Source organism: Methylobacterium soli, from assembly GCF_008806385.1.
GTDB classification, from domain to species: domain Bacteria; phylum Pseudomonadota; class Alphaproteobacteria; order Rhizobiales; family Beijerinckiaceae; genus Methylobacterium; species Methylobacterium soli.
Genome location: NZ_VZZK01000020.1, coordinates 1 through 107,676, shown reverse-complemented (window position 1 = coordinate 107,676; position 107,676 = coordinate 1). Strand labels below are relative to the sequence as shown.

Genomic DNA, 107,676 nt, shown 5'->3' with positions numbered 1-107,676 from the left:
GCCGCCGAAGGAGCCGACCGGGGTGCGCGCCGCACCGACGATCACGATCTCTTCGCTGCCTGCCATCTGACGTTCTCCTCTCGCGGCCGGCGCTGCTTGGGCTCACGCGCGCTCTATGCCGTTCAGGGGATGAAAGCCTTGAGCTTGGTGAAGTCAAGCACGGTCTCAAAGCGTGCGTGACGTACCGGTAGGATTGAATACACGATACAATCTGCATCCGGCATTATTCTGCGTGGACGAGGGGCAGATTGCTGTTTTCGTCGGCGGGGGAAAGTCTTAAGGTCCTTCGCAGGCGCGAGGGGCGGTTCCGGGTTGCACCCGGAGCAAACCGGAAGGTCCGCGCCGCTACCTTCGGGTTGGGAGAGGCCGCACAGATGGCGGAAAACGGCAAAGCACATCAGACCGTCATCAAGAAATACGCCAACCGGCGCCTCTATCACACCGGCACCTCGACCTATGTGACCTTGGAAGACCTCGCGACCATGGTGCAGAACGGCGAGGATTTCGTCGTCTACGATGCCCGCTCGGGCGACGACATCACCCGCTCGGTCCTGACGCAGATCATCTTCGAGCAGGAGAACAAGGCCGGCGACGACAACCTGCTGCCGGTGGCCTTCCTGCGCCAGCTGATCCGCTTCTACGGCGACAGCATGCGCACGATGGTGCCGAGTTTCCTCGAATTCTCGATGGCGAATTTCGCCCGCGACCAGGACGGGCTTCGCGAGAAACTTTCCCAGAGCTTCGGCCCCACGGCCTTCCAGCACGCGCTGGAGGAGCAGGTGCGGGCGAATATGAGCTTCTTCGGCGATGCCATGAAGATGTTCACGAATTTCGGGCCGCCGGGCCAGATCCCGAGCGCCCCCAGCATCCCGGCCCCGCCACCCGCCGCCGGCACCGACCTCGACGACCTCAAGCGCCAGATGGCCGAGATGCAGCAGCGCTTGGAGGCGCTCGCCAAGAAATAGGCCGAGGGCATTGTTCCCGCTCGGGCGTGGTCGAGTCCGCGAGAGCGGGCCGGTGAGGGGCGACTTCTCCGGACAGGTCGCATCCCTCACCCCGGCCCGCTTCGCGGGCAAACTCTCCCGCACGGGAGAGGGGGCATGTCGCGCTACTTGCGCCCGTTCCGACATCACCTGCGCATCCCGGGCTCGACTCCGGCGTCCCTGAGCGACGGGGGAGCGCCTCACCTCTCCCGTCCGGGAGAGGTCGAGTCGGCGCGAGCCGACCGGGTGAGGGGTGCGACCTTTCCGGACAGCGCGCACCCCTCACCCCAACCCTCTCCCGAACGGGAGAGGGGGCCCGTCGCGCTGCCCGCGGCATTCTCTCTCCGGGCCGCGAAGTGGAGCCCTGGGACGATGCGCATCACCTCTCCCGTCCGGGAGAGGTCGAGTCGGCGCGAGCCGACCGGATGAGGGGTGCGACCTCTCCGGACAAGTCGCCCCTCGCACCCCCGTCCGCGCATAAGATCGCGCCGCGTCACGGGGCCGGCCCAGCGAAAGGTTGACGAACGGTTAACGGCGGCCCCACCTTTGCAGCATCCGCGGGACGGAACGCGGAGGGCGAGGGCGATGGCGCGGGCTGGGACAGATCTTCCGGGAATGGATCAGGCTGACGCCGCGGCGTCGCGATCCGGCACGGCACCGGAGGCCTCGCGGGCGCTCACGGTTCTGGCTTGGGATGAGGCGGGGCGGTGCGGGGCCGCGACGGCGATCCGGCGCCCGCTGGCGGGCTTCGTCGCCCAGCTGATCGTCAGCTCGGATCCGGGCTTGCGTCCCTCGCGGGGGGAGCGGACGCGCACGGCCACGGCGCTCTACGCGCAGGCAGCACGGCGGCGCGCCTGAGCGGTCGTGGCGCGCCGCGCGGGCGCGCCGGGGAGCCCGCGCGGGGCTCGCGCAGCGGAAGCCTCAGGCCTCGGCCGACTTCACCTTGAGGACCTGACGGCCGCGATACATGCCGGTCTTCAGGTCGATGTGGTGGGGACGGCGCAGCTCGCCCGAATCCTTGTCCTCGACATAGGTCGGGGCCTTGAGGGCGTCGGCGGACCGGCGCATGCCGCGCCGCGAGGGGGAGGTCTTTCGCTTCGGAACGGCCATGACGAGGGTCCTGCTACAACTGGCAAAGGTGCGCTCGCGCGGCCCCCATCTCGGAGGATCGCCTCACGCACCGTGTTCAAACGGAGATTCGAGGGCGCGCTTATAGCGGCACGCACCCGTTCTGGCTAGAGCCTTCGCGCGGGGGCAGGGTGCCCCCGCGGCAGCCCGGGCCGGCGGGTCGGCCGGCGAGCGGGCGTTTCGGACACGCGCGAGGTCCGGCCGTAATCCGGCGCGCATCCGCGGGCGGCCCGATGTCGCACCGTTAAGCCTGGGTTCAAGTCGCGCGCCCTAGATCTTAGGGGGCCGAGGCCGCCATGGGCGGGAACGGCTCCGGGAGAACCGCCATGACGTCGTCCCTCATCCGTACGCTCGCCCTCCTGACCTGCTTCGCGGCGGCGCCCGCCCTCGCCCAGGCCCCGAGCCCCGCGACCCCCACGAAGCCCAGCGTCGGAGCCCCCGCCGCCCCGGCGACGCCGGCCAAGCCCACCGCCCCCGTCGCGGGCCCGCCGAACGCCGCCAAGGGCGCCCTGATCGACCTCAACAGCGCCACCGCGGAAGAGCTCGACGCGCTCCCGGGCATCGGCGCCGCCCGCTCCGGCGCGATCATCAAGGGCCGCCCCTATCGGGGCAAGGACGAGCTCGTCTCCAAGAAGATCATCCCGCAGAACGTCTATGACGGGATCAAGGACAAGGTCATCGCCAAGCAGAAGTAAGGTTTTGAGCCCGCGTCCCGCCCCGCGACCTCCGCCCGAGGCGCGGGGTGGGGCGACCGGGCGCGCGGCCGGCCCGCGGCCAAGGGCGATCCGCCGCCCCGGGGGTCGCGCGCTTGCTGCGGACCGGTCCGAATGGTAGGCGCGAAAAATCCGCTTGCGCCTCAGAGACCTGACCGAATCGACCCGATGCCCGCTCAGCCCACCATCCGCCTCCACCGCGGCGACCTGCCCGCCGATTACGAGGCCGGCCCCGCCATCGCCATCGACACCGAGACGCTGGGGCTGAACCCCCACCGGGACCGGCTCTGCGTGGTGCAGATCTCGCGCGGCGATGGCAGCGCCGACGTGGTGCAGATCCGGCCGGACGACCCGGCGCCCGAGATCCTGAAGCGGGTGCTGGCCGATGCGGGCGTGCTGAAGATCTTCCACTTCGCCCGGTTCGACCTCGCGGTGCTGCTGCAGAATCTCGGGGTGATGCCGGCGCCGGTCTACTGCACCAAGGTCGCCTCGAAGCTGGCCCGCACCTATACCGACCGCCACGGCCTCAAGGACGTGGTGCGCGAGCTCGTCGGCATCGACCTCTCGAAGCAGCAGCAATCCTCGGATTGGGGCGCCCCCACCTTAAGCCAGGCCCAGGTCGATTACGCGGCTTCCGACGTGCTGCACCTGCACGCGGCGCGGACGCGCCTCGACGCGATGCTGGCGCGCGAGGGCCGCACCGCCCTGGCGCAAAGCTGCTTCGATTTCCTGCCCACCCGCGCCCGCCTCGACCTCGCCGGCTGGGCCGAGACCGACATCTTCGCGCATACCTGACGCCGTCGCGCCGGCGGAGGGCCGGCCGGTCCCGTGTGGCGCCGCACATCGTTCGCGGGGAAACGCGCTCTCGGCAATCGTCAACGTCGCGTTGCAGTTGAACATTCCGAAACGCTCAGGCCATAACTTCGCCACCGGGCGAGCGCATCCGGCAGCCGCCGGCGGTCGGGGACCGCGAACCGGCGGCGCGGCGAGGATCGCGCCGGTGCCTCTCAGGAATGTCATGCAGGTGGTCGACGCCGTCGAGACGAGGGGGCCCGCAGGCGGCGCGAATCCGCGCCGGACGCGGGCGCATGCCCGGGCGCGCTCCCACAGCGCGCAGGTGAAGACCCTGCGCCGGCTGATCCCGGTGGCGGCGGGGGCCGCCGTGCTGCTCCTCGGCGCCGCGACCCTGTTCAACCCCTTCGGCACCCTGGCGCCGAGCGTCGCCATCGGCCCCGTCAGCCTGTCGGGCACCAAGGTCCGGATGGAGAATCCGCGTCTCTCGGGCTTCCGCAAGAACGAACGGGGCTACGAGGTGACGGCCGACGCCGCCCTCCAGGACGTGCGCAAGCCGAGCCTGATCGAGCTCGAGGCCATGCGCGGCCACCTCGCCACCGACGACAAGGGCGGCATCGCCCGGATCGAGGCGGCGACGGGCCTGTTCGACACCAGCCGCGAATCACTCAGCCTCGAACGCGACATCCGCCTCTGGACCGACAAGGGCGAGGAAGCGCGCCTCAAGTCGGCCGCGATCGACTTCAAGGCCGGCACCGTGAAATCCCGCGAGGCCGTGACCGTGACGGTGCCGAGCGGCTCGGTCGAGGCCGACAGCCTCGACGTCGTCGACAGCGGCAAGGTCATCTCCTTCATCGGCAATGTCCGCACCGTGTTCCATGCTGCCGAGAAGCCCGGCAAGGCTGGAGCGGACGGCAAGACCGAGGGTGCCGGGGGCGCCGACCCGTCCGCCCGCATCGTGACCTCGGCGGCCGAACCCGCGGATGGGCACCCATGATGCGATCCCGCCCGAGCCGCCGCGCGGCGTCCGGCCTCGCCCTCGCGTGGATCGCCCTCGCCCTGTCCGGGCCGGGCCCGGCCCTGGCCCAGAAGACCAGCGGCGCGCCGCCCGCGCCGGCGGCCAAGAAGGACGCCGCGCCCCTCGGGGCGTTCGGCGGCGGCGGCAAGGAGCCGATCAAGATCGACGCGGACCGCCTCGACGTGTTCGACCGCGAGAACAAGGCGGTCTTTGCCGGCAACGTCGTGGCCGTCCAGGGCGACAGCACCATCCGGTGCTCGACCATGACGGTGCATTACAAGCGGGGCAAGGACGCCAAGAAGGGCGACGCGCCCGCTTCCGACGAAGCCGCCGAGAAATCCGCCATGGGTGAGAACGGCATCCAGAAGGTCGAGTGCGCCGGCCCCGTCACGGTGGTGCAGAAGGACCAGGTCGCCACCGGCGACAACGCCGTCTTCGACCAGGCCGCCAAGCGCATCGTGCTCACCGGCAACGTCGTGCTGAGCCAGTGCCAGAACGTCACCCGCGGCTCGCGCCTCGTCTACGACATGGCGACCGGGCGGGCGAACATGGATCCGGTCGCGGGGGGGCGCGTCTCGGCCCTGTTCGTGCCGGGCGAGAAGGCGGATGCCAAGGGCGGCGCCAAGGGCTGCGCGACGCCCGGCATCGCCAAGGCGGCAAAGCCCGCCGAGGACAAGCCCGCCGCCGAGATCCCCGCCGGGAAGCCGCGGGCCCAGGCCAATTGAGCACCGGCGCCCTGCCTCTCCGCGCGGCCCCGGCGCCGCGCCAATCCGACCGCATGCCGGCGGCCGGCGCCGCACGGGGCCCCTCGCGCGGTCCCTCGTTCTTCGGCCGGCTCCTCGGCCGGTCCGGGCGCGCGCGCGAGACCGCGGCGCCCGAGGGCTTCGCGGCCGAGGGCGGACCCGGGATTCTCTCGGTACGCGGCCTGCGCAAGAGCTACGGCGCCCGCACGGTGGTGCACGAGGCCGGGCTCACCGTGCATAACGGCGAGGCGGTGGGGCTTCTCGGGCCGAACGGCGCGGGCAAGACCACGATCTTCTACATGATCACCGGCCTCGTCGCGGCCGACCAGGGGCACATCACCCTCGACGGCCTGCCGATCACGCACCTGCCCATGTACCAGCGTGCCCGGCTCGGCATCGGCTACCTGCCGCAGGAGGCCTCGATCTTCCGCGGCCTCAGCGTCGAGGACAACATCCGGGCCGTGCTGGAGGTGGTCGAGCCCGACCGCCGGGAGCGCGAGCGCAAGCTCGACGCGCTCCTCGAGGAATTCAACATCACCCGCCTGCGCAAGGCGCCCTCCATCGCGCTCTCGGGCGGCGAGCGGCGGCGCTGCGAGATCGCGCGGGCGCTCGCCTCGTCGCCGAGCTTCATGCTCCTCGACGAGCCCTTCGCGGGCATCGACCCGATCGCGGTCGGGGACATCCAGGATCTCGTCAAGCACCTCAAGGGCCGCGGCATCGGGGTGCTGATCACCGACCACAATGTCCGCGAGACGCTGGGGCTGATCGACCGCGCCTACATCGCCCATTCGGGCCGCATCCTCACCGAGGGCACGCCCGCGCAGATCGTGGCGAACCCGGACGCGCGCCGGCTCTATCTCGGCGAGGATTTCCGCCTCTAGGGCGGCCGGCGCCCGGCGCCCTCGCGCGGTTTCGCCTCAAACGCCCGCGCCGCGTAGGGCCGGGCCTTCAGCAAACCTTAGCGCCGAACCGGCAGGATCGCGGGATCCGGCCCTGTGCTGTTCGCGCCACGCGCGGGCGGCATGCGGGGCGCGGCACGATCGCGCTTTGACGCGCGTCCGCAATGCGTCTAGAGCTAGATTGAAGAGAGGAAGCAAGAAATGTGCCGCCGCCGGGTTCCGGCCGGTACGGCCATCAACTCTCGGAGAATCGGGGCACTGCCATGAGTTTGCTGCAACGGCTCGAGATGCGCCAGGGCCAGGCCCTGGTGATGACGCCTCAGCTCCTGCAGGCGATCAAGCTCCTCCAGCTCTCCCAGCTCGATCTCGCGGCCTACGTGGATGCGGAGCTCGAGCGCAACCCGCTGCTCGAGCGCGTCGAGGGCGAGGGCGAGGTCCGCGACGCGGCCGAGGCCGCCCCGGAGGCCGGGGAGGGCGACTTTACCGGCGAGAGCGAGGGCGGCGAGGCCGAGGCCTGGCTCCCCACCGAGATGAGCCAGGGTCAGATCGAGGGAGATTTCGACACCCGCCTCGACAACGTCTTCCCGGACGACACACCGGGCCCCACCCGCGAGGCGGTCTCCGGCGACATGCTCTCGCTGACGCCCGCGCCCTACGGCAATACCGGCGGCAGCTTCGATGCCGACGCGCCCGATTTCGACGCGACGCTGACCGCCGAGATCTCGCTGCGCGAGCATCTCGCGGCGCAGCTCGACCTTGCCACCCGCAACCCCCGGGACCGCCTCATCGGGGGCTTCCTGATCGATGCGGTGGACGAGGCCGGCTACATGCGCGAGCCGATCGACGACCTGGCCGAGCGCCTCGGCACCAGCCTCGACGACGTCGCCCGGGTGCTCAAGCTCGTCCAGACCTTCGACCCGCCGGGCGTGGCCGCCCGCGACCTCGCCGAGTGCCTGAGCCTGCAGCTGCGCGAGCTCGACCGCTTCGACCCCGCCATGCAGGCGCTGGTCTCCCGCCTCGATCTCGTGGCCAAGCGCGATTTCGCGAGCCTGCGCCGCCTCTGCGGCGTCGACGACGAGGACCTCGTCGAGATGCTCTCCGAGCTGCGCCGCCTCGACCCGAAGCCCGGCCGCGCCTTCGGGGCGAGCGCCGTCGAGGTGCTGATTCCCGACGTGTTCGTGCGCATGGGCCCCGACGGCGCCTGGCTCGTCGAGCTGAATGCCGAGGCCCTGCCCCGCGTCCTCGTCAACCAGAGCTATTACGCCCGCGTCGCCCGGGGTGCCGCGGCGGATGGGGACAAGGCCTTCCTGTCCGAGTGCCTGCAGACCGCCAACTGGCTCACCCGCAGCCTGGAGCAGCGGGCGCGCACCATCCTGAAGGTCGCCACCGAGATCGTGCGCCAGCAGGACGGGTTCTTCGTGCACGGGGTCGCGCATCTGCGCCCCCTCAACCTGAAGACCGTGGCGGAAGCCATCGGGATGCACGAATCCACCGTCTCGCGGGTGACCTCGAACAAGTCGATCGGCACCAGCCGCGGCACGCTCGAGATGAAGTACTTCTTCACGGCCGCGATCCCGGGCGCGGCGGGGGCCGCCTCGCATTCCTCGGAGGCCGTGCGCCACCGCATCAAGCAGCTCGTCGACGGCGAGCGGCCGAGCGACGTCCTGTCGGACGACGCCCTGGTGCAGCGCCTGCGCGACGAGGGCATCGACATCGCCCGTCGCACGGTGGCGAAGTATCGCGAATCCCTGCGCATCCCCTCCTCGATCGAGCGGCGCCGGGACCATTACGCCCATGCGGGCCGCTGAAGGGGGCGTGGGGCCGCGAGCGCGGCCGAAGCGCGCGTCGTCGTCGGCCATGCCCTCACGGCCCCCGCAGCGCTCCCGGGCCGTCCGCCCGGGGGCGCGCGTCGCCCCGCGAGCCGCGTTGACTTCTGCGGGCGCCGCTCCTTACTCTGACGGGTGCGATCAAGACAAAGCGGAGGAATCATGGGGGCATTGCGCGTCACAGGCCATGGCCTGGACCTCGGCGAATCCCTGCGGGGACGGGTCGAAGAGCGGATGGCCGCCACCCTCTCGAAATACCTCGACAGCCACATGAACGGGACGTGTTCGGGGCACGTGACCCTGCGCCGGGACGGCACCGCCTACCGCACGGACTGCATCCTGCACCTCGTCTCCGGCCTGACCATCGAGGCGTCCTCGGCGGCCCACGATGCCCGGTCGAGCTTCGAGCAGACCGCGGACCGGCTCGAGAAGCGCCTGCGCCGCTACAAGCACAAGCTCAAGGATCACGGCGCCGCCGAGCATAACGGCGCCACCGTCGAGGCCGCCTACGCGGTGTTCGCGGCCCCGGTGCACGACGACCCCGAAGAGGACCTCGCCGAGCCCGTCGAGGAGGAGGCGTCCCACCCGCCCGTGGTGGCCGAGAGCACCCGGACCCTGAAGCGGCACTCGGTCAGCGAGGCGGTGACCGCCCTCGACCTGACGGGGGCGCCGGTCATCGTGTTCGTTCACGCTGGCACCGGCCGCATCAACGTCGTATACCGGCGCAGCGACGGGGCGATCGGCTGGGTCGACCCACCCGACGCTGCGTCCTGAACGCGACGCATCGAGGGGGCCTGGGCCCGGTCCCGGAACTCCCTCAGACCTCGGCCATTGACCATTGGGGTCATGCGGGCCCAAGGCCTGCGGCGCCATTCTCACTGCGCGGGGTTCCGAGCCGGACCCTGCCGACGGGGCAGCGGTCCTCCATGTCAGTGCTGGAATTCCTCGATCCGAATTCCGTGGTGCCCTCGTTGCGCGCCCGCGCCAAGAAGCAGGTCCTTCAGGAGCTGAGCGCCCAGGCGGTGCGCCAGCTTCCGGCCCTCGACGAGCGCGAGGTCTTCGAGACCCTGCTCCAGCGCGAGCGCCTCGGCTCCACTGGAATCGGCGACGGCGTCGCCATCCCGCACGGCAAGCTGCCGGGCCTCGACCGGCTGTTCGGCCTGGTCGCCCGGCTGGAGCGCCCGGTCGATTTCGAGGCCCTGGACGGCCAGCCCGTCGACATCGCCTTCCTGCTCCTCGCCCCCGAGGGCGCCGGGGCCGACCACCTCAAGGCGCTCGCCCAGGTGGCGCGCATCCTGCGCGAGCCCGGCATCCTGGAGCGCATCCGCGCCGCCCGCGACGCCAGCGCCCTCTACGCGCTCCTGACCCGCACCTCGGCCTCCCAGGCCGCATGAGCCGGCGCCGCGCGAGACCGGCCGCGCCGGCGGCCTTAGGCATCGGGCTGTGCCTGGCCCTGCTGCCGGGTTCCGCCGCCCGGGCCCAGCCCGGCGGCGACGTCGCCTGCGCCCGCGACCTCCTGGTGGCCCAGTCGATGCAGCGCCAGGCGATCGACCAGCTCGAACAGGCCGACGGCGACGACGCCCGCAATTGCCGGGTCTGGCGCCGCCACGTCGACACCATGCGGCGCGTCGCGAGCGTCTATGGCCGCTGCCTCTCCGGCACCGAGCGCATCGAGCGGCTGTCGCAGGTGCAGGGCTCCGAGAAGGAGTTCGCCGGGATGCTGAAGACCCGCTGCCGCGGGCTCTGAGGGCGGGCCGGCGGGGCGCCCCCGAGCCTCAATCCATCCGGCGCATCAGCGGCTCGGCCACCATCTTCACGGGCTTGCCGCGGCCGATCAGGATCGCGGCGCGGGAGCGCTCCGGGTCGGTCTCGAAGCGGGTCCGGAGCCAGGCCGCCAGGAACTTCACGTACTCGGCGGCGAGCAGCCGCGCCGCGCCCGGATGCTGCCACCAGCGGCCGGCATCGAAGCCCTCGGCGATGACTGGATGCGGCACGATCCGGTCGCCGCCCATCAGGGCGTGGTCGAGCTCGATCAGGGTGCGGGGCATGTGATAGTTCGAGGTCACCACCGCGACGGTGCTGAAGCGGTGGTCCCGCATCCAGCGCCGGGTCTCGATGGCGTTCCCGATGGTGTTGCGCGCCCGGTAATCGAGGTCGACGCAGCAATCGATCCAGTGGCGCTGGTTCGGATTCAGCCGGGCGATCTCGTCGCGGGAGGTGCGCTCGTTGACTCCGGTGATCAGGAGACGTCGTCCGTAGCCGCCGGCCAGGAGGTCGATGGCGTCGCCGATGCGCTGCGCGCCGCCCGTGAGGGCCACGATCCCGTCAGCGCGGGCGGCTGGCGATCGCTCGGTCCGGTCGAGACAGGCCACGAAGGCGAGGAAGCCCGCCCCGAGGGCGATGCCGCCGAGGCCCGCGAAGCCGAGGCAGGCGGTCGCGGCCGTGCCGAGGCGGCGGGGCGGGACCGAGGTCCCGACGGTCGCCTGCTCCACCCGCTCCTGGGTCACCCGCTCCTGGACTACCCGCTCCTGGGTCACCCGCTCCTGCGCCGCTGTGGATGCGGCCTGCGCGGGCTCGGCCGGGGTCCGGCTCTGCCGGGGCGCGCGCGTCCGGGCGTCTTGCCAGGCCCAGCCGAAGGCCTCGGCCGGGCTCAGATCGGGTACGCGTGGCATCCGCGACGTCATTCTCCGAGAGGATAGCACCGATTGCGGCACCCAAGAGGCGGTCCCGACAGGGTCCGCCCCAGAGGCAAGCATTCCGTCCCGGAAAAGTTCACAAAGGGTTAACGAAGCGTACCGATCGCCGCCAAAGGCCCGGTCCGACAGGCGAATTCCGGAAACGCGCACGCCCCGGCACGGCCTCGCGGCTGCCAGGGCAACCGTGGGACGCAGGGGCTCGCGACCCGCAATCGAACTCAGGCCAGGAAGCGCCGCACGGTCAGGCGCGAGACGATGCCGGTGACCACGGAGGCGATGACGCCGATGAGGAGCACGCTGGCATAGCCGCGCCAGCCGATGTGAAAGGCGCCGAACAGCGCCTCGATCTCCTCGCCGGCGGGGCCGGAGCGCCAGGCGCGGGCGACGAGCCCCGCGAGCCCGAAAGCCGCGAGGGCGAGGCCCGCCCCGATCACGCCGCCGCGCAGGCCGAGGCCGAAGAAGCGGCGCTGGAAGGCGCGGGCGATGAAGTCGTCGTCGGCGCCGACGAAGTGCAGCACCTCCACCACCTCCTTGTTCCCCGCCATCGCGCCTCGCGTCGCGAAGGCCACCGCGAGACCGGTGGCGACCAGCACGAGGGCCACGATGCCGATCCCGACCCCCACGAAGGTATTGGCCATGGTGGAGAGGCGCTGCAGCCAGAGGGCGTGGTCGTCGAGGCTCGCGACGCCCGGCATGGCGGCGGCGAGCGTGCCCCGCAGGTGCTTGAGGTCGGGCACGGGGCTGTCGGCGAGCTTCAGGGTGATGAGGCGCGGCACCGGCAAATCCGAGAGGTCGAGGCCCGCGCCGAGCCAGGGTTCGAGCAGGCGCTCGGCCTCGGCCTTGGAGAAGACCCGCGTCGCCGCGATGCCGGGCTCGGCCTTGGCGATGGCCTCGGCCCGGGCGATGTCGGCGTCGAGGTCGCGGCCCGGGCCCGGGCGGACCTGGATCGTCGCCTCCTGGGTGACGGCGCCCTGCCACTGGCTGGCGCTCGAGGCCACGATCTCGGCCGCCCCGGCGCAGAGGGCCGCCAGGAAGGTCAGGATGGCGATGACGGCCGCGAGCGACCGGCTCGCGGCCGAATCCGTCGGCACCAGCGGCGCGTTGCGCCGCAGGGTCGGGGGCAGGGCCGGCTCCGGGGCGGCGGAGGCGGCGCGCGGGGCCTGGGTGGTCGCTGTCTCGGCCATCATCCCTCGATCTGCAGGCGGCCCTGCCCCAGGACCATGCGGCGCGCGTCGACGAGGTCCATGAGCCCGTAATCGTGGGTCGCGATGATCACGGAGGTGCCGAGCTTGTTCAGCTCCACGAAGAGCCGCAGGAGGCGCCGCCCGAGGCCCGGATCGACGTTGCCGGTGGGCTCGTCGGCGAGGAGCAATTCGGGCCGGGCGATGAGCGCGCGGGCGATGGCGGCACGCTGCTTCTCCCCGCCCGAGAGGAGGGGGGGCAGCACGTGCATGCGCTCGCCGAGGCCGACCCAGCGCAGCAGCTCCACGACCTCGGCCCGGTAGCTCGTCTCGGCCCGGCCCTGCACCCGCAGGGGCAGCGCCACGTTCTCGTAGGTGGTGAGGTGGTCGAGCAGGCGGAAATCCTGGAACACCACGCCCATGCGGCGGCGCAGGCCCGTCAGCGCCTCGCTGGAGATGCCGCTCACCTCCTCGCCGAAGACCGAGACGAGGCCCCGGGTCGGCCGGACCGAGAGCAGGATCAGGCGCAGGAGCGTGGTCTTGCCGGCGCCCGAGGGCCCGGTCAGGAACTGGAACGAGCGCGGCTGGATCCGGAAGCTGACGTCGGAGAGCACCTCCGGCCCGAGGCCGTAGCGCATCCCGACATTCTCGAACTGCACCACCGGCTCCTCAGCGCCGGAGAGAAGGCTGCCTGTCTTCGCCCGTTCGCCCAAGGTGCCCTCGAGTCCCGTGATGCCGGGCCACAGCCCCGCCGCCGCTCCGGGATGAGCCCCCGGCACCGCGTTTTCAAGCCCGGCGCGGCAGCGCGGCGCCGCGCTGCCGCGTGGTGCGGCGCGGCTTCACCGGGGGTTAACCCTAACCCGCGACAACCGTTTGAGTGTTTTTTCAGTGAGCGGCAACCGCCGATCGCGGAAGGGGAGCGTTTCGCCGTGCTGATCGTCTGCCCCGCCTGCGCCAGCCAATACCGGATCGAGGCGGACCGCGTCGGGATGGACGGGCGCTCCGTGCGCTGCGCCGCCTGCCGCGAGACCTGGTTCATCACCCCCGCCGACGTCCTCGCGGGCCGGGCCGAGGAACTCGACATCGAGCGCTTCGGGGCGGACGCCCTCGCGGAGGCCGGTCCGCGCGGTGCGGATGCTTCCGATGCCGTCGTCGACAACGTGCCGCCGCGCCCGCGCGCCGGGGCCCGGAGCAAGGCCCGGACGGGTTCGGCCAAGGCCCGCCGGGGTCTGGCCGGGATCTCGCCTGCGGCCGCCGCCGCGCTCGTGCTGATGGCGGCCCTGCCCCTCGCGCTCCTGGCCCGCAGCACCGTGGTGCGGGCGATGCCCCAGACCGCGGGGCTCTATGCCCGCATCGGCCTGCCGGTGAACCTGCGGGGGCTGGAATTGCGGGACGTCGTCGCCTTCAGCAGCCCCGCCGAGGCCGGCCGGCCGGCCCAGCTCGTGATCGAGGGGGACGTGGTCGGCCTCGCCAAGGGCGGCGCCGCCCTGTCGCCGATCGAGGTCGAGGTGCGCGACGCCCTCGACCACGCCCTGCGCACCCTCACGGTGCCGGCCCCGCGCCCCGCCCTGGCCGAGGGCGAGAGTGCCCGCTTCCGGGCGAGCTTCGCCGATCCGCCGGCCCAGGGCCGCGCGATCGAGCTGCGCTTCGCCCCGGCCGTCCCCGCACCCGAAGCGCCCGCCGCGGCCGAGCGGGCTCCGGGCGCGCCGCACTGACCCGCATCGCCGCAATTTTCGCGCGCGGGGGCGTGGGCAGAGCCCCGCAACATGCTCTAAGAGTGAGCCATGACCAGCGCCTCCCGACGCGTCCGCGTCCTGTTCGACGAAACCGCCATCGCCCGGCGCAACGAGGAGCTCGCCGAGGCGATCGTCGCCACGAAACCTGAGAACCTCCTCGTCGTGGCGGTGCTCAAGGGCAGCTTCATGTTCGCGGCCGACCTGTTGCGGGCCCTGCACCGCTCGGGCCTCGCGCCGCAGGTGGAGTTCGTGCACCTGTCGAGCTACCGCACCGGCACCGTCTCGTCGGGCCAGGTCGAGATCCTGCGCGACGTCGAGAGCGAGGTCCGCGGGCGCGACGTGCTGCTCGTCGACGACATCCTCGAATCGGGCCGCACCATCGTGTTCGCCAAGGACCTGCTGATGGCGCGCGGCGCCAGGCGGGTGATGACGGCGGTGCTCCTGGAGAAGCCCGGCAAGCGCGCCGTGACGATCGACGCCGACTTCGTCGGCTTCACCTGCCCGGACGTGTTCGTGGTGGGCTACGGCATGGACGTCGCCCACGCCTACCGGCAGCTCCCCTTCGTGGGCCTCGTCGATTACGACAGCAGCGAGCCGGACCTGTTCGGCGGCACCTGACCGACTCAAGCCCTTGGTTGTCAGGCGGTTAAATCAGTCGCGGCATTTGCGCGCAGCGCTCCGCCACCGGAACCGTTCTGCGTGCCGGAACCTTGACAGGGCAAGCTTCGACTTACTCTGATTCCATGTCGCTTGCCGGCGCAACCAAGGGGACAACGGGACGACATGGCGCGCATCCTGCTCGTCGATGATGAGGAGACGGTTCGGGGCTTCCTCAAGCGCGGCCTCGAGATCGACGGCCATGCCGTGATCACGGCCATCGACGGCAGCGACGGGCTCGACCGCCTGAACGAGGCCGACGGCGCCTTCGACCTGATGCTCACCGACATCCGCATGCCGCTGATGGACGGCATCGCGCTGGCGCTCGCGGCCAAGCGCGACTTCCCCAATCTCACGATCCTGCTGATGACGGGCTTTGCCGACCAGCGCGAGCGCGCCCGCGGCCTCGACGCCATCGTGACGGACGTGCTGACGAAGCCGTTCTCGCTGGCCGACCTGCGCACCACCGTGAACCGGGCGCTCGCCGCCTGAGGCCGCCCCGGCCCGGGCGGGGCATTAACGCGATCTTCGCGCCCACGCGCTAAGCCGGGTTCGCTGGGACCCGGAGGGCGGGCGATTGAGCGACGGCACGCGCGGCACGGACGGCATCTGGGCCCTGATCGGGGCGCTCGCCGCGGTCACGGCGGTTTGGATGACTCTGGTCGGGCTGTCCTTCGATTGGGCGAGCGCCCTGCTGCCGGGTCTCGCCTGCCTCGCCCTCGTGGGCGGCGCCGCCTTCTACCGGACCGTACGCCCGGACGCGCGCCTCGCCGCCGCGATGAGCGCCACGGCGCAGCTCACCGCCTTCACGGCGGTCGCGTTGCCGCTCTCCTACGCGGCCGCGCGCACGGGCGGTCCGCTCTGGGACGCGACCTTCCTGGGCTGGGACCGGGCACTCCACCTCGACTGGCCGGCCTGCCTCGCCTTCATGGATGCCCGGCCGCGCCTCAGCCTCGCCGGCTCCGTCGCTTATGCCAGCCTGATGCCGCAGATGATCATCGCGATCGTCGGGCTCTGTTTCCAGCACCACCTCGCGGCCTGCCGGAACCTGATCCTGGCGATCATCCTGGCGGCCCTGACCTCGATCCTGATCTCGGCCCTGATGCCCGCCATGACGGTATTCATGCATCTCGGCCTGGAACAGGCGGCCGCGCCGCACGTGCCCTTCATCGACGAGTCCCACATCCTCGCCCTGCGCGCCGGGACGCTGCGGCTCGTCTCCCTCACCGAGGGCCAGGGCATCATCGCCTTCCCGAGCTTTCACGCGGCCCTCGGAATCCTCCTGGCGCGCGCCTTCTGGCCCCTACAGGGGCTGCGCTGGCCGGGGTTGATCCTCAATCTCGGGATGATCGCCGCGACGCCGACCCACGGTGGCCATTACTTCGTGGATGTGTTCGCGGGGATCGGTGTCGGCCTCCTTGCCGTCACGGCCGTCACGGCCGTCACGGCCGCCCGACACCTCGGCGCTTGGCGGCTCCGGTCGGCAGAGAGGCTCCGCCGCGCCGGTTCGGCAATCCTCGGTCCGGATCCCGCGTTGGCGCCGCGCGGCGCCCCCTGAGGCCGCCCGCCCTCAGCCCGCCCGCAACTCGTCCTGCAGGAAGGCCCGCACCGCGGCCCGGTCGATGTCCGGGGCGATGAAGCTCCGGCCGATGCCGCGGGCGAGGATGAAGGTGAGGGCGCCGTCGCGCACCTTCTTGTCCTGCGCCATGGCGTCGAGGAGCGCGTCGGCGTCGCCGCATCCGCCCGGCACCTGCTGCAGCGTCGTCGGCAGGCCCGCGAGGGCGAGGTGGTTGGCGACGCGGCCCGCATCCTGGCCGGGGCAGAGGCCGAGGCGGGCCGAGAAGCGGAAGGCCAGCGCCAGCCCGACCGCCACCCCCTCGCCGTGGACGAGGCGGGCGGAATCGTAGCCCGTCAGGCGCTCCAGGGCGTGGCCGAAGGTGTGGCCGAGATTGAGCAGGGCCCGCTCGCCGTCCTCGCGCTCGTCGCGCACCACGACGCCGGCCTTGGCCCGGCAGCAGATCGCCACCGCCTCGTCGCGCTCAGGGCCGCCCCGGAAGATGCCGCGCCAGTTCGCCTCGCACCAGTCGAAGAAGCCCGCATCGCCGATGAGGCCGTATTTCGCAACCTCGGCGTAGCCCGCCCGCATCTCGCGCTCCGCGAGGGTGTCGAGGGCGGCGGTGTCGGCCAGCACGAGCCGGGGCTGGTGGAAGGCGCCGATCAGGTTCTTGCCGAGCGGTGCGTTGATGCCGGTCTTGCCGCCGACCGAGGAATCGACCTGGGCGAGCAGGCTCGTCGGCGCCTGCACGAAGCGCACGCCCCGCCGCAGCGTCGCGGCCGCGAAGCCCGCGAGGTCGCCGACCACGCCGCCGCCGAGCGCCACCACGAGGTCGCCCCGCTCGACCTTGTGGGCGAGGAGACCGTCGCAGACCGCCGCGTAGGTGGCGTAGGATTTCGAGGCCTCGCCCGGCGCCACCGCGACGATCCCGGAGCGCAGGCCGGCCGCCTCCAGGCTCGCCCGCAGGGTCTCGCCGTAGAGCCCCGCCACGGTCTCGTCGGTGACGATCACGGCGGCCCGGGCCTTGAGGGCGGCGACGCGCCGGCCCGCCTCCGCCAGCAGGCCGCGGCCGATCAGGATGTCGTAGGCGCGGCTCCCGTCGAGGGGCACGTGCACGGTCAGGGTCTCGGTCACGGGTCCGGGCCTCGTTTATTGAGCGGCGATGCCCTGCTGCGCGGGGCCGTTGAGATGGCTGTCCAGCGCCTCCATCACGTCCTGCACCACGCGGTCGTGCGAGACGTCGCGGGAGAGCACCATCACGTCGGCGCCCCCGTAGACGGGGTGGCGCGCCTCCATGAGCTGGCGCATCGTCTCCTCGGGATTCTCGGTCTGGAGGAGCGGGCGGTTGCCGCGCTTGCGCACGCGCCGCATCAGCACGTCGAGGTCGGCCTTGAGCCAGACCGAGAGGCCGCCCTCGCTGATGCGGGCGCGGGTGGAGTCGCGCATGAAGGCGCCGCCCCCGGTGGCGAGCACCATCGGCCCCTCCCGGATCAGGCGGGAGATCACCCGCTCCTCGCCCTCGCGGAAGCTCGGCTCCCCGTAGATCGCGAAGATGTCGGGGATCGTCAGCCCGGCCGCCGCCTCGATCTCGTTGTCGGCATCCTTGAAGATCATGCCGAGCCGGCTCGCGAGGCGGCGCCCGACGGTGCTCTTGCCCGCCCCCATCAGGCCGACGAGCACGATCGACCGTGGCCCGAGGGCCCGGCGCAGGCGCGCTTCGATCGTTTCGCCTGTTGGCTCAGGCTCGGTCATGACGGCAGTCTACGCATGAACAACGGTTCGGACGACAGATTCGAGGCCCCGCGGAGGCGCCCACCCCGGCCGGTCATGCTGGTCGGGCCGGGGCAGGGCATCGGGGTGCTATTTGCAGGCTCTTAGCGCGTTTTGGCGCTCCTGCGAAACAGCGGAAACCGGATCCGGCACGCGCCTGGGCCGGGTGTCTTGCCAAGTGCCTTGCCAAGTGCCTTGCCAAGTGCCTTGCCAAGTGCCTTGCCCAGTGCCTTGCCGGGTGTCTTGCCCAGTGCCTTGCCGGGTGTCTTGCCCAGTGCCTTGCCGGCGCCTCGGCTCGCTGCGGCGCAGGAGCCCGGCGCCTGTGTCTTCCCGGATCTTGCCATCGGGGGCCCCGCATGGTGGAACCGCCTGATCCCCGCAGCGCAACACGTTGCCCAATCCCGTGGCCGCCCGATCCGGGCCCGCCCGCCACACTCGCCCGATCGAGGTTCGCCCGACGTGCCGACCCTGTTCCGCTTCCTCGCCACGCTCGCGATCCTGGCCGGCCTCGTCTTCGCCGGCATGTTCGCCCTGGCGACCTTCGTCGAGCCGACCCCGCGCGAGATGAGCGTGGCCATCCCGGCCGCGAAGCTCCAGCCGGGCAATCGGTGACGCGCGCGGGGCGGGCCGCGCCGCGGACGAGCGCCCCCGCTCCCGAGATCGCCGCCTATCTCGACATGCTGGCGGCCGAGCGGGGGGCCGCGCGCAACACCCTCGACGCCTACCGGCGCGACCTCGAGGATTATCTCGGCCATCTCGCGGATGCGGGCCTCGACCCGGCCGAGGTCGAGGCCGGCCCGGTGCGGGCCTACATCGCCGGGCTGGAGACGCGGGGGCTCAAGAGTTCCTCGGCGGCGCGGCGCCTCTCCTGCATCCGGGGCTTCCACAAGTTCCTCTACGCCGAGGGCATGGCCGAGACCGATCCGAGCGCGCCGCTCACCGGGCCGCGCCGGGGTCGGAGCCTGCCCAAGATCCTGTCGGTGCAGGAGGTCGACCGGCTGCTCGCGGTCGCGCGCGAGCAGGTGACGGCGGCCGTCGGGGCGGGCACGGAGCCGGCGGGATCGGAGCGCGAGGCGTGCCTCCGGGGTGCCCGCGCCCGCCGGATGCTCTGCCTGATCGAGCTTCTCTACGCCACGGGCCTGCGCGTCTCGGAGCTGATCGCGCTGCCGCGCGCCGCCGGCTCGACCCGGGAGCGCTTCCTCGTGGTGCGCGGCAAGGGCGGGCGCGAGCGCCTCGTGCCGCTCACCGAGATGGCGCGGGCGGCGATGCGCGAGCACCTCGCGGCCACCCCCTCCGACGGCCCCTGGTTGTTCCCCGCCGACAGCGAGAGCGGCCATCTCACCCGGCAGGCCTTCGCCCGCGACCTCAAGCTCGCGGCGGCGGCGGCCGGCATCCGGCCGGACCGGGTCAGCCCCCACGTGCTGCGCCACGCCTTCGCGAGCCACCTCCTGCAGAACGGGGCCGATCTGCGCATCGTGCAGGAACTGCTGGGCCACGCCGACATTTCGACAACGCAGATCTACACGCACGTCCTCGACGATCGCCTGAAGAGCATGGTCCGCGACCTGCACCCGCTGATGGACGAGGAGGGCTGAGGCGGGCGCCGCGCAGGCGTGAGCCCGGACCGCAATCCGCCAAGCACCGGGTCGGTACGAGATGGTTTCCCGATGAAAATATCCGCGTTGTCGGCACTCATCCTGGCCCTGTCGGCGAGCCCGGCGCCTGCCGCCGGCCCGGACCAGCCCGCGCTTCAGACGATCGACTACGCCAATACCCACTTCTCGGCCCTCGACCAGATCGAGGCCGGGAACGTCTCGCGGCTGAAGGTGGCCTGGACCTTCTCGACCGGGGTGCTGCGCGGGCACGAGGGCGCGCCCCTGGTGGTCGGGTCGGTGATGTACGTGCACACGCCCTTCCCGAACACCGTCTACGCCCTCGACCTCGACCGGGACGGGCGCATCCTCTGGCGCTACGAGCCGCGCCAGGACGCCAACGTCATCCCGGTGATGTGCTGCGACACGGTCTATCGCGGGCTCGCCTATGCGGGCGGCAAGCTCTTCCTGCACCAGGCCGACACCACCCTGGTGGCCCTCGACGCGGCGACCGGCACGCCGCTCTGGTCGGTGAAGAACGGCGACCCGGCCCGCGGCGAGACCAACACCGCCACCGTGCTGCCCGTGAAGGACAAGCTCATCGTGGGCATCGCGGGGGGCGAGTACGGGGCGCGCTGCCACGTCACCGCCTACGACCAGGCCACCGGCCGGCGCCTGTGGCGCGCCTACGCGACGGGGCCGGATGCCGACATGCTGGTCGACCCGGAGCGAACGACCGCCCTCGGCAAGCCGATCGGGCGCGATTCCTCGCTGACGAGCTGGGACGGCGACCAGTGGCGCATCGGCGGCGGCTGCAGCTGGGGCTGGTTCTCCTACGATCCGGTGCTCGACCTCGTCTATTACGGCACCGGAAATCCCTCGACCTGGAACCCGGCCCAGCGCCCCGGCGACAACCGCTGGGCGATGTCGATCGTCGCCCGGAACCCGGATACCGGGCTGGCGCGCTGGCTCTACCAGATGACGCCCCACGACCAGTGGGATTACGACGGCGTCAACGAGATGATCCTGACCGACCAGGATCTCGGCGGGCGCCCGCGCAAGCTCCTCACGCATTTCGACCGCAACGGCTTCGGCTACACCCTCGACCGCGCCACCGGCGACTTGCTGGTGGCCGAGAAGTTCGATCCGAGCGTGAACTGGGCCGCCCGTATCGAGCAGGACCCGGCCGCTCCGGACTATGGCCGCCCCGTGATCGACCCGCGCTTCGCGCCGGAGCGGTCGGGCGAGGACGAGACCACCACGGGCATCTGCCCCGGCGCGCTCGGCGCCAAGAACCAGCAGCCGGCGGCCTACTCGCCGCGGACCCGGCTGTTCTACGTGCCGACGAACCACATGTGCATGGATTACGAGCCCTTCCACGTCACCTTCACGCCGGGCCAGCCCTATGTGGGCGCGACCCTGACCCTGCACCCGCCGGAGGGCGAGGCGCATACGGGCGCCTTCCTGGCCTGGGACGGGACCACGGGGCGGATCGCTTGGTCGAAGCCCGAGCCCTTTTCGGTCTGGTCCGGCGCCCTCGCGACCGCCGGCGGGATCGTCTTCTACGGGACGCTGGAGGGCTACCTGAAGGCGGTCGATGCCCGCGACGGCCGCGAGCTCTACCGCTTCAAGACGCCTTCCGGCATCGTCGGCAACGTCACCACCTACAGCCATCGCGGCCGGCAATACGTGGCGGTGCTGTCCGGCATCGGCGGCTGGGCCGGGATCGGCCTCGCGGCCGGCCTCACCGACCCGGCCGACGGCTCCGGTGCGGTGGGCGGCTACGCGGCCCTGTCGCACTACACCGCCGCCGGCGGGCAGCTCACGGTGTTCGCGCTGCCGGACTAGGACGCGCCCGCCGCGGGGCCTCGGGTCCCGGCGCCTTGAGGCCGGGCGTGCCCCGGGCTAAGCCGCGACCTCACGCAGCCAAGCTGTTCCGCGAGCCGAGCCGTGCCGCAAACGATGTCGTCATGGAAGCAGGCGGTCGCGCGCGCCTTCGAGGGCGCCGAGACCTATGACCGGGCGGCCGGGATCCAGCGGCCGGTCGCGGAGGCGCTGGCGGTGCGGATCGCCGGGCTGGCGCTGCCGGCGCGGCCCCGCATCCTCGAGATCGGCTGCGGCACGGGCTTCCTGACCGCCGCCCTGCGGGCGCGGATCGCGGCGGGCCCGATGCTCGTCACCGACATCGCGCCCGGCATGCTCGCCCGCTGCCGCGCCCGGATGGGGGCGGCGGAGCGCCTGCGCTTCCTCGCGATGGACGGCGAGCGGCCCTGCCTGTCGGGCGAACCGGGCTTCGACCTGATCGCCTCGAGCCTCGCGGCGCAATGGTTCGAGGATCTGCCCGGCGCGCTCGCGGGCCTGAGCCGGCTGCTGGCGCCGGGCGGATGGCTCGCGGTGGCGACGCTCGCGGACGGGACCTTCGCCGAATGGGCGCGGGCGCACCGGGCAGAGGGCGTCGCGCCCGCCACCCCGCGCTACCCGCCGGCGGCGCGTCTGGCCGATCTCCGGCTCCCGGGCTGCACGGTCTCGGTCTCGGTGGCGCCGGTGGCGGAGGCCCATCCCGACGGGCACGCCTTCCTGGCCTCCCTGCGGGCGATCGGCGCCGGCACGTCAGCGGGCCGCGCGCCGCTCCCGGCCGGAACCCTGCGCCGGGTTCTCCGGCATTTCGAGGCCGGCGGCGCCCGCGTCACCTACGCGGTCGCCACCTGCCTCGTCCAGCGCTCGGCCGATCAGGCCGCCGAGATGTCGACCCGGATGTTGCCCCGGGTGGCGTGCGAGTAGGGGCAGACCACGTCGGCGCGCTTGACGAGGTCCTGCGCGGTCGCGGAATCGAGGCCCGGCAGCGTCGCCTTGAGGGTGACGGTGAGGCCGAAGCCGGTGCCGTCCGGGCGCTTGCCGATGCCGACCGTCGACTCGACCTTGGCGTCGTCCGAGATCGTCAGCTTGTCCTGCGCGGCCACGAACTTGATCGCGCCGAGGAAGCAGGCGGCGTAGCCGGCCGCGAAGAGCTGCTCGGGGTTGGTGCCGTGGCCGCCGGCGCCGCCGAGCTCCTTCGGGGTCGACAGGGTGAGGCCGAGCTTGCCGTCATCGGTCGCGGCCGAGCCTTCGCGGCCGCCGGTGGCATGGGCGTGGGCGGTGTAGAGAGCCTGCATAATCATCTCCCGGATCTGGGTATTGCCTGTTGGAGGCGCGCAATCGGTGGTTGCGTATTCGGCGCGCGATTGACATGTGTCGGTGTGCGCGGGCCGATTTCGCGTCATCCTGGCGATGTGGTGAGAATAGGCACGATATCGATTGTGCGCAATCGATATCGTGTTGTCGCACCGAATTCGATTGGACGCAATCGATCTGGCGCGAGTCTGTCCTGCCGTGATTGTGCGAGGCCGGGAGTGTGGCTAGGATATTGCTCCAATTCAGGAACTGCGGCGCGCAGACGTGCGTGCCCGAGCGGGGTGGTGTGAATGTCGACCCGTCGTGAGCCGAACGGGCAGAGGCCGATGAGGTCGGAGCCGCCGCGCTCGGGAGCGATCCCGGCGCGTCCTGTCGACCCCCTCGATCCGCAGCGGCTCGACAACCAGCTCTGCTTTGCCGTCTACGCGGCGGCCCACGCCTTCGGCCGCGCCTACCGCACGCTGCTCGCCGAGCACGACCTCACCTATCCGCAATATCTCGTCCTCCTCGTCCTGTGGGAGGAGGAGGGGCTGAGCGTGAAGGAGATCGGCACGCGCCTGTTCCTGGATTCGGGCACGCTGACGCCGCTGCTGAAGCGGCTCGAAGGCTCGGGCCATGTCCGCCGCGCCCGCGACCGGGCCGACGAGCGGCAGGTGAGCATCTTCCTGACCCCGAAGGGCCGTGACCTGCAGGGGCGGATGGCCTGCATCCCCGACCAGGCCGGCGGCATGACCGGCCTCGACCTCGGCAACCGCCGCGAGCTCCTCGACCACCTGGTCAATCTGCGCTCCGGGCTGCACGACGGTGCCGCGAACGGGCGCGAACGCGCGGCCGATCAGGCCTGAGCCGCCCGCGATCCTCCGCCCGCCCGTGAGTGGGCGGAGTTCTCACCGAAGCCCCGAAATGCGAACGGGCCGCCTCCCGCTCGGGAAGACGGCCCGTCTGTCCGTGCCGGGCGATCCTGCGATGGCCCGGTGCGAAGCCGTTACGACTGCGTCTTGAGATAGGCGATCAGGTCGTCGAGCTTCTTGTCGTCCTTCAGGCCCGGATAGACCATCTTGTTGCCCGGAACCTTCGCCTTCGGATCCTTGATCCACTCCTTCAGGGTCGCCTCGTCCCAGGTCAGGCCCGAGTTCTTCAGCGCTGCGGAGTAGTTGTAGCCCTCGTGCGTGCCGGCCTTGCGGCCGACGACGCCCTTCAGGTCCGGGCCGACGCCGTTCTTGCCGAAGGCGTGGCAGGCCTTGCAGGGCGCGAAGGCCTTCTCGCCGGCGGCCGCGTCCTGCGCCTGGGCCGCGACGGGCAGCAGCAGCGCGATTGCGGCGCCGAGGATGAGATGACGCATAAACTTTCCTCCATTGGGCGATGTGAACCGCCGTGGCTTATAGCCGAGCTCGACGTTTAGAACAGATCGAGTCTAGGAACGCTAGCTCCGCATTGAGGGGTCCCGCGACGAAAGGAAGCCGGAAGGCCACGATTCTGTTCCGGATGCGCGGGACGCGGCTTTCGGCTAGAACAGGCGGGACCGGACGAACCCGGCTTCGCGTCGCATCCTGCGCGTGTGAAGCTGAGCGGACGGTGAAGGCGGCGCCGTCGCGCCCACGAACCTGTTCGGGGTCGACGACCGGGGCTACGGCCCCAAAGCCGCCGCCGGATTGCCGCCGCTTCTTCGCTGTGCCGCTTCTTGGGAGAACGCCATGTCGATCGCCTTCCCGGTTCCCGATCCCGAGATCGTCGCCCGGCGCGAGCAGATCATCGCGGGCCTGCGTCCCCTCGTTGCCGCCGAGGCGCTGATCACCAGCGAGGACGAGCGCCGCGCCTTCGAGACCGACGGGCTCACCGCCTACCGGCGCATGCCCCTCGCGGTGGTGCTGCCCTCCACCACCGAGGAGGTCTCGGCCGTGATGGCCTATTGCCACCGGAACGGCGTCCGGGTGGTGCCGCGGGGCGCCGGCACCTCGCTCGCCGGGGGCGCCATCGCGCAGGAGGATGCCATCATCCTCGGGGTCGGCAAGATGACCCGCGTCCTCGACCTCGATTTCGCCAACCGGACCGCGCGGGTGCAGTCCGGCATCACCAACCTCGCCATCTCGGGGGCGGTCAGCCACGAGGGCTTCTTCTACGCCCCCGACCCGTCGAGCCAGCTCGCCTGCACCATCGCGGGCAACATCGCGATGAACTCGGGCGGGGCGCATTGCCTGAAATACGGCGTGACGACCAACAACCTGATGGGCGTCACGCTGGTGATGAACGACGGCACCGTGGTGGAGATCGGAGGCGGCCATCTCGACAGCGGCGGCTACGACCTGCTCGGCCTCGTCTGCGGCTCGGAGGGGCAGCTCGGCATCGTCACGGAGGCGACCGTGCGCATCCTGCGCGCGGCCGAAGGGGCGCGGCCGGCGCTGGTGGGCTTCTCCTCGGTGGAGGATGCGGGCGCCTGCACCGCCGCCATCATCGCGGCCGGCATCATCCCGGTGGCGATCGAGTACATGGACCGCGAGGCGATCCTGATCACCGAGGATTTCGCCCGGGCCGGCTATCCGCGCGACGCCGAGGCGATGCTGATCATCGAGGTCGAGGGCTCGGATGCCGAGATCGACGACATGCTCGGCCGCATCTCGGCGATCGCGGAGGGGTTCCGGCCGACGAGCCTCAAGGTCTCCCGCTCGGAGGCCGAGAGCGCCGCGATCTGGAAGGGCCGCAAGTCGGCCTTCGGGGCGACGGGCCGGATCTCGGACTATATCTGCATGGACGGCACCATCCCGACCGGCCAGCTCGCCCACGTGCTGGAGCGCATCGGGGCGATCTGCGCCGGCCACGGCCTGCGCGTCGCCAACGTCTTCCACGCGGGCGACGGCAACCTGCATCCCCTGATCCTGTTCGACATCAACACGCCGGGCGAGATGGAGAAGGCGGAGGCTGCGGGCGACGAGATCCTGAAGCTCTGCGTCGAGGTCGGCGGCTGCCTCACGGGCGAGCACGGCGTCGGCATCGAGAAGCGCGAGCTGATGCGCTTCCAGTACAATCAGGCCGATCTCGAGCAGCAGATGCGGGTGCGGAACGTGTTCGACCCCGCTTGGCTGATGAACCCCGCCAAGGTGTTCCCCCTCGAGGGCCGGGTCGCCGCCTGAGCCCAATGCCAGCGCCGGCCCCCGCGCCCGGCAACGCGAGTCCCCGCATGACCGACGCCGTCCTCGGCCCGCCCGCCCGCGAGCCCGGGGCGGCGGCCCTGCGCCCGTCCCCCGTGACGCTGAGCGAAGCCCTGCCGGTCTGGGCCCGCATCGCGGCGCTCTCGTTCGGGGGCCCGGCGGGCCAGATCGCCGTGATGCACCGCATCCTGGTCGAGGAGCGGCGCTGGGTCTCCGAGAGCCGCTTCCTGCACGCGCTCAACTTCTGCACCCTCCTGCCGGGGCCGGAGGCGCAGCAGCTCGCGACCTATATCGGCTGGCTGATGCACGGCACCCGCGGCGGGCTCGTGGCCGGGGGCCTGTTCGTGGCCCCGGGCCTCCTCGCCATCATGGCCTTGAGCTGGATCTACGTCCTCCTCGGTCAGGTCGCGGCGGTCTCGGGCCTGTTCTTCGGCCTGAAGGCGGCGGTTCTGGCAATCGTCGCGCAGGCCGTGCTGCGCATCGGCCGCAAGGCGCTGAAGAGCCGGGTCATGGTCGTCCTGGCAGCGGCCTCCTTCGTGGCGATCTTCGTCCTCGACGTGCCCTTCCCGCTGATCGTGCTCGGCGCCGGAGCGATCGGCTATCTCGGCGGCCGGGCCGGGCTGCCGCAATTCGAGGCCGGCGGCCACGGCGCCGCCGCGGAGGATGGCGGGCCCTATCTCCTCGGCGACGACGCGCTGCCGCAGGAGCAGGCCGCGCACGGGCACGTCCTGCGGGTGCTCGGGCTCTGGGGCAGCGTCTGGCTCGCTCCCGTCGCCCTCGTGCTCGCCCTGCTGGGGCCCGGCGACGTGTTCGCCCAGATCGCGCTGTTCTTCTCCCAGATGGCGATGGTGACCTTCGGGGGCGCCTACGCGGTGCTGGCCTACGTGGCCCAGCAGGCGGTCGACCATTACGGCTGGCTGAAGCCCGGCGAGATGCTGGACGGGCTCGGGCTCGCCGAGACGACGCCGGGTCCGCTGATCATGGTGACGCAGTTCGTTGGCTTCCTGGCGGCCTACCGCTCGCCGGGATCGCTGCCGCCCCTCCTCGCCGCGACCCTCGGGGGCTTGCTCACCACCTGGGTGACGTTCGCGCCCTGCTTCCTCTGGATCTTCCTCGGCGCCCCCTACATCGAGCGGTTGCGGGGCAACCGGGCACTGGCGGCGGCCCTCGCGGCCGTCACGGCGGCGGTGGTGGGCGTCATCCTCAACCTCGCGGTCTGGTTTGCCCTGCACACGATCTTCGCCGAGCTCCGGCCCGCGGCGGCCGGGCCGATCCGGATCGACGTGCCGGTCTGGTCGAGCCTCGACCCCTTCGCCCTCGGGCTCGCCTGCGCGGCCCTCGCGGCGGTGTTCCGGTTCCGGGCCGGCATGATCGCGACGCTGGCGGCCAGCGCGGCGGCGGGGCTGCTCCTGCGCCTCGCCGGGCTGATCTGAGCCCCGGGCGCGCCCCCGGGATCGTCCCGCCTACTTCACCTGGACGCTGTCGACGACCTCGCGGAACTTCGCCAGCGTGCCCTCGCGCTGGTCCTCCCGCACCACGCCGACGGCCCGCAGGTAGCCGTCCGGGGCGAAGCGGATGGTCTGGGAGACCACCACCGGCTGGTTCGAGGGCAGGTCGGTGGCGCGCGCCACGATCTCGTGCCAGTCGACGCCGTTCTGGCGGTAGCTCTGCGAGCGCTCGATCACGAAGTCCTTCATGGTCTGGTTGGCGTAGAGCGCCGCGCGGGCGAAGCCGTCGCGCTGCTCGGCGGTGGGCGGCGGCTGCACCGCCTGGGCCAGGACCAGGATCGGCTGTTCCAGGTTCGACATCTGGTCCTTCGGCCCCTGCGTCAGCAGCACCGAGTTGCCGGCCAGCACCCGCACCGCCCGGAAGCCCGCCGGGTCGCCGATGCGGAACGGCAGCGCGTCGACCTGCTGCTCCAGGCTGAGGGCCGGCCGGATGGTGACACCCGTCACCATGCCCCGCATGGTCTCCTCGGTCTCGGCCCCGGGCAGCGCCTGGGCGATGACGAGGCCCGTCACGCTCGCGTCGCCGACCAGGAGGAGCCATTTGCGGATCGCCGGCCCGCCGGTGCTCTCGGCCGGCTGCTCGCCCGTGTAGAGCAGGGCGTCCGCGTCCCCGACCTTGATCGGCTCGCGCTTCTCCACGACGAAGCCCTGGCTCTTCAGGTTCTCGTCCGTGAAGTTCTTCTCGAGATCCGCGTAGGCCGAGGGCGGCAATTCGACCACCGAGAGGGTGGCGCCGCCCTCCTTGCGCTCGAAGCCCGCGAAGCGCCGCGAGGGCGCCATGTCGGAGGGAGGCTCGAAGCCGAAGCGCGAGCCCGACGGGTAGACCGGCTCGCCCGCAAGCCCGGCGCCCGACAGGGCCGCGAGGAAGCCGAGCGCCGCCAGCGGGCGCGCGGCGGGAAACAGGGCGTGACGCAACCGCATCGGACAGGTTCTCCGCGTGAGCCCCGGTTCGGCCTGGGCTTGTTCGGCCGCCCCGCGGGGGCCGCCTCCGATGCGATGGGTCGGCGCCTGCCGGCCCGGTGTCAAGGTGGGGCGGCGCCGCGCGGTGGGTTCACCCGCCGCAGCGTCAGGTTGCAACGTCCGCCGGAGGGCAGGAAGCCGGGCAGCAGGGCGTCCGCCGGGCCGAGGAGATCGGCCTCGGGGGCCAGAATCCGGTCGATTCCGTGGAAGATCAGGCGCGCGGGGCCGCCGATCACGACCGCGTCACCCGGTTGGAGCCGCACCGAGCGGGTCGGGTCGCCCCGCCGCAGGCCGCCGTAGCGGAACAGGGCCGGGCTCCCGAGGGAGAGCGACAGGACGGGGGCGGCCCGGTCGATCTCGTCGCGGTCCTGATGCAGCCCCATCCGGGCGCCCGGGGCGTAGAGGTTGACGAGGCAGGCCTCCGGCGGGGCCGGATAGCCGGACAGGGCCGCCCAGGCCGCGAGCGCCGTCGGGGGGATCTCCGGCCAGGGCGCGCCGGTCTCGGGATGGTGCGGCTGGTAGCGGTAGCCGGCCTCGTCCGAGACCCAGCCGAGGGCGCCGCAATTCGTCATGCGCACCGAGAAGGGCCGGCCCGTGCGGGGCATCCGGGGCGTCACGGGCGGCGCCAGCGCGAGCGCCGCCGCCACCTCGCGGGCGAGATTCGCCCGGGCCCCGGCATCGAGGTAGCCCGGATGATGGATCAGGCCGGGCGCGAGCGCGACGGCCCGCGCGGTGGCGGCCATCCCGCCGGCCTCATTCCTGATCGATGTCGCGCTCCAGCACCGTCTTCATCAGCACGGTGGTGTCGGCCTTGAGGCGGTAGACCAGCGGGATGCCGGTGGCGATCTCGAGCCCCGCGATGGTGGCGGGCGTCATCCGGTCGAGCACCATCACGAGGGCCCGCAGCGAGTTGCCATGCGCGGCGACCAGCACCCGGTCTCCCGCCATCACGCGGGGCAGGATGGTCTCGATATAGTAGGGCAGCACGCGGGCCGCGGTGTCCTTCAGGCTCTCGCCGCCGGGCGGGGGCACGTCGTAGGAGCGGCGCCACGTATGCACCTGCTCGGCGCCCCAGCGGTCGCGCGCGTCGTCCTTGTTGAGGCCCGAGAGGTCGCCGTAATCGCGCTCGTTGAGAGCCTGCGAGCGGACCACCTCGATATCGGCGAGGTCCATCTCGCCGAGGATCAGCGAGCAGGTGCGCTGCGCCCGCTTCAGGTTCGACGTGAAGGCGACGTCGAAGCCGTAGCCCTGGTCCTTGAGCCAGCGGCCGGCTTGGCGCGCCTCCTCGATGCCGAGATCCGTCAGGTCCGGGTCGCGCCAGCCGGTGAACAGCTTCTTCAGGTTCCACTCGCTCTGGCCGTGGCGAGCGAGGACGAGCAGGCGGTCCATCGGGACGATTCCTTGTGAGATCCGAAGGGCTTCGCGCCAGAAGCCGGAGGGCATTGCGCCGGCTCTAGCAGAGCCGCGACCGGCGCCCAAGCTTGGAGGCGGTTACAGGCCGAGCACGTCTGTCATGTCGTAGAAGCCGGGCGCCTGCGGGAAGGCCCATTGCGCCGCCCGCACGGCGCCGCGGGCGAAGATGCCGCGATCCTCGGCGTGGTGGCTCAGGGTGATGCGCTCCCCCGCCCCCGCGAAGGTGACGCTGTGGTCGCCCACCACCGTGCCCCCCCGCAGGGTGGCGAAGCCGATATCGCCGGGGCGGCGCGCGCCCGTATGCCCGTCGCGGGTGGAGACGCGCACCTCGGGCAGGCTCACGCCGCGGCCCTCGGCCGCCGCCTCCCCGAGCAGCAGCGCGGTGCCGGAGGGCGCATCGACCTTCATGCGGTGGTGCATCTCGACGATCTCGATGTCGAAACTCGGATCGAGCGCCGCCGCGACCTTGCGCACGAGGTCCGCCAGCACGTTGACGCCGAGCGACATGTTGCCGGAGCGTACGATGCGGGCATGGTGGGCGGCGGCCGCGAGCTTCCCCAGATCGGCCTCGGACAGGCCCGTGGTGCCGACCACGTGCACGATCCGGGCCTGCGCGGCGAGCTCGGCGAAGAACGTGGTGGCGGCGGGCGTGGTGAAGTCGAGGACGCCCTCGGCCGCGGCGAAGACCGGAAGCGGGTCGTCCGTGACCGGCACCCCGAGGGGCTGGAGCCCGGCGAGCGTCCCGGCATCCTGCCCGAGCGCGGGCGAGCCTTCCCGCTCGATCGCCCCCGACAGGGTGCAGCCCTCGGATTCCGCCACCGCGCGGATCAGCATCCGCCCCATGCGCCCGTCGGCGCCCACCACGACGAGCCGCATTGCCCCTGGCCTTCTCATCCGGTTGCGTCGGGGTGGGGTACAGGCTCGGGGCGGGGCTGCCAAGCCTCGACGGGTCTTCCGCGAGCCTCCGGCGGGACTTGTGACGCCTCCGGCGGAGCGGCCCTACTTCGCCCCGACCTGGCGCACCGACCACGTGCCCCAATAGACCGGGCGGCCGAACACCGTGGAGGCGCCGGTGCCCTCCTGGCCCGGGGCGAGGCGGTCGAGCCAGGTCAGGAAACCCGCCTTGGCCGGGAAGCTCGCCGGGGTGTCGAGGTTGCCGTAGCGGTCGGTCATCCAGAAATGCTGGCTGCGCCCGAAGCGCCCGCTGCCGTCCCCGCCGGAGCGCAGGCCGAGATAGGCCGGCGAGCGCATGGCGGTGACGGGCGCGGCAAACCAGGTCAGGCTCGCGAGCGAGCCGACGGAGAGGTCGGGAGTGTATTGCACGCAGAGATCCGCGACCGGGCCGCCCGGCGCGTTGGCGGGGCGGTTGCAGGCATAGGACACGGCCCAGCGGTCCATGCCCTTGGCCTTGGCGATCCGCACGAGGCTCTGGGCGGGCAGCGGCTCGGCCACGAGGCGCGGGGCCGACCAGACCCGGTCGCCGGCAAGGTCGCGGCTGGTGCGCAGGTACAGGCCCATGCGCCGCTTCAGCGCCGGCTCGTTGCAATCAGCCGGCAGCACATCGGTGTAGAAGTAGTGGTAGAGCTGATCGACCACGCTGATCGAGCCGACGAGGCCGTGAGTGTCGAAGCCCTGGCCGGGGCAGTTGCCGATGATGGGCTTGCCCGCCTCGTCGATCACCGCGCTCGGGCTCGGGTTGCCGGCCTCGCGGCTGCGGCGCCGCCCCCGGGGCTTGTCCTCGTCCTCGGGCAGGAACGGCGTCCAGACGAGCGCGCCATCCGCTTCCCGGCTCCCGGTTTCCTGAAGCGCCGCTTGCTTGGACGCCGCTTCCTTGCTCCGGATGTCGAACCGCTCGAAATCGAAGGTGCGCGCCTGGATCAGGACGTGGCGGTTGCCGCCCTCGGTCTGTGCGGTGGCGAGCAGGAACACGTAGTAATACTCGTCCCCCGCCCAGTCGCGGCCGGTGATCACCATCGGGTTGCGGGCCGCGATCCCCTCGGCCGCCGGCTCCGCGGCCGGCATGGCCGCGGCGGCCTCGGGGCGCCCGCGCGTGCCGCGGCGGCGCTCGCGCCGGGCCTCGGCGCGGGTCTCGGCGCGGGTCTCGGATCTGGCGACCGCCCGGGCCATCTCCCAGAGGCGGTGACGGGTCGGCGGCATCGTGGTGGCGAGCTGCTCGGGCAGGCGGCCCGAGCGCACGGAGCCGCCATCGAGGGGATTCGTCGCGCGCCGCGCCGCGCAGGCCTCGCCGCCGCGCCGGGCCTCGGCCGGCGTCTCGCCCTGGTAGACCGCCTGGAGCGGGCCCGGCGCGCCCGTGATGCCGGTGAGGCGCAGAAGCTGGACATTGCCGGCAAATTCACAGGGGCGGGGCGTGAACAACACGCCCTCGGCCTCGCCGCCGCCGCGGCAGATCTCCAGCGCCCCGCCGCCGGTGAGGAAGCAGGTCGGCGCCGCATCGCCTTGCGCCCGCGCTGGCAGCGCCCAGGCCGCGGCAGCCAGCACGGCGCCGAGGCGCAGGCCGGCGCGGGCGAGGCGGGGAGGGGACAGGAGCGCGGGGAGGGAAAGGGCGGTCGACACGACAGCCGAGTTAGCGCGCCGCCGGCCCGGGAAAAGGACCGCGCGCCGACGATGCCGCCCGAGCCGGGTCAGAGGAACCGGGACCGGCGGGCCGGAGAAGATGCGCGGGTCCCGCCGAACCGCGCGGGCCCTCAGGTGTTGTCGGTGCGCCGGGCCCGTTCGGCCCACCCGCATCAGGAGTCGCCCATGGACATCGCCGTCGACAAGGTCACCGAGATCATCCTGCGGCTGCGGGCGATCGACGTGAAGGAAGGCGAGACCGATCCGGATTCGGGCTCGAACCCGATCGACGACGGGTCCACCGACGTCCTCGTCTCGGGCACCGACGACGCCACCGAGGACGAGGTGCGCAGCATGATCGCCGGCCTCAACGACGACGAGCGGGCGAGCCTCCTCGCCCTCCTCTATATCGGGCGCGGCGACATGGAGCCGGAGGAGTGGGGCGAGGCGGTCCGCTTCGCCCGCGAGCGCGAGGCCGCCGGCGAGGGCGCCGCGCGCGAGCTGCTGGGCTCCCCGGATGCCGGCGACCTCCTCGACGAAGGCCTCGACGCCCTCGGCATCACCCCGGACCTGCCGCAGGCCTGAGGGGACGTTCCGTCGCGGGGCGACCGCCGAGAGCGTTCGTGATGGGATGCTCCCGTTCCACGCCGTCAGTCCGGGGCGCCGCGGGCGCGCCGGCAGCCCCGGCAATCAAGCGGCCCCGTCCTCCAGCATCGCGCCGGCGTTCATCACCCCGTCCGGGTCGATGCCGCGCTTCAGCGTCGCCATGAGGGCGCGCCGCGCCGGGTCGGTGTAGCGCGCCAGGAGATCGCGCTTGAAGCGGCCGATGCCGTATTCGGCGCTGAAGCTGCCGCCGAGCCCGATCGCCAGGGCGTAGAGGTCGTGGGCGATGCCGGCCTCGACCGCGCGGCTGAAGGCGAGGCGGTCCTCACCCTTGGGCACCACCAGGTTGTAGTGGATGTTGCCGTCGCCGACATGGCCGTAGAACGACAGCCGCACATCCGGCATCCGCTCCGCCAGCAGCCGGCCGGCCTGCCCCAGGAAATCCGTGAGCCGCGAGACCGGCACCGCGATGTCGTGCTTGAACGAGCCGCCCGCGTGCTTCTCGCCCTCGGGAATCGTCTCGCGGATCGTCCACATCTCCCGCCGCTGCGCCTCGGATTGGGCCAGGATCGCGTCCTCGACCCACCCCTGCTCCATCAGGCGTTCCAGGGTGCCCATCAGCACGTCGTCGAGGGGGATGCGGGCGGAGGAGGCCTGGAGTTCGAGGAGCACCGCGCCGCCCGGCCCGGTCCGGAGGCCGATCGGGGTGCCCCGCATCTCCGCGACGAGGCCGAGCGAGGAGGCCGAGATCAGCTCGAAGGTGGTGGCGAGGTCCGCGCTCTCCCGGCGCACCAGGGCGCTGATCTCGGGGAGCGGCGCACCCTCGGCGAGCTGCAGCCACGCGGTCGCCCGGAAGGATTGCGCCGGCCACAGCTTCAGCACCACGCCCGTGATGATGCCGAGCGTCCCCTCGGCGCCGATGAAGAGCTGCTTCGGGTCGATGCCGATGTTGTTCTTGCGCAAGGAGCGCATGTCGGTGAACAGGCTGGCATCCGGCAGCACCACCTCGAGGCCGAGGACGAGGTCGCGGGTCATGCCGTAGCGCAGCACCTGCAGGCCGCCCGCATTGGTGCCGAGATTGCCGCCGAGGCGGCAGCTGCCCTCGGAGCCGAGGCTGAGGGGCAGGAGCAGGTCATGCGCGGCCGCCGCCGCCTGCGCGTCGGCCAGAACCGCGCCCGCGTCGCAGGCGAGGGTGAAGTTGAGGGGGTCGATTGCGCGGATGCGGGCCATGCGCTCGAGGCTGACGACGAGCTGGCGCCGGCCGGGCTCGGGGGTGGCGCCGCCGACATAGCCGGTATTGCCGCCCTGGGGCACGAGGCCGAAGCCGTGCCGGCGCGCGAGGCGCACGAGGCCCTGCACCTCCTCCACCGCGCGCGGGCGCAAGACGGCCGGGGTCTCGCCTTGCATCAGCGCGCGATGATCGAGGGTGTAGCGCGCCAGCATGTCGGGCGCGGTGAGCACGCCTCCCTCGCCCAGCAGCGCGCGGAACGGTTCGAGGATGTCGTCGGGCATCGGCACTGTCCCTGGCAGGCACTCCGGGCCCGTCTTATCAGGCGCCGGAGGTTGGGCCGAGCCCGCGGGAGAGCCTATTGCGCCGGCTTGGCGGCCGGGGGCGCCTCGCCCGCGGGTGTCCCGGCATTCGGGGCGGCCGGCTCGGTGCCCGCCGGCAACAGCACGTTCTTGGCGACGTTGCCCTCGGGGCCGTACTCGCCCGCCACCGCGAGGCAGGCCTTCTCGCGGTTCAGCGCCATCTGGTTCGACATCAGGGCGAACATCGTCTGCACCCGGTTGCCGAAGGGACCGCGCGGGCCGACATCCTCCGAGCGGGTATTCTGCTTGGCGAGAAGCGCCTCGAATTGCTCGGTGCCGATGCGGTAGCCGCAGACATTCGAGGCGGCGAAGATGTAGGCGGCGAATTCGAGCGCGCGCGGCGCCGGCGCGTTGCGGATCTGGCTCTGCGCGGGCAGCGCGGCGGCGAGCCCCGCGGCCAGGCCGAGGGCGGGGGAGATGAAGCGGCGCATCCTGGGCGGATTCCTCGTTCTCGCGTGCGGCCTCTGCGGGACCGCTTCCGACGGGCATTCGGGATAGATCAGCCCGCCCCCCCCGCCAAGGGTCGGGGCCGCCGGCATCCCTCGGCGAATTGCCTCAGCGGGGCCCGCCCGCGGGGACGCCCGACCGCGTCATGTTGCGTCGTGGGGGCGCGACGCAACAATTCGGGGCCTAGTCCCGGGATCCTGTGACGCGCGACGCAAAACTGCGGACATGCAGCACCCTTAGAGGGAGCCCCGGGAACGGCTCAACGAAGCTGGGAGGGTTATCATGTCGATCTTCGTTCCACTGAGCTGCGTCAGCGCAGCCCTCGCGGCCGGCCTCGTGCTGACCATGGCGGGAACCGGGAATGCCCCGGCGCTCGCGGCTCCGGCCGTCACGGCTCCGGTCGCCACGGCCCCGGTCGCTGCTCCTGTCGCGGGCGCGGCCTGCCGGCAGGCCGCGTGGCCCTTCATTCCGGCCGCCTGCGCGGCCGCGGCCGGGGCGCGCCCCGTCCGGCTCATCGCCCTCGGCGAGGCGGCCCCCGCTTCGCCGGCGCGCGGGCCCGGCCTGCGCTGAGGCTCCCCGAAATCGAGGCGGTCGGCGCAATTCGACACAATCCCTGAGGCCGCCCGCAACGGGAGCGGCCGCAGGCTGCCAGCGCCCCGCCCAGGATCCGGACGTTCGCCATGTCCCACTTCTCGCAAGATCTCCTGAACGCCGATCCGGATGCCCTCGCGCGCCTGCGCCAGGTCCTGCACGGGAGCCTCGTGCCCGCCCCGGCGAGCCCGAGCCTCGCGGAGCGCTTCGGCGCCGGGCCGGGCGGGGTCTCGCCCGCAGGCGAGACCGGACAGCGCGGCCGATCCGGCGCGAAGTCTTCGCGAACGGGGCCGCGCCCCTCCAAAGCTTCGGGCCAGGGCCGCGCCGCCGCCGCCAAGGTCACGCACAAGACCCTCGTCAGCCCCTGAGCCTGCCAAGACACGACATCGCCCGCCGCCATCCCGGGTCACGGCGTCCGCGCGGGGCGGCCGGCCCGCAAAACAAGGTTTCGGCCCGCGCTTGCTCAGGCTCGTGAACGATTTACACTGGCGGCACGGCTCGGCGGATCCTCCCGGGCCTCTCCCGAAACGCCCGGCGCGGCCCTCGCTCCCGGATCGGAACGACGGGGCGGTTCGGCGTTGCGCGAGGAGCCTGGATGCGGGTCGGTCGGAAGATCCTCCTCGTCGGCGGCGTCCCGATCCTGATCGCGGCCGCGATCGCGCTGGCGGGCTGGCTGCTGCTGGCGCAGGAGGAGCGCGCCCGCGGCGGCGCCGTGGTGGCCGGCCAGGTCGACCGCGTGCTGGCCCTGGCCCGGATGGTGCGGGACGATTACGTCGAGGCGCGCGCCGCCGACCGGGCGGCGCATGCCGAGCGCTTCCTGGCGCTCACCGGGGAGGCCGGGACCGGGCTCGACGCCCTCAAGGCCTATGTCCGCACCGCCGAGCAGACCGCCCGCATCGCCTCCGCCAAGGGCGCCCTCGACCGCTACGTCGCGCGGATGCGCGCCTTCATCCGCGTCACCCGGGAGAATGACGGGCTGATCGCCGAGATGGCGACCCGCGCCGGGCGCCTGATCGACCTTGCCGACCGGGCGCGGCTGCGTCAGCAGGCCTCGAACGCCGATCTCGTCCGCTCGCTCAGCGAGAAGGTACAGCGCCTCAGCGCGACCCGCGACGTCCTGGCCGGGATCAACGACATGCGGGCCACCGCCGCCGAGATCGCCCTCGACCGCGCCCGGAGCGACCGCGCCCCGCCCGCCGAGATCGCGCGCCTGCGCGAGGCGGCCCGGGGCCTTGCCGCCGCGCTCCGGGCGCAGGGGCGCGGGCGCGAGGCGGGGGAGCTCGAGGGGCTCGCCGCCGCGGAGGCGGGCGGGGCCGCGCCCGGCCTCGCCGAATGGGGCGAGCGCCTCCTCAAGATCGATTCCTCGGGCCAGCGCACCCTGCACGAGGAGGTGGCCCAGCTCCTCACCTACGCGATCGAGGCGAACGAGACCGAGCAGGCGACGCAGAACATCGCGGTCACGACGCTCCGGCTCGGGCAGCGCACCGCCGACGCCCTGGTGCGGCGCGACGCGCCCGCCGCCGAGGCCATGCTGGCGGAGGGCGAGCGGCTCTCCGCCAAGGCCGCGGCCCTGCCGATCTCGCCGCTGATCCAGGCCGAGATGATCGATGCCGTCGACGGCTGGCGCAAGCGCCTGACGACCACCATCGATGGCCTGCGGCGCCAGACCGAGATGCTCGCCGACATGGACGGCCTCGCCGCCGCCATGAGCGCCAGCGCCCAGAACCTCAACGACGTCTTCATCGGCGATGCCGAGCGCTTCGGCGCCTCGATCCGGCAGATCCTGCTCGCGGGGGCGGCGGCCGGGCTCCTGATCGGCACTCTGGTGGCGCTCGCGGTGGCGCGCGCCATCACGACGCCCCTGCGCCAGCTCCAGGGCGACATGATCGCGCTCGCCGCCAATCCGGCGGGCGGGCTGGTGAGCGGCCTGCGCCGGGGGGACGAGCTCGGCGACATCGCCCGCGCCACGAACTTCTTCGTCACCGAGATCGCCCGGCGCGAGCAGGCCCTGCGCCGCGCCAAGGACCAGGCCGACGCGGCCCTGGTCGAGCTGCGGCAGGCCCAGGCCGACCTGATCCGCGCCGAGAAGCTCGCCTCCCTCGGTCAGCTCGTGGCCGGCGTCGCCCACGAGATCAACACGCCGCTCGGGCTCGCGCTCACCACCGCCACGGTGGTGCGCGACGAGACCCGGGGCTTCCAGGCGACGCTCGCTTCCGGCCAGCTCTCGCGCGCGCGGCTGACCCGCTACGTCGAGCGGGTGCAGGAGGGGGCGGCCCTCCTCTGCACCAATCTCGCCCGGGCCGCCGACCTCGTCCACGGCTTCAAGCAGGTGGCGGTCGACCGGGTCAGCGACGAGCAGCGGCGCTTTCCCCTCGACACCTGGCTCGACGAGCTCCTGGCGAGCCTGAAGCCGCTCCTGCGCCAGGGCGGGCACGCCGTCATCCGCACCTGCCCGCCGCTCACCGTCGACACCAATCCGGGGGCGCTGGCGCAGGTGGTCACGAATTGCATCACCAACGCGGTGGTGCACGGCTTCGCGCCCGGCCGGCCCGGGACGATCCGCGTGAGTGTGGCGGAGGCCGGCGCCGGCCTGATCCGCCTCGAGATCGCCGATGACGGGCGCGGCATCCCGCCCGAGAACCTGGAGCGGATCTTCGACCCGTTCTTCACCACCGCCCGCTCGCGCGGCAGCACGGGGCTCGGCATGCACATCGTCCACAACCTCGTCACCGCCAAGCTCGGCGGCCGCATCGCGCTGACGAGCCGGCCCGGGGAGGGCACCTGCGTGCGCGTCGAGTTCCCGGCCGCAATCGGGGCGGCGGAGCGCCCGGCGCTCGCCAAGGTCGTCGGATGATGGGGTATCGGGGGCAGGCTGCGCGCGCGAGGCGTCTCCGGCGGTTCCCGGCGCTGCTCGGCCTCTCGGCCGTCCTGGCCGGCCTGCCCGGGCCCGCGCCGGCCAAGACCCTGGTGTTCTGCTCGGAGGGCAACCCGGAATCCCTCGACCCCGCCATCGTCACCACGACGACCGCCATGAACGTCACCTGGCAGATGTTCAACACGCTGGTGGAGTTCGCCCCCGGCTCGACCGTGATCCGGCCTGCCCTCGCGCAATCCTGGAGCGTGTCGGAGGACGGGCGCAGCTACGCCTTCACCCTGCGCGAGGGGGTGCGCTTCCACGAGAATGCCCGCTTCCGCCCGAGCCGCGCGCTGAACGCCGACGACGTGCTGTTCACCTTCCTGCGCCAGTGGAAGCCCGACCACCCCTTCCACGGGCAGGGCGCGCCAGACGGCCAGGGCAGCCAGAACGGCAAGGCCGGCGGCTTCGCGTATTTCCACGATCTCGGCCTTGCCGACCTGATCGAGGCCATCGACGCCCCCGATCCCCGCACCGTCCGCTTCCGCCTCAAGGAGCCCGACGCGACCTTCCTGCCGAACCTCGCCCAGGCCTTCGCGTCGATCCACTCGGCCGAGTACGCCGCGACCCTGGCGGCGTCCGGCGCCAAGGAGGCCCTGGGGCGCGAGCCGATCGGCACCGGCCCGTTCACCTTCGCGGGCTACCGGCCCGACGTCACCGTGCGCTACCGCGCCTTCGAGGCCTATTGGCGCCGCCCCGACGCGGCCGAGCCCGGGCTTGCGCCGATCGACGGGCTGGTCTTCTCGATCACCCCGAACCCGGCCGTGCGGCTCGCCAAGCTCAAGGCCGGCGAGTGCCACGTCATGGCCTTTCCGGCCACGACCGACCTCGACCGGATCGAGGCCGACCCGGATCTGACTCTCGCGGGCAAGGCCGAGCTCAACGTCTCGTACCTCGCCCTCAACACGGCCAAGCCTCCCTTCGACGACGTGCGGGTGCGCCGCGCCGTCAACCTCGCCATCGACCGGCGCGCCATCGTGGAGGGGGCCTACGGGGCCGCCGGGCTCGTGGCGCGGGGCCCCCTGCCGCCCGGCCTCTGGGCGACGGATGCGGGCCTGCCCGAGATCGCCTTCGACCGGGCCGAGGCCCAGCGGCTGCTCGCCGAGGCCGGCCATCGCGAGGGTTTCGAGACCGATCTCTGGTATCCGCCCGTGAGCCGGCCCTACAACCCGGACGGCCGGCGCGTCGCCGACATGATCCAGGCGGACCTCGCCCGCATCGGCATCCGGGCGCGCCTCGTCACCGAGCCGTGGAGCGCCTACAGGGCCGCCCTCTACGCGGGCGTGCCGCAGACGATGCTGTATGGCTGGACCGGCGACAACGGCGACCCGGACAATTTCCTCAACGTGCTCCTCGGCTGCAAGGCGGCGGCCCCCGGCGGGGCAAATCTCGCCCGCTGGTGCGATCCCGAATACGATGCCCTGATCCAGGCGGCGAGGCGCACCGCCGCGATGCCGATCCGCAAGGCGCTCTACGCGCAGGGCCAGGCGATCGTCCTGCGCGAGGCCCCGTGGGCGCCGCTCGCCCACACCGTCGTCCACATGGCCCTCCGGCGCGGCGTCACCGGCTTCCGCATGGACCCCCTCGGGCGCCACCTCTTCGAAGGGGTGGCGCTGCGGGATTGAGCCGGCGCTCAGGCCTCGCCGGGCCGCCAGAACGGGAATACGGGCGGCTCGGCCCGCAGCCGCGCGGGCCCGTCGCGGACGATCTCGACGATCGCCCGGGCGATCTCGCGCGAGTCGCCGATCAGGTCGACCCCGCCGTCATACGCGATCGCGTTCTCGGGCATGCCCTGCCACACCCACCCGCTCGGGGCCATCACCATGGTGATCCCGCCCGCGCGGCGGATCGCGGCCAGGCCCCGCGAGCCGTCGTCGAGGGCGCCGGAGAGCACCACCCCGATGATGCGCTCGCCCCCGTGTTGGGCCACGGAGTGGAACAGCAGGTCGATGGTGCGGTTGCGATACTGGCCGGTCGGATCGTTGACGAGGGCCCCGAAGGTCCGGGCCCCCAGGATGAGATGATCGTCGGGGTCGCCGATATAGGCGGTGCCGGCCTCGAAATGCTCGCCCTGCAGCGCGACGACGACCGGGATCCGCGCGGTCCGGGCGAGGACCGCCTGCAGGTGGCTGATGCGGTCCGGCGGCCGGTGCAGCACGACGAGGACCACCGCCGCGAAGAGCGGCGGAAGGTCCGTGAGCAGCGCCGTCAGGTCGTCGAGGCCTCGGCCGCCCGAGGAACCGATCGCGACGGTCCAGGGATCCATGGCCCGCATCCCGTCATCGTAGCACGCCGACAGCGCCGCTTGACAGCGCCACGTCGCGAGGCTGCGGGCCATCGAGACGGCGCCATACGGGTCCCGCCGCGCGGGCGCGGCGTGCTAGAGCTGTTCCCGATCGCGTTGCGCCGGGACCGTCGGCCGCGCCCGTGCCGAAGCGGGCGCGGATCCCCTCTCCCGTGCGGCAGAGGGACAGGGTGAGGGTCGAGACCTTTCAGAACGAGGTGCGCCCGATCGGCGCCCGGTCGGCGATACGACCGCATGCTCCATCCTGAAGGCGCTCATCCCTCACCCCAACCCTCTCCCGCACGGGAGAGGGGGCCGGTCGCGCTGCCCGCGCCGTCATCCCGAGACCGCGAAACGGAGCCCTGGACTGACGCTGTGCTTCACCTCTCCCGTCCGGGAGTGGTCGAATCCGCGATAGCGGAACGGGTGAGGGGTGCGACTTCTCCGGACAGCGCGCACCCCTCACCCCAACCCTCTCCCGCACGGGAGAGGGGGGCCGTCGCGCTGCCCGCGCCGTCATCCCGAGACCGCGAAACGGAGCCCTGGAATGACGCTGTGCTTCACCTCTCCCGTCCGGGAGAGGTCGAGTCGGCGCGAGCCGACCGGGTGAGGGGTGCGACTTCTCCGGACAGCGCTCATCCCTCGCCCCAACCCTCTCCCGCACGGGAGAGGGGGTCCGTCGCGCCGAACCGGACCGGGGCTGCCTATTTTCCAGCCCGTTGCAACGCGATCGGGCGCGGCTCTAGATCATGGGGATCGGCGGGCGCCGGCCCGCCACCGGAGCCGCCCCATGTCCGCTGCCCAATCGCCCGACGCGTCCCCGCCCCTCCTGCGGGAGGATTGCGACGGCGTCGCCACGCTGACGCTGAACCGGGCGCCGGCCCGCAACGCCCTCTCGATGGCCCTGATGGCGGCCCTGCAGCAGGCCCTCGACGGGATCGCCGCCGACCCGCGCATCAGGGTCGTGATCCTGAAGGGCGCCGGTCCGGCCTTCTGCGCCGGGCACGACCTCAAGGAAATGCGGGCAGATCCCGGGCCGGCGGCGGTCGAGGCCGTGTTCCGGGCCTGCTCGCGGCTGATGCTGACGATCACGCGCCTGCCCCAGCCGGTGATCGCGCAGGTGCACGGCATCGCCACGGCGGCGGGCTGCCAACTCGTGGCGACCTGCGACCTCGTCGTCTGCGCCGCGGACGCGCGCTTCGCCACGCCCGGCGTCCATATCGGGCTGTTCTGCTCGACCCCGATGGTGGCCCTGTCGCGGGCGGTCGGCCGCAAGGCGGCCCTCGAGATGCTTCTCCTCGGCGACCCGATCGACGGGCCCGAGGCGCACCGCATCGGCCTCGTCAACCGCGTGGTCCCGGGGGCGGAACTGGAGGGGGCGGTCCGCACCATGGCCGAGCGGATCGCCGCCAAGTCCGGCCGCGTCCTGGCGATCGGCAAGGAGGCCTTCGCGGCCCAGTGCGCGCTCGATCTCGAGGAGGCCTATGCCTACACGGCCGGGGTGATGACCCGGAACATGATGCTCGACGACGCGGCCGAGGGCATCGACGCCTTCCTGCAAAAGCGCGCGCCGCGCTGGAGCGCCTGAGGGAGCGCTCGGTGCCGCCCAGGGCAGGACCCTCGCGAGCGGTAAGCCTGGGGGCTGAACACCGGGCTAGGGGGTGGTGGGACCCCGCCGGGACGGATCGTCAACGGAATTCACAGTATTCCCCGCGCCTTCGTCCCGCTCCGCTCACCGATCCTTAACCACGCGGGCGCGATCCTCGCTCTCCGACCGCGCGAGGTTCCGATGGTATCGCCGAAGCTGCAGACGGACCGGAGGACGGAGACGCCCCCCGTCCCGCCCCTGAGCGCCAGTGTGCGTCGCCATCTCGGCCGCAGCCTGCAGATCTTCTACGCCGAGGCCCTGTCGGCCCCGGTCGGAACCCGCCTCGAAGCGCTCATCGCCCGGCTCGATCCGCGCAAATCCTGACGGCAGGTCCTCGCGGCAAATCCTGATCGCAAGTCCCGATCGCAAGGCCTGATCGCAAATCCGACGGCGCGTCCCTGTGCTGAGATCGCGAAACGCCCGGACTGGCCCCCGCCAGCCGGGCGTTTCGCGTTGCGGACCGACGATCAATCGAGGGCGACGGCGACGAGGGAGAACAGGCCGGCAAGCATGAGATTGCCGGCGAGGACGAGGATGATCACGGTCATGTCTGGGTGTCTGGCCTGAAGAATCCTGGGGCGCGCAGCGCGCCGGCGCCTTCTAGCGGCAAGCCGGGCGTCGCGCCCGTGATTCCGGGTCACGCCGAGGCCTGATCGCGCGACAAGGTCGACGGCGATGCAGCCGTGCCACGCCTGGTGCGGTCCTGGCGCCACACAGGGGCGGTCGCGCGCGCGCCACGCGCCGGCCGCCGGAACCGCCGCGATTCGATTCAGGTTTGATTCAGGATGATGACGGCCCCGGCGACCGGAGGGGAGCGGCCATGATGGCGTCGGTCGGCGAAGCGGTTCTGGCCGCCTCCAGCCGTCTCGGCCGGGGCGCCCCGCTCTCCGCGGCGGCCGCCGACGCGCCCCTGGCCACCGACGGCTCCGCGCGCCCCCAGCCTTCCCTCGGGACGCCGGCCCGCGGCCCCGAGACCCAACTGCAGGACCGGTTGACCGAGGCCGTCGCCACGGCTCTGCGGGAGGCCGGATATCCGAAGGCCTGATTCTCGGGCCGGCCTGGCTGGCGCCCCGGGCGGTACGAGCTCCGCCCGCGTCCGGCGCAGGGGGGACATGCTGGCCGCTTCAAAAGCACGTTCTTTCTAAAGAACTCCTGAGAAACTATCAATTCCTTCTCCGGGTTGAGGGGCAGAAGGGGAGAACCTTTCCGATCGGCCCTGCTAAAAGGGGTTCTGCGAGAGAATCGTGATCGAGTTCGGCCGAGCGGCGGGGGCTTGGTCGGAACCTTCGCTTGACAACGTTCTTTAAAACGAACGACAACCGGGGCCGTGGAAGATCGGCACGCCTGCTCTCCCGCATCCGGACGAACGTGACAGGGCTATCAGACGTGAGCGAGCACAGCATGACGGGGATTGGCCAGATCGGGCGGACGAGCCTCCGGAGCGCAAAATTCCTCCGGAGCGCAGGCCTCCTTGCCTTCGCGGCTGCCGTCGTGGCCGGCCCGTTCAGCGCTCCGGCGCGGGCCGAGAGCGCGCTTCTCAACGTCTCGTACGATCCGACGCGCGAGCTCTACCGCGACATCAACGCGGCCTTCGCCGAGGACTGGAAGGCCAAGACCGGCGAGGTCGTGACGGTGCGCGCCTCGCATGGCGGCTCGGGCGCGCAGGCCCGGACGGTGATCGACGGCGTCGACGCCGACGTGGTGACGCTCGGCATCCCCTCCGACATCGACGCGATCGCGCGGCTGACCAAGAAGATCCCGGCCGATTGGCGCGAGAAGCAGCCCAATCAGGGCCTGCCCTACACCTCGACGGTGGTGTTCCTCGTCCGCAAGGGCAACCCGAAGGGCGTCAAGGATTGGGACGACCTCGTGAAGCCGGACGTGAAGGTCATCACCCCGAACCCGAAGACCTCGGCGGGCGGGCGCTGGAACTTCCTCGCCGCCTGGGGCTACGCCTACAACAAGGACAAGGACACCGAGAAGGCCAACGCCTTCGTGGGCCAGATCTACAAGCAGGTCCCGGTCCTCGACACCGGCGCGCGCGGCTCCACCATCACCTTCGCGCAGCGCGGACTCGGGGATGTGCTGCCGACCTGGGAGAACGAGGCCTATCTGGTCTTCGAGGAGTTCGGGCGCGACAAGTTCGACGTGGTGGTGCCGCCGACCTCAATCTACGCCGAGCCCCCGGTCGCGCTCGTGGACGCCAATGTCGACCGCAAGGGCACCCGCAAGCAGGCCGAGGCCTATCTCGCCTTCCTGTACACGGACAAGGCGCAGGCGATCTTCGCCAAGCACCATTACCGGCCCCTCAAGCGCGCGGCGGCGGCGCCCGCGGATCTTGCTCTGCTTCCGGACGTTAAGCTGTTCAAGATCGAGGATCTTCAAGGCAGCTGGGACGAGATCCAGAAGAAGAACTTCGACAACGGCGGCCTGTTCGATCAGCTCAGCCGTGCGGGGCGCTAGGAGCAGGCCATGGTCGATGCGCCGCGCCCGAAACGGCACTTCCGCCGGCCGAGCGTGATCCCGGGCTTCGGGCTCACCTTCGGCTACACGCTGACATGCCTGAGCCTGATCGTGCTCCTGCCCCTCGCCGCCTTGGTGGTGAAGTCCTCGGAGATCGGCCTCTCGGGCATCGTCGCCGTCGCCACCGACCCGCGGGTGGCGAGCGCCCTGCGGGTCAGCTTCGGCGTCTCGCTGCTCGCCGCGCTGACCGCCTCGGTCTTCGGCTTCATCGTGGCCTGGGTCCTGAGCCGCTACCGGTTCCCGGGCCGCAAGATCGTCGACGCGGTGGTCGACCTGCCCTTCGCGCTGCCGACGGCGGTTGCCGGCATCGCGCTGGCCTCCCTCTACGCGCCGACGGGCCTCGTCGGCGCGCAGCTCGCCAAGCTCGGCATCCAGGCGGCCTACACGCCCCTCGGCATCTTCATCGCCATGGTGTTCATCGGCCTGCCCTTCGCGGTGCGCACGGTGCAGCCGCTCATCACCGAGATCGACAAGGAGGTGGAGGAGGCCTCCGCCACCCTCGGGGCGACGCGCCGCATGACGCTGGTGCGGGTGGTGCTGCCGCCGCTGATCCCGGCGGTGCTCACCGGCTTCGCCCTCGCCTTCGCGCGGGGCGTCGGCGAGTACGGCTCGATCATCTTCATCGCCGGAAACCTACCTTACGTCTCCGAGATCGCGCCGCTGCTCATCGTCATCAAGCTCTCGGAATTCGACTACGCGGGCGCGGCCGCCATCGCCACGATCATGCTGGCGATCTCCTTCCTGACGCTGCTCGCCATCAACCTGATCCAGGCCTGGAGCCGGCGGAGATTCGGATATGTCTGAGGGTCTCGGCGCCTCCCTGCCCATCGACGCGCCGCGGGCCGAGGACCGGGTCCGGAGCGTCGTCACCGAGGGCCGCGCCGTGCGCTGGGTCCTGACGAGCCTCGCGATCGTCTTCCTGGCGCTGTTCCTGGTCCTGCCGCTGTTCACGGTCTTCGCCCAGGCGCTCGCCCGCGGTTGGGGCGCCTATCTGGCGGCCTTCCGAGAGCCCGACGCCCTCTCGGCGATCCGCCTGACGCTGACGGTCGCGGCCATCGCGGTGCCGTTCAACCTCGTCTTCGGGGTCGCGGCGGCCTGGGCCATCGCCAAGTTCGAGTTTGCGGGAAAAAGCCTGCTGATCACCCTGATCGATCTGCCCTTCTCGGTCTCGCCGGTGGTGTCGGGGATGATCTACGTGCTGATCTTCGGCTCGCAGGGCCTGTTCGGGGCCTTCTTCATCGAGCACGGCATCCAGATCATCTTCGCGGTGCCGGGCATCGTTCTGGCCACGATCTTCGTCACCTTCCCGTTCGTCGCCCGCGAGCTGATCCCCCTGATGCAGGAGCAGGGCACCACGGACGAGGAGGCGGCCCTGACGCTCGGCGCATCGGGTTTCCACGCCTTCCTGACGGTGACGCTGCCCAACATCCGCTGGGGCCTCCTCTACAGCGTCCTCCTCTGTAACGCCCGCGCGATGGGCGAATTCGGCGCCGTCTCGGTGGTGTCGGGCCACATCCGGGGCCTCACCAACACGCTCCCGCTCCACGTGGAGATCCTCTACAATGAATACAACTTCGTTGCCGCTTTCGCCGTCGCCTCCCTCCTCGCCGGCCTTGCGCTCGTCACCCTCCTCGTCAAATCGATCCTCGAATGGCGCTACGCCGGCGATCTCGCGGCGGGAGCCCGGCACTAGCGCGCCCGGCTCCACGGCGATCCGGGTCGAGGGCCTGTCGAAGACCTTCGACACGGCCGCGGTCCTGCACGATTTCCACCTGGAGGTGCGGGCGGGCGAGCTGCTCGGCCTGCTCGGCCCCTCGGGCTCGGGCAAGACCACGCTCCTGCGCATCATCGCCGGGCTCGACTTCCCCGATCGCGGCCGCATCCTGTTCGGGGGCGACGACGCCACCGGCCTGCCGGTGCAGCAGCGGGCGGTGGGCTTCGTGTTCCAGCACTACGCCCTGTTCAAGCACATGAGCGTGGCCGACAACATCGCCTACGGCCTCAACGCCCGGAAGCGCGCCGACCGCCCGGCCAAGGCCGAGATCCGCCGCCGCGTCGGCGACCTCCTCGACCTGATCAAGCTCTCGGGCTTCGCCGACCGCTACCCGTCGCAGCTCTCCGGCGGCCAGCGCCAGCGCATCGCGCTCGCGCGGGCTCTCGCGGTCGAGCCGCGCGTGCTGCTCCTCGACGAGCCTTTCGGGGCGCTCGACGCCCAGGTCCGCAAGGACCTGCGCCGATGGCTGCGCGAGATCCACGACCGCACCGGCCAGACCACGATCTTCGTCACCCACGACCAGGACGAGGCGCTCGAACTCTCCGACCGGGTCGCCGTGCTCGATCGGGGCCGGCTGGAGCAGGTCGGAACCCCGGACGAGGTGCAGGACAACCCGGCCTCCGCCACGGTGCTGCGCTTCCTCGGCGACGCCATCGAGCTCGAGGCGATCGCGGAGGGCGGGCGCGTGCTGGTCGACGGCAAGCCGACCCCGGTCGCGGCGCCGAGGGGCGCGGTCGGCCCGGTCAAGCTCTTCGTGCGCCCCTGGCAGCTCCAGTTCGCCGACCCGGCGGAATCCCATCTCGGCGGCACGGTCCGCGCCTCGCATCGCAGCCAGGGCCGCCAGCGCATCGAGGTGGCGCCCGCGGATGGGCGCCACCTCGTGGTCGAGGATTTCGACGGCGAGCGCTACGCCGCGGGCCAGCCCGTGGGCCTGCGGATCAATGGCGGGTACGTGTTCGCGTAGGCTGTCGAGACGCGCGTTCCCCCGGAGCGAGGGCCGGGACGCGCGTGCCGCGGCCAGGATCCCGTCGCGCCATCCCTCCGGGACGGCCGGAGGCCCCGCAAGATCCGCAGAGAGTCGCCAATCGGCGAAAGCTGCCTCATACCTTCTCGGATTCGACGACCCGCACCCGTGAGCGCGCCCCTGACCGCCCCCCGCCCCGACATCCTCGCCGCCATCGGCGGCACGCCCCTGATCCGCTTGCGCCGGGCCTCGGAAGAGACCGGCTGCACGATCCTCGGCAAGGCCGAGTTCCTGAATCCGGGCCTCTCGGTGAAGGACAGGGCCGCGCTCTCGATCGTGCAGGACGCGGAGGCGCGCGGGCTGATCCGGCCCGGCGGCACCATCGTGGAGGGCACGGCCGGCAATACCGGGATCGGCCTGGCCCTGGTCGCGAGCGTACGGGGTTACCGCACCCTCATCGTCATCCCGGAGACCCAGTCGGCCGAGAAGAAGCAGACCCTGCGGCTCGCGGGCGCGCGCCTCGTCGAGGTGCCGGCGGTGCCCTTCGCCAACCCGAACAACTACGTCCACGTCGCGCGCCGCCTCGCCGGGCGGCTGGCCGAGACGGAGCCCGCCGGCGCCTTCTTCGCCGACCAGTTCGACAACATCGCCAACCGCCGCGCCCATCTGGAGGGGACCGGCCCCGAACTCCACGCGGCCACGGGCGGGCGCCTCGACGGCTTCGTCTGCGCGGCCGGCACCGGGGGCACGCTGGCGGGTGTCGCCGAGGCCCTGCGCGCCCGCAACCCCGCGGTGGCGATCGCGCTCTCGGACCCGGACGGCTCGGCCCTCCACGCCTATTACACCACCGGAACCCTCGCGGCGGAGGGATCGTCGATCACGGAAGGCATCGGCCAGGGCCGGGTGACCGGAAACCTCGCGGGCTTCCGCCCCGACCATTCCTTCCGCATCCCCGACCGGGAGGCCCTCGACATCGTCTTCGCGCTGATGCGGGAGGAGGGGCTGTCCCTCGGCGGCTCCTCCGGCATCAACGTGGCGGGGGCGATCCGCCTCGCGCGCGTGCTCGGGCCCGGCCACACCATCGCGACCATCTTGTGCGACGGCGCGGCGCGCTACGCCTCGAAGCTGTTCAACCCGGATTTCCTGCGCGCGCGCGACCTGCCGACGCCGGATTGGCTGGAGGCCCAGGCGGGTCCCTTGCCGGACTGGCAGGCCTGACACCGGCACCGGCGAGGCCCGCACGTCTGAAAGGTGTGGCTGATCCACATCATTCTGGCTGAACTGCATCGCGGCGTTGAACGGAATCGGCCCAGGCGACGTTGGAACCGTCAAGCTCGCGTCAGATGGACCTATCTGCGGGCCGACCGGAGATCACGTCCATGACCCTGACCACCATTCTGCTGATCGTCCTGATCCTGATCGTCCTCGGCGGCGGCAACTTCCTCGGCGGCGGCGCCTACCGAGGCCCGAGCTTCGGCCTCGGCGGCCTGCTCGTGATCATCCTGATCGTCCTGCTGGTGACCGGGCGCCTCTGAACCGGAGGATCGCCGCAAGGATTCATCGCCCGCCCGGGACCTATCGCCCGCACCAAATCGCCGTGACGGCACCCGTGAGCGGTGCCGTCACGGCCCCGAGACTCGCGAGGCTCCCGGTCGGGGGCTGAGCGGAGGCGACGCCGTGCTCGCCCAGGAACGCCGCGACCGTGCCGGCCGCGATCAGCGGCTGGCTCGTCGGCGGCATCACCCCGGCGACCAGGCGGGGTGATGCGGGAAACCGTGCCACAAGGCCGACGAGCGCCCCGGCGCGGTCGAGCACCGGCGCCCCGGCCGCGCCGGGCTGGAGCGGGGCGAACACGCCGCCCGCCGACGCGCCCGATCCCGGCGCCACCGAGATCCCGCTCGCATCGGCCACCACCACCACGAGGGCGTCGCCCTCCGCCACCGGTTTTTCCCGGGGGGCGAGCGGTGCGACCACGCGCACCGCACCGGCTTCCAGGAGCGCGAGGCCGCGGGCCGGATCGGACGCCAGCACCCGGGCCGGCAGAGCGCCGACGTGCGGTGCCGCGCAGCCTTCAAGCGCCTGCGCGACCGTGAGCACCCGGCCCGGCGCCACCGCGATCCCGGTCGCCAGAGGGACTTGAGGCGCCGGGACCTGGGTCGCGGCGGCCTGGGTCGCGGGGGCCTGTGCCGGGCTTGCCGCCGCCGCGGGAGCCCGCGCAACCGCGGGGGTCTGGCTCGCGGCCGGGACCGCCTTGGCGCTCGCCTGCGGGGCCGGAGCGGATGCGCTCAGTGGGGCGGCCGCGCTCGGGAACGGCACGAAGCTGTTGGCGATCGCGATGACGAGGCGGTCGATCTCGCCCGCGAGCGCCTTGTCGTAGCCGAGCGCGAAGCCGCGGATTCCCTCGGGGCCGGCGGCGTAGCGGATGTAGGACTTGCCCGCCGCGGTCTCGGCCGTCACCACGATGAAATCGGCGCGCTTCAACTTGTAGGTCACCCGGCGGTCGTTGAGGGGCGCGGTCGCCCGCTCGAACAGGGCGTCGAGATCGGTCTCGCCGGGGGCGAAGGCGCGGCTCTCCAGGGTGACGCGCCCGTCCGCGCTCTGCCAGCGGGTGCCGCCCGCCAGGGAATTGCGCGTCGTGAACCAGCGCTCGGGCAGGCCCAGGACCGCGCCGCTCGCCGGGTCGGGCTTCACCGTGAAGCGCGCCGCCTTGCGGGCCGCCTCGCCCGCCGCCAGGATCGCGGCCCGCAGGCGCGGCTCCAGCGGGTCCGTCGCGGTCGGGGCCGTGCGCGCCCGGAAGGCGTTCAGCGCCTCGAAGCTGCGCCGCCCGAAGGCGCCGGACACCACGCTGTTGTAGTCGCCGGTCCAGATCAGCGCGTCCTGCAAGCCCTTGCGCTCGGTCTCGGGCAGCGCCTCGAACGCGGTCCTGGCGGCCTCGTAGGCGGGGTCGGGCTGGGCGGGCGCTGCGGCGGGGGCCGGCTTCGGCCGAGGTGCCGGCGCCTGCGCGCCGGCGCCGGTCGCGCTGAGGAGCGCCGCCGCGAGGCCGGTCACGAAGCCGAAGCGTGGGCGGCGCGCCATCCGATCTGATCTCCGACCTTTGGGGACCGGGAAACTGGCAGAGCCGGGGACGGATGGCCAGCGCCCGCCGCGACGGCCTCCCGGAGCATTGCGGCCCCTGCGGCAGGTGCTAGGCTCGCGGCCGTGGGGGAGCGGCCGGAATTGCTGCCCGTGCGTCGCCAATCGGGGGGAACGGTCATGCGGGGTCGGGTCATGGTCGGGTCTTCACGGTTCGGGCGCCGGATCGGCCTCATCGCGGGCGCGCTCGCCTGGAGCGGGGCCCTGGCGCTCCCGGTTCTCGCGCAGGCCCCGCTCACTCCCTCCGCCCGCACCGCCCCGAAGGCCGCCCCGCAGAAGGCCGCCGCCCCGCAGAAGAGCTTCCTGCGCGAGAGCCTCGCGAGCGCGGGCGTCCGGCTGGAGACGGCGCTGAGGACTGAGGCCGGCACGGCCGCGCAGAAGCCCGCCGCCCAGTCCCGCAGAGCCGGCGAGGCTTTGATCGAGGCCGAGAAGCCAGTCGAGGCCCTGCTGCCGCTCACGGCGGCCGTGGCGGCCGACCCCGCCGATCCGCAGAACTGGCTCGCCTATGCGCGGGCCGCCGATGCGGCCGGCGCCGACGAGGCGCAGGGCGATTACCAGAGCCGGACGCGCCTGCGCGGGCGGGCCTTGGCCGCCGCCTACCAGGCCTATTGGCGCGCCAGGACGGCGCCCGCCGAGGCCGAGGCCCTGGGGGTCCTGGCCGAGGCCTACGGCACCCAGTCGGAATGGCGCTCGGCGCTGGAAGCCTACTGGGCGAGCCTCGCCCTCGACGACGTCGCCGCGGTGCGCGAGACCTATGACGCGGTCCGCGCCGAGCACGGCTTCCGCATCCTCGACTACAAGGTGGATTCGGACGCGGCCTCGCCGCGCGCCTGCTTCCAGTTCTCCGAGAGCCTCGCGCCCAAGACCGATTTCGCCCCCTTCGTGGCCGTCTCGGGCGCGTCGAACGCCGCCGTCACGGCCGAGGGCAGCCAGGTCTGCGTCGACGGGCTGAAGCACGGCGCCCGCTACGCCTTCGTGCTGCGCGAGGGCCTGCCGTCCGGCGTCGGCGAGGCCCTGCTGAAATCGGCCGATTACGAGATCTACGTCCGGGACCGCTCGCCCCAGGTGCGCTTCACCGGCCGCAACTACGTCCTGCCCCGCACCGGCCAGGCCGGCGTGCCCCTGGTCTCCGTGAACGCGCCCAAGCTCGATGTCGAGGTGCTGCGCATCGGCGACCGCGGCCTGCTGCCCTCGCTGCGCTCCGAGGAGTTCCTCGGCCAACTCAACGGCGCCACCGCCCGAACCATCGCAGACCAGAAGGGCCAGCAGATCTGGAAGGGCAGCCTCGACACCGCCAAGGGCGAGCTGAACCAGGAGGTCGTCACCGCCTTCCCGGTGCTCCAGGCGGTCGGCAAGCTGGAGCCCGGCCTCTACATCATGCTGGCACGCCCGAGCGGCAGCGTCGCGTCCACCGACGAGGAATCCGGCGGCTACGAGCAGCAGGCGACCCAGTGGTTCGTGGTCTCGGATCTCGGACTAACCGCCTTCAAGGGCCGTGACGGCGTCCACGTCTTCGCCCGCTCCCTCGCGAGCGCCGCCGTGGTGCCGGGTGCCGAGATCCGCCTGATCGCGCGCAACAACGAGGTCTTGGCGACGCGCAAGACCGACGCGCAGGGCCACGCCGCCTTCGATCCGGGCCTCGCCCGCGGGGAGGGCGGCATCGCGCCGGGCCTCGTGGTGGCGCAGCTCGGCGACGATTACGGCTTCCTCGACCTCGCCCAGACCGCCTTCGACCTGACCGACCGGGGCGTGAAGGGACGGCCCGCACCCGGCGCCGTCGACGCCTACGTCTTCCCCGAGCGCGGCGTCTACCGCTCGGGCGAGACCGTGCAGCTCACCGCCCTCCTGCGCGACGCGCGCGGGGCCGCGGTGCCGAGCCTGCCCCTCACCCTGGTGGTGCGGCGACCGGACGGCGTCGAGTACCGCCGCGTGCAGGTGGCCGACCAGGGCCTCGGCGGGCGGGCCCTGCCGCTCGCCCTCCTGCCCGGTGCCCAGCACGGCACCTGGCGGGTCTCCGCCCATACCGACCCGAAGGCGCCGGCCATCGGCGAGGCGAGCTTCCTCGTCGAGGATTACGTGCCGGAGCGCCTGGAGGTGAGCCTCAGCCCGAAGGCGCCGGCTTTGCGCCAGGGCGAGCCGGCCCGGATCGAGGTCGCGGCCCGCTATCTTTACGGCGCGCCGGGCGCCGGCCTCGACGTCTCGGGCAGCGTCGTCGTGCAGGCGGCGAGCGCCAGCGGCATCAAGGGGCTGGAGGGCTTCGCGGTCGGCCTCGATGACGAGGCCGTCGAGGCGAACACCGCCGAGATCGAGGAGAAGGCCGTCACGGATGCCAAGGGCCATGCCAGCCTCACGGTGCCGGTCCAGGCGCTGGCGAGCCCCCGCCCAACCGAGGCGCGCATCACCCTCCAGGTCGGCGAGCCGGGCGGGCGGGCGCTCAGCCGGAGCCTCACCCTTCCGATCCTGCCCGATGCGCCCGTGCTCGCCCTCCGCAAGGGCTTCAAGGGGGATCTGCAGGAGGGCGGCACCGCGAGCTTCGACCTCGTGCTGGCAGCCCCTGACGGGCGCCGGCTCCCGGCCTCCGGCGTGGTCTGGACCCTGTCGCGCCTGGACCAGACCTATCAATGGTACCGCGCGGACGGCCGCTGGTCCTTCGAGCCCGTGAAATCGGTCCGCCGCATCGCCGACGGGCGCCTCGACCTGAGCGCGGACGCGCCGGCCCGGCTCGGCGCCCCCGTCAGCTTCGGCAAGTACCGCCTGGAGGCGAGCCTGCCCGGCCATCCGGCCGCCACCGTCAGCGTCACCTTCGGGGTCGGCTGGACCGGCGGCGAGACGGCGGACGTGCCCGACCTCCTCGACCTCACCCTCGACAAGGGGGCCTACGCGGCCGGCGAGACCCTGCGGGCCCGGATCGCCCCGAAATTCAAGGGCACGGCGACCCTCGCGGTCGTCAGCGACACGGTGCACGACATCCTCGACGTGAGCGTGCCCGAGGGCGGCACCACGGTGAGCATCCCGGTCAAGCCAGAATGGGGCGCGGGCGCCTACCTGGTGGCGAGCGCCTACCGGCCCCTCGACCAGGCGGCCAAGCGCCTGCCGGGCCGGGCCCTGGGGCTCGCCTGGTTCTCGGTCGATGCCGGCAAGCGGGCGCTCACGGTCGCCCTCGACGCGCCGGCCAAGACGCGCCCGCGCCAGGACCTCACCCTGCCGATCCGCCTTTCCGGCCTCGCACCCGGGGCCGAGGCGCGGGTCAGCGTGGCGCTCGTCGATGTCGGCATCCTCAACCTGACCCGCTACGAGGCCCCGAACCCCTTCGCGCATTTCTTCGGCCAGAAGGCGCTCGGCCCCGAGATCCGCGACCTCTACGGATACCTGATCGACGGGATGCAGGGGACGCTCGGCGCCATCCGCTCCGGCGGCGATGGCGGCGCGGGCGAGCTTGCGGATTCACCCCCGACCCAGGCGCCGCTCGCCCTCTATTCGGGGATCGTCGCCGTGGGGCCGGACGGGACCGCGCAGGTCACCTTCCCGCTGCCCGCCTTCAACGGCACCGGCCGCGCCATGGTGACGGCCTGGGACGGGACCCGCTTCGGACAGGCCCAGGCCGACATCATCATCCGCGATCCCGTGGTCCTCACCGGCACCCTGCCGCGCTTCCTCAATGTCGGCGACCGCTCGCGCATCTTCGTGGCCCTCGACAACGTCGAGGGCGCGGGCGGCGCCTACACGGTCGATCTCGACCTGTCGGGGCCCGTCCTCGTCGGCGCCGAGGCGGTGCACACGGTCCTGCCGCTCGAATCCGGGGCCAAAGGCCAGCTCGTGATCCCGATCACGGCGGCCGGACCCGGCACGGCCCGCCTCGACCTCACCCTCTCGGGGCCGGGCCTGCCCGCGGGCATCGGCCAGAGCTTCGCGCTGCCGGTCGGGCCCGGCACCGGCCCCCTGGTGCGGCGCTCGCTCCGCCCGCTCGAGCCCGGCGCCAGCCTCACGGTCTCGAGCGCCCTGCTCGCCGACATCCTGCCCGGCACCGGCGCGGTCTCGGTCTGGGCCGGCGCGGTGCCGGGCCTCGACGTGCCGGCACTGCTCCAGGCCCTCGACCGCTACCCTTACGGCTGCTCGGAGCAGATCGTCAGCCGGGCGATGCCGCTCCTCTACGTCAATCGCCTCGCCGCGATGGACCGGCTCGCCCTCGACGACACCCTCGACGGGCGCATCCGCGAGGCGATCGAGCGGGTGCTCGCGCGCCAGGATTCGGGGGGCGATTTCGGCCTCTGGTCGGTGGGCGGCACGAACGACCTCTGGCTCAACGCCTACGTCACCGACTTCCTGACCCGCGCCCGCGAGCGCGGCTTCGCGGTGCCCCAGCCGGCCTTCGCGAGCGCCCTCGACCGCCTGCGCAACGCGGTCGCCAACACCACGGAGGTGCGCGACGGCGGCATGGACCTCGCCTACGCGGCCTACGTGCTCGCCCGCAACGGCCGGCCGGTGATGGGCGACCTGCGCTACCTCGCCGACACCCGGATCGGCGACTTCCAGACGCCGCTGGCCCGCGCCCAGATCGCGGCGGCGCTGGCGTTGCTCGGCGATCGCGGCCGGGCCCAGAAAGCCTTCGACGCGGCCCTCGCCGCCCTGAAGAGCACGCCCGACACGCAGAGCTACCGGGCCGATTACGGCTCGCGCCTGCGCGACGGTGCCGGGATCCTGGCGCTCGCGGCCGAGACCGGCCTGACCCGCGAGGCCCTGCCTCCCGTCGCCGCCGTGATCGGCGAGGAGCAGGCGAGCGGGCGCACCACCAGCACCCAGGAGAATGCCTGGATGGTGCTGGCCGCCGAGGGGCTGACCAAGGAGGCCGAGACGCTGGCCCTCGCGGTCGACGGCGCGCGCCAGCCCGGGACGCTGGCACGCAGCTACAAGGGCGCGACGCTCGACGCCAAGCCCGTGACTGTGACGAACGAGGGCCGCGCCCCGGCCCAGGTGGTGCTCAGCGTCAGCGGCAACCCGATCACCCCCGAGCCCGCCGAGGCCCGGGGCTACACGGTCGAGCGCAGTTACTTCCGGCTCGACGGCAGCCCCGTCGATCTCCGGGCGCCGCTCCGCCAGAACGACCGCCTCGTCGTGGTCCTCAAGGTGACGGAGGCGCGCGCCACCGCCGGGCGCCTCCTCCTCGTCGACCGCCTGCCGGCGGGCCTCGAGATCGACAACCCGAAGCTCCTCGACGCGGACACGCTCGCGGGCCTCGCCTTGGCCAAGACCGATGTCCAGCCGGCCCATGCCGAGTTCCGAGACGACCGCTTCGTGGCGGCCTACGACCGGACCCCGGAGCAATCGGCCTTCTTCAGCGCCGCCTACACGGTCCGGGCGGTCTCCCCCGGCACCTACGTGCATCCCGGCGCCACCATCGAGGACATGTACCGCCCCGAGCGCTTCGGCCGCACCGCCTTCGGCTCCCTGACGATCGAGGCGGCGCGGTGACGCGCACTGCGCGGAGCGAGGGGGCCCACCTCTCCCGTCCGGGAGAGGTCGAGTCGGCGCGAGCCGACCGGGTGAGGGGGGCGACTTCTCCGGACAACGCGCACCCCTCACCCCAACCCTCTCCCGAACGGGAGAGGGGGCCCGTTGCGCTGCCTGCGCCGTCGTCGCGCGGCCGCGTGGGCGGAGCCCGGGATCCAGAGCCGCCGAGCGTGCCGTTCCCTGCCGCCTCGGTCTGTCTCGGATTGCACGGCACCGGGGCGTCCCTTCGGGCTCGCCGCCGGCGCCCCGGACCGATGGTGCGGGTAAATGACGGCGCCGCCTGATCCTGCCGGCGCCCGCCGCCTTGCCCGCGCGGCCCTCGTGGCCGGCCCGCTTCTCGCGGGCTCGATTCTCGGAGGCCTCGCCCTCGTCCAGGCCGTCGCCGCGCTCCCGCCCCTCGACCTCACCGGGGCCGCGCGGCGGTCCACCGTGGTGCTCGACCGCCAGGACCGGCTGCTGCGCCCCTTCGCCACCGCGGACGGGCGCTGGCGCCTGCCCCTGTCGGCGGCGGGTGTCGATCCGCGCATGCTCGCCATGCTGACCGCCTACGAGGACCGGCGCTTCGCGGCCCATCCCGGCATCGATCCGGCCGCGACCTTGCGGGCCGCGTGGCAATGGCTGCGGCACGGGCGCATCGTGTCGGGCGGCTCGACCCTGTCGATGCAGGTGGCCCGCCTGATCGAGCCCCGGCCCGAGCGCTCGCTCGGGGCCAAGCTCCGCCAGATGGTGCGGGCGGTGCAGTTGGAGCGGCGCCTCGGCAAGGCGGGGGTGCTCGATCTCTATCTCGCGCTCGCGCCTTATGGCGGCCCGGTCGAGGGCCTGCGGGCCGCGAGCCTCGCGTATTTCGGCCGCGAGCCCGCCCGGCTGTCCTTCGCCGAGAGCGCGCTCCTGGTCGCCCTGCCGCAGGCGCCGGAAGCGCGCCGGCCCGACCGCTTCCCCGAGGCCGCCCGCCGCGCCCGCGACCGCGTCCTCGACATCGCGGCCGCGCGCGGCGTGATCGCGCCGACCGAGGCCGAGGCGGCGAAGGCCGAGCCGGTTCCGCGCGGGCGAAAACCCTTCCCGATGCTCGCGGCCCACGCGGCGGAGGCGGCGGTCGCGGCCGATCCGGAGGCGCGGGTGCTGCGCCTGACCCTCGACGGGCGGCTGCAGGCGAGCCTGGAGGCGCTGGCGGCCGAGCGCGCGGAGGCGGCCGGCCCGGATCTCTCCGCCGCGATCCTGGTCATCGACAACCGCAGCGGCGCGGTGCTGGCCCAGGTCGGCAGCGCCGGCTACCTCGATGCCGGCCGGCGCGGGGCGATCGACATGACGGCGGCGATCCGCTCCCCCGGCTCGGCCCTGAAGCCCTTCATCTACGCGCTCGCCTTCGAGGGCGGCATTGCCCATCCGGAGACGCTCCTCGACGACCGGCCGGCCCGGTTCTCGGCCACCTACGCGCCGGAGAACTTCGATCTCACCTACCAGGGCACCGTCACGGCCCGGCGCGCGCTGCAGCTCTCCCTCAACCTACCGGCGGTGGATCTCCTGGAGGCGGTTGGGCCAGCCCGCTTCGTGTCCCGGCTGCGGGGGGCCGGCGCCGGCATCCTGCTGCCGCGCGACACCGCGCCCGGCCTGCCCGTGGCGCTCGGCGGCCTCGGCATCACCCTTACGGACCTCGCCCGGCTCTATGCGGGGCTTGCCCGGGGCGGGGCGGTGCCGGATCTCGTGCGGCGCCGGGACGGGCCGCCTGCGCCGGCCTCCGAGCGGGCCGCGATCGCCGAGCCGGTGGCCGCCTGGTACGTCGCCGACATCCTGCGGGGCGCGCCGCCCCCCGAGAACGCGCTCGCCGGCCGCATCGCCTTCAAGACCGGCACCTCCTTCGGCTACCGCGACGCCTGGGCGGCGGGGTTCGACCGCCGCATCACCGTGGCGGCCTGGGTCGGGCGGGCGGATGGGGGGGCGGTGCCCGGCCTCGTCGGGCGCCTTGTGGCGGCGCCGATCCTGTTCGACGCCTTCGCCCGCTACGGCGGCGAGCCGGAACCCCTGGCCCAGCCGCGGGATGCGATCCTGACCACCACGGCGGGGCTGCCGCCGCCGCTCCGTCACATCCGGCGCGACCTGCCCAAGACCCTGGCCGGCACCCTGACGGCCCCCCTCAGGATCGCCTACCCGCCGGACGGCGCGCGGATCGATCTCGGGCTCGGCCCCGGGCTCGACGTGGCGCCCCCGAGCCTCGCCCTCAAGGCCCTCGGGGGCGTGCCGCCGCTGACCTGGATGGTGGATAGCCTGCCGGTGGCGCAGGGGCCCCGCCGCCAGTCGGAATGGCGGCCGGAGGGGGCGGGCTTCGCCCGGATCTCCGTGATGGATGCGGCCGGCGCGAGCGACAGCGTGGTGGTGCGGATCGAGTGATCAGGCGGCGGGCGCGGCGTGCCGCGTCGTCTGCGCGGCGGCGTCGAGGAGAAGGGCGAGCTCGCGCCCCGCGGCCGCGACGCGCTCGGCGACGCCGGAATCGACGATGACGCCCTCCTCGATCTCGCCCGGGCCGGCATAGACCGAGGTCGGCGCGATGTGGGCGGCGAAGAAGCCGAAGAGGGGGCGCAGGCCGTGCTCGACCACGAGGGCGTGGCGCAGGCCGCCGCCGGTCGCCGTGAGCACCACCGGCTTGCCCAGCATCGTGGCGGGGTCCAGGAAATCGAGGACGTGCTTGAACAGGCCCGCATAGGAGCCCTGATAGACCGGTGTCCCGACGATCAGGGCGTCCGCCCCCTCGATCGCCTCGATCAGCCGCGCGGCCGGCAAGGGCAGCATCTCCCGGCTCGCGACCGCCAGGCCGGGACCGGCATCCAGGAGGTCGAGCACCTTCAGGTCGATGCGGCGATGGCGCGCGAGCTCGGCCCCCACCGCCTCCACGAGGGTGCGGGTCCGCGACGGACGGTTCTGGCTGCCCGAGAAGGCGACGATACGGGGGAGGGACACGGGGCGGGATCTCCGGTCTTCGCTGGACCTTCTCGGCTGATGCGGCGCGGAGCGGCCGCCCAACGGACAACACTGATACGGTTACCTAACGCCCCGAATGCAAGGGGCCGCAAGGGGCAGGCCGAGGCGGAATGTCTCACCGGCCGCGAAGTTCCGGTTGCGATGCCGCTCTCAGCGGAAGCGCCAGACGCTGGTGCGCTTGATCTCCGCATCCTCGAGCGCGCGGGTCACCGGCACCGCGTAGGTGGCGAGGCTGTCGAGCCGATCCTTCGGCAGGTAGGCGCGGCCGGGATCGCCCAGCAGCACCGTGGCGCCGCCCGCGTGGAGGTCCCCGAGCCAGTCGCTGACCCGGCCCGCGAGATCCTGCTCGTAGAAGATGTCGGCGGCGAGCACGAGATCCGCCTCGGGCGCGGAGCCGATCAGGTCGGCTTCCGCGGCCTCGATCCGGTCGGCGACGCCGTTGGCCGCGGCGTTCAGGCCGATCGACGCGATCGCGAAGGGATCGAGGTCGCTCGCCAGGACGTGGGTCGCGCCCACCCGCGCCGCCGCGATCGCCACGAGGCCCGAGCCCGAGGCGAAATCGAGCACCCTGCGCCCGGCCACGAGGCCGGGATTGTCGAGGAGATAACGGGCCAGCGCCTGCCCGCCGGCCCAGGCGAAGGCCCAGAAGGGCGGCGGCAGGCCGATCTCCTGCAACTCCTCCTCCGTGCGCTGCCACAGGGCCGTGGCCTCGTCGGCGAGGTGGAGGACGATCTCGGGCGCGTGCGGCACCGGCCGCAGCCGGGTCTCGGCCCGGATGAAGGCGAGGGCCTCGGCGGGCGTGATCCGGTGCGGGGTCGTGCGCGCGGTCGGGCCATTCCCGCCCTGGCTGTCCTGGCGCGGCCCGGTCATGCGGCGAGAAGCTCGCGATAGAGGGCGCGGACCGCCTCCGTCACAGCGGCCTCCGTGTAGCCGCCCTCCAGGACCCGGGCGCGGGCCGCCAGGCCCATCCGGGCGACGCGGTCGGGATCGGCCGCGAGGCGCCGCAGGGCGGCGGCCAGCGCCCCGGCATCGTCGGGGGGCACGACGAAACCCTCGACGCCGTCGCGCACGAGAGCGCGGCAGCCCGGCACGTCGGTGGTCAGGATGGCGCGCCCGCAGGCCGCCGCCTCGAGGAGCGTGCGCGGCAGGCCCTCGCCGCCGCGCGAGGGCAGGCAGGCCGCGTGGTGGCTCGCCCAGACGCCCCCGACGTCGCGGGTCGCCCCATGCCAGGTGACCCCGTCGCGGCTCCAGTCCCGCAGGGTCGCCTCGGGAATCGCGCGCCGGTTCTGGGGATCGGGGGCGCCGTAGAGGGAGAGCTCCACCGGCAGCCCCTCGGCCCGCGCCCGCCGGACCGCCTCGACGGCGGTGTCGACCCCCTTCGACCAGAGCATGCGGGCAACGAGCGCGACCCGCAGCGGCGGCGCAAGCGGCGGCGGCTCCGGCGCGAAAACGTCTGGATCGACGCCCGCCCCGCCCACGATCGTCACGCCGGTATCGGCCGGATCGAGGCCGAGCGCGCGCGCATCATCGGGATTCTCGAACAGGAAGCGGGTGCGACGCGAGGCGAGCGGCCCCCGGATCAGGTGGCGCAGCCCCGTCCGGGCAAGCTTGCCGGCCCGGTCGCTCCGGGCACCGATCAGGCCGAGGCCGGTCAGGGCGTAGACCCGGGCCTGGACCCCCGCCATCGCGGCGGCGGTGCCGCCGACCAGGATGCCCTTGAGGGCGATGCAGTGGACGATGTCGGCCTTCAGGGCCTTGAGGATCGCGGCAAGCTGGCCCGCCGCGTAGCCCGCCGCCATTGGGTTCAGGCTCGAGCGCTCGCTCTCCAGCGCCACCACGCGGGCGCCGGTCGCCTCGATGGCGGCCCGGTGCGCGCGCACCCGCGTCACCACCGCGACCGACAGGCCCATGGCGACCGCCACGCGGGCCATCGGCAGGAAGTGCGAGGCGAAGAACCAATCCTCGGTCACCACGAAGACCAGGCTTTTCATCGGCGCGGGCGAAGGCGTGTCCATGGGCCCGCTTTAGCACGGCCGCGCTCCGGCCGTGCGGCGGATTTGCCGGACCGGAACAGCGCTCCCGCCTCTCCGGTTGATGCTCGACGAGGCGGGAGGAGTCGTTTCATGGGTTCGGAGCCGGGAGCGTGCGCGGACAAGGCCGGAGATCCGCGCGAGGCCGCCATCGAGGCGGGCCTCGCCTACGTGGATGACGGCAAGCCCGGCATCACGCGCAAGCGCAGCGGCAAGGGCTTCCGCTATTTCGACGCGAAGGGCGCCGCCTTGCGCGACGAGGCGACCCTCGCGCGCATCCGCTCCCTGGCGATCCCGCCGGCCTATACCGACGTCTGGATCTGCCCGCGCCGGAACGGCCACATCCAGGCCACCGGCCGCGACGCCAAGGGGCGCAAGCAGTACCGCTACCATCCAGATTTCCGCGAGGCGCGGGAATCGAGCAAGTTCACCCACATCATGGCCTTCGCGGACACGCTGCCGGGCATCCGCGCCCGCATCGACACGGATATGAGGCGCTCCGGCCTGCCCCGCGAGAAGGTGCTGGCGACGGTGGTGCACCTCCTCGAGACCACGCTCATCCGCGTCGGCAACGACGATTATGCCCGCGCCAACAAGAGCTACGGGCTGACCACCCTGCGCGACCCACACGTGACGGTCGCGGGCGCGGAGCTCCGCTTCCGCTTCAAGGGCAAGAGCGGCAAGACCTGGGATCTCTCGGTCAAGGACCGGCGCGTCTCTCGCATCGTCAAGGCCTGCCAGGACCTGCCGGGCCAGGAGCTGTTCCAGTACATCGACGCGGACGGCGAACAGCGCGACGTCACCTCGGCGGACGTGAACGCGTATCTGCGCGAGATCACCGGCCAGGACATCACCGCCAAGGATTTCCGGACCTGGGCCGGGACCGTGCTGGCCGCGCTGGCGCTGCAGGAATTCGAGGCCTTCGACAGCGAGGCCAAGGCCAAGAAGAACGTCCGGGCGGCGATCGAGGGGGTGGCGAGCCGGCTCGGCAACACGCCCACCATCTGCCGCAAGTGCTACATCCACCCCCAGATCCTCGATGGCTACCTGGAGGGCGACCTGATCCTGCAGGTGCGGGACGCGGTCGAGACCGAGCTCTGCGAGGACCTGGACCGGCTGCGGCCGGAGGAGGCTGCCGTGCTGAGCCTGCTGCAGAAGCGGCTGGCGAGCGCTGAGGTCGCGCGGCCCGGACAGGCGGGCGCCGCGAAGACGACGCGCAAGGTGCTCAAGGCCGCGAAGGGCAAGCCCGCCAAGGCCGCGGCTTCGGAGGGCAACGCTTCGGAGGGCGAGGCTGGGGCCGGCAAGCGCGCGAAATCGGCCGCGCGACGCAGGCCGGTCCGGGCGGGGGCGCCGGCGGCCGCGGCCTGAGGCTCGCCGCGCGTGCGGCTTCGACGCGCCAGCGCGGCCTTGAAGTCGAGATCGATATAAGGGTTTATTCGACCGCGATGCCGGGCACCGGCGCCGCATGAGAGGGGACAACCATGGAAGTCGACGCGCTGCTGCTCTCGCGCATCCAGTTCGGCTTCACCATGGCGTTCCACATCATCTTCCCATCCTTCACCATCGGGCTGGCGAGCTTCCTGGCGCGCCTCGAGGCGCAATGGCTCTGGACCGGCGACCCGATGTACCGGAACCTGTACCGGTTCTGGGTGAAGATCTTCGCGGTCTCCTTCGGTCTCGGCGTCGTGTCGGGCATCGTGATGAGCTACCAGCTCGGCACGAACTGGTCGCGCTACTCCGACTTCACCGGAAACGTACTGGGACCGCTGATCCAGTACGAGGTCATCACGGCCTTCTTCCTGGAGGCGGGCTTCCTCGGGATCATGCTGTTCGGCTGGGAGCGGGTCGGTGACCGGCTGCACTTCGTCTCGACCTGCATGGTCGCCTTCGGCACGCTGGTCTCGGCCTTCTGGATCCTGTCGGCCAATTCCTGGATGCAGACGCCCGCGGGCTTCGTGGTCGAGAATGGCCGGGCCGTGGCCACCGATTGGCTGAAGGTGATCTTCAACCCCTCCTTCCCGATCCGCTACGCCCACATGGTGCTCGGCTGCTTCCTCACCACCGCCTTCGCGGTGGCGGGGATGTCGGCCTGGATGATCCTGCGCGCCCGCAAGGAGCCGCCCGCCAAGGTGGCGGGCGCCCGGCTCTCCCTCTCCATGGCGCTCTGGTTCGCGGTGATCTGCACCCCGCTCCAGATCTTCATCGGCGACGCGCATGGCCTCGCGGTGCTGAAGCTGCAGCCGACGAAGCTCGCGGCGATCGAGGCGAACTGGGAGCGGCAGGCCGACATGCCCCTGCTGCTCTTCGCGATCCCGAACATGAAGGAGGAGAAGAACGACTTCGAGATCGGTATCCCGAGGCTCGGCAGCTTCATCCTCACCCACGATTTCTCGGGCGTGGTGCCGGGCCTGAAGGACGTGCCCCCGGACCAGCGGCCCCCGGTCTGGCCGGTCTTCTACTCGTTCCGCATCATGGTGGCGATCGGCATGGCCATGCTGACCTTGAGCCTGTGGAGCCTGTATCTGCGCTGGCGCGGCACGCTCTTCAGCAACCGCCTGTTCCTCACCTGTGCCATGCTGATGACGCCCTCGGGTTTCGGGGCCGTGCTGTTCGGCTGGTTCACGGCCGAGATCGGGCGCCAGCCCTACATCGTCTACGGGCAATTGCGCACGGCGGATGCCCATTCCCCGCTGACCACCCAGGCCGTGACGACCTCGCTGATCGCGTTCCTGATCGCCTACGCGATCATCTTCGGGTTCGGCAGCTACTACCTCGCCAAGCTCCTGCGGAAGGGGCCCGAGCCGCTGGAGGAGGCCGTGCGCGGCGACGATATCGGTCGCAAGCCCAAGCGTCCCCTCTCGGCGGTCAACGAGGATCTCAAGCCGAACCCGGCTTGAGACGGGGGCGGCGGCGCCTCAATGGTGCACCGCCCCGTCCCGTTCCGGGCGGCGCGCACTCCCTTCGGCCGAGCGGCGCCCGGATTCGGCTTCGACCACCGGAGCGAGGCCGAGCTGACGCGCGAGGGAGACGAGGTCCTTCAGCCGGCCGGTCTGGGTCTTGCGGCGCAGGTTGAGCCGGTGGGTCTCCACCGTGCGAACGCTGAGCGAGAGGCGTCGCGCCACCTCCTTGTTGCTGAAGCCCGCGCTGAGGAAGCGCAGCACCTCCGCCTCCCGTGGCGTCAGGCCGAGGGTGTCGCCCGCCTCGGGCGTCTCCGGCACCGGCGCGCCGGTGAGGCAGCTCTGCCCGTCCGCCAGGGCCAGGAGGGCCGTGCAGACGTCGGGGGCAGAGGCGTTGCGGGCGATGAAGGCATCCGCGCCGGCCGCGAGCAGTCCCAGGAGGTCGTCGCGCGTGAGCGCCTGGAAGGCCACCAGGGTGCGCAGGGCCGGCCAGGTCTCCTTGAGGCCGGCGAGGCGCGCGCCGCTATCGGCGGGGCGTGCCTCATCGACGAAGAGCAGGGCGATCGTGCCGGCCCCGTCCTGCCTCAGATCGGCCTCGCCGATCGTCTGCAGGGCCGGCATGTGCTCCAGCGTCGCGCGGAATGTCGGGCTGGCCGCCCGCAACTCATCCAGGATCAGAACTTCCACGGCTCGACTCATGCCGCCTTACCCCTCTGGTTCCCGCCGCGAAACAGCTCGGCCGGGCTTGTCGGAGAGGTTTCAAGAGTCGTTCCAGAGGCTTAGACGGGCTTTTCCCGGGCCGGCGCCGCCAAATCCCGGATTCGGACCCGCCCCGTCCCGGAATCTGTACCGGGGCGGAACAGTCGCGTTAACGATCCGTGTACCGATTCGTATCAGTCCCGGCCTCAGGCGGGGTCCGGGGCGCCCGCGATCAGGCGGTGCGCGCGAGGATCAGGTCGGTGGCGGCCGAGACCACCCGGTCGCGCCCCGTCGTCTTGGCCTCGTAGAGGGCGATGTCGGCCCGCTTGAGCAGGCCCTCGACGGTCTCGCTCTCCGACCACGCGCTGACCCCGAAGCTGCAGGCGAGCCGCACCGGCCCGCGCGCGCCGCGCACCCGGAGGTCGCGCACGAGGAGGCGCAGGCGCCCGGCAAAGGCCTCGCCCTCTTCCAGCGAGCGGCCCGGCAGCACGATCGCGAATTCCTCGCCGCCGAGGCGACCGACGATGCCCTCCGCGCCGAACAGCTTGGCGACGGCCTGGATCGCCGCGTCGCCGACATCGTGGCCGTGCTCGTCGTTGATGCGCTTGAAATGGTCGATATCGGCGAGGATCGCCGTCATCTGGCCGTGATTGCCGGTGCGGTCGGCGGCGTCCCGCGCCCGCCCGAAGAAGGCGCGGCGGTTGAGAAGGCCGGTCAGCGGGTCCGTCTCGGCGAGGCGGATCAGCTCTTCCTGCATGGTGGTCAGGCGCTCGGCCGCGCGCAGGCGCGCATGCAGCTCCTCGGCGCCCGGGGGCTTCTCGATGAAGTCGTCGGCGCCGCTGTCGAGGGCCTCCGCGAGGTTGCGGGCGTTCCGGGCCGAGGACATGGTGATGACGTAGAGGGGCCGGCGCGCCTCCGCGAGCAGGCGCGCGGACCAGCACAGTTCCAGCCCGCTGATCGGCCGGACCTCCAGGCTCGTGATCAGCACCCGCACGGAGGGCGTGTTGTTGAGGAAGGCGAGCGCTTCCTCCGAATCCGTGAAGGCGTTGACGGCGTGTCCGCGCGGTTCGAGCAGAGCGGTGATGATCTTGAGGACCACCCGGCTCGAATCGACGATCATGATATGCATGGGGCAGGCTTTCGCGCGGTCGGAGCGTATTGGCGCATCCTGCGCGAGCAAACCTTAATTAGTCGCCAAGGCAGCGTACCCGGGGCGCACGCCATGATCGGACGGTATAATCTTGCCCAATGCTGAACAGACTCAGGCTGCAGAAAATGGTTTGCAGCAACGTGAGGCCCATCCGGTCACGCCGGATGGCCGTTATTTCGTGGTGCGCGGCCGGTTGTGGCGTTGCGCGGACCCCGCCCTGTCGCCGGCGCGGCGCAAGGCCCTGGTGCAGGACCTGATGACGGCACGACGGGCGGTGCGCTCCGCCAAGAAGGCCGAGCGCGCGGGCGCGCCGGAGGCCCTCGACGCGCTCGCGGCGGCGCGGGCCGCGGTCCAGGCCGCGAAGGTGGCGCTCGGCGAGCGCGGGCCGGTCTGGTGGACGGACGGGGCGCCGGACGAGAACCGGCGCCTGGCGCGCAACACGGGCTACGCGGAATGGTTCGCGGCGCGCGAGGCCGACGGCCCCGGTGCGGTCAGCGGCGCGGCACCGTCACGGGGATGATGCGGGCGCCGCCAGAATAGGCCGCCGGACGCATGCCCTCGGCCGCCTCTCCGGAGCGGAACTGCGACCAATGGCCGTCGCGCTCCCGCGACAGGATGCGGGCGCGGGCCGGGTCTCGCCGGCGCGGGGCCGGGCTGTCGATGACGTAGACGGTCGGCTCGCCGACGGGCGCGCGACGGATGCCGGAGACCGTGGGCACCCCGTAGGTGCCGTAGCCCCAGGCGGGCGGCACCAATTCGCGCGGGATCGGGAAGCGGGTGAGCGGGGCGCCCACATAGGCCCCCCCCACGAGGTTGTCGCCGTAACCGTAGGCGGATCCGTAACCGGGCGCCGGACCGCCCACATAGGTCAGGTCCTGCGCGGCGGCCGGGCCGACGAGGCCGGCGCCGAGCGCGAGGGCCAGCAGGGAGCCTCGGAGAGGGCGGCTGAGGCTTCGTGACATGCGGCGATGCTCCGGCGCGGTGCGGCGTCCGGTGTGAAACCCGAACACCTCAGGTTCGTTCCGCGCAAGGCCCCGGGCCAGCCGCGCAGACTGCGTAAGGGGCCCCGATCGATGGGTCCCGGTCCGGAGAACCCTGTGAAAAACCCCGCGGAATCCGCGGGGCTTCGGGGGCGCGCCGAGGCGCCGGCTCAGCGGCAGGTCGTGATCCGGCGCACGATCCAGCCCTCGCCCTCGACCCAGAGCCGGCGGCGGGAGCGGCTGCAATTGGCGGTATCGCCCTCGTCCTCCGCTTCCGCAACGGCCGCGACCGGGCGCAGGGCCTGGCCCGCATCCGCGACCTTCGTGGAGATCCGGTCGGCCGCGGGCGCAGCCGACGCCTCTCGGGTGGCGCCGAACGCCAGAAGCGTCGCGACCGCGAGCCCGATCGCCCCGTTCCTGCCCATTGCCGCAAGCTTCGTCGTCATCATGATCCTGCCCGCACGCCCCTTGGGGGCGCGTCATATGTTGATGCGTGGATTGTAGCGCCGCGTACGGCAGCAACTCTGGAGCGGTAATCCACGACCGGCCCATCCGGTTGCAGAATGGGTTGGGCTTTGTTCACGCCCGCGTGATTCGGCGCATCAGCCGGGCCGCCCCGGCGCGCCGGCGTCGCGGCGCCGCGTCGCGCCGCACGGGCGGGACTTGCCGGCGGCTTCGCGTGAGAATAGGCAGGACGCGCAACAGCAGATCCGGCGATTGCCTCAGATCTTGCTCCGGGAACATCCTTCTTAAGAACACTTCTAAGCTTTCAGGAGCAGGCGCTGACCATGCTTGCGCCTGATTTGAACACTTCCAAACTGGAGATCGATCATGACGGACGGATCCACGTTCGTTCAGGCATTCACGATTCTGTTTCGTGAGGGCCTGGAGGCGCTTCTGGTCATCGCGGCGCTCGCTGCCTTCCTGCGCCGCGCCGGCGCACCGGAGCGGATCACGCCGCTCTACGCTGGCGCGGCTGCGGCGGCCCTCGCGAGCCTCGGCATGGCGTGGGTGTTCGAGACCTATTTCGACGGCAACCACAACGACCTGATGGAGGCCGCCGTCATGCTGCTGGCCGCCGCGCTGATGTTCTACATGAGCGGCTGGCTGTTCCTGCGGCAGGACCCCAGGGCCTGGCAGGCGGACCTGAACCGGATGGCGGAGCGGGCGCTCGGGGCCGGCACGGTGCTGTCGCTCGCCGGCATCGCCTTCCTGGCCGTGTTCCGCGAGGGCGCCGAGACGGTGCTGTTCCTGCACGCGCTCGCCAAGACCGCCAACGGCTTCGACAGCTCGCTCCTGGGCGGCCTCGGCGTGGCCGTCATCGCGCTGGCGGCGGTGTTCGTGGCGATGCAGTGGCTGGCGCTGCGCTTGCCGCTCCGGCCGATGTTCCTGATCACCTCCGCGTTCCTGTTCGTGATGGGCCTGCGCCTCGTCGGACAGGCCCTGCAGGAGTTCCAGGAGCAGACGATCGTGCCCGTGCACAATGACGGCGTGCCCGGCTTCGTGACCGATCTCGGCTTCAACGGCAGCTGGGAGGCGCTCGGCGCGCAGGGCGTGCTGGTGCTCGGCGCGGTGGCTTGCCTCGCGCTGTTCTGGTTCCGCCGGGGCGACCGCAAGGCTGCGGGCGCGTCGAACCCGAAGGCCGCCCAGGCCCTGTCCTGAGGCTCCGGATCCGGGCGGGTCTTCGGGATCCGCTCGGGCCCCCGTCAGTGCACGGGGGCATCCGCCGTGACGGAGAGCATCGGCAGGGTCACGGCGATCTCGCCGCCCGGATGGGCCGCCGGCAGGGTCTGGCCCAGGGCCGGCCGTTCCCGCGGCAGCGCCGAGGCCGCGAAGGCCCCGATGCCGAGGGCGAGGCTGAGGGCGAGCAGCGACGTCTCGATGCCGCGATAGAATCCGTCCATCCGAGATCTCCCGCGCGAAGAGCGCCGCGGCTTCACGAGCCGCGGCGCCATGATCGGCCGGAGAGATGAGGGAAGCGTAACCGCCGCGCGGGCGGGTTCAGGCCTGGCCGGCCACCTGCATCCGGGCGAGGCTCGGGGGGGCCGGCTGCAGCAGGGCCGCCGCGAGGTTCGCCTCGAGGACGATCAGGTCGCAATCCGGGTCCGGGACCCAGCCGCAGCGGCAGCCGCCCGGTCCCTCATGCGCCTGCGCCACCTGCCCGTAGAGCGTCCCGACGACCCGCGCGGCCGTCTCCAGCGCCGTCATCACCGGCAGGGGGTGCCGCCCGATGCTCTGCCAGAAGGCCCGGATCAGGGCCTGCTCCAAGGCCGCCTGATGCCGCTCGTCCTCGTGGGGCCAGGCCGGGGCCCGCTCGAGCCCGGCGCTCATGCCCGGTCTCCCCGGCGGATGCGCGCGGGCTCGGGCGCGGGGGCGGCCGCGACGAAGTCGATGAAATCGCCGAGACGGTGCCAGCGCAGGTCGAGGCAGGACCCGTCCCACCACGCGAGCCGCCTCCATCCGCGGATCAGGTCGAGTGCCCCTGCCATGTCGATCTCCATCGTTCCGGATCGGCGAGGGACTGGGCTGCGGCCGCCGTCAGGCCCGCGCGATCTCGCCTTGCGGCCAGAGATGACGAGAACTCGGCATGTAATCAAGAGCGCAAGTAAATATTGGAAGTAATACAAAGCGCATCTGCAGGCAATATCGTCGAGTTTTTATTTGGATTGATTCCACATTCGGCCAAAACTCGTTGTCTTCCTGCCGGCTTGGCTGGGGCTTGGCCCGGACTTGGCCCTGGCGTCAGCGCACCGGCACGTCGAAGGCCGTGCTCGGATACGGTTCGGCCGCGAGGGTGAAATGCCACCATTCCTCGGCATAGGGCGCGAAGCCCGCGGCCCGCATCGCGTCCCGCAGCCGGTCGCGATTCGCGCGCGGCTCCGGGCCGATCTCGGGCGAGGCGGGGGCGGAGCGGGGGCCGAAATGATCGAAGGGCGTGCCCATGTCGAGCTCCGCCCCGTCGGCGCGGCGCACCAGAGTGAGGTCGGCGGTCGAGCCGCGGGAATGGCTCGAGCGCTCGGCGATGTAGCCGAGCCGGAACAGGTCGCGCTTGTCGATGTCCGGGTAATAGGCCTCGCGCATCCGCGTGTCGGCGGGGTCCCGGGCCCAGGCGGCGAAATCCGCCACCGCCCGGGTCGGGCGGTAGCAATCGAATACCTTGAGGCCGAGCCCCGCGGGGGCGAGCGCCGCCTGCACGCGGGCCAGCGCCTCGGCAGCCTGGGCGGTGAGCAGGCAGCGCGGCGCCTCGTAGCCGGCGATGGGACGCCCGACGAAGTTGTTCGCGCCGGCATAGCGCATCTCGACCGCGAGGCCCGGGACGCGGCCCGCCGCATCGACGAGGGCGGGGGCGGGCTCCGCCCGGGCGCCCGTCCCCGCGAGCAGGAGGGCGATGACGACGGTGCGCATGCTCACCCCCTGTAGGCCACCAGCACCGCGCCGGCCGCGATCAGCCCGACGCCGACCCAGTTCGGGCCGGACAGGCGCTCTCCGAGAAACACCACGCCGAACACCGCCACCAGCACGACGCTGAGCTTGTCGAGGGGCGCCACCCGGGCGGCGTCGCCGAGGCCGAGCGCCCGGAAGTAGCAGAGCCACGAGGCTCCGGTGGCGAGGCCCGAGAGGATGAGGAAGACGGTGCTGCGCCCGGGCAGATCGGCAAGCCCCGCCGCCTGGCCCGAGGCGACCAGGATCGCCCCCGTCAGCGCCAGGATCACCAGCGTGCGCACGAAGGTCGCGACGTCCGAGGGCACGCCCGCGATCCCGACCTTGGCGAGGATCGCGGTCAGCGCCGCGAACCCTGCCGAGAGCAGGGCCCAGAACACCCAGGATTGCAGCGCATCCCCCATTGCGGGCCTCCGGTCAGAGCACGGCCCGCATCAGGAGGAGGCCGAGGAACAGCCCGGCAAGGCCGAGCACCACCGAGCCGAGGATATAGGCCAGTGCCGCGCCGGTCTCGCCCCGCTCCAGCAGCAGCACCGCCTCGAGCGAGTAGGACGAGAAGGTGGTGAACCCCCCGAGAATCCCGGTGGCGATGAACAGGCGCAGGGCCTGCGGCCCGCCCCGCATCGCGAACCAGCCCGTGAACAGCCCCATCAGGATCGACCCCACGATGTTGATGCTCATGGTGCCGTAGGGAAAGCCGGAGCTGAGCCGCAAGGCGGCGATCCCGACCCCGTGGCGCGCCATGCCGCCGAGCCCCGCCCCGACGAAGACCAGTAGAAAGCCCATCGATCCGAAAATCCCCGCGGCGCATCCCGCCGCTCCGCCCCGATGGGCTGCATCTCCCGCGCCGGGCGCGAGCGATCAAGTGCGGGGTCGTCACATTCCGTTGTTGGTTCACGACATGAGAAGGCCGCCGCGACGAGAGTCGCGGCGGCTTCGAAACGGGGTCGGCGCGCCGGCCCGACTACCCGATGATCTTGTCGACCGTGATCGGCAGGTGGCGAATGCGCTTGCCGGTGGCGTGGAAGACCGCGTTGGCGATGGCGCCGGCGGTGCCGACGATGCCGATCTCGCCCAAGCCCTTCACCCCGAGGGGGTTGGCCTTGTCCTCCTCCTCCACGAAGATCACGTCGATGTCGTAGATGTCGGCGTTCACCGGCACGTGGTACTCGCCGAGATTGTGGTTCATGAAGCGCCCGAGGCGGTGGTCGAGCATCGACTCCTCCTCCAGGGCCGAGCCGATGCCCATCACGACGCCGCCGAGGATCTGGCTGCGGGCGGTCTTCGGGTTGAGGATCTTGCCGGCCGCGACGGCCGAGACGATCCGGGTGAGCCGAACCTGGCCGAGTTCCTCGTCGACCTTCACCTCCGCGAAGATGGCCGAGTGGGTGTAGGCCTCGTAGGCGTCGTTGAAGTCCTTGTCCGGCGCGGCCTGGGCGGTCGCCTCCAGCCTGTCGACGCCGCCGGCCCGCATCGCCTCCACCAGGGTGACGCTGCGGCCCGGATCCCCCGCGACCTCGATGCGGCCGTCCGTGAAGGCGACGCGGTCGAAATCGACATTGGCGAGCGGCGAGTTCTCCATCTGGCGGGCGAGCCTGAAGACCTGCTCGCCGACGTCGCGGCAGGCCTTCATCACGGCGGTGCCGGAGGAGGCCGCGGTCCAGGAGCCGCCCGCCACGGGGGCCTCGGGCAGCCGGGTGTCGCCGAGCTTCGTCGTCACGTCCTCCATGGTGAGGCCGAGGGTGTCGGCCGCGATCTGGGTCAGGATCGTGTAGGTGCCGGTGCCGAGGTCGCCCGTCGAGTTGCCGACTTCGAGCTTGCCGTCCGCGGTCAGGATCGCGTGGGCGCTGGTCTGCATCATCATCGATTCCCAGACGCCCGTGGCCATGCCCCAGCCGACGAGCTCCCGGCCGTCGCGCATGGCGCGGGGCTCCGGGTCGCGCTTGTCCCAGCCGAAGCGCTCCGCGCCTTGCGCGAAGCAGCTCTTCAGGGCCTTCGAGCCGAAGGGCTTGTCCTGCATCGTCTGGTCGTGCTCGGTGTAGTTCTTCAGGCGCAGCCGGATCGGATCCTGGCCGGTGGCGTAGGCCAGCTCGTCCATCGCGGTCTCGATGGCGAAGACGCCCGTGACGGCGCCGGGCGCCCGCATGTCGCCGGGCGTGAAGGTGTCGAGCTTGGCAAGCCGGTAGGTCAGCTCGACATTGTCGCACTTGTAGAGGATCGCCGCCCAATTGACGACGACCTCCTGGTAATCCTCGAAATGCGAGGTGCCCTCGATGGCGTCGTGGCGCAGCGCCTGCAGGGTGCCGTCCTGCGCGGCCCCGAGGGTGATCGTCTGGAGCGCGTCCGGCCGGTAGGTGAAGCTCCACATCTGGTCGCGGGTCAGGACCACGCGCACCGAGCGCTCCAGTTCGCGGGCGGCGAGCATCGCCAGGAAGAGCTGGTATTGCGGGCGCAGGCCCGAGCCGAAGCCGCCGCCGAGATACGGGTTCATCACCCGCAGGTCGTCCTTGTTGAGGCCGAACACGCTGGCGAGGTAGCCCTGGCTGTTCGAGACACCCTGGATCTTGTCGTAGACCGTGTAGCGGCCGTCGCCCTCGTAGACCACCGTCGAGGCATGCGGCTCCATCGGGTTGTGATGCTCGATCGCCAGCCGGTAATCCTCGCGGATCTTCACGGGGGCCTGATCATAGGCCTGGTCGGGGTCGCCCCAGGGCTTCGGCGGCGGCTTGATGCCGTTGCGGTTCATCGACGGCCGGTAGGCGAGGTCCCGCGCCGCCTCCGTGTCGGTCAGGGGCTCCTCGGCCTCGTAATCGAGGCTCACCAGGCTCGCGGCGTGGCGGGCGGTCTCGAAATCCTCCGCCACCACCAGGGCGACGGGCTGGCCGCTATAGTGGATCTTGTCGTCGTAGAGGGCCCGGAACGGCGCGCCGGGGGGCGCCACCGCGTCCTGGTAATTGTAGTTGAGCCAGGCCGTGCGCGGCCGGTTCTCGTGCGTGAACACCTTGACGACGCCGGGCACCGCCTCCGCTGCCGCGGTGTCGATCGCCTTGATGCGGCCTTTGGCGATGGCGCTCGAGACCACGTAGCCGTGGGCGAGGTCGGGGGCGGCGAACTCGCCGGCATATTTGGCAAGGCCCGTGACCTTGGCGGGCCCGTCGACGCGGCTGCGCGGCGAGCCGACGAAGGTGTCCTTGCCGGTGGAGCTGAAGGTGGCGACCATGGGGGCCTCTTAACGGATGCGCTTGTCGGTGAGCGACTGGGGCGTGCCGGCGGCGGCCTGTTCGAGGCCGCGCACGATGGCGCGCCGGGCAAGCTCGACCTTGAAGCCGTTCGCGGATTGGGGCTTTGCCTCGCGCATGATCAGGTCGGCGGCGGCCTGGAAGGACGCGCGCGTGGCGGGCTTGCCCTGGAGCAGAGCCTCCGCCTCCTGGTTGCGCCACGGCTTGTGGGCGACGCCTCCGAGGGCGAGGCGGGCGGATCTGATCATCTCCCCGTCGAGTTCGAGGGCCGCCGCCACCGAGACCAGCGCGAAGGCGTAGGAGAGCCGGTCGCGCAGCTTCAGGTAGGTGTAGTGCTGGCTGTCCTCGCGCGCCGGCACATCGACGCTGATCACGATCTCGCCGGGCTTGAGATTGGTGTCGATCTCCGGCGCGTCGCCGGGCAGGCGGTGAAAATCCGCGAACGCGATGCTGCGGTCGCCCTCCGGCCCGCTCACCTGCACGTTGGCCTCCAGGGCGGCGAGCGCCACGCACATGTCGGAGGGGTGCGTGGCGATGCAATGCTCGCTGGTGCCGAAGATCGCGTGGATGCGGTTGACGCCCCCGATCGCCGGGCAGCCGGAGCCGGGCAGCCGTTTGTTGCAGGGCGTGCCCTCGTCGTAGAAATAGTAGCAGCGGGTGCGCTGAAGCAGGTTTCCCCCTGTCGAGGCGGCGTTGCGCAGCTGCGCCGAGGCGCCGGCCAGGATCGCGTCGGCGAGGAGGGGCGCCTTGGCCCGCACCCGCGCGTCGTAGGCCACATCGGCATTCGTCACGAGCGCGCCGATGCGCAGGCCGCCCTCCCGCTCCTCGATCGAGGCGAGCGGCAGGCGGGTGATGTCGATGAGCCGGCCGGGCCGCTCGACATTGTACTTCATCAGGTCGAGGAGGTTGGTGCCTCCGGCGATGAACCGCGCGTTCGGCTCGGCGGCGTAGGCCTGCACCGCCTCCGCGACGGTGCCGGCGCGGACATACTCGAAGCGGTTCATCGCGCGGCTCCCTGCGGGGCGCCGGCCGGCGTGGTGCCCGCCTGCATCACGTCCTCGATGGCGTCCACGATGTTGGTGTAGGCGCCGCAGCGACAGAGATTGCCGCTCATCGCCTCGCGGATCTCGTCGCGGGAATGGGCGTGACCCTCGTTCATCAGGCCCACCGACGAGCAGAGCTGGCCCGAGGTGCAGTAGCCGCACTGGAAGGCGTCATGCGCGATGAAGGCGTCCTGGATCGGGTGCAGCCCGTTCGCGCCGGCCCCTCCCGCGGCGAGGGCCGACAGGCCTTCCACGGTGGTGATCTCGGCCCCGTCCTTCATCACCGCGAGGGTGAGGCAGGAATTCACCCGGATGCCGTTGATCAGCACCGTGCAGGCGCCGCACTGGCCGTGATCGCAGCCCTTCTTGGTGCCCGTGAGATCGAGCTGCTCGCGCAGCAGGTCGAGGAGGCTGGTCCAGGGGGCGACCTGGAGCGCGCGGGTCTCCCCGTTGATGGTCAGGCTGATGCCGACCCTGGTATCCGCCGGAACGGGCGAACCGCTTTCGATGAGCATGGGCGTTCCACGAGGCTTGGGGCCGATCCGCACGGGGCTTGCGCGGCAGGGCCTGACGAGACTGGGATCATCCTGATCGCGCCGGGTCATCCGGCAGGGGCATCGCGGGCAGGACGGGGCGGGTCCGGGGTGAACGCGCTTGCGGGCGCGCGGTCCTGGCGAACCCACTCGATAACCATTCCAACCTGTGGCTGTTCCCGCCGCATCCTGAGCGTACGCCGCAGCGCAGCGCCACCGAGCCTTTCGTGGTGGTGCGTGCGGAGAGCGGGGATTTGCGCCGGGCGGTTTCCGTTTCGGCGCGCTCTCGGCTAACCCTGCGCCTCGGAGCGGGACATCGCAGGCGCGCATGTCCCCAGGCGACCGGTTCAAGGATTCTGTGCGATGGCTGCGCTCGACCCGATCCTCAACGACATCGACCGCGATCTCGACAACGCGCTCGAGCGCCTGTTCGAATTCCTGCGCATCCCCTCGATCTCGACGGACCCGGCCTATGCGGGCGAATGCCGGAATGCGGCGCGCTGGCTCGAGGGCAATCTCACGGCGCTCGGCTTCGAGACCACGATCAGCGAGACCTCGCTGCATCCCGTCGTGCTCGCCCACGCCCCGAAGTCGAACGCCCCGCACGTGCTGTTCTATGGCCATTACGACGTGCAGCCGGTGGATCCGCTGGAGCTGTGGGAGACGCCCCCCTTCGAGCCGCGCCTCGCCACCGGTGCGGACGGCGCCCGGAGGATCGTCGCGCGCGGCGCCTCCGACGACAAGGGCCAGGTGATGACCTTCATCGAGGCCTGCCGCGCCTGGAAGGCGATGGCGGGCGAGCTTCCCTGCGGCGTCACCATCCTGATCGAGGGGGCCGAGGAGAACGGCTCGCAGGGCCTGCCCGAATGGGTCGCCCAGAACCGGGACAAGCTCGGGGCTGACATCGTGCTCGTCTGCGACACCTCGATGTGGAACCGGGCGACGCCCGCCATCACCACGTCGCTGCGCGGTCTCGCCTATTTCGAGGTGGTGGTGACCTGCGCCGACCGCGACCTGCATTCGGGCTTCTTCGGGGGCGCCGCGCGCAACCCGATCCACGTCCTGTCGCGCATCATCGCGGACCTGCACGACGCGGATGGCCGGGTCACGCTGCCGGGCTTCTACGAGGGCGTGCGCGAGACGCCCGCCGAGGTGCTGGAGCAGTGGCGCGGCCTCGATCTCAGCCCCGAGACGTTCCTGGGGCCGATCGGCCTGCAGGAGCCGGCGGGCGAGCGCGGGCGCATGCTGATCGAGATGATCCAGTCGCGCCCGGCCTGCGACGTCAACGGCATCATCGGCGGCTATACGGGGGAGGGCACCAAGACGGTGATCGCGAGCCAAGCGAGCGCCAAGATCTCCTTCCGCCTCGTCGACGACCAGGACCCGGAGGTGCTGGCCCGGACCTTCGAGACCTTCGTGCGGGCGCGCATCCCCGCCGACTGCTCCGTCAAGGTGATCTGCTACAAGGGCTCGCGGGCGATCAGCCTGCCCTTCGACATGCCCGAACTCGAGACCGCCAAGGCGGCGCTCGAGGCCGAGTGGGGCGTGCCCCCCGTGACGGTGGGCGCCGGCGGCTCGATCCCGATCGTCGGCGACTTCAAGCGGATCCTCGACCGCAACACCCTGCTGATCGGCTTCGGCCTCGACGACGACCGCATCCACTCGCCGAACGAGAAGTACGACCTCGCGAGCTTCCACAAGGGCACCCGCTCCTGGGCCCGCATCCTGGCGGCGCTGGGCGGGCAGGGCTGAGGCGGATCCGCGGGAGTTCACCCTTGTCCTGGCCTCCGCCCTCCTGGCCTCCGCCCTTCTGGCGCTCCCTCCTGGCGGCCCTCCTGCGCCGGCGCCGGCCCGGCGCCGGCCTGTCCTACCGGGCCGAGGCCGGCGCGCCGGCGCGCTACCGCTTCGAGACCCGGGCGCGGGGCTATTGCTACCTGCCCCCGCGCCGGCCGGAGGATCTCGACGCGCGCCTCGCGGCCCTGCGGAGCCGGCCGCGCTTCTCGATCCTGACGCCGGTCTACAACGTGGAGCGGCGCTACCTCGAGGCGGCCGTCGCCTCGGTGACGGCCCAATGGTACCCGGACTGGGAGCTGATCCTCATCGACGATGCCGGCACGGAGCCGGAGACCCGCGCGGCCCTCGCGGCGATCGCCGATCCGCGGATCATCGTCGGCCGCAACCCGGAGAACCGGGGCATCGCGGCGACCACCAACGCGGCGCTGGCGCGGGCCCAAGGGGAGTACGTCGTCTTCCTCGACCACGACGACGAACTGACGCCCGATTGCCTCTACGAGCTCGCCCTGGCGATCGACCGGACCAGGGCCGATTTCCTCTACAGCGACGAGGACAAGATCGACCCGGAGGGGCTGTTCTCGGGCCCGTTCTTCAAGCCGGACTGGTCGCCCGATGCCCTGATGAGCATCATGTATACCTGCCACGTCACCTGCCTGCGCCGCGATCTCGTGAGCGCATGCGGCGGACTTCGCCTCGGCTACGAGGGCGCGCAGGATTACGACTTGGCGCTGCGGGCCAGCGAGCGGGCGCGGACCATCGTGCACGTGCCGAAGGTGCTCTACCACTGGCGCACCCTGCCGGCCTCGATCGCCTCCGCGATGGCGGCCAAGCCCTATGCGGAGGATTCGGTGCGCCGCCTCAAGGAGGATGCGCTCCGGCGCCGGGGCCTGACCGGAACGGTCGAGCCCGTGCCGGCGATGCCGGGCCAGTTCCGCGTCGCCTACGCCCCGAGGGGCGAGCCCCTGGTCTCGATCATCATTCCGTCGCGCAACAACCACGCCCTGCTGCGCCCCTGCATCCGCTCGATCCTCGACCGGAGCACCTACCCGAATCTCGCGATCATCATCCTCGACAACGGCAGCAGCGACGGCCCGACGCTGGCCTATCTCGACGAGATCGCGGCCGAGCCCAGGGTTCGCATCCTGCAGGATCCCCGGCCGTTCAACTACTCGGCCCTGAATAACCTCGGCGCCCGCCACGCGGAGGGCGAGATCCTGCTCTTCCTCAACGACGATACCGAGGTGATCACCCCGGACTGGCTGGAGCGCCTGATCGGCTATGCCCAGCGCGACCATGTCGGGGCGGTGGGCGCCAGGCTGCTGTTCCCGGACGGCAGCATCCAGCATTGCGGCGTCGTCAATCTCCTGGACGGGCCCGGCCACGCCTTTTATCGGCTCGGCGGGGAGAAGACCGCCGATTTCGGCCGCAACCTCCTGGAATACGACTGGCTCGCCGTGACGGGGGCCTGCCTCGCCATCGAGCGGCGCAAGTTCGAGGCGATGGGCGGCTTCGACGAGGCGCTGCCGGTGGCCTATAACGACGTCGAGCTGTGCTTCCGCCTCGTCGATGCCGGCTACTTCAACGTGGTCTGCCAGGCGGTTTGCCTGACCCACCACGAATCGGTCAGCCGCGGGCAGGACCGCGCGAGCCGCGAGAAGCAGGAGCGGCTGGAGCGCGACCGGCGCCGGCTCTACGCCCTTCATCCGCGCTACTTGGCCCACGACCCGTTTCACAACAGGAACCTGCATCCCCAGAGCGGCCTGTTCCAGGCGCTCACGGTCTGAGCATGGACGCGACCTCTCCCTCCGCACCGGCCCGGCCGAGCCTGCTCGTGCGCCTGCGCGAACCCCTCGAAGCGGCCGAGGCCGTCTCGTTCGACGTGTTCGACACCCTGTTCGTGCGCCTGATCGCGGCGCCCGAGGACGTGTTCGACCTCGTCGGCGCCCGGTTCGGCCTCAAGCATTTCCGCCGCCACCGCATCGCCGCGCAGGCCCAGGCCTTCCGGGTCATGCGCGCGGAGGGACGCCGGGAGATCGACCTCGACGGGATCTATGCCTGCCTGCCCGATCTCGGGGTGCCGGCCGAGGCGCTGAAGCGGGCCGAGTGGGCGGCGGAGCTCGCGGTGCTCCGCCTCAACCCGGAGGTCCACGCCGTGCTGGTGCGGGCGCAGGCTCTGGGCAAGCCCTGCATCCTCACCTCGGACATGTACCTGCCGGCGGGCTTCTTCGCGGCTCTCTGCGAGCGGGCCGGCATCACGGTCGACCGGCTGTTCATCTCCTCGGAGGCGCAGGCGACGAAGCGCGACGACGGCGCCCTCTTCACCCGCGCGGCCGAGGCGCTCGGCCTGAGCCCCGGCCGCATCCTGCATATCGGCGACAATCCCGCCTCCGACATCGCCCGGGGAGCCGAGAAGGGCCTGGCCACCTTCCACTACGCGCCCGATCTCGGCCCGGCGCGGCCCACGCCCGATCTCGCCCACGCGATCGTGGCCGGAATCGCGCGCTTCCAGGCTTTCCAGCCGGACCGCTCGCCCTGGTGGCATCTCGGCTACGCGGCGGGCGCCCCCGCCACCCACGCCCTGGTGGAATGGCTGCGCGGGCGCGCCGAGGAGGACCGGATCGACCTCCTGCTGTTCCTCGCGCGCGACGGCTTCACGGCGCATCGGCTCTGGCCCGGCGAGGCCACCCCGAGCCTCTATTTCAAGGCCTCGCGCGTGCTCCTGAGGCTCGCCGCGGTCACCGAGCGGAATTTCGAGGCGCAGATCCCGTTCCTGCTCTCCGGGGCCGCGAGCGTCGCCGACATCTTCGCCCGGATCGGCGTGGAGCTTCCCGACGAGGCGGTCCTGCGCGACCTCGGCTTCACGGCCGAGACCCGCTACACCCGCAAGCGTCACGCGGCCTTCGCGGCTTTGATGCGGGCGATGCGCTGGCGCATCCTGCAGGTCTGCCGCGCGTCCCGCCGCGGCCTGCACGCGGCCTGCCTGCAGGCGGGCTTTCGCGATGGGATGCGCCTGGGCCTCGTCGATGTCGGCTGGAAGGGCAGCACGCAAGCCGCCTTCCTGGCCTTCGTGCAAGACTTCTTCGACGTGCGGGTGAAGGGCTACTATGTCTGCCTGCACGCCAAGGCTCGGAAGGGCCTGGAGATGGAGGCGCTGATCTCGGGCGCGACCCACCGGGGCGCGATCCGGCGCGCGCTCTACGACAACCGGGTGGTGGCCGAGCTCCTGTTCTCCGCCCCCCATGCCTCGATCACGGGGGCGCGGCTGGAGCCTGACGGATCGGTCGCGTTCACGCAGGATCCGGGCCGGGGCGCCGATCCGCGCCTGCCCGCAATCGCCGCCGAGATCGATGCGGGCATCCGCGACGGGGTGGCGCTGCTGCGGGACCTTCTCGCCGAGATCCGGATCGAGCTTCCGGTGGCGGCCCTGACGGCGCCGATGCTGGCCCTGGCGCGCGATCCGAGCCGGGATCAGGCCGAGATCATCGGCTCGATCTACAATTTCGACAGCTGGGGCAGCAGCCGCCTGTTCCGCAGCTACGCCGCGCGGCTCGATCCGCGCGAGGCCGCCCGGGGCGATTCCTGGCCGGCCGGGATGCGGGCGCTGACGGCGCCCCGCCCCTAGGCGCGCCGGCGCGCCGCGTCGACGCTGACGGGGCCGGGTCCCGCGAAGGTCAGGTACAGGAAGATGAAGCAGAACAGGATCGCGGCATCGCCCCCGTTCAACGCCGGATAGAAGTTCTTCGGGGCGTGGAACAGGAAATACGCGAAGGCCATCTCGCCGCAGAGCAGGAACGCCACCGGGCGGGTGAACAGGCCGAGCACGATCAGGGCGCCGCCGACGAGCTCCATCACGCCCCCCAACCCGAACAGCGATGCCAAGTCCGGCGCCGGCCCGGTCCGCGGCGGCAGCCCGAACAGCTTCTGCGAGCCGTGCGCCAGGAACAGCAGCCCGGACATGATCCGCAGCAGGGTGAGGGCGTAGGGGCTGTATCCGGTCAGGCGGTTCGTCAACGCGGCCATCGCTCGTGTGTCTCCGGGCAAGTTCGGTGATCATGCCGGCCCGGAACGCTCCGCGATGTCAAGCGAGCTTGGCAGGAGCGCGTGCGCCACGGCACGGCGATGCCGGCCGGATCGCGGCGCCGTCACGGGATGGCGAGGCCGTGGGTCGGGAGGAGTTTTGGGATAGGATCGCGGGCGGAATGCGCCGACCGCGCGGCGCGAGTCCGGCTCCTCGCCGCCGTCCGGTTGCGCGCGACCGATCGCGGGATCACCATCGCGTTGGCCCCAAAGCCCCGAACCGGGATGCGGGGCGGAATCGGGGACGACATGGCGCTGGTTCCGGTGGGCACGATGGCGGCGCTCGCCGCCACCATGATCGTCAAGCACTACCTCGCGGATTTCGTGCTGCAGACCGACTGGATGGCCCGCGGCAAGGAGCGGGCGCAGGGCTGGCTCGTGCCTCTGATCGCGCACGCGGCCTGCCACGCGGCCCTGACGCTCGGCGTCGCCCTGGTGGTGGCCCCGCGCCTGTGGTGGCTGGCGCTCGTCGATTTCGCCATCCATTTCAGCATCGACCGCGTCAAGAGCGTGGTCGCCCGCAAGGGGCGCTGGACCCAGGCCGATGCTCAGTTCTGGTGGCTGCTCGGCTTCGACCAGATGCTGCATGGCCTGACCGATATCGGCCTCGTGGCGGGCTTCCTGAGCCTGTAGCGCGGGGTGCCGCTCCGATCCCTTCGGCCAGCGGCGCCCGGGCCTGTCCCGCGCGGGAATCGCCGCGACGGCGCGCAGTGCCCTTAAAGCCCGGCGCGATTTTGGTTAAGGATCCTCCGCTAAGAACGGTCGCAAGCGCGTTTTCCCTGTGCACGCCCCGGCGCGCAGGGTTCGGAGGTCCCGGTTCGGAGGTCATGGCGGTGAGCGAGGACGACCCGGAGATCCCCCCGCAGGACAAGCAGGAGGCCAACACGCAGGAGGCCAACATGCAAGAGGCCGCCGCGCCCGCGCAGCCGGCGGCTCCCCCCGCCTGGGAGATCGTTCTGCCCGAGGAGAGCGCCACCGAGGATCTCGGCCATTTCCTGGCCGATCTCCTTCTGCCGGGCGATCTCGTCGCCCTCTCGGGCGGGCTCGGCGGCGGCAAGACCACCCTGGCCCGCGCGCTGATCCGCGCCCTCACGGGCGAGCCCGACCTCGACGTGCCGAGCCCGACCTTCACCCTGGTCCAGCCCTACGAGGCGCGGGGCGGGCGCGCGATCGTGCATGCCGACCTCTACCGCCTGCGCGGCGCGGACGAGCTCGTGGAGCTCGGCTTCGACGAGATGACCGAGAATGCCATCACGCTGGTCGAGTGGCCCGAGCGGCTGCCGCCCCGGGACGGTCCGACCCTCTCCGTCGACCTCGCGCTCCGGCCCGAATTCGGCGAGGGCTCGCGCTTCGCCCGCATCGACGGCAGCGGCGGCATGCGCACCCGCCTCGACCGGGCGCGGGCGGTCCACCGGCTCCTGATGCGCAGTGGCTGGGGCGAGGCCGAGCGCATCCCGATGCAGGGCGACGCCTCGACCCGCGCCTACGAGCGCCTGCGCAAGCCCGACGGCACCAGCGCAATCCTGGCGATCTCGCCGCCCCGGGCCGACGGCCCGCCGGTTCGCGACGGCAAGCCCTATAGCGCCATCGTCAAGCTCGCCGAGAGCGTCCACGCCTTCGTGGCGGTCGACCGGGGCCTGCGGGCCCTCGGCTTCTCGGCCCCGCGCATCTACGGCGAGGACCTGGCCCACGGTCTCCTCGTCCTCGAGGATCTCGGCACCGAGCCCGTGGTCGACGGCAACGGGGCCCGCTCCGAGCGCTACGCCGAGGCGACGCGGCTGCTCGCCAAGCTCCATGCCATGGAGCTGCCCGGCGTGCTGCCGGTGGCCGAGGGGATCGACCACGTGCTGCCGCCCTATGACCTGGAGGCGCTGCTGTTCGAGGCCGAGCTGATGCCCGAATGGTACGCGCCCGCGATCCGCGGCGTCGCGCTGGCCCCCGAGGCGCGCTCGGAGTTCCTCGCGCTCTGGGCCGAGGCCCTGCGCGGCGCGATTCCCGAGCGCCCGACCTGGACCCTGCGCGACTACCATTCGCCGAACCTGATCTGGCTACCCGAGCGCGCGGGCCTGGAGCGCATCGGCCTGATCGACTTCCAGGACGCCGTGATGGGCCACCCGGCCTACGACGTCGCCTCGCTGCTGCAGGATGCCCGGGTCGATACCAGCGCCGAGTTCGAGCTGCGCCTGCTCGGCCTCTATGCACGCGAGCGCCGCGCCCGCGAGCCGGATTTCGACGTCCAGGGCTTCGCCCGCGCCTACGCGCTGCTCGCCGCCCAGCGCGCCACCAAGATCCTGGGCATCTTCGCGCGCCTCGACAAGCGCGACGGCAAGCCCGGCTACCTCGCCCACCTGCCCCGGATCGAGGGCTACCTCGCCCGCAACCTGGCGCACCCCGCCCTGACGCGCCTGCGGCTGTGGCACGAGGCGCACCTGCCGGGCCTCGCCCAGGCAGCGGCCGATCCCGGCGCTGATCCCGAGGCGTGAGCGCCCCAGGTCCAGCCTCCCGCAAGCCCGCCCCACCGCCACCCCGAGAGTTTCGCGCGAGCCCGACATGAGCGAGTCCGAGCCGAATCCGCCCGCCATCACCCGCGCCTTCGTCCTCGCGGCGGGGCTCGGCAAGCGCATGCGGCCCGTCACCGCGACGCTGCCGAAGCCCCTCGTGGAAGTCGCCGGCAAGGCCCTCCTCGACCACGCCCTCGACCGGGCGGCGGAAGGGGGCATCACGCAGGCCGTGGTCAACGTGCACTGGCTCGCCGACCTCATCGAGGGCCATCTCGCCCGCCGCACCGAGGCGCCCGCGATCCGGATCTCGGACGAGCGCGACGCCCTGCTGGAGACCGGCGGCGGCGTGAAGAAGGCCCTTGGCCTCCTCGGCGCCGACCCTTTCGTGGTCTTCAACTCCGATTCGTTCTGGCTCGAAGGCCCGGCCCCGAACCTCGCCCGCCTGATCGGGAAATGGGACCCGGAGGGCATGGATATCCTGCTCCTCGTGGCGCCCACCGCCACCAGCCTCGGCTACGAGGGCAAGGGCGATTTCGTGATGGACCCGGACGGCCGCCTGGAGCGGCGCGGCGAGCGCGAGGTCGCGCCCTTCATCTACGCGGGCGTGGCGATCCTGAAGCCGGCCCTCTTCGCCGACACCCCGGACGACGCCTTCTCCCTCAACCTCCTGTTCGACCGCGCCATCGATCGGGGCCGCCTGTTCGGCCTGCGCCTCGACGGGCAATGGCTGCATGTGGGCACCCCGGACGCCATCGCGGCCGCCGAGGCGCGGGTGCGGCTGAGCGCGCAGGTGCCGTGAGGCCCGCGCATCGTGCCGCGATTGCGGAACAGATGGCGAACAGATAAAACTGGTCCGGCGGAATGCAGAGATCGGCGACGGGGATGGGTATGCGAGTGCGGCACGCGCTCAATGGCGCCGGCGCGGCCCGCTTTTCCCGTTCGGGAGAGGGAGTCCGTCATGCTGCCTGCGCCGTCATCCCGGGGCAGCGAAGCGGAGCCCTGGAACGGTGGTGCGCCCGACCTCTCCCGTCCGGGAGAGGTCGAGTCGGCGCGAGCCGACCGGGTGAGGATTGCGACCTTTCCGGACAGCGCGCACCCCTCACCCCAACCCTCTCCCGCACGGGAGAGGGGGCCCGCCGCGCTGCCCGCGCCGTCATCCCGGGGCTTCGAAACGGAGCCTTGGGACAATGCGCCCCACCTCTCCCGTCCGGGAGAGGTCGAGTCGGCGCGAGCCGACCGGGTGAGGGGTGCGACCTTTCCGGACAGCGCGCACCCCTCACCCCAACCCTCTCCCGAACGGGAGAGGGGGCCCGTCGCGCTGCCCACCCTACCTCTTCGGGAGTGGTCGAATCCGCGAAAGCGGAACGGGTGAGGAATCCGACCTTCGTTCGGGATCGGCGGTCGCGCGGTGAAGCCTGATGCTTGAGTCCCGCCTCTTCACCGTTCCGCCCGGTGCGCCCTTCCTCCCGGCTCTGGCCGACGCGCTGATTGCCGGCCGCCTTGTCGGTGATCTCGGGGCGGACCCGCTGGCGCTCGCCGGGGTGACCATCTACCTGCCGACGCGCCGCGCCGCCCGGGCGCTGGCGGCGATCCTGGCCGAGCGCCTCGGCGCCGCCGCCCTGCTGCCCCGCATGGTGCCGCTCGGCGAGGCCGACGAGGCCGAGCTCGACCTCGCCGCCAACCCGCTCCTCGAGAATGGGCCGGACGCCCTCAACCCGTCGATGCCGCCCCTCGAGCGCCGGCTGATCCTTGCCCGCCTGGTCCAGGCCTGGGCCGAGACCGTCGACCGCAAGCTCCTGCCGATCGACGACGACGTGCCCTTCCTCGTGCCCTCCTCGCCCTCGGACGCGGTCGGCCTCGCGGCCGATCTCGAGCGGTTGATGGATGCGCTCACGGTCGAGGGCCTGCCCTGGTCCGAGATCGGCAGCGCGGTCGAGGCCGAGTACTCGCAATATTTCGGTCTGACCCTCGATTTCGTCCGCATTGCCGCCGAGGCCTGGCCGCGGATCCTGGCCGAGCGCGGCATGAGCGATCCGGTCTCGCGCGCCCGCACCCTGGTGCTCGCGGAAGCGGAGCGCCTGCGGCGCGAGCGCCCGGAGGAGGCGATCGTGGTGGCGGGCTCCACCGGCTCGGTCCCGGTGACCGCGCGGCTGATCGCGGCGGTGGCGGGCCTGCCCCGGGGCGCCGTGGTGCTGCCCGGCCTCGACCTCGAACTCGATCAGGGCGGCTGGGACGCGATCGAGACCGGGGAGGGCTTCGCGCGCGAGATCGCCCACGGGCATCCGCAGGCGGTGCTGCACCGGCTGATGGGGGGGAGCGGGCTGAACCTGCCGCGCGAGACCGTGACGGCGCTCGGTGCGCCCGACGCGGAGGCCCGCGCCCGCGCGACGCTCCTGTCGCAGGCCCTGCGCCCGGCCGAGACCACCGATGCCTGGGCCCGGATCGCGGCGCCGGAGCGGGCCGTGATCGCGACACGCGGCCTCGCCGGCCTCGCCGTGGCGGAGGCGGCGGACGAGCGCGAGGAGGCGCTGATCGCCGCGATCGCGCTCCGCGAGACCCTGGAGACGCCCGGCGCCACCGCGGCCCTCGTCACCCCTGATCGCGGCCTCGCCATCCGGGTCGCGGCGGAGCTCGCCCGCTGGGGCATCGTCGCCGAGGATTCGGCGGGCCTGGCGCTCGCCCGCAGCCCGGCCGGGCGCCTCGCGCGGCTCGCCGCCGAGCTCGCCGCCGAGGTCCATCCGGCGCGCCTGATCACGCTGCTTGCCCACCCTCTGGTCCGCCTCGGCCGGACCCGGTCCGAGGTGGTGCGCGGTGCCGCCGCGCTGGAGATCGGCGTCCTGCGCGGTCCCGCCCCGGCCCCCGGCTTCGAAGGCTTGCGCCGGGCGCTGGCGGATGCGCGCGTGCCGAAGCCCGGCGAGCGTCGCCCCCGCGCCAAGCGGCGCCTGAAGGAGATCGACTGGGACCTGGCGGAGGACCTGGTCGCGCGCCTGACCCTGGCCTTCGCGAACTTTCCCGGCCCGGACGAGCAGGGTCCCTGCAATCTCGTCGAGGTCGCGGGCCGCCACCGCGAGACCTGCGATTGGCTCATCGCCGGCCCCGACGCGGAGGAGGACCCGCCGGCGGATGCCTCGCTCGGCTGCCTCGACAGCCTGTTCGACGAGCTCGGGCTTGCCGAGCCCGGTCTGCTGCCCGGGCGCTTCGGCGATTATCCGGCTTTCTTCACCGCCCTCGCGCGCGAGCGGGTGGTGCCCTGCGCCGGGCCGGCGCCGCATCCGCGGCTGCGCATCCTCGGTCTCCTCGAGGCCCGCCTCCTCACCGCCGACCGGGTGGTGCTCGGCGGCCTCGACGAGGGCGTCTGGCCGATGAAGACGACCACCGACGCCTTCCTAAACCGCCCGATGCGGGAGCGCGTCGGCCTCAACCCGCCAGAGCGCCGCATCGGCCAGAGCGCCCACGATTTCGTGCAGGCGCTGGGCACCCGCGACGCGCTGATCACCCGTTCGGCCAAGCGCGAGGGCGCGCCCACGGTGCCGTCGCGCTTCCTGCAGCGGATGCGCGCCTTCGTGGGCGAGGATGCCTGGACGGGCACGATCCGGGCCGGCGCGCGCTTCGCGGCCTACGCGGCGGCCCTCGACACGGCGCCGCCGCAGCCGCGCCTGACCCAGCCCAAGCCCAAGGCCGACCCGGCCCTGTTCCCGCGCAGCCTCAGCGTCACCGAGATCGAGACCCTGGTGCGCGACCCCTACGTCATCTTCGCCCGCCACGTCCTCGGGCTCGACCCGCTGGAACCCGTGGCGGCGCTCCCGGGCGCGAGCGAGCGCGGCACCCTGATTCACGATATTCTCGGCAGTTTTGCCGGCAACCATCCGGAGGCGCTGCCGAATTTTGCCGACGAAATCCTGTTCGGACTCGCATCCAACGCCTTCGCGCAGATCGCCGACACCTATCCGGAACTCTACGCCGAGTGGTGGCCGCGCTACGTCCGGCTCGCCGCCGCCTTCCTGCCCTGGGAGCGGGCGCGCCGGCCCGACCTCGCCCGGATCCACCCGGAGATCTCCGGCAAGTGGGTGATCCCGATGGGAGCCGAGAGCTTCACGCTGCGCGCCCGCGCCGACCGGATCGAGCGGCGCCAGGATGGCGGCGCCTGCATCGTCGACTTCAAGACGGGGGCGCCGCCGAGCAACAAGGAGGTCTATGCCGGCTTCTCGCCCCAGCTGACGCTTGAGGCCGCGATGCTGATGGCGGGCGCCTTCAAGGGCGTGCCCGCCGCCAGGACCAGCCCCGACCTCCTCTACCTCTACGCCTCGGGCGGGCGCAAACCCCTGACGCCGCAGCCCCTGAAGCCGCCGCGGGGCGACGCGCGGCCGGTCGAGGCGATCGTGGCCGAGCATGCCGAGCGCCTGCGCGGCCTCGTCGCCCGCTTCCTCACGGGGGAGGCGGCCTACATCTCCCGTCCCTACCCGAAATACGCCCGCGCCTACGGCGATTACGACCACCTCGCCCGCGTGCTCGAATGGTCGCTCGGCGGCGAGGGGGAGAGCTGATGTCGCGGCGCGAAGTCTTCATCGTCGACGAATTGACCGAGGCGGCTCAGCGCCGGGCGGCGGATCCGCGCGCCTCGGCCTGGGTCTCGGCCAATGCCGGGGCCGGCAAGACCAAGGTCCTCACCGACCGGGTGGTGCGGCTCCTCCTCGACGGGGCGGCGCCGGGGCGCATCCTCTGCCTCACCTTCACCAAGGCGGCCGCCGCCAACATGTCGATCCGCGTCTTCCAGCGCCTCGGCCGCTGGGTGACCCTCGACGACGAGGCCCTCTCGGCCGAGCTGACCGGCCTCACCGGCGAGCGGCCCTCGCGCCAGCGCCTGGAGGCGGCCCGCCGCCTCTTCGCGCGCGCGGTCGAGACGCCGGGGGGCCTCAAGATCGAGACCCTGCACGCGCTCTGCGAGCGGCTGCTGCACATGTTCCCGTTCGAGGCGAATGTGCCGGCCCGGTTCGTCGTCCTCGACGAGAACCAGTCCCGCGAGGCCTTCGCGATCGAGACCGACAACGTGCTGGCCGACGCGATCATGGGCGGCCACCCGGAGCTGGAGGCCGCCCACGCCGTCGTGGCGCCGGAGGCGGCGGGCGACGCGCTCCGCAAGGCGATCCGGGCGGCGATCCAGGCCCGCACCGTGCTGTCGCACCGCCAGGGTCTCGCGCCGCAATTCGCCGCTCTGTCGCGGGCGCTCGGCCTCGCTGCGGAAGAGAGCGCCGAGGCGATCGAGGCCCGTATTCTCGAGCGCCTCGACGATTGGGAGAGCGCGATCGACGCCCTGCGCACGGGCAAATCTACCGACGAGGCGCTCGCCGACGGGCTTGCGCAGGCCGTCGCCGCGCGGAGCGCGGGCGACCCGGCGGGGGCGCTCGAGGCCTACCGCTCCGTCTTCTTCACCCAGAAGGACGAGGCGAAATCGGCCAAAAGCCTCGGCACCAAGGCGGTTCCGGAGGCGATCCGCGAGGCGCTCGTGGCCGAGCGCAACCGGCTGGAGGGGCTGTTCGACATCCTGCGGGGCGCGCGCGCGCAGGGGCGCACCCGGGCGCTGTTCACGCTCGCCGCCGAGATTCACCGCCGCGTCGAGGCCCAGAAGGCCCGCCTCGGCGCCCTCGATTTCGACGACCTGATCCACAAGACCCTCGACCTGCTCTCGCGGGTCGGGGCGGGCTGGGTCCTGTACAAGCTCGACCGCGGCGTCGACCACGTCCTGATCGACGAGGCACAGGACACGAACCCGCATCAATGGGAGATCCTGCGCCGCATCACCGCCGAGTTCGCGGCGGGCGAGGGCGCCCGCAACGTCGCCCGGACGCGCTTCGCGGTGGGTGACCCGAAACAGTCGATCTACAGCTTCCAGGGGGCCGAGCCGCGCGAGTTCGAGGTGACGCGCCGCGCCTGGGCCCGCGACGCGCAGGCGGCCGAGCTACCCTTCGCCGATGTCGGCCTGACCCTGTCGTTCCGGTCGAGCCACGGCGTGCTGCGGGCGGTGGACGCCACCTTCGCGGTGCCGGCGCATTACAACGGCCTCTCCTTCGACGATGCCGCGACCGGCACGGTGCATTCCACCGCCCGCGGCGCGGCGCCCGGCGCGGTGGAGCTCTGGCCGATCGAGGAGCCCGCCGACGAGGTCGAGCCCGACGCCTGGACGGCCCCCGTCGACGCGCCCGAGGCCAACGCCCCCGCGATCCGCACGGCGCGCCGCATCGCCCGCGCGGTGAAAGCCTGGATCACCAGCGGCGACGCGCGCGGCCATCGCCGCCGGCCGGGCGAGATCCTGATCCTGGTGCGCAAGCGCGGCGCCGCCTTCGAGGAGGTCATCCGCGCCCTCAAGGGCCTCGGCGTGCCGGTGGCAGGCCAGGACCGGCTCGATGTCGCGGCGCATATCGCCGTCAACGATCTCGTGGCCCTGGGCCGCGCCGGTCTCCTGCCGGCCGACGACCTGACGCTCGCCTCTGCCCTCAAGACGCCGCTGGTCGGCCTCACCGACGACGACCTCGTGCGGATCGCCGCCCGGCGCGAACTCGCGGAGACACTGGAGGACGCGCTCCACCGCCACGCGCGCGCCGGCGATCCGGCGGCGTTGCGCGGCCTCACGGCGCTCGAGGGCTGGATCCGGCTCGCCGGCGCGCACGGCCCCTTCGGCTTCTACGCCGCGCTGCTCGGGCCCGAGCAGGGCCGGGCCCGCCTCGTGGCCCGTCTCGGCGGCGAGGCGGGCGATGCCATCGACGTGTTCCTGGCCGCTGCCGCCCAGGCGGAGCAAGGCAGCGACGCGCCCTCGCTCGGCGGCTTCCTCGCCCGCTACGCCGGCCCGACCGGGCGGGGGGAGGCGGGACACACGGTCAAGCGCGATCTCGAATCCGGCCGTGACGAGGTCCGGGTCATGACGGTCCACGGGGCGAAGGGCCTGGAAGCCCCGGTCGTGGTGGTGATCGATGGCTGCGAGCCCCTCGGCCGCAACGACCCGCCGCTGCTGCCCATGGGGCGACCGGCGGAGGGGGCCGACGAGGCCGCGCTGCCGCCGGTCTGGTCGAGCGCCAAGGCCCACGATTGCGCCGCCACCGCCGCGGCCCGCGCCGCCTGGCAGGCCCGCGCGCGCGAGGAGCACAACCGCCTCCTCTACGTCGCGATGACGCGCGCGGCCGACCGGCTCGTGATCGCGCCCTATCGGGGCCGCGACCGCGAGACCGAGGCCTCGTGGTGCGAGATGATCCGCGAGGGCCTGACCCGCGCCTTCGGGGCGGGCGAGGCGATCGAGACGCCCTACGGCCCGATCACCCTCTGGCCGGAGGGGGCCTCCGCCCATCCCGGGCTCACGCCCGCGGAGGGTGCGACCGCGCCGGCGGCACCGCCCGCCTGGCTCCGGGCCCCGGTGACACCGGAGGCCGAGGCCGCCCCGCCCCTGACGCCCTCGGGGGCCCTGCGCGCGGCCGATGGCCAGCGCATCCCGGAGCGCCGCGAGGCCGATGCCGAGGCGCGCCGGCGCGGCGTCCTGATTCATTCCCTGCTGGAGCACCTGCCGCGCCTCGATCCCGACGGGCGCGAGGCCGCGGCCACCGGCTACGTGCGGGCGCGGGCGCCCGCCCTGCCGGAGCCCAAGCGCGCGGGCATCGTCCGGGCGGCCCTGCGCCTCCTCGACGAGCCCGATCTCGCGCCCCTCTTCGCCCGCGCGGCGCGCGCCGAGGTGACCGTCTCGGGGCGGGTCACGGTCGGGGGGGCGGAGCGCCCGGTCTTCGGCCGGGTCGACCGCCTCGCGGTCACGCAGGACACGGTGCTGATCGCGGATTTCAAGACCGGCCGCCCGCCCCAGGACGACGCGCCGCCGCCTGAAGCCGCGGCGAGCCAGATCGCCCTCTACGCGACGCTCCTCGCCCGCATCTATCCGGACCATCGCATCGTGCCGATGCTGGTCTGGACCTCGGGCCCGGTGATCCGCCGCCTCGACGCGACGGAGATCGCGGCGGCGCTGGCGCGACTGTCCTGATGGCTCTCCGCCGAGGCAGGGCGCGCGGCGGCACCATCCCGACAACCGCCTCTCGTCCCAGGGCCGCCCCCGGCGCCCAAGAACGACGGTTTGGAGGGGCGGGTCGGCGCCCCACCTCTCCCGTGCGGGAGAGGTCGAGTCGGCGCGAGCCGACCGGGTGAGGGGTGCGACTTCTCCGGGTAAGTCGCACCCCTCACCCCAACCCTCTCCCGAACGGGAGAGGGGGCCCGTCGCGCCGCCCGCGCCGTCATCCCGAGGCTGCGAAGCACCCCACCTCTCCCGTTCGGGAGAGGTCGAGTCGGCGCGAGCCGACCGGGTGAGGGATGCGACCTCTCCGGATAGGTCGCATCCCTCACCCCAACCCTCTCCCGAACAGGAGAGGGGGTCCGCGGCGCGCTTGCTCGCGCCGCTTCTGACGCCTGCCCTGCCATCCGGGCTTGCTGGTAAACGCCCCGGCACCACGGACAGGGCGTCAGCCCTGCTTGTCCTTCGGGGTGAGCTTCAGGATCTTCCCGTCCTGGCCGTCCGTGAGGGCGTAGATCGCGCCGTCGGGGGCGACCTTCACGTCGCGGATGCGGGTGTCGAGGGGGATGCGCTCCTCGGTGATGACCTTGTCGCCGTCGAGCTTGAGCGCTACGAGGCCGTTGCTGACGAGGCCGCCGACCAGGAAGGCATCCTTCCAGGCCGGGAACAGCGAGCCGGTATAGAGCACGAGGCTCGAGGGGCCGATCACCGGGTCCCAGTAATAGACCGGCTGCACCGTACCGCCCGCCTGGGTGATGCCCTCGCCGATCTTCTCGCCGGAATACTCGATCCCGTAGCTGACGAGCGGCCAGCCGTAATTCAGGCCCGGCCGGGGCCGGTTCAGCTCGTCGCCTCCGCGCGGCCCGTGCTCGATGGTCCAGAGGCGGCCCTGGCCGTCGAGGGCCGCGCCCTGGACGTTGCGGTGGCCGTAGGACCAGATCTCGGGTTTGGCCTTGTCGCTGCCCGCGAAGGGGTTGTCCTTCGGGGCATTGCCGTCGGTGTCGATGCGGAAGACCTTGCCGAGGCCGCTCGACAGGTCCTGGGCCTGGCCCCGGGTCTGCTTGTCCGAACGCTCGCCCACGGTCACGAACAGCTTGCCGTCCGGCGCGAAGGCCAGGCGCGAGCCGAAATGCTTGTCGCCGTCATAGGTCGGCATCTGCCGGAAGATGACCTTGAAGCCGTCGAGCTTCCCCGAGCCGCCGCTCTCCACGAGCTTGGCCTTCGCCACCGTGGTGCCGTTGCCCTTCTCGCGGGGCTCGGAATAGCTGATGTAGACGAGGCGGTCCGAGGCGAAGCTCGGGCTGAGCGCGATGTCGAGGAGGCCGCCCTGGCCCCGCGCGTCGACCTTGGGGACGCCCGCGAGCGGCTGCCCCAGGCTGCCGTCCTTGCCGACGATCCGGATCTTGCCGGCCTTCTCGGTCACGATCATGCGCCCGTCGGGCAGGAATTCCAGCGCCCAGGGGCTGGCGAGGCCCTGGGCCACCGTCGCCACGTCGACCTTGGTGGCCTCGCTCGGCGTCGGGGCCCGGGTCTGGTTCGGTAGGAGCGGCTTGTAGCCGGCATTCGGCGCCTGGGTCTCGGCCGGCTTGTTGCCGTCCGCCGCACTCGACGGGGCCGAGAAGGCATCGCCCTCGACCCGCGACGGGCGGGGTTCGGCGCCCCCCGTCTCCTGCGCGCGGGCGGGGAGGCCGAGGCTCAGGGCGGCGGCGGTGGCGAGCAGGATCGGGCGAATGCGCGTCACGTGCGGAATTCCTCCATGCGGGCCCGACCTTGCGGAGCCGGGTCGGGGTCTCGCCGCGCAGAGCGCGGCGCGGGCGCCGGCAAGCCGGCGCAGGGAATCGCGCGGACCTGATCGGCTAAGGCTTGGGGCGGGAGATGGGGCGGAGCGACCGCCAAGGCGAGGCCTGTGCGACAGGAGAGGGTCTTTCGCGCCAAGCCAGCCCCGGCACGGATCGGCCCTGCGGGCTGCCCGCGAGGCCCCGCGATGCATGACAGCTTTGCGTTCCTGGGCTGCGCCGGCCGTCGGGTGCCTTGACCCCGTGTCACGGCGTCGCCAATTCTGCCTCAGTCGCGGGATGGCGTGTTTCAGCCTCACCCGTGAAACCGGAAAGGGACCAAGATGGCGACGGTGAAAGTGACCGATGCGAGCTTCGAGCAGGATGTTCTCAACTCCGCCGAGCCCGTCGTCGTGGATTTCTGGGCGGAGTGGTGCGGTCCCTGTCGGCAGATCGGGCCGGCGCTCGAGGAGATCTCCGCGGATTTGCAGGGCCGGGTGAAGATCGCCAAGGTCAATGTCGACGAGAATCCCGGCATCGCCTCGCAATACGGCATCCGGTCGATCCCGACGCTGCTCCTGTTCAAGGGCGGCCAGCGCGTGGACCAGAAGGTGGGCGCGGCGCCGAAGGGCGACCTCTCCCGCTGGATCGCGGCCCAGACCGCCAACGCCTGAGACAGACTCTCGCGCGGCGCCTTCCTGGGCGCCGCGGGCCAATGCCAGAAGCCCGGCTCGTGCGAGCCGGGCTTTTTTCGTGCGGGCCTCCCCGGCAGCGGCCGGTCGCGCGGCCCAACGAAAAAAGGCCTGGCTCCGAGGAGCCAGGCCTTCCGGTTTCGAGACCGTATCGTCGGCTTAGTAGGTGCCGAACTTGTAGTTCAGACCGGCGCGCACGACGGCGAACTCGGTGTCCTGGCGACGGCCGAGGAGGCCGGTGTTCAGGACATTGCCGTTCGGCAGAACCGCGAAGGCGCCGTTGAGGCGGTTGTTGTTCTCGAGGTTGACGTAGAGGCCTTCGACCTTGAGCGTCACCGCCGAGGAGCGGAAGAAGTTCAGGAACGAGTCGGTCGGGAGGGCGTACTCGACGCCGCCGCCGGCGGTCCAGCCGGTGCGGAAGTCGTCACGGCTGCCGTTCGGCAGGCCGAACTGACGGCCGCCGCCAGCGCCGTAGGCGAAGCCGCCGGTGCCGTAGAACAGGACGCGGTCGAAGGCGTAACCGATGCGGCCGCGGACGGTGCCGAAGAAGTCGAGGCTGGCCTGACCGTTCGGGTTGAACACCAGCGAGCCCGGGGTCACGAAGCCGCCGGCCGGCAGCGTCGCGAAGGCGAAGCGGTTCCGGTTGCGGCCGAAGTCGACGTACTGAGCGTCAGCCTCGATACCCACGACCAGGCCCGAGCCCGGGGTGAACTGGTAGTTGTAGCCGATCTGACCACCGCCGACGAAGCCGTCGTTGCTGCTGCCGTTGCTGAAAGCAACCTGGCCCGGGACGAACGCGGTGTTCGCGGCGTTACGGAACAGGCCGGAAGCGGCCGGCAGGTTCACGACGGTCGGAGCGCCGTTGTTGCTGGCATCGAAGCCGTAACCAGCGTTGAAACCGGCGTAGAAGCCCGTCCAGGTGAACACCGGAACAGGGGTGAAGATCGGCGGCGCGGCGCGGCGCGGCAGATCGGCGGCCGTGGCGGCCGCGGTGAGGGCCGTAAAGGCCGCAAACGAGGTGAGAAGCTTCTTCACTTTTATGATCCCCAGCATTGTGCCCGATCGATGGCGAAACTACGGGATTTTCCACAGTTAAGATGTAGCGCTGAGGACACACCGGGTCCGGCTCCGCACCCGGCCGATGTCAATGGTGGATAGCGGGGATTGCTGTTCACGGCCTGATCTCGGCCCGTCCCGGAGGCATCAGGGCCGGCTGGAACCTGCCGATTCCCTTGAAAATCAAGCAGGTTGCCGAACAAGGTTGCGCCATAACCTTTGTTGCACGCGAGCTGCGAAGCCCCTCAGGTCGGCGGGGTGCCGTTCGCGGTCAGCACCGCGCCCGCGAGATAGAGCGAGCCGCAGATCAGGATGCGGGGCGGCTGCTCGAAGGCGATGTCGGAGACCATCGCGAGGGCCGCCTCGACGCTCGCGGCGACGCGGGCGCTGAGGCCCACCGAGGCGGCGATCTGGGCGACTTCCTCGGCGGGCCGGGCCGCCATCTGGCCGGCGATCGGCACCGCGATGAGGGCGCGGGAAAGCCCGACGAAGTTGCGCAGGAAGCCCTCGGCATCCTTAGTGCCCAGGAGCCCGACGATCAGCACCAGGGGGACGTCGCTGCGGTCGCCGAGATCCGCCACGGCGGCGGCGAGGATGCGCCCGCCATCGATGTTGTGGCCGCCGTCGAGCCAGAGCTCGGTGCCGGCCGGCAGCTGGTCGGCGACCAACTGGGCGAGGTGGCCGCGGGCGAGGCGCTGCAGGCGCCCGGGCCAGTCGACGCTGCGCAGGCCCGTCTCGATGGCCGCGACCCCGATGTCCCCGAAGCCCGCCGCGCGCAGGGCCGCGATGGCGGTGCCCGCATTGGTGAGCTGATGGCGTCCGCTGAGGCGCGGCAGCGGCAGGTCGAACAGGTCGGTCTCGTCCTGGTAGACGAGGCGGCCGCGCTCCTCGTGGACCGAGAAATCCTGGTTGCCGACGCGGATGGGCCCGGCGCCGACCGCCTCGGCATGGCGGCAGAGCACCGCGTCGGCCTCGGCGTAATCCTGGGCCGCGATGATTGCGGGGCAGCCGCGCTTGAAGATGCCGGCCTTCTCCCCCGCCACCGCCGCGACGGTGTCGCCGAGATATTCCGCGTGGTCGCGTCCGATCGGGGTGACGACGGCGGCGGCGGGCGCGTCGATCACGTTCGTGGCATCGACCCGGCCGCCCAGGCCCACTTCGAGGAGGAGCACGTCGGCAGGCACTTCCGAGAACAGCAGCAGCGCCGCGGCGGTGGTGATCTCGAAGACGGTGATCGGGTCACCCCCATTGACCGCCTCGCAGCGCGCGAAGGCGTCGGCGAGGCGGTCCTCCGGCACGAAGTGGCCGCCCCCGATGGCGCCGAGCCGGATGCGCTCGTGGAAGCGCACCAGATGGGGCGAGGTGTAGACGTGGGCCGCCAAGCCCCCCGCCTCCAGGATGGCCCGCATGAAGGCGATGGTGGAGCCCTTGCCGTTGGTGCCGGCCACGTGGATCACCGGCGGCAGGCGCCGCTCGGGATGGTTGAGCTTGGCCAGCAAGCCTTGGATGCGCCCGAGCGACAGGTCGATCGTGCGCGGATGCAGGGCGAGGAAGCGCGCCATCAGCGCGTCGGAAGAATCCATGGGTCGCGTCGTGTCAGGCCGGCTCGGGCAGGGGCAGAGAGGCCTGGGCCGGGAGTTGGGCGGGTGACGGGTTCATGGCGCGGGCGCCGTTCGAATCGGGCGTGTTCATCAGGAGGCCGCAGAGGCGGGTCACGGTCTCCTTGAGGGCGTGGCGGTGCACCACCTGGTCCACCATGCCGTGCTCGCGCAGGTACTCGGCGCGCTGGAAGCCGTCGGGCAGCTTCTCCCGGATGGTCTGCTCGATCACGCGGGGGCCGGCAAAGCAGATCAGCGCGCCGGGCTCGGCCAGGTGCACGTCGCCCAGCATCGCGTAGGAGGCGGTGACGCCGCCCGTGGTCGGGTTCGTCAGCACCACGATGTAGGGGAGGCGCGCGGCGTTGAGGCGGCGCACCGCCACCGTGGTGCGCGGCATCTGCATCAGCGAGAGAATGCCCTCCTGCATGCGCGCGCCGCCGGAGGCCGAGAACAGGACGAAGGGGGTGCGCTTGTCGAGGGCCGTCTCGGCGCCGCGGATGAAGGCCTCGCCGGCCGCCATGCCGAGAGAGCCCGCCATGAAGCCGAATTCCTGCGCGGCCAGCGTCATCGGAAGGCCGCCGACACGGCCGTACCCGACCTTGAACGCGTCGGCCATCCCGGTCTTGGCCCGCGCCTCCTTGAGGCGGTCGACGTAGCGCTTCTCGTCGCGGAACTTGAGCGGGTCGGGCGCCACCTCGGGGAGCGGCACGTCGATCCAGGTGCCCTCGTCGAACATCATCTTGAGGCGCGCCTGAGCGCTCATCTTCAGATGGTGCTCGGAGCCGGGAATCACCCAGTGGTTCCCCTCCACCTCCTTGTGGAACACCATCTGGCCCGTGTCCGGGCACTTGATCCAGAGATTCTCCGGGGTCTCGCGCTTGAACAGGGTCTTGATCCTGGGGCGCACCACCTCCGAGATCCAGTTCATCGGTTCCACTTTCATCGCGCGTCGTCCGGTTCGAGCCACCGCTTGATATCAGGTCTCGGCGGGTATCCCGCCAGTGTGGCGGCCCGGGGGCCGGCCAGTATCCGGCCGGGGCCGCCCGGCACCCGGTCGGTGCCGCCTTACGCTTTCCTGGCCGAGCGCACGCCTTCGGCGAGTTCGCGCACGAGCCCCGTCACCGCCGCGACGCTGTCCGGCCCCGCCCGGCCCTCGGCATCGAGGGAGCGCGCCAGCGCGTCGACGAGGGCCGAGCCCACCACGACCCCGTCCGCCCCCCGGGCGATCGCGGCGGCGTGGGCGCCGGTCTTCACCCCGAAGCCCACCACCACGGGCAGGTCGGTGTGGCGCCGGATGCGGCCCACCGCCTCCGCGACCCTGCCGAAATCGGGCGTCGCCGTTCCGGTGATGCCCGTGATCGAGACGTAGTAGACGAAGCCCGCCGTGTTCGCGAGGACGGCGGGCAGGCGGCGCTCGTCGGTCGTCGGCGTCGCGAGGCGGATGAAGGCGAGGCCCCGGGCCAAGGCCGGCAGGCAGAGCTCGTCATCCTCCTCCGGCGGCAGGTCGACGACGATCAGCCCGTCGATCCCGGCCTCCACCGCGTCCTCGAGGAAGCGCGCGACCCCGTAGGCATGGATCGGGTTGTAATAGCCCATCAGGATCACGGGCGTATCGGCGTTGCCGGCGCGGAAACGGCGCACGAGCTCCAGCGTCCTCACCACGCCCTGGCCGCCCTTCAGCGCCCGCAAGCCGGCGGCCTGGATCGCGGGGCCGTCCGCCATCGGGTCGGTGAAGGGCAGGCCGAATTCCACGATGTCGGCGCCGGAGGCCGGCAGCGATTCCAGGACCTTCAGGGAGGTCTCCGGGTCGGGGTCGCCGGCCATCACGTAGGTGACGAGGGCGGCGCGTCCCTCCGCGCGGCAGCGGGCGAAGGTGGCGTCGATGCGGTTGAGGGAGTCGGTCATGGCTCAGGGTCCGGCTCGGACTTCGGCTCGGGCTTCCCGGCGCGGGGACCCGCGCGGGATCGGACGACCGGCCGGCGCCGATCGGGGCATCAAGCCGCCGCGCCTACACCATCGGGGCCCCAGGGTGAAGCGAAAGCCGGCCGCGGGCGGCCAAGCGCGGCCAAGCGCGCCTCCGCAGCCCCGCAAGCGCGGCCCCGCAGCCCTGCAAGCGCGGCCGTGCGGTGGGCGCGCGGGCCCCGCGTCCCATATGCCCAGGCGCCGCGGCCCCGGTCGCGCGATGCCGGAGGCGCGAGATGGCCGATACCTGCAAGGCTCCCCCGATCTTCGAGACCGCCGAGGGCCGGCGCCTCGTCGCGGCCCGCACGGATCCGGCCTGGCGGCTCTGGGGGCCGTATCTCAGCGAGCGCCAATGGGGAACGGTGCGGGAGGATTACAGCGCCGACGGCGAGGCCTGGGACTACCTGCCCCACGACCATGCCCGCTCCCGCGCCTATCGCTGGGGCGAGGACGGGATCGGGGGCTTCGGCGACACCCATCTCAACTGGTGCCTCGCGCTCGCTCTCTGGAACGGGCGCGACCCGATCCTGAAGGAGCGCCTGTTCGGCCTCACCAACCAGGAGGGCAACCACGGCGAGGACGTCAAGGAACTCTACTACTACCTCGACGGAACCCCGACCCACACCCTCATGCGGATGCTCTACAAGTACCCGCACGCGGCCTATCCCTACGAGGCGCTCGTCGCCGAGAACCGCCGCCGCGGCCTCGACGACCCGGAATTCGAGATCCTCGACACCGGGCTGTTCGACGAGGGCCGCTACAGCGACGTCGAGATCGCCTACGCCAAGGCCGCCCCCGACGACATCCTGATGCGGATCACCGTGACGAACCGCGGCCCCGAGCCGACGCGCCTCGCAGTGCTGCCGCAGCTCTTCGCCCGCAACATCTGGTCCTGGCGCCCGGGGGCCCTGCGCCCCGCGCTCGCGCAGGACGGGGACGGGGTCTCGGCCGCCCACCCGGACATGCCGCCGATGCGCCTCGACGCCGACGGCGCGCCCGCCTGGCTCTTCACCGAGAACGACACCAACACGCACCGGCTGTTCGGCACCGGCGACCCGACGGCCTTCACCAAGGACGGCATCGACCGCTACCTCGTCCAGGGCGAGGCGGGCGCCGTGAACCCGGCCCGCGCCGGCACCAAATGCGCCGCCCTGCACTGGCTCGATCTCGGGCCCGGCGAGGCGAAGGTCCTGCGCCTGCGCTTCCGCCGCGCGGGCGCCGGCGGCGCGCCGTTCGCGGATTTCGACGCGGTCTTCGCCGAGCGCCACGCCGAGGCCGACGCGTTCTACGCCGCACTCCAGCGCGACATCGCCGACCCGGACCTCGCCCGGGTCCAGAGGCAGGCGCTCGCCGGCATGCTCTGGTCGAAGCAGCTCTACCATTACGACATGCGCGAGTGGCTCGCGGGCGACCCGGCCCAGCCGCCGCCCCCGGAGGCGCGCCGCCACGCCCGCAACAGCGATTGGCGGCATGTGCGCGCCAACGACATCATCTCGATGCCGGATGCCTGGGAATATCCCTGGTTCGCCTCCTGGGACCTCGCGCTGCAGAGCCTCGTCCTGGCGATGGTCGATCCCGATTTCGCCAAGGGCCAGCTCCTGCTGCTGGTCGATGAGGCCTACACCCATCCGAACGCCGCTTTGCCGGCTTACGAATGGGGATTCGGCGATGCCAACCCGCCCTTGCACGCCTGGGCGGCCTGGCGGGTGTTCGAGCTCGACCGGGCGCTGACCGGAACGCCGGACCACGATTTCCTCAAGCGCATCTTCAACCGGATGATTCTGAACTTCACCTGGTGGGTGAACCGCAAGGACCAGGAAGGGCGCAACCTGTTCCAGGGCGGCTTCCTCGGCCTCGACAATATCGGGATCTTCGACCGCTCGAAGCCCATCGGCAACGGCGACGAACTCACCCAGTCGGATGCCACCGCCTGGATGGCGATGTTCGCCCTCAACCTGATGCGCATCGCCATCGAGCTGGCGCTGCAGGACCGCACCTACGAGGACATGGCGGGCAAGTTCTTCGAGCATTTCCTGCTGATCGCGGCAGCCACCGGCGAGGGCGTCTGGGACGAGGAGGACGGGTTCTTCTACGATGTGATCGAGACCCGATCGGGCGCCCGCCGGCCGATCCGCGTCCGCACCCTGGTGGGGCTGATCCCGATCTACGCGGTGGCGGTCCTGTCCGAGGCCGAGACCGCGCGCCTGCCGGGCTTCACGGCGCGCCTGCGCTTCTTCCTGCAGAACCGGCCGGACCTCGCGAGCCTGGTCTCGCGCTGGAACGAGCCGGGCCAGGGCCGCACGGGCCTGCTCTCGCTGCTGCGCGGCCACCGGCTCAAGGCGCTGCTGCGCCGGATGCTCGACCCGGCCGAGTTCCTGTCGGATCACGGGGTGCGCGGGGTCTCGCGGGTCTATGCCGACGCGCCCTTCTGCTTCCCCTGGAACGGGCGTGACCTCGGCCTCGCCTACGAGCCCGCCGAATCCCGCTCGCGGCTCTTCGGCGGCAACTCGAACTGGCGGGGACCGGTCTGGCTCCCCGTCAACTACCTGCTGATCGAGAGCCTGCACCGCTTCCACGATTATTACGGCCCGGATTTCCGCGTCGAGGCCCCGACGGGCTCGGGCCGATTCCACTCCCTGCAGGAGATCGCCGACGACCTATCCCGCCGCCTCGTCGCCCTCTCGACCCGGGGGCCGGACGGGCGCCGCCCCGTCTACGGCACCTCCCGCCTGGAGCAGGAGGATCCGCATTTTCGCGATCACGTGCTGTTCTACGAGTATTACGACGGCGATACCGGCCGCGGCGTCGGCGCCTCCCACCAGACCGGCTGGTCCGGCCTCGTCGCCCTCCTGATCCAGCAATGCGCGACGGGCCCGGCGGACCGGATGCGGCCGTGAGGGAGATCGCTCCGCCGCGCGTGCGATGACCGCGCGCCGCGGCTGCGGGCCGGCCCGAACCTTCGGGCGGTGAGGCGGCACTGCCCCGGCCTCCCGACAGGACACCTTGCGGAGGGGCGGAACCCGCGACTGGTCTCGCGGCCTGCCGCGCCACCCTTCGCGGCCCTCTCGGCCATGCCCCGGCGCGAACGCGCGGACAATGTCGCGTGGCGATGCCGCCTTTCGCGATTACCGTTCCGAATACTTGTCCCGAACACCTGTCGCGATCGCCGCAATCCTTCCTTAAGCGCCTTTCGCAAGCGCTCCTTCAATCTGTCCTGCGATCCTCCACTTGCAGGGTCTCCCGTGCCCGCCGGAGACCGTCATGGACCCCTCGTCATGGATCTGAAGGACGTCACCCTCGTCCTCGCGCTCCTCGCCGCCGCCTTCTCGCTCGCCGCCCTGGTCTGGCGCCGCGCGCGTCCGGGCCGCGAGGAGGCGGCGGTCGAGGACCTGCACGGGCGCATCGACCGGATCTCCGAGAGCGAGGAGCGCTACCGCGCCCTCGTGGAGGCCACCATGGAAATCATCGTCCAGCGCGACGCGCTCGGGCGAATCACCTTCGCCAATGCGGGCTTCGCGCGGCTCCTCGGCCGCAGCCCCCTCGACCTCGTCGGCGCCACCCTCGACCTGCAGGTGCTGGAGGATCGGAATGTGGTCCGCGACCCCGACGGCATCCGCCGCGTCGAGGCGCAGGTCCTGCCCGCCGACGGGGTGCCGCGCTGGTTCTCCTTCGTGGAGATGCCGGTCTTGCGCGAGGGCGCGCCGCCGCAATGGCTGCGGGCGGGGATCGACATCACGGGCCGCATCGAGGCGACGCGCTCCCTCGACGAGGCGCTGGCGCGCGCCGAGGCCGCCAACGTGGCGAAGTCGCGCTTCCTCGCCACCGTCAGCCACGAATTCCGCACGCCGCTGAACGGCATCCTGGGCATGGCCGACCTCGTCCTCGAGACCGGGCTCGACCCCGAGCAGCGCACCTATGTCGACGCGGTGCGCACCAGCGGCAAGGCGCTCCTCGGCCTGATCGACGGCATCCTGGATTTCTCCCGTATCGAGGCCGGGCGCCTCGACCTCGCGGCCGAGCCCTTCGACATGGCCGCCGTCGCGGAGGCAGTGGTCGAATTGCTGGCGCCCCGCGCCCAGGACAAGGGCATCGAGATCGCCCTCGACGTCGCCGACGACCTCGCGCCCCTCGTGGTGGGCGATGCCGAGCGGGTGCGCCAGATCCTCCTCAACCTCGCGGGCAACGCCATCAAGTTCACGCATGCGGGTGGCGTAGGGGTCAGCCTCGGCCGCCATGGCGAGGGCTTGGCGCTGTCGATCTCGGATACCGGGCCGGGCATCCCGGAGGACCGGATCCCGATCCTGTTCGAGGAGTTCGAGCAGGGCGACAACAGCGCGAGCAGCCCGCACGAGGGGACCGGGCTCGGGCTCGCCATCACCCGGCGCCTCGTCGCCCGGATGGGCGGCCGGATCGAGGCGGAATCGCGCCTCGGGCGCGGCTCGACCTTCCGGGTGATGCTGCCCTTGCCCGAAGCGTCGCCCACGCAGAGCGCCGCGCGGCCGGCCCCCGTCCCCCGGGTCGATCTCGGGGGGCGCCGCATCCTGATCGTGGCGGATTCGCCGTTCCAGGCGCCCTATCTCGCCCGCCGCCTGTCGCGCTCCGGCGCCGCCGCCGTGGTGGTGCCGAATCCCGAGGCCGGCCTGGCCGCCCTGCCGGCGGCTCGATTCGACGCCCTCATCGCCGACCGGGCCCTCGGCGACGAGACCGTGCGACGCCTCGCCGATGCGGCTCGCGCCAGCGGCGTGCGCTGCAGCCTGGTCCTGCTCTCGCCCTTCGACCGGCGCGAGTTCGGCGCGCCGGGCGCCGCCGGCTTCGACAGCTACCTGATCAAGCCGGTGCGGGCGCGCTCCCTGTTCGACCGCCTCCTCGCCCCGGTCCGGTCGAGCGAGGCGCTGGCGGAGCCCGCGCCATTCCCCGCCCTGCCGCCCCCGGTGCCGGCTGCGCCAAGCCAAGCCGAGCCAAGCCAAGCCGAGGCAAGCCGAGCCGAGCCAAGCCAATCTAAGCCAAGTCCGGTCGCGCCCCGATCGGCCCCGGCCGGACCCCGCGTCCTGCTCGCCGAGGACAATCCCATCAACGCGCTCCTGGCCCGCAAGGCCCTCGAACGCCTCGGCGCCCGGGTCGTGCTGGCCCGCGACGGGCTGGAGGCCCTGGCCCGCCTCGCCGAGCCCGAGAGCTTCGACCTCGCCCTGATCGACATCCGCATGCCGGGCCTCGACGGGCTCGAGACCGCGCGGCGCATCCGGTCGGCGGAGGCGATGGCCGGGACCTCGGGGGACCGGCTCCATCTCGTCGCGCTCACGGCCAATGCCGGCCAGGAGGACGAGCGGGCGGCCCGCGCGGCGGGGTTCGACGGCTTCCTGCCGAAGCCCCTGAACCTCCGGGCCCTGCCGGGCCTCCTCGACCGCCACACGGCGTGCGCTGCCTGAGAGCGCTCGGCGCGCGCCGCGTCGGCGGGCTTCGCGCGTTGACAGGCCGGGGCCCCCACGCCAACTGGAAGCCATGACGACCCCGACAATCCAGGATCAGAGTCCATCCGCGCGCGACGGCGTCATCGCCTGGAGCGTCGCGGCGCTCGTCGCCGCCACCGTGCTCATCGGAGCCCTCGTGCCCGGCCCCGCGCCGCACCACGCCGCCGCGAAGCCCGGCGAGGATACGGCCTGCCTCGAATGGAGCGACGGCTGCCGCGTCTGCCAGCGCAGCGCGGACGGGGCCGCCTGCTCGCTGCCCGGCATCGCCTGCACCCCGACGAAGGATCGCTGCCTGCGCCCATCCGGCGGGTGAGCCCGCCCGTCCTGCGCTTCGCCCCGAGCCCGAACGGCCGGCTGCATCGCGGGCACGCCTACTCGGCCCTGCTCAACGCCGCCCTCGCCGCGCGCCTCGGCGGGCGCCTGCTCCTGCGCATCGAGGATATCGACCCTGTGCGCTCCCGGCCCGACCTCGCGGCCGCGATCGAGGCGGATCTGGCCTGGCTCGGCCTGCGCTTCGACGGACCCGTGCGCCGCCAATCCGAACATCTGCCCGAGTACCGCGCTGACCTGGCGGCCCTCGCGGCGCGGGGCCTCGCCTATCCGTGCTTCTGCTCCCGCTCCGCCATCGCGGCGGCGGCCGTGTCGGCTGCCCCTGCCGATCACGGACAGGATCCGGTTCGCCGCGACCCGGACGGGACGCCGCTCTATCCCGGCACCTGCCGGCATCTCGCGGCCACGGAGGTCGCGGCCCGGCAGGCAATGGGCACCCCCCATACCTGGCGCCTCGACATGGCGCGCGCGCTGAGGGAACCGGCCCGTGCGGGCGAGCCCGGCGCCTACGCGTATCTGGCCTTCGACAGCCAGGGCGCGGTGCGGACCGTTCCGGCCGATCCCGCGCGCTGGGGCGACGCCGTGATCGCCCGGCGCGACGTGCCGACGAGCTATCACCTCGCCGTCGTCCACGACGATGCCGCGCAAGGGGTCACCCACGTGGTCCGGGGCCAGGATCTCGAGGCCGCGACCGATCTCCACCTGCTGCTGCAGCGCCTGCTCGGCCTGCCGAGCCCGCGCTACCACCACCACGCCCTGATCCGGGACCCGGCGGGGGAGAAGCTCGCCAAGTCGAAGGGATCGCAATCCCTGCAGGATCTGCGGGCCGAGGGCGTCACGCCCGCAGCGATCCGGGCGCAGCTCGGCTTTCCGGTGCCGGGCGTCGCCTGAGGGGCCTCAGCGCATCGCGTCGCGCTGCGCCATCACGGTGGCGCTGCGCGCCTTCTGCATCACGCCCTCGATCTGCTCGCGCTGGCGCTTGAACTCGGCGAGCAGCCGCCCATCGAGCTCCCGCCCGCGGGGCACCCGGATCTTCATCGGATCGACGAAGTGGCCGTTGATGATCACCTCGTAATGGAGGTGGGCGCCGGTCGAGAGGCCGGTCGACCCGACATAACCGATCACCTGGCCCTGCCGCACCTTGGCGCCCGCGCTGACGCCCCGGCCGAACCGCGACATGTGGTTGTAGGTCGTGACGTAGCCGTTGATGTGCTGGATCTCGACCCGGCGCCCGTAGCCCGAATCCCACTCCGCCTTGATCACCGTGCCGTTGCCGGCGGCGACGATCGGCGTCCCGATCGGGTTCGCCCAGTCGACGCCGGTATGGAGCTTGGCGTAGCCGAGGATCGGGTGGCGCCGGTAGCCGAAGCCCGAGCGCATGATGCCGTCCGCGATGGGCTTGCGGATCAGGAACTTCTTGAGCGATCGGCCCTGCTCGTCGAGATAGTCGATGGAGCCGTCATCGGGGGACTGGAACCGGTAGATCTTGCGGCTCTCGCCGCCGAGGTTCAGCGCGGCGTAGAGGAGATCCGGCCGCTCGGCCGCGCCCTGTCCGGCATCTTCGTCGTAGGTGTAGAACACGTCGAGGTTGTCGCCGCTGGAGATGCGACGCTGGAAATCGACGTCGTAGCTGAACACCCGCACGACATCTTCGACGGTGGAGCGCGGCAGGTCGTGGCGCGCGGCCGTCTCGTAGAGGCTCTGGTAGAGCCGCGGGCCGGAGCCGCCCTCCTCCTCGTCCTCGCCATTCTCGGCCGTGACGGGGGCCTTCGGCCGGGCCGGCGCATCCTCGGTCGGTGGCGCCACCGAGACGAACGCGCCGCGATCGTTCATCGCCGCGATGCCCTCGATGCCGTTCTCGCCGTAGAGGATCACCCGGGTCACCTGACGCGGGTCGCCGCGCTTGGTGCCCGGGGCGATCTGGACGCGGAATTGCTGGCCCTCCGCGAGGGCGGCGGTGCGCCCGCGCCCGCCGAGTGCGGCGATCACCGCGCGGATCTGGTCGTCCGCGATGTGGCCGGTCGCCTTGAGGACGCCCTCAAGGGTGTCGCCGCGCTTCAGCGCGAGGTCCCGCTCCTCGACGAGGGGGGTCTCGCTCGCGCGGAGCTCGACCTTGGCGAGCTTGGTGACGTTCTCAGGCACGACCAGCACGTCGATCGACTTGAAGGGGCTGCCCTCCTTCGGCATCGCGTTCGCGGTGTCGAAATCCGGTCCCGTCAGCCCCTGCTGCAGGGTGCGCGAGAGCATGATCTGGGGAGCGAGCGGCAGCGCCGTGCGCCGGCCGGCCTCCGCGGCAATGCGGCGCTCCTCCTCGACCTGCGCGGTCACGTCGTCGTCCCCGAGGGCGGGCGCGCTGGTCTCGACCGCGACCTCAGCCAGCTCGCGCTTGACCACCGAGACCTCGGCGCCCGGCGCCTCGGCCCCATTCGTATCGGCGGCCCGTTCCAACGGTTCGTCCGAGACGAACTTCATCGGATCGAACCGGGGGACCTCGCCCGCGAAGACGCCGGTCGACATCGACAGTGCCGTCGAGACCCGCACGAAGGGACGGACCTTGATGATCTCGCGCTCGCCGAGGCGCACCGTGACGGGGGAGCGGAAGCTCTGCTTGGCCGAGGCGATCATCAGGTTGCGCACCAGCCGATCGCCCTTGCGGGCGAGATTGGTGCCGCCCTCGCTCGGTTGCGGGCGAACCACGATCGCGGCCCGCTCGGGGATTGCCGCGAAGGAGACGTCGCCCTGCAGCGAGACGTGGAGCGCCGCGCCGATCAGCCCCGCGCCGGTGAGGCCCGTGAGGGCGCTCGCGCAGAGCCAGCGCAGGTTCACCTCGCGACGGTCGATCCGGGCGGCATCGGCACCCAGGAGGTCGAGCGGCGGCTCGACCCCGTGCGCCGTCTCGGCCGGGCGCCCGCCCGCATCCGCGTCTTGGATCTTGAGACGGCCCCGCTTCACGGACATTCCTTGTGCCAGGGTCGCCGACGCCCCGCGGCCCCGCTCCTGCGACGAAGCTCGGAGCGGGACGATCCTCGACCGGGCGAGCCGGCCTGCTTCAGGAGAAAGCATGTCCGGGCGCAGCATGTCGAGATTGAGGCGCCCGATACGCAAATGGAGCCGCAACGCCGATCAAGCCGCAGGCGAGCTCCTGGCCCGTCCCGGCCCGCGCTGGTCCCGCTGATTTTGCGCTGCGGCAAATTCCGGGTTGACCGGCGGGGAGCGGCTGCCTATATGCCTCTCAACGGCGCTGAGCTGCGGGAGCGGTTCTGGCGCTGCTGTTTTCTGTCCGATGCGGGTTGGTGGGTCCGGTGTTAAGCCGGATGCTTTGCCGTTCGTGTCGGGGCGGTGTCGGGGTTCGGGTCCGCGA

97 protein-coding genes are annotated in these 107,676 nt (G+C 72.1%); 56 read left to right on the top strand and 41 right to left on the bottom strand.

The window, feature by feature from the left end; translation table 11 throughout:
- From F6X53_RS32915 to F6X53_RS18750, 3 genes are all read left to right on the top strand, one after another.
- A partial coding sequence (locus tag F6X53_RS32915; protein WP_210386393.1) for a hypothetical protein occupies positions 1–180 on the top strand: 180 nt, incomplete at its 5' end.
- Positions 181–374: 194 nt separating this feature from the next.
- The gene (phaR, locus tag F6X53_RS18755) at positions 375–965 is read left to right on the top strand and encodes a polyhydroxyalkanoate synthesis repressor PhaR (RefSeq protein ID WP_151001710.1); all 591 of its coding nucleotides are present in this window, start codon (positions 375–377) and stop codon (positions 963–965) included.
- A 633-nt stretch (positions 966–1,598) separates the two neighbouring features.
- Positions 1,599–1,841, top strand: coding sequence for a hypothetical protein (locus F6X53_RS18750; protein WP_151001709.1), 243 nt, complete (start codon positions 1,599–1,601; stop codon positions 1,839–1,841).
- Positions 1,842–1,904: 63 nt separating this feature from the next.
- On the opposite strand, the gene rpmF is transcribed toward F6X53_RS18750, so the two are convergent.
- A complete protein-coding gene (rpmF, locus tag F6X53_RS18745) occupies positions 1,905–2,093 on the bottom strand; it encodes a 50S ribosomal protein L32 (RefSeq protein ID WP_003601373.1) in 189 nt (62 codons plus the stop codon).
- A gap of 344 nt (positions 2,094–2,437) precedes the next feature.
- On the opposite strand from rpmF, the gene F6X53_RS18740 reads away from it, so the two are divergent.
- The 9 genes from F6X53_RS18740 to F6X53_RS18700 all read left to right on the top strand — a co-directional run bounded on the left by F6X53_RS18740 (position 2,438) and on the right by F6X53_RS18700 (position 9,849).
- On the top strand, positions 2,438–2,806 hold the full coding sequence (locus F6X53_RS18740) for a ComEA family DNA-binding protein (RefSeq protein ID WP_151001708.1): 369 nt from the start codon (positions 2,438–2,440) through the stop codon (positions 2,804–2,806).
- Between the two features lie 186 nt (positions 2,807–2,992).
- Entirely contained in the window at positions 2,993–3,619 is a 627-nt protein-coding gene (locus F6X53_RS18735) for a ribonuclease D (RefSeq protein WP_151001707.1), read from the top strand.
- 223 nt (positions 3,620–3,842) lie between these two features.
- Positions 3,843–4,613 carry a lipopolysaccharide-assembly, LptC-related protein gene (locus F6X53_RS18730; protein ID WP_151001726.1) on the top strand — a complete coding sequence of 257 codons (771 nt, stop codon included), beginning with the start codon at positions 3,843–3,845 and terminating at the stop codon, positions 4,611–4,613.
- Positions 4,613–5,359, top strand: a complete 747-nt coding sequence (locus tag F6X53_RS18725; protein WP_151001725.1) for an LptA/OstA family protein — start codon at positions 4,613–4,615, stop codon at positions 5,357–5,359. Before F6X53_RS18730 ends, F6X53_RS18725 begins: the two co-directional genes overlap by 1 nt.
- 53 nt (positions 5,360–5,412) lie before the next feature.
- Positions 5,413–6,258, top strand: coding sequence for an LPS export ABC transporter ATP-binding protein (gene lptB / locus F6X53_RS18720; protein ID WP_151001706.1), 846 nt, complete (start codon positions 5,413–5,415; stop codon positions 6,256–6,258).
- Positions 6,259–6,539: 281 nt separating this feature from the next.
- Positions 6,540–8,084 (top strand): RNA polymerase factor sigma-54, encoded by a 1,545-nt coding sequence (gene rpoN, locus F6X53_RS18715; RefSeq protein ID WP_151001705.1) that lies wholly within the window; start codon positions 6,540–6,542, stop codon positions 8,082–8,084.
- A 180-nt stretch (positions 8,085–8,264) separates the two neighbouring features.
- Positions 8,265–8,876 (top strand): ribosome hibernation-promoting factor, HPF/YfiA family, encoded by a 612-nt coding sequence (gene hpf / locus F6X53_RS18710; RefSeq protein WP_151001704.1) that lies wholly within the window; start codon positions 8,265–8,267, stop codon positions 8,874–8,876.
- Positions 8,877–9,028: 152 nt separating this feature from the next.
- The gene (gene ptsN, locus F6X53_RS18705) at positions 9,029–9,496 is read left to right on the top strand and encodes a PTS IIA-like nitrogen regulatory protein PtsN (RefSeq protein WP_151001703.1); all 468 of its coding nucleotides are present in this window, start codon (positions 9,029–9,031) and stop codon (positions 9,494–9,496) included.
- Complete coding sequence (locus tag F6X53_RS18700) at positions 9,493–9,849, top strand: hypothetical protein (protein WP_151001702.1); 357 nt, start codon at positions 9,493–9,495, stop codon at positions 9,847–9,849. The genes ptsN and F6X53_RS18700 overlap by 4 nt, the downstream gene beginning before the upstream one ends.
- Before the next feature lie 28 nt (positions 9,850–9,877).
- On the opposite strand, the gene F6X53_RS18695 is transcribed toward F6X53_RS18700, so the two are convergent.
- The 3 genes from F6X53_RS18695 to ftsE form a co-directional block, all read right to left on the bottom strand.
- The gene (locus F6X53_RS18695) at positions 9,878–10,504 is read right to left on the bottom strand and encodes a YdcF family protein (RefSeq protein WP_238297751.1); all 627 of its coding nucleotides are present in this window, start codon (positions 10,502–10,504) and stop codon (positions 9,878–9,880) included.
- 512 nt (positions 10,505–11,016) lie between these two features.
- Entirely contained in the window at positions 11,017–11,982 is a 966-nt protein-coding gene (locus F6X53_RS18690; protein WP_151001723.1) for a cell division protein FtsX, read from the bottom strand.
- Positions 11,982–12,692, bottom strand: a complete 711-nt coding sequence (ftsE, locus tag F6X53_RS18685) for a cell division ATP-binding protein FtsE (protein ID WP_151001722.1) — start codon at positions 12,690–12,692, stop codon at positions 11,982–11,984. The genes F6X53_RS18690 and ftsE overlap by 1 nt, the downstream gene beginning before the upstream one ends.
- 216 nt (positions 12,693–12,908) lie before the next feature.
- Here ftsE and F6X53_RS18680 point away from each other — a divergent pair, with 216 nt between their 5' ends.
- The 4 genes from F6X53_RS18680 (at position 12,909) to F6X53_RS18665 (ending at position 15,930) form a co-directional block, all read left to right on the top strand.
- A complete protein-coding gene (locus tag F6X53_RS18680) occupies positions 12,909–13,694 on the top strand; it encodes a zinc-ribbon domain-containing protein (RefSeq protein WP_151001701.1) in 786 nt (261 codons plus the stop codon).
- 69 nt (positions 13,695–13,763) lie between these two features.
- Positions 13,764–14,333: a hypoxanthine phosphoribosyltransferase gene (gene hpt, locus F6X53_RS18675; protein ID WP_151001700.1), complete on the top strand. Its 570-nt coding sequence runs from the start codon at positions 13,764–13,766 to the stop codon at positions 14,331–14,333.
- 165 nt (positions 14,334–14,498) lie between these two features.
- On the top strand, positions 14,499–14,864 hold the full coding sequence (locus tag F6X53_RS18670; RefSeq protein ID WP_151001699.1) for a response regulator: 366 nt from the start codon (positions 14,499–14,501) through the stop codon (positions 14,862–14,864).
- Between the two features lie 85 nt (positions 14,865–14,949).
- Positions 14,950–15,930 (top strand): phosphatase PAP2 family protein, encoded by a 981-nt coding sequence (locus F6X53_RS18665; protein WP_238296081.1) that lies wholly within the window; start codon positions 14,950–14,952, stop codon positions 15,928–15,930.
- Between the two features lie 12 nt (positions 15,931–15,942).
- Here F6X53_RS18665 and aroB read toward each other — a convergent pair whose 3' ends face one another.
- A complete protein-coding gene (gene aroB / locus F6X53_RS18660) occupies positions 15,943–17,061 on the bottom strand; it encodes a 3-dehydroquinate synthase (protein ID WP_151001698.1) in 1,119 nt (372 codons plus the stop codon).
- A 15-nt stretch (positions 17,062–17,076) separates the two neighbouring features.
- The gene (locus F6X53_RS18655; protein WP_151001697.1) at positions 17,077–17,679 is read right to left on the bottom strand and encodes a shikimate kinase; all 603 of its coding nucleotides are present in this window, start codon (positions 17,677–17,679) and stop codon (positions 17,077–17,079) included.
- Between the two features lie 477 nt (positions 17,680–18,156).
- Here F6X53_RS18655 and F6X53_RS18650 point away from each other — a divergent pair, with 477 nt between their 5' ends.
- The 4 genes from F6X53_RS18650 to F6X53_RS18635 all read left to right on the top strand — a co-directional run bounded on the left by F6X53_RS18650 (position 18,157) and on the right by F6X53_RS18635 (position 22,070).
- Complete coding sequence (locus tag F6X53_RS18650; protein ID WP_151001696.1) at positions 18,157–18,309, top strand: histidine kinase; 153 nt, start codon at positions 18,157–18,159, stop codon at positions 18,307–18,309.
- A complete protein-coding gene (locus tag F6X53_RS18645; RefSeq protein WP_280526040.1) occupies positions 18,306–19,292 on the top strand; it encodes a site-specific tyrosine recombinase XerD in 987 nt (328 codons plus the stop codon). Before F6X53_RS18650 ends, F6X53_RS18645 begins: the two co-directional genes overlap by 4 nt.
- A gap of 72 nt (positions 19,293–19,364) precedes the next feature.
- Positions 19,365–21,137 carry a methanol/ethanol family PQQ-dependent dehydrogenase gene (locus F6X53_RS18640; RefSeq protein ID WP_151001695.1) on the top strand — a complete coding sequence of 591 codons (1,773 nt, stop codon included), beginning with the start codon at positions 19,365–19,367 and terminating at the stop codon, positions 21,135–21,137.
- 114 nt (positions 21,138–21,251) lie between these two features.
- Positions 21,252–22,070: a methyltransferase gene (locus F6X53_RS18635; RefSeq protein WP_151001694.1), complete on the top strand. Its 819-nt coding sequence runs from the start codon at positions 21,252–21,254 to the stop codon at positions 22,068–22,070.
- Here the strand turns inward: F6X53_RS18635 and F6X53_RS18630 are convergent.
- The gene (locus F6X53_RS18630) at positions 22,019–22,441 is read right to left on the bottom strand and encodes an organic hydroperoxide resistance protein (RefSeq protein ID WP_151001693.1); all 423 of its coding nucleotides are present in this window, start codon (positions 22,439–22,441) and stop codon (positions 22,019–22,021) included. The genes F6X53_RS18635 and F6X53_RS18630 overlap by 52 nt on opposite strands.
- A gap of 345 nt (positions 22,442–22,786) precedes the next feature.
- Between F6X53_RS18630 and F6X53_RS18625 the strand changes: the two genes are divergently transcribed.
- Entirely contained in the window at positions 22,787–23,305 is a 519-nt protein-coding gene (locus tag F6X53_RS18625; RefSeq protein ID WP_151001692.1) for a MarR family winged helix-turn-helix transcriptional regulator, read from the top strand.
- Between the two features lie 140 nt (positions 23,306–23,445).
- Here the strand turns inward: F6X53_RS18625 and F6X53_RS18620 are convergent, their stop codons facing one another.
- Entirely contained in the window at positions 23,446–23,802 is a 357-nt protein-coding gene (locus F6X53_RS18620) for a c-type cytochrome (RefSeq protein ID WP_151001691.1), read from the bottom strand.
- Between the two features lie 352 nt (positions 23,803–24,154).
- Between F6X53_RS18620 and F6X53_RS18615 the strand changes: the two genes are divergently transcribed.
- Together F6X53_RS18615 and chrA are read left to right on the top strand one after the other, a co-directional pair.
- Positions 24,155–25,588: an FAD-linked oxidase C-terminal domain-containing protein gene (locus F6X53_RS18615; protein ID WP_151001690.1), complete on the top strand. Its 1,434-nt coding sequence runs from the start codon at positions 24,155–24,157 to the stop codon at positions 25,586–25,588.
- Between the two features lie 47 nt (positions 25,589–25,635).
- Positions 25,636–27,039 carry a chromate efflux transporter gene (gene chrA, locus F6X53_RS18610; protein ID WP_151001689.1) on the top strand — a complete coding sequence of 468 codons (1,404 nt, stop codon included), beginning with the start codon at positions 25,636–25,638 and terminating at the stop codon, positions 27,037–27,039.
- Between the two features lie 30 nt (positions 27,040–27,069).
- Here chrA and F6X53_RS18605 read toward each other — a convergent pair whose 3' ends face one another.
- The 5 genes from F6X53_RS18605 to F6X53_RS18585 all read right to left on the bottom strand — a co-directional run bounded on the left by F6X53_RS18605 (position 27,070) and on the right by F6X53_RS18585 (position 32,061).
- Positions 27,070–28,035: a hypothetical protein gene (locus F6X53_RS18605; protein WP_151001688.1), complete on the bottom strand. Its 966-nt coding sequence runs from the start codon at positions 28,033–28,035 to the stop codon at positions 27,070–27,072.
- Positions 28,036–28,136: 101 nt separating this feature from the next.
- Positions 28,137–28,817 (bottom strand): alpha-ketoglutarate-dependent dioxygenase AlkB, encoded by a 681-nt coding sequence (locus tag F6X53_RS18600; protein WP_151001687.1) that lies wholly within the window; start codon positions 28,815–28,817, stop codon positions 28,137–28,139.
- A 10-nt stretch (positions 28,818–28,827) separates the two neighbouring features.
- The gene (locus tag F6X53_RS18595; RefSeq protein WP_151001686.1) at positions 28,828–29,463 is read right to left on the bottom strand and encodes a 2,3-bisphosphoglycerate-dependent phosphoglycerate mutase; all 636 of its coding nucleotides are present in this window, start codon (positions 29,461–29,463) and stop codon (positions 28,828–28,830) included.
- Between the two features lie 102 nt (positions 29,464–29,565).
- Positions 29,566–30,363 (bottom strand): 4-hydroxy-tetrahydrodipicolinate reductase, encoded by a 798-nt coding sequence (gene dapB, locus F6X53_RS18590; protein WP_151001685.1) that lies wholly within the window; start codon positions 30,361–30,363, stop codon positions 29,566–29,568.
- Between the two features lie 123 nt (positions 30,364–30,486).
- Positions 30,487–32,061: a hypothetical protein gene (locus F6X53_RS18585; RefSeq protein ID WP_244965592.1), complete on the bottom strand. Its 1,575-nt coding sequence runs from the start codon at positions 32,059–32,061 to the stop codon at positions 30,487–30,489.
- A gap of 186 nt (positions 32,062–32,247) precedes the next feature.
- Between F6X53_RS18585 and F6X53_RS18580 the strand changes: the two genes are divergently transcribed.
- Positions 32,248–32,646, top strand: a complete 399-nt coding sequence (locus F6X53_RS18580; protein WP_151001684.1) for a DUF3775 domain-containing protein — start codon at positions 32,248–32,250, stop codon at positions 32,644–32,646.
- Between the two features lie 105 nt (positions 32,647–32,751).
- On the opposite strand, the gene F6X53_RS18575 is transcribed toward F6X53_RS18580, so the two are convergent.
- Together F6X53_RS18575 and F6X53_RS18570 are read right to left on the bottom strand one after the other, a co-directional pair.
- Entirely contained in the window at positions 32,752–34,176 is a 1,425-nt protein-coding gene (locus F6X53_RS18575) for an FAD-binding oxidoreductase (RefSeq protein WP_151001683.1), read from the bottom strand.
- Between the two features lie 74 nt (positions 34,177–34,250).
- On the bottom strand, positions 34,251–34,685 hold the full coding sequence (locus F6X53_RS18570; RefSeq protein ID WP_151001682.1) for a hypothetical protein: 435 nt from the start codon (positions 34,683–34,685) through the stop codon (positions 34,251–34,253).
- Positions 34,686–34,983: 298 nt separating this feature from the next.
- On the opposite strand from F6X53_RS18570, the gene F6X53_RS18565 reads away from it, so the two are divergent.
- The 4 genes from F6X53_RS18565 to F6X53_RS18550 all read left to right on the top strand — a co-directional run bounded on the left by F6X53_RS18565 (position 34,984) and on the right by F6X53_RS18550 (position 39,831).
- Positions 34,984–35,271, top strand: a complete 288-nt coding sequence (locus tag F6X53_RS18565; RefSeq protein WP_151001681.1) for a hypothetical protein — start codon at positions 34,984–34,986, stop codon at positions 35,269–35,271.
- A 110-nt stretch (positions 35,272–35,381) separates the two neighbouring features.
- Complete coding sequence (locus F6X53_RS18560) at positions 35,382–35,660, top strand: hypothetical protein (protein ID WP_151001680.1); 279 nt, start codon at positions 35,382–35,384, stop codon at positions 35,658–35,660.
- Between the two features lie 227 nt (positions 35,661–35,887).
- The gene (locus tag F6X53_RS18555; protein ID WP_151001679.1) at positions 35,888–38,146 is read left to right on the top strand and encodes a sensor histidine kinase; all 2,259 of its coding nucleotides are present in this window, start codon (positions 35,888–35,890) and stop codon (positions 38,144–38,146) included.
- The gene (locus F6X53_RS18550; protein WP_244965591.1) at positions 38,143–39,831 is read left to right on the top strand and encodes an ABC transporter substrate-binding protein; all 1,689 of its coding nucleotides are present in this window, start codon (positions 38,143–38,145) and stop codon (positions 39,829–39,831) included. The genes F6X53_RS18555 and F6X53_RS18550 overlap by 4 nt, the downstream gene beginning before the upstream one ends.
- A gap of 8 nt (positions 39,832–39,839) precedes the next feature.
- On the opposite strand, the gene F6X53_RS18545 is transcribed toward F6X53_RS18550, so the two are convergent.
- A complete protein-coding gene (locus F6X53_RS18545; protein WP_238298637.1) occupies positions 39,840–40,472 on the bottom strand; it encodes a chemotaxis protein CheB in 633 nt (210 codons plus the stop codon).
- 808 nt (positions 40,473–41,280) lie between these two features.
- Between F6X53_RS18545 and F6X53_RS18540 the strand changes: the two genes are divergently transcribed.
- Positions 41,281–42,078 carry an enoyl-CoA hydratase gene (locus F6X53_RS18540; RefSeq protein WP_151001677.1) on the top strand — a complete coding sequence of 266 codons (798 nt, stop codon included), beginning with the start codon at positions 41,281–41,283 and terminating at the stop codon, positions 42,076–42,078.
- 201 nt (positions 42,079–42,279) lie between these two features.
- A complete protein-coding gene (locus F6X53_RS18535; protein ID WP_151001676.1) occupies positions 42,280–42,462 on the top strand; it encodes a hypothetical protein in 183 nt (60 codons plus the stop codon).
- Positions 42,463–42,605: 143 nt separating this feature from the next.
- On the opposite strand, the gene F6X53_RS32490 is transcribed toward F6X53_RS18535, so the two are convergent.
- Complete coding sequence (locus F6X53_RS32490; RefSeq protein WP_191970892.1) at positions 42,606–42,779, bottom strand: hypothetical protein; 174 nt, start codon at positions 42,777–42,779, stop codon at positions 42,606–42,608.
- Between the two features lie 179 nt (positions 42,780–42,958).
- Here F6X53_RS32490 and F6X53_RS18530 point away from each other — a divergent pair, with 179 nt between their 5' ends.
- The 7 genes from F6X53_RS18530 to F6X53_RS18500 all read left to right on the top strand — a co-directional run bounded on the left by F6X53_RS18530 (position 42,959) and on the right by F6X53_RS18500 (position 48,934).
- Complete coding sequence (locus F6X53_RS18530; RefSeq protein ID WP_151001675.1) at positions 42,959–43,183, top strand: hypothetical protein; 225 nt, start codon at positions 42,959–42,961, stop codon at positions 43,181–43,183.
- A 356-nt stretch (positions 43,184–43,539) separates the two neighbouring features.
- Positions 43,540–44,601 carry a sulfate ABC transporter substrate-binding protein gene (locus tag F6X53_RS18525; protein WP_151001674.1) on the top strand — a complete coding sequence of 354 codons (1,062 nt, stop codon included), beginning with the start codon at positions 43,540–43,542 and terminating at the stop codon, positions 44,599–44,601.
- Positions 44,602–44,610: 9 nt separating this feature from the next.
- A complete protein-coding gene (cysT, locus tag F6X53_RS18520; protein WP_151001673.1) occupies positions 44,611–45,465 on the top strand; it encodes a sulfate ABC transporter permease subunit CysT in 855 nt (284 codons plus the stop codon).
- Positions 45,458–46,354, top strand: a complete 897-nt coding sequence (cysW, locus tag F6X53_RS18515) for a sulfate ABC transporter permease subunit CysW (protein WP_151001672.1) — start codon at positions 45,458–45,460, stop codon at positions 46,352–46,354. The genes cysT and cysW overlap by 8 nt, the downstream gene beginning before the upstream one ends.
- 19 nt (positions 46,355–46,373) lie before the next feature.
- Positions 46,374–47,399, top strand: coding sequence for a sulfate/molybdate ABC transporter ATP-binding protein (locus F6X53_RS18510; protein WP_238296831.1), 1,026 nt, complete (start codon positions 46,374–46,376; stop codon positions 47,397–47,399).
- Between the two features lie 168 nt (positions 47,400–47,567).
- Positions 47,568–48,617: a cysteine synthase A gene (locus F6X53_RS18505; RefSeq protein ID WP_238296829.1), complete on the top strand. Its 1,050-nt coding sequence runs from the start codon at positions 47,568–47,570 to the stop codon at positions 48,615–48,617.
- 161 nt (positions 48,618–48,778) lie between these two features.
- Positions 48,779–48,934: a DUF3309 domain-containing protein gene (locus tag F6X53_RS18500; RefSeq protein ID WP_151001671.1), complete on the top strand. Its 156-nt coding sequence runs from the start codon at positions 48,779–48,781 to the stop codon at positions 48,932–48,934.
- 40 nt (positions 48,935–48,974) lie between these two features.
- Here the strand turns inward: F6X53_RS18500 and F6X53_RS18495 are convergent, their stop codons facing one another.
- Positions 48,975–50,474, bottom strand: a complete 1,500-nt coding sequence (locus F6X53_RS18495) for a S1 family peptidase (RefSeq protein WP_151001670.1) — start codon at positions 50,472–50,474, stop codon at positions 48,975–48,977.
- A 192-nt stretch (positions 50,475–50,666) separates the two neighbouring features.
- On the opposite strand from F6X53_RS18495, the gene F6X53_RS18490 reads away from it, so the two are divergent.
- Both F6X53_RS18490 and pbpC read left to right on the top strand, forming a co-directional pair.
- Positions 50,667–56,000: an alpha-2-macroglobulin family protein gene (locus F6X53_RS18490; protein ID WP_151001715.1), complete on the top strand. Its 5,334-nt coding sequence runs from the start codon at positions 50,667–50,669 to the stop codon at positions 55,998–56,000.
- A gap of 306 nt (positions 56,001–56,306) precedes the next feature.
- A complete protein-coding gene (pbpC, locus tag F6X53_RS18485) occupies positions 56,307–58,424 on the top strand; it encodes a penicillin-binding protein 1C (RefSeq protein ID WP_151001669.1) in 2,118 nt (705 codons plus the stop codon).
- On the opposite strand, the gene F6X53_RS18480 is transcribed toward pbpC, so the two are convergent.
- From F6X53_RS18480 to F6X53_RS18470, 3 genes are all read right to left on the bottom strand, one after another.
- Positions 58,425–58,991 carry an NAD(P)H-dependent oxidoreductase gene (locus F6X53_RS18480; RefSeq protein ID WP_151001668.1) on the bottom strand — a complete coding sequence of 189 codons (567 nt, stop codon included), beginning with the start codon at positions 58,989–58,991 and terminating at the stop codon, positions 58,425–58,427.
- Between the two features lie 171 nt (positions 58,992–59,162).
- Positions 59,163–59,882, bottom strand: coding sequence for a class I SAM-dependent methyltransferase (locus tag F6X53_RS18475; protein WP_151001667.1), 720 nt, complete (start codon positions 59,880–59,882; stop codon positions 59,163–59,165).
- A complete protein-coding gene (locus F6X53_RS18470) occupies positions 59,879–61,027 on the bottom strand; it encodes a glycosyltransferase family 4 protein (RefSeq protein WP_151001666.1) in 1,149 nt (382 codons plus the stop codon). The genes F6X53_RS18475 and F6X53_RS18470 overlap by 4 nt, the downstream gene beginning before the upstream one ends.
- A 108-nt stretch (positions 61,028–61,135) precedes the next feature.
- Here F6X53_RS18470 and F6X53_RS18465 point away from each other — a divergent pair, with 108 nt between their 5' ends.
- Together F6X53_RS18465 and F6X53_RS18460 are read left to right on the top strand one after the other, a co-directional pair.
- The gene (locus F6X53_RS18465; RefSeq protein WP_151001665.1) at positions 61,136–62,410 is read left to right on the top strand and encodes a DNA topoisomerase IB; all 1,275 of its coding nucleotides are present in this window, start codon (positions 61,136–61,138) and stop codon (positions 62,408–62,410) included.
- Positions 62,411–62,523: 113 nt separating this feature from the next.
- The gene (locus F6X53_RS18460) at positions 62,524–63,939 is read left to right on the top strand and encodes a cytochrome ubiquinol oxidase subunit I (protein WP_151001664.1); all 1,416 of its coding nucleotides are present in this window, start codon (positions 62,524–62,526) and stop codon (positions 63,937–63,939) included.
- An 18-nt stretch (positions 63,940–63,957) separates the two neighbouring features.
- Here the strand turns inward: F6X53_RS18460 and F6X53_RS18455 are convergent, their stop codons facing one another.
- Together F6X53_RS18455 and F6X53_RS18450 are read right to left on the bottom strand one after the other, a co-directional pair.
- A complete protein-coding gene (locus F6X53_RS18455; RefSeq protein WP_151001663.1) occupies positions 63,958–64,638 on the bottom strand; it encodes a response regulator transcription factor in 681 nt (226 codons plus the stop codon).
- A 232-nt stretch (positions 64,639–64,870) separates the two neighbouring features.
- The gene (locus F6X53_RS18450) at positions 64,871–65,767 is read right to left on the bottom strand and encodes a GGDEF domain-containing response regulator (RefSeq protein ID WP_151001662.1); all 897 of its coding nucleotides are present in this window, start codon (positions 65,765–65,767) and stop codon (positions 64,871–64,873) included.
- A gap of 151 nt (positions 65,768–65,918) precedes the next feature.
- Here F6X53_RS18450 and F6X53_RS18445 point away from each other — a divergent pair, with 151 nt between their 5' ends.
- Positions 65,919–66,308, top strand: a complete 390-nt coding sequence (locus F6X53_RS18445; RefSeq protein WP_151001661.1) for a hypothetical protein — start codon at positions 65,919–65,921, stop codon at positions 66,306–66,308.
- Here F6X53_RS18445 and F6X53_RS18440 read toward each other — a convergent pair.
- Together F6X53_RS18440 and F6X53_RS18435 are read right to left on the bottom strand one after the other, a co-directional pair.
- Positions 66,280–66,750: a hypothetical protein gene (locus F6X53_RS18440; RefSeq protein ID WP_151001660.1), complete on the bottom strand. Its 471-nt coding sequence runs from the start codon at positions 66,748–66,750 to the stop codon at positions 66,280–66,282. The genes F6X53_RS18445 and F6X53_RS18440 overlap by 29 nt on opposite strands.
- Positions 66,751–66,938: 188 nt before the next feature.
- Positions 66,939–67,217, bottom strand: coding sequence for a hypothetical protein (locus F6X53_RS18435; RefSeq protein WP_342353999.1), 279 nt, complete (start codon positions 67,215–67,217; stop codon positions 66,939–66,941).
- 382 nt (positions 67,218–67,599) lie between these two features.
- Here F6X53_RS18435 and F6X53_RS18430 point away from each other — a divergent pair, with 382 nt between their 5' ends.
- On the top strand, positions 67,600–68,430 hold the full coding sequence (locus F6X53_RS18430; RefSeq protein WP_151001659.1) for an FTR1 family protein: 831 nt from the start codon (positions 67,600–67,602) through the stop codon (positions 68,428–68,430).
- A gap of 44 nt (positions 68,431–68,474) precedes the next feature.
- Here F6X53_RS18430 and F6X53_RS18425 read toward each other — a convergent pair whose 3' ends face one another.
- The 9 genes from F6X53_RS18425 to F6X53_RS18390 all read right to left on the bottom strand — a co-directional run bounded on the left by F6X53_RS18425 (position 68,475) and on the right by F6X53_RS18390 (position 75,006).
- On the bottom strand, positions 68,475–68,672 hold the full coding sequence (locus F6X53_RS18425; protein ID WP_151001658.1) for a hypothetical protein: 198 nt from the start codon (positions 68,670–68,672) through the stop codon (positions 68,475–68,477).
- Positions 68,673–68,769: 97 nt separating this feature from the next.
- Entirely contained in the window at positions 68,770–69,099 is a 330-nt protein-coding gene (locus tag F6X53_RS18420; protein ID WP_151001657.1) for a hypothetical protein, read from the bottom strand.
- Positions 69,096–69,257, bottom strand: coding sequence for a hypothetical protein (locus tag F6X53_RS32485; RefSeq protein WP_191970891.1), 162 nt, complete (start codon positions 69,255–69,257; stop codon positions 69,096–69,098). The genes F6X53_RS18420 and F6X53_RS32485 overlap by 4 nt, the downstream gene beginning before the upstream one ends.
- 253 nt (positions 69,258–69,510) lie before the next feature.
- Positions 69,511–70,173, bottom strand: coding sequence for a M15 family metallopeptidase (locus tag F6X53_RS18415; RefSeq protein ID WP_151001656.1), 663 nt, complete (start codon positions 70,171–70,173; stop codon positions 69,511–69,513).
- A 2-nt stretch (positions 70,174–70,175) separates the two neighbouring features.
- Positions 70,176–70,613: an EamA family transporter gene (locus F6X53_RS18410; RefSeq protein WP_151001655.1), complete on the bottom strand. Its 438-nt coding sequence runs from the start codon at positions 70,611–70,613 to the stop codon at positions 70,176–70,178.
- Between the two features lie 13 nt (positions 70,614–70,626).
- Positions 70,627–70,995: a fluoride efflux transporter CrcB gene (gene crcB / locus F6X53_RS18405; protein ID WP_151001654.1), complete on the bottom strand. Its 369-nt coding sequence runs from the start codon at positions 70,993–70,995 to the stop codon at positions 70,627–70,629.
- Positions 70,996–71,173: 178 nt separating this feature from the next.
- Complete coding sequence (locus F6X53_RS18400; RefSeq protein WP_151001653.1) at positions 71,174–73,429, bottom strand: xanthine dehydrogenase family protein molybdopterin-binding subunit; 2,256 nt, start codon at positions 73,427–73,429, stop codon at positions 71,174–71,176.
- Positions 73,430–73,438: 9 nt separating this feature from the next.
- Positions 73,439–74,452, bottom strand: a complete 1,014-nt coding sequence (locus F6X53_RS18395) for an FAD binding domain-containing protein (RefSeq protein ID WP_151001652.1) — start codon at positions 74,450–74,452, stop codon at positions 73,439–73,441.
- On the bottom strand, positions 74,449–75,006 hold the full coding sequence (locus F6X53_RS18390; protein WP_151001651.1) for a (2Fe-2S)-binding protein: 558 nt from the start codon (positions 75,004–75,006) through the stop codon (positions 74,449–74,451). The genes F6X53_RS18395 and F6X53_RS18390 overlap by 4 nt, the downstream gene beginning before the upstream one ends.
- A gap of 381 nt (positions 75,007–75,387) precedes the next feature.
- Here F6X53_RS18390 and F6X53_RS18385 point away from each other — a divergent pair, with 381 nt between their 5' ends.
- The 3 genes from F6X53_RS18385 to F6X53_RS18375 are packed head-to-tail and all read left to right on the top strand — an operon-like array spanning position 75,388 to position 80,440.
- Positions 75,388–76,776, top strand: a complete 1,389-nt coding sequence (locus F6X53_RS18385) for a M20/M25/M40 family metallo-hydrolase (protein ID WP_151001650.1) — start codon at positions 75,388–75,390, stop codon at positions 76,774–76,776.
- A gap of 23 nt (positions 76,777–76,799) precedes the next feature.
- Positions 76,800–78,602: a glycosyltransferase family 2 protein gene (locus F6X53_RS18380; RefSeq protein ID WP_151001649.1), complete on the top strand. Its 1,803-nt coding sequence runs from the start codon at positions 76,800–76,802 to the stop codon at positions 78,600–78,602.
- A gap of 2 nt (positions 78,603–78,604) precedes the next feature.
- Positions 78,605–80,440: an HAD family hydrolase gene (locus tag F6X53_RS18375; protein ID WP_151001648.1), complete on the top strand. Its 1,836-nt coding sequence runs from the start codon at positions 78,605–78,607 to the stop codon at positions 80,438–80,440.
- On the opposite strand, the gene F6X53_RS18370 is transcribed toward F6X53_RS18375, so the two are convergent.
- Complete coding sequence (locus F6X53_RS18370; RefSeq protein ID WP_151001647.1) at positions 80,437–80,838, bottom strand: DoxX family protein; 402 nt, start codon at positions 80,836–80,838, stop codon at positions 80,437–80,439. The genes F6X53_RS18375 and F6X53_RS18370 overlap by 4 nt on opposite strands.
- A gap of 282 nt (positions 80,839–81,120) precedes the next feature.
- Here F6X53_RS18370 and F6X53_RS18365 point away from each other — a divergent pair, with 282 nt between their 5' ends.
- The 5 genes from F6X53_RS18365 to addA all read left to right on the top strand — a co-directional run bounded on the left by F6X53_RS18365 (position 81,121) and on the right by addA (position 91,410).
- Positions 81,121–81,528 carry a DUF3307 domain-containing protein gene (locus F6X53_RS18365; protein ID WP_238296785.1) on the top strand — a complete coding sequence of 136 codons (408 nt, stop codon included), beginning with the start codon at positions 81,121–81,123 and terminating at the stop codon, positions 81,526–81,528.
- A 266-nt stretch (positions 81,529–81,794) separates the two neighbouring features.
- Positions 81,795–83,378: a tRNA (adenosine(37)-N6)-threonylcarbamoyltransferase complex ATPase subunit type 1 TsaE gene (gene tsaE, locus F6X53_RS18360; protein WP_151001712.1), complete on the top strand. Its 1,584-nt coding sequence runs from the start codon at positions 81,795–81,797 to the stop codon at positions 83,376–83,378.
- A gap of 67 nt (positions 83,379–83,445) precedes the next feature.
- A complete protein-coding gene (locus F6X53_RS18355) occupies positions 83,446–84,195 on the top strand; it encodes a nucleotidyltransferase family protein (RefSeq protein ID WP_151001646.1) in 750 nt (249 codons plus the stop codon).
- 619 nt (positions 84,196–84,814) lie between these two features.
- A complete protein-coding gene (addB, locus tag F6X53_RS18350; RefSeq protein ID WP_151001645.1) occupies positions 84,815–87,940 on the top strand; it encodes a double-strand break repair protein AddB in 3,126 nt (1,041 codons plus the stop codon).
- Positions 87,940–91,410 (top strand): double-strand break repair helicase AddA, encoded by a 3,471-nt coding sequence (gene addA / locus F6X53_RS18345; RefSeq protein ID WP_151001644.1) that lies wholly within the window; start codon positions 87,940–87,942, stop codon positions 91,408–91,410. The genes addB and addA overlap by 1 nt, the downstream gene beginning before the upstream one ends.
- 472 nt (positions 91,411–91,882) lie before the next feature.
- Here the strand turns inward: addA and F6X53_RS18340 are convergent, their stop codons facing one another.
- On the bottom strand, positions 91,883–93,175 hold the full coding sequence (locus tag F6X53_RS18340) for a PQQ-dependent sugar dehydrogenase (protein WP_151001643.1): 1,293 nt from the start codon (positions 93,173–93,175) through the stop codon (positions 91,883–91,885).
- 378 nt (positions 93,176–93,553) lie between these two features.
- Between F6X53_RS18340 and trxA the strand changes: the two genes are divergently transcribed.
- Positions 93,554–93,883, top strand: a complete 330-nt coding sequence (gene trxA / locus F6X53_RS18335; RefSeq protein ID WP_151001642.1) for a thioredoxin — start codon at positions 93,554–93,556, stop codon at positions 93,881–93,883.
- 177 nt (positions 93,884–94,060) lie between these two features.
- Here the strand turns inward: trxA and F6X53_RS18330 are convergent, their stop codons facing one another.
- The 4 genes from F6X53_RS18330 to trpA all read right to left on the bottom strand — a co-directional run bounded on the left by F6X53_RS18330 (position 94,061) and on the right by trpA (position 98,460).
- The gene (locus tag F6X53_RS18330) at positions 94,061–94,936 is read right to left on the bottom strand and encodes an outer membrane protein (RefSeq protein WP_151001641.1); all 876 of its coding nucleotides are present in this window, start codon (positions 94,934–94,936) and stop codon (positions 94,061–94,063) included.
- Positions 94,937–95,202: 266 nt separating this feature from the next.
- Positions 95,203–96,540, bottom strand: a complete 1,338-nt coding sequence (locus tag F6X53_RS18325) for a bifunctional folylpolyglutamate synthase/dihydrofolate synthase (protein WP_151001640.1) — start codon at positions 96,538–96,540, stop codon at positions 95,203–95,205.
- Between the two features lie 13 nt (positions 96,541–96,553).
- Entirely contained in the window at positions 96,554–97,498 is a 945-nt protein-coding gene (gene accD / locus F6X53_RS18320; protein ID WP_238295957.1) for an acetyl-CoA carboxylase, carboxyltransferase subunit beta, read from the bottom strand.
- A gap of 122 nt (positions 97,499–97,620) precedes the next feature.
- Entirely contained in the window at positions 97,621–98,460 is an 840-nt protein-coding gene (gene trpA / locus F6X53_RS18315; RefSeq protein ID WP_151001639.1) for a tryptophan synthase subunit alpha, read from the bottom strand.
- A gap of 293 nt (positions 98,461–98,753) precedes the next feature.
- On the opposite strand from trpA, the gene F6X53_RS18310 reads away from it, so the two are divergent.
- The 4 genes from F6X53_RS18310 (at position 98,754) to gluQRS (ending at position 105,206) form a co-directional block, all read left to right on the top strand.
- On the top strand, positions 98,754–101,414 hold the full coding sequence (locus F6X53_RS18310; RefSeq protein WP_151001638.1) for an MGH1-like glycoside hydrolase domain-containing protein: 2,661 nt from the start codon (positions 98,754–98,756) through the stop codon (positions 101,412–101,414).
- A gap of 378 nt (positions 101,415–101,792) precedes the next feature.
- Complete coding sequence (locus tag F6X53_RS18305; protein WP_151001637.1) at positions 101,793–103,943, top strand: ATP-binding protein; 2,151 nt, start codon at positions 101,793–101,795, stop codon at positions 103,941–103,943.
- Between the two features lie 73 nt (positions 103,944–104,016).
- Entirely contained in the window at positions 104,017–104,298 is a 282-nt protein-coding gene (locus tag F6X53_RS18300) for a hypothetical protein (protein WP_151001636.1), read from the top strand.
- Positions 104,295–105,206 (top strand): tRNA glutamyl-Q(34) synthetase GluQRS, encoded by a 912-nt coding sequence (gene gluQRS / locus F6X53_RS18295; protein WP_373875828.1) that lies wholly within the window; start codon positions 104,295–104,297, stop codon positions 105,204–105,206. Before F6X53_RS18300 ends, gluQRS begins: the two co-directional genes overlap by 4 nt.
- A 6-nt stretch (positions 105,207–105,212) precedes the next feature.
- Here gluQRS and F6X53_RS18290 read toward each other — a convergent pair whose 3' ends face one another.
- A complete protein-coding gene (locus F6X53_RS18290; RefSeq protein WP_373875826.1) occupies positions 105,213–107,267 on the bottom strand; it encodes a M23 family metallopeptidase in 2,055 nt (684 codons plus the stop codon).
- Positions 107,268–107,676 lie beyond the last annotated feature (409 nt).

Bases quoted from the DNA above. Each gene is read 5' to 3' on its own strand.
- F6X53_RS32485 (WP_191970891.1), bottom strand. From the start codon at position 69,257: ATGGCAGGGGCACTCGACCTGATCCGCGGATGGAGGCGGCTCGCGTGG.
- F6X53_RS18435 (WP_342353999.1), bottom strand. From the start codon at position 67,217: ATGATGACGACGAAGCTTGCGGCAATGGGCAGGAACGGGGCGATCGGG.
- F6X53_RS18670 (WP_151001699.1), top strand. From the start codon at position 14,499: ATGGCGCGCATCCTGCTCGTCGATGATGAGGAGACGGTTCGGGGCTTC.
- F6X53_RS18525 (WP_151001674.1), top strand. From the start codon at position 43,540: ATGACGGGGATTGGCCAGATCGGGCGGACGAGCCTCCGGAGCGCAAAA.
- F6X53_RS18305 (WP_151001637.1), top strand. From the start codon at position 101,793: ATGGATCTGAAGGACGTCACCCTCGTCCTCGCGCTCCTCGCCGCCGCC.
- F6X53_RS18410 (WP_151001655.1), bottom strand. From the start codon at position 70,613: ATGGGGGATGCGCTGCAATCCTGGGTGTTCTGGGCCCTGCTCTCGGCA.
- F6X53_RS18620 (WP_151001691.1), bottom strand. From the start codon at position 23,802: ATGCGTCATCTCATCCTCGGCGCCGCAATCGCGCTGCTGCTGCCCGTC.
- F6X53_RS18375 (WP_151001648.1), top strand. From the start codon at position 78,605: ATGGACGCGACCTCTCCCTCCGCACCGGCCCGGCCGAGCCTGCTCGTG.
- rpmF (WP_003601373.1), bottom strand. From the start codon at position 2,093: ATGGCCGTTCCGAAGCGAAAGACCTCCCCCTCGCGGCGCGGCATGCGC.
- F6X53_RS18370 (WP_151001647.1), bottom strand. From the start codon at position 80,838: ATGGCCGCGTTGACGAACCGCCTGACCGGATACAGCCCCTACGCCCTC.
- F6X53_RS18390 (WP_151001651.1), bottom strand. From the start codon at position 75,006: ATGCTCATCGAAAGCGGTTCGCCCGTTCCGGCGGATACCAGGGTCGGC.
- F6X53_RS18530 (WP_151001675.1), top strand. From the start codon at position 42,959: ATGATGGCGTCGGTCGGCGAAGCGGTTCTGGCCGCCTCCAGCCGTCTC.
- F6X53_RS18560 (WP_151001680.1), top strand. From the start codon at position 35,382: ATGTCCCACTTCTCGCAAGATCTCCTGAACGCCGATCCGGATGCCCTC.
- F6X53_RS18470 (WP_151001666.1), bottom strand. From the start codon at position 61,027: ATGGACACGCCTTCGCCCGCGCCGATGAAAAGCCTGGTCTTCGTGGTG.
- ptsN (WP_151001703.1), top strand. From the start codon at position 9,029: ATGTCAGTGCTGGAATTCCTCGATCCGAATTCCGTGGTGCCCTCGTTG.
- F6X53_RS18535 (WP_151001676.1), top strand. From the start codon at position 42,280: ATGGTATCGCCGAAGCTGCAGACGGACCGGAGGACGGAGACGCCCCCC.
- F6X53_RS18430 (WP_151001659.1), top strand. From the start codon at position 67,600: ATGACGGACGGATCCACGTTCGTTCAGGCATTCACGATTCTGTTTCGT.
- F6X53_RS18455 (WP_151001663.1), bottom strand. From the start codon at position 64,638: ATGAGTCGAGCCGTGGAAGTTCTGATCCTGGATGAGTTGCGGGCGGCC.
- phaR (WP_151001710.1), top strand. From the start codon at position 375: ATGGCGGAAAACGGCAAAGCACATCAGACCGTCATCAAGAAATACGCC.
- F6X53_RS18460 (WP_151001664.1), top strand. From the start codon at position 62,524: ATGGAAGTCGACGCGCTGCTGCTCTCGCGCATCCAGTTCGGCTTCACC.
- F6X53_RS18310 (WP_151001638.1), top strand. From the start codon at position 98,754: ATGGCCGATACCTGCAAGGCTCCCCCGATCTTCGAGACCGCCGAGGGC.
- F6X53_RS18495 (WP_151001670.1), bottom strand. From the start codon at position 50,474: ATGGCGCGCCGCCCACGCTTCGGCTTCGTGACCGGCCTCGCGGCGGCG.
- F6X53_RS18325 (WP_151001640.1), bottom strand. From the start codon at position 96,540: ATGGATTCTTCCGACGCGCTGATGGCGCGCTTCCTCGCCCTGCATCCG.
- F6X53_RS18385 (WP_151001650.1), top strand. From the start codon at position 75,388: ATGGCTGCGCTCGACCCGATCCTCAACGACATCGACCGCGATCTCGAC.
- F6X53_RS18400 (WP_151001653.1), bottom strand. From the start codon at position 73,429: ATGGTCGCCACCTTCAGCTCCACCGGCAAGGACACCTTCGTCGGCTCG.
- F6X53_RS18420 (WP_151001657.1), bottom strand. From the start codon at position 69,099: ATGAGCGCCGGGCTCGAGCGGGCCCCGGCCTGGCCCCACGAGGACGAG.
- hpf (WP_151001704.1), top strand. From the start codon at position 8,265: ATGGGGGCATTGCGCGTCACAGGCCATGGCCTGGACCTCGGCGAATCC.
- F6X53_RS18415 (WP_151001656.1), bottom strand. From the start codon at position 70,173: ATGCGCACCGTCGTCATCGCCCTCCTGCTCGCGGGGACGGGCGCCCGG.
- trpA (WP_151001639.1), bottom strand. From the start codon at position 98,460: ATGACCGACTCCCTCAACCGCATCGACGCCACCTTCGCCCGCTGCCGC.
- hpt (WP_151001700.1), top strand. From the start codon at position 13,764: ATGACCAGCGCCTCCCGACGCGTCCGCGTCCTGTTCGACGAAACCGCC.
- pbpC (WP_151001669.1), top strand. From the start codon at position 56,307: ATGACGGCGCCGCCTGATCCTGCCGGCGCCCGCCGCCTTGCCCGCGCG.
- F6X53_RS18595 (WP_151001686.1), bottom strand. From the start codon at position 29,463: ATGGACCGCCTGCTCGTCCTCGCTCGCCACGGCCAGAGCGAGTGGAAC.
- F6X53_RS18365 (WP_238296785.1), top strand. From the start codon at position 81,121: ATGCGGGGCGGAATCGGGGACGACATGGCGCTGGTTCCGGTGGGCACG.
- F6X53_RS18465 (WP_151001665.1), top strand. From the start codon at position 61,136: ATGGGTTCGGAGCCGGGAGCGTGCGCGGACAAGGCCGGAGATCCGCGC.
- addB (WP_151001645.1), top strand. From the start codon at position 84,815: ATGCTTGAGTCCCGCCTCTTCACCGTTCCGCCCGGTGCGCCCTTCCTC.
- F6X53_RS18615 (WP_151001690.1), top strand. From the start codon at position 24,155: ATGTCGATCGCCTTCCCGGTTCCCGATCCCGAGATCGTCGCCCGGCGC.
- F6X53_RS18730 (WP_151001726.1), top strand. From the start codon at position 3,843: ATGCAGGTGGTCGACGCCGTCGAGACGAGGGGGCCCGCAGGCGGCGCG.
- F6X53_RS18630 (WP_151001693.1), bottom strand. From the start codon at position 22,441: ATGCAGGCTCTCTACACCGCCCACGCCCATGCCACCGGCGGCCGCGAA.
- F6X53_RS18580 (WP_151001684.1), top strand. From the start codon at position 32,248: ATGGACATCGCCGTCGACAAGGTCACCGAGATCATCCTGCGGCTGCGG.
- F6X53_RS18425 (WP_151001658.1), bottom strand. From the start codon at position 68,672: ATGGACGGATTCTATCGCGGCATCGAGACGTCGCTGCTCGCCCTCAGC.
- accD (WP_238295957.1), bottom strand. From the start codon at position 97,498: ATGAAAGTGGAACCGATGAACTGGATCTCGGAGGTGGTGCGCCCCAGG.
- F6X53_RS18655 (WP_151001697.1), bottom strand. From the start codon at position 17,679: ATGACCGAGCCTGAGCCAACAGGCGAAACGATCGAAGCGCGCCTGCGC.
- F6X53_RS18600 (WP_151001687.1), bottom strand. From the start codon at position 28,817: ATGGCCGCCACCGCGCGGGCCGTCGCGCTCGCGCCCGGCCTGATCCAT.
- F6X53_RS18540 (WP_151001677.1), top strand. From the start codon at position 41,281: ATGTCCGCTGCCCAATCGCCCGACGCGTCCCCGCCCCTCCTGCGGGAG.
- F6X53_RS18605 (WP_151001688.1), bottom strand. From the start codon at position 28,035: ATGCGGTTGCGTCACGCCCTGTTTCCCGCCGCGCGCCCGCTGGCGGCG.
- dapB (WP_151001685.1), bottom strand. From the start codon at position 30,363: ATGCGGCTCGTCGTGGTGGGCGCCGACGGGCGCATGGGGCGGATGCTG.
- F6X53_RS18500 (WP_151001671.1), top strand. From the start codon at position 48,779: ATGACCCTGACCACCATTCTGCTGATCGTCCTGATCCTGATCGTCCTC.
- tsaE (WP_151001712.1), top strand. From the start codon at position 81,795: ATGCAAGAGGCCGCCGCGCCCGCGCAGCCGGCGGCTCCCCCCGCCTGG.
- F6X53_RS18440 (WP_151001660.1), bottom strand. From the start codon at position 66,750: ATGTCACGAAGCCTCAGCCGCCCTCTCCGAGGCTCCCTGCTGGCCCTC.
- F6X53_RS18570 (WP_151001682.1), bottom strand. From the start codon at position 34,685: ATGCGCCGCTTCATCTCCCCCGCCCTCGGCCTGGCCGCGGGGCTCGCC.
- F6X53_RS18490 (WP_151001715.1), top strand. From the start codon at position 50,667: ATGGTCGGGTCTTCACGGTTCGGGCGCCGGATCGGCCTCATCGCGGGC.
- cysT (WP_151001673.1), top strand. From the start codon at position 44,611: ATGGTCGATGCGCCGCGCCCGAAACGGCACTTCCGCCGGCCGAGCGTG.
- F6X53_RS18700 (WP_151001702.1), top strand. From the start codon at position 9,493: ATGAGCCGGCGCCGCGCGAGACCGGCCGCGCCGGCGGCCTTAGGCATC.
- lptB (WP_151001706.1), top strand. From the start codon at position 5,413: ATGCCGGCGGCCGGCGCCGCACGGGGCCCCTCGCGCGGTCCCTCGTTC.
- cysW (WP_151001672.1), top strand. From the start codon at position 45,458: ATGTCTGAGGGTCTCGGCGCCTCCCTGCCCATCGACGCGCCGCGGGCC.
- F6X53_RS18475 (WP_151001667.1), bottom strand. From the start codon at position 59,882: ATGACCGGGCCGCGCCAGGACAGCCAGGGCGGGAATGGCCCGACCGCG.
- F6X53_RS18640 (WP_151001695.1), top strand. From the start codon at position 19,365: ATGAAAATATCCGCGTTGTCGGCACTCATCCTGGCCCTGTCGGCGAGC.
- F6X53_RS18725 (WP_151001725.1), top strand. From the start codon at position 4,613: ATGCGATCCCGCCCGAGCCGCCGCGCGGCGTCCGGCCTCGCCCTCGCG.
- rpoN (WP_151001705.1), top strand. From the start codon at position 6,540: ATGAGTTTGCTGCAACGGCTCGAGATGCGCCAGGGCCAGGCCCTGGTG.
- F6X53_RS18545 (WP_238298637.1), bottom strand. From the start codon at position 40,472: ATGGATCCCTGGACCGTCGCGATCGGTTCCTCGGGCGGCCGAGGCCTC.
- F6X53_RS18690 (WP_151001723.1), bottom strand. From the start codon at position 11,982: ATGGCCGAGACAGCGACCACCCAGGCCCCGCGCGCCGCCTCCGCCGCC.
- F6X53_RS18750 (WP_151001709.1), top strand. From the start codon at position 1,599: ATGGATCAGGCTGACGCCGCGGCGTCGCGATCCGGCACGGCACCGGAG.
- F6X53_RS18575 (WP_151001683.1), bottom strand. From the start codon at position 34,176: ATGCCCGACGACATCCTCGAACCGTTCCGCGCGCTGCTGGGCGAGGGA.
- F6X53_RS18355 (WP_151001646.1), top strand. From the start codon at position 83,446: ATGAGCGAGTCCGAGCCGAATCCGCCCGCCATCACCCGCGCCTTCGTC.
- chrA (WP_151001689.1), top strand. From the start codon at position 25,636: ATGACCGACGCCGTCCTCGGCCCGCCCGCCCGCGAGCCCGGGGCGGCG.
- trxA (WP_151001642.1), top strand. From the start codon at position 93,554: ATGGCGACGGTGAAAGTGACCGATGCGAGCTTCGAGCAGGATGTTCTC.
- F6X53_RS18300 (WP_151001636.1), top strand. From the start codon at position 104,017: ATGACGACCCCGACAATCCAGGATCAGAGTCCATCCGCGCGCGACGGC.
- F6X53_RS18550 (WP_244965591.1), top strand. From the start codon at position 38,143: ATGATGGGGTATCGGGGGCAGGCTGCGCGCGCGAGGCGTCTCCGGCGG.
- F6X53_RS18635 (WP_151001694.1), top strand. From the start codon at position 21,252: ATGTCGTCATGGAAGCAGGCGGTCGCGCGCGCCTTCGAGGGCGCCGAG.
- F6X53_RS18565 (WP_151001681.1), top strand. From the start codon at position 34,984: ATGTCGATCTTCGTTCCACTGAGCTGCGTCAGCGCAGCCCTCGCGGCC.
- F6X53_RS18735 (WP_151001707.1), top strand. From the start codon at position 2,993: ATGCCCGCTCAGCCCACCATCCGCCTCCACCGCGGCGACCTGCCCGCC.
- crcB (WP_151001654.1), bottom strand. From the start codon at position 70,995: ATGGGCTTTCTACTGGTCTTCGTCGGGGCGGGGCTCGGCGGCATGGCG.
- F6X53_RS18450 (WP_151001662.1), bottom strand. From the start codon at position 65,767: ATGCATATCATGATCGTCGATTCGAGCCGGGTGGTCCTCAAGATCATC.
- F6X53_RS18395 (WP_151001652.1), bottom strand. From the start codon at position 74,452: ATGAACCGCTTCGAGTATGTCCGCGCCGGCACCGTCGCGGAGGCGGTG.
- F6X53_RS18740 (WP_151001708.1), top strand. From the start codon at position 2,438: ATGACGTCGTCCCTCATCCGTACGCTCGCCCTCCTGACCTGCTTCGCG.
- addA (WP_151001644.1), top strand. From the start codon at position 87,940: ATGTCGCGGCGCGAAGTCTTCATCGTCGACGAATTGACCGAGGCGGCT.
- F6X53_RS18555 (WP_151001679.1), top strand. From the start codon at position 35,888: ATGCGGGTCGGTCGGAAGATCCTCCTCGTCGGCGGCGTCCCGATCCTG.
- F6X53_RS18625 (WP_151001692.1), top strand. From the start codon at position 22,787: ATGAGGTCGGAGCCGCCGCGCTCGGGAGCGATCCCGGCGCGTCCTGTC.